The following is a 101,675-nucleotide window of genomic DNA, read 5'->3' as shown; positions in this document are numbered from 1 at the left end:
TTGCCTAGGTTGTAAAGCGCTGACGTGGCGCGCAACGAAAGGTCTTCACGCCATTTATGATGAAGAACGGCGAGTTTAAACTCGGCGCTGTAATGGCGGCCTGTTTTCTCCAGACTGGCCTGACCGTGCGTACGGTAGGCCACGACCCAGCGACGAAGGAGCGTCGGATCCATTTGGAACTGCGCAGCAACATGGCGAAAGCCATACCCGCGATCAAGAAAGGCCTGAATGGCTGACAGCTTAAACTGCTTTGAATACTTGCGCATAAAAACCCCAAAAGTGGACGGGTGTCCAACATTTGGGGCGCAGCTCACCCCCGTGTGGGAGCGGCCTCGCGCCGCGATGGGCCGCGCAGCGGCCCCAGCTTTTTTTGGGGGATAATTTAAGTGCTGGGGCCGCTACGCGGCTCATCACGGCTGGGACGGCGCTGCGGCTAGGCCGCTACAAGGGTTTCGATGTTTCCAGCACCGGCACGGGACGCTTGTCTTCGTCGATGGCAACGAAGCTGAAGACGCCGTGAATCGCCCGCTCTCGGCCATCGAGGTACATGTTTTCGACGAACACATCCACCTGTACCTGCAAGCTGGTGTTGCCTACCTTGATTACCGTACCCACCAGCTCGACGATCGAGCCCGCCGGGATTGGGTGCTTGAAGTCGATGCGATCGGTGGAAACGGTCACCAATGGCAAGCGGCAGAAACGCGTGGCCGCGATGAAGGACACTTCGTCCATCCACGCCAGGGCCGTGCCACCGAACAAGGTGTTGTGATGGTTGGTGGTGTTGGGGAACACCGCCTTGGTCACGCGGGTGACCGAAAGCTCGGTGCGGCGCTGGATTTCCTGGTCTCGGGTGGTCATGGCTGTCACCTGTACGAAGTTCAAAACGCAAAAAAGCAGCCCGAAGGCTGCTTCTTTCTCGCTAGGCGACCTGGGCCGCCGGGCAAACTGTACTCAGGACAGTTTTTCCTTGATGCGAGCGGCTTTGCCGGACAGATCGCGCAGGTAGTACAGCTTGGCTTTACGCACGTCACCACGACGTTTCACGGCCAGGCTGTCGATCTGTGGGCTAAAGGTCTGGAAGGTACGCTCTACACCAACGCCGCTGGAGATCTTGCGCACGGTGAAGGCGCTGTTCAGACCACGGTTGCGCTTGGCGATAACGACGCCTTCGAACGCCTGCAGACGGGAACGCTCACCTTCCTTCACTTTAACCTGGACGACAACGGTGTCGCCGGGTGCGAAGGTCGGGATTTCCTTGCTCATCTGCTCGGCTTCGAGCTGCTGGATGATCTTGTTGGTCATGCTGTGCTCCTAAGATGGATCGTGATCCACCATCGATACGTTTAACTATCGTCCCGCTCGCGGAGGTATTCCTCGAGCAGCTTCTTCTCTTCTCCAGAAAGCGAGCGACTTTCCAGAAGATCGGCGCGTCGTTCGAAGGTCCTACCAAGGGACTGCTTCATTCTCCAACGCCGGATGTGTGCATGGTTGCCACTGAGCAACACGTCGGGAACACGCTGATCCGCATACACCTCAGGTCGGGTGTAGTGCGGGCAATCAAGCAGACCATCGGTGAAAGAGTCTTCCTCCGCCGAGTCCACATGCCCTAAAGCTCCGGGCAGCAGCCGTGTAACCGCATCGATCAGTACCATGGCCGGTAGCTCGCCACCGGAAAGCACATAGTCGCCAATCGACCACTCCTCATCGACATGAGCTTCAATGAAACGCTCGTCGATGCCTTCATAACGACCGGCGATCAGGATCAATGATTCCTGTTCGGCCAGGCCTTTGACCGCCTGCTGAGTCAGCTTGCGGCCTTGTGGCGAGAGGTAGATCACCTTCGCCGCAGCTCCGGTTGCCTGCCTGGCGTTGACCAGGGCATCTTCCAGAGGCTTGATTTTCATCACCATGCCAGGACCACCGCCAAACGGCCGATCATCTACCGTATGGTGACGATCTGTGGTGTAGTCCCGCGGGTTCCAGCACGTTACCTGAAGCAACCCCTGTTTCACCGCGCGGCTGGTAATGCCGTACTCCGTGATGGCCGAAAACATCTCGGGGAACAACGTGATGACGTCTACGCGAAGGTTACCCATCGGTTAGAAGTCCGCGTCCCACTCAACCCGCATCACGCCTGCATCCAGGTCGATATCGAGCACGCATTGCGCCGTGTAGGGCAACAAACGCTCGCGATCATCCAGGCTGCCTGCACACGGCTTGACCACCATTACATCGTTCGCACCGGTCTCCAACAGGTGATCGACCTTGCCGAACAGGTGTTCGTCCTGGTTGATGACCTTCAGACCTACCAACTGGTACCAGTAGTACTCATCGGCGGCCAGGTTGGGCAAAAGGCTCCGCGCAATGCAGATTTCGTAACCGCTCAGAAGACGGGCTTCGTCACGATCCTCGAGACCTTTCAGTTTCACGACCAGGCCCTTTTGGGAGCCACGACCGCTGACCAGCTCGACCTGCTTTACCTTGCCTTCGTGCCGAAGCGTCCAGCTTGGATAATCCAACAGGTTTTCAATCGGATCGGTAAAGGAATACACCTTCACCTCGCCGCGAACGCCGTGAACCGAAAAAATCTTGCCAACGACGATGAGGTCGTCAGCCTTTTCTGGCGTCGCGTTCATATTGCTCAGGCGGCAGCCTTGGCAGCGTCCTTCAGCAGCTGAGCAACACGCTCAGACGGCTGTGCGCCCTGGCTCAGCCAGTAGGTGACGCGCTCTTGGTTGACCGACAGCTTGACTTCGGCGCCAGCAGCGATCGGGTTGAAGAAACCTACGCGCTCAACGAAACGGCCGTCACGGGCGTTACGCGAGTTGGTCACGGTCAGGTGGTAGAAAGGGCGCTTTTTCGAGCCGCCACGGGCCAGACGAATGGTTACCATGTGAACATCGTTCCTATAGTCGGTGCTGCAGTTGGTACTGCAAATCTGAATGCCAAATAGGCACACGGGTGCCCAAAAGGCCGCATATTCTCAAGGAATACACGGACATTTGCAAATGACTTTTTCGGCCGAAGCGTGCCCGACCGTCCAGACTTGCTGCGTAAGCCGCGAAAATCGCGACCGTTGTCCCGCTTGCGCGGGGTGAGGGGCCGGCCCAAAAATGACCTGTCCCGAAAAACTTCACAGCTTGGGCATGCCACCGCCCGGCAGCATGCCGCCGATCCCTCGCATCATCTTGGCCATGCCGCCCTTGCTGGAGAACTTCTTCATCATTTTCTGCATCTGCTTGTGCTGCTTGATCAGCCGGCCGATGTCTTGCACCTGAGTGCCGGAACCCAAGGCGATGCGGCGTTTGCGCGAGCCGCTGATCAGGTCGGGATCGCGGCGCTCGGCCGGGGTCATGGAGTTGATGATCGCCTCCATCTGCTTGAACTGCTTCTCGGCGGCGCCCTGGGCATTGCCCATCTGCGACAGGTTAACGCCGCCAATGCTCGGCAGCTTGTCCATCAGCCCGCCCAGGCCGCCCATGTTCTTCATCTGCTGGAGCTGGTCACGGAAGTCCTCGAGGTCGAAGCCCTTGCCTTTCTTCAGCTTCTTGGCGAGTTTGTCGGCCTTGGCCTTGTCGATGGTCTGCTCGGCCTGCTCGATCAGGCTGAGCACGTCGCCCATGCCCAGGATGCGCGAGGCCACCCGGTCGGGGTGGAACGGTTCGAGCGCTTCGCTCTTCTCGCCCATGCCGATGAACTTGATCGGCTTGCCGGTGATGGCGCGCACCGACAGCGCCGCACCGCCACGCGCATCACCATCGACCTTGGTCAGCACAACGCCGGTCAACGGCAGGGCTTCGCCGAACGCCTTGGCGGTGTTGGCAGCGTCCTGGCCGGTCATGGCATCGACCACGAACAGCGTTTCGATGGGCTTGACCGCGGCGTGCAGGGCCTTGATCTCATCCATCATGTCGGCGTCGATATGCAGACGGCCTGCGGTATCGACGATCACCACATCGATGAACTTGAGCTTGGCTTCGCGGATGGCGGCTTCGGCGATGGCAACCGGCTTCTGGCTGATATCGGACGGGAAGAAGGTGACGCCGATGTCGTTGGCCAGGGTCTCGAGCTGCTTGATAGCCGCCGGACGATAGACGTCGGCAGACACCACCATCACGCTCTTTTTCTTGCGCTCTTTAAGGAAGCGCGCCAGCTTGCCAGCGGTGGTGGTCTTGCCCGCACCTTGCAGGCCGGCCATCAGCACCACGGCAGGCGGGGCGGCATTGAGCGCCAGATCTTCGTTGGCCGCACCCATCAGGCTTTCGAGTTCGGCCTGGACGATCTTGACGAAGGCCTGGCCTGGGGTGAGGCTGCGCGACACTTCGGTGCCGACGGCACGTTCCTTGACGCTGTTGACGAAATCCTTCACCACCGGCAGGGCAACGTCGGCCTCGAGCAGGGCCATGCGCACTTCGCGCAGCGTGTCCTTGATGTTGTCTTCGGTCAGCTTGGCCTTGCCGGTGACATGGCGCAGCGTCTGTGACAGGCGGTCGGTCAGGTTTTCGAACATGATGATCCTTTCTGGCCCAGTAAAAGCCGAGGTTGTCAGGCGCCCGCGGGGAAATGCACACCCGCCAGGCACAGCAAGGCGGCGATTATAGCGAAGTGAAGCGACCGCGCACACCTCAAGCGGCACTCGCCGGTCGCGACGGGGTCTGCCCGGTGCCTGCACCGCCGCCGCCTTGCACGCCCGTCAGTCTTCCTAGAGCGGCGCGGTTTATGCCAAACTCCGTCTCTTTAAGGCTCGCCCACCAGGACTTATGGTCTCCTCTCCCAGCCTCATCCCCAACCTGATTGCCGCTGCGCTCTACATCGTCGCGGCCATCTACCAGGGTTCATCCCTGGCCAAGGGCCGCAAGATCGACAAACGGCTCCCCGGCCTGTTGGGCACCATTGCGGTGATCGCCCAGGGCGGTGCGCTGTTCTTTCAGCTGATCACCCCGCTTGGCCTGAGCCTGGATTTCTTCAGTGCCGCCAGCCTGATCGCCGTGGCCGTCATCGCCCTGACCTTGCTGGCATGCCTGCGCATCCCTGTGGAGAACCTGCTGGTGCTGTTGTTCCCGCTCGGTGCGGTCACCGCGCTGCTGGCCCAGTTCGCGCCGCCCGGCACCGTGCCGCTGATCGATGAGGAACCGGGCATCCTTGCTCACATCCTTCTGTCGATCCTGGCCTACGGCCTGTTCACCATCGCCGTGTTCCAGTCGTTGCTGTTGCTCGTGCAGGACCATCAACTCAAGCACAAACATCCCTCTGGCCTGATTCGAAACTTCCCGCCACTGCAAACCATGGAAAGCCTGCTGTTCGGCTTCCTCTGGGCAGGCTGGTGCCTGCTGTCCCTGTCGCTGGTGTCCGGCTGGCTGTTCCTCGACAACCTGTTCGCCCAGCACCTGGTGCACAAGACGTTGCTGGCCTGCGTGGCTTGGGTCGTGTTCAGCGTACTGTTGTGGGGGCGTACCCGCCTGGGTTGGCGGGGCCACAAGGCCATCCGCTGGACCCTGGCAGGCTTCTGCCTGCTGATGCTGGCCTATTTCGGCAGCAAGCTGGTTCGCGAATTCATTCTGCACATCTGACGGCCTTTCATGAACATCCTGCCGTACGCACCGCTTCTCGGCACCTCGGCAATTGCCCTGCTGTGGTCTGCACTGCTCACCGCCATCGAGACCGCACGCCTGCACACGATGGTGTCGGGCGGCGAGAAGGACAGCCAACCCAAGCTTTCGGGCCCTGCCCTGGTTCTGGGCGCCAGCCTGGGCAAATGGCTGGTACTGGCGCTGGCCTGCCTGATCGGGCTGCGTCACGGTGGTGACGCTGGCCTGTGGCAGGCAGGCCTGGCTGCCGCTGCTGCTCTGTTGGTGTTCGCCGAATACCTGCCTCGTCGCCTGGCCAGACGCAACCCACAGGTCTTCGTCAGCCTGGGTGCGCTGCTCAAGCCTCCACTGGTACTGCTGCAACCGCTGGCCGGTATACTCGACGGCTGCGCCAAGCTGTTGCTGCGCCCCCTGCGCAAGCAGCCCGCCGCAGTCGCCCTGCACCCCGAGCAAGCCGACGATTTCGAGGACGACGAGCACCCGGAAACCCCACGACGGGGGTTGCTCGACGGCATCCAGTCCCTGGACAAGATCACCGTCAACGACATTCTGGTGCCGCGCAACGAGGTCGATGGCATCAACCTCGACGAGCCGATCGAGCGCATCATCGAGCAACTGATCGTCAGCCGCCACACCCGCTTGCCGGTGTACCACAGCGACATCAACCAGGTCGAAGCCATCCTCAACACCAAGCTGATCAGCCACTTGTTGCCCCAGGCCGCGCTGACCCTCGAAGCTCTGCGCCAGGCGTGTTACGAGCCCTATTTCGTGCCCGAAAGCACGCCCTTGAACCTGCAGTTGCTCAACTTCCACAAGCAGCAGCGGCGCCTGGGCGTGGTGGTGGATGAGTACGGTGAAGTACTGGGGATCGTCACCCTGGAGGACATCCTCGAGGAAATCGTCGGCGAGTTCGAAGATGACCAGAGCCTGGGCAACCCCCATGTCCACAAGCAGCCTGACGGTACCTATGTCATTGATGGCACGGCCTCGCTGCGGGAGATCAACCGTAGCCTGGGCTGGCACCTGCCGTGCGATGGCGGGCCTAAGACCCTTAACGGCCTGGTGACCGAGGCACTGGAAAGCATCCCGGAAAGTGCGGTGTGCCTGAAAATCGGCCGCTATCGCCTGGAAATCCTTGAAACCGAAGACAATTGCGCCAGCAAGGTACTGGTATGGACGGCAACCCGATAGCTATACTCGGGCAACGCTTACCCAGCCCTGCCGTCCCGCCTGCTACCCGCACTCGGCGCTCCACGGTCAGTCCGCTTCGCTGAAACGCCCTGCGGCCCTGCTTCACCACCCTGAGCAGTGTCCGCCCGCCCCTATCCCCTTGGGCTATCGTCAGCCAGGCGAACACAACAACAATCGCGCCAGCGCCATGGGAACCGCTGTTCGGCCGGCTGCAATCGGTGTGTCCGTTGCAGGCCGACAGAGCACCGTGGCGTTGCCCCAGACCGCCAGGGACCTTCAATGACAACCAGCACCTACGCCGGCGCACCTGCCGCGCCGGTCAACTCGCCTGCGCGGGTTGCCACTGCCAGCTTCATCGGCACCGCCATCGAGTTCTACGATTTCTATGTTTACGCCACGGCGGCCGCCCTGGTCATCGGGCCGGTGTTTTTCCCGTCCGGGTCCGGCACTGCCCAGATGCTGGCGGCCTTCCTGACATTTGGCATCGCCTTTCTGGCCAGGCCACTGGGCTCTGCGCTGTTCGGCCACTTCGGCGACCGCATCGGACGAAAGTCCACGCTGGTTGCCTCGCTGCTGCTGATGGGTGTTTCCACCACCGCCATCGGCGTTTTACCGGGGTATGACAGCATCGGCGTGTGGGCACCGATCATCCTTTGCCTATTGCGCTTTGGCCAAGGGCTGGGACTGGGCGGCGAATGGGGTGGTGCGGCCCTGCTGGCCACCGAAAATGCGCCACACGGTAAACGGGCGTGGTTCGGCATGTTCCCGCAATTGGGCCCTTCGATCGGGTTTCTTGCAGCCAATGGCCTGTTCCTTACCTTGGCACTGACGCTCAGCGACGAACAGTTCCGCCAGTGGGGCTGGCGCATACCGTTTCTGCTCAGCGCCGCCCTGGTGCTGGTGGGGCTATATGTGCGCCTGAAGCTTGAGGAAAGCCCGGTGTTCGCCAAGGCGGTGGCCCGCCAGGAGCGCGTGAAGCTGCCGGTGGTGGACCTGTTTGCCAGGCATTGGCGCCCGACCCTGCTGGGTGCCGCAGCCATGGTGGTGTGCTACGCGCTGTTCTACATTTCCACCGTCTTTTCCTTGAGCTACGGCGTAAGCACGCTGGGCTACAGCCGTGAAACGTTCCTGGGGCTGCTGTGCTTTGCGGTGGTGTTCATGGCCTTGGCGACGCCGCTGTCGGCCTGGCTCAGCGATCGCTACGGACGCAAGCCTGTGCTGATCGTAGGCGGCCTGCTGGCCGTGGTTTCGGGCTTTACCATGGAACCGCTGCTGACCTCGGGCTCGACCACCGGCGTGGCGCTGTTCCTGGCCATCGAGTTGTTCCTGATGGGCGTGACCTTCGCGCCAATGGGCGCCTTGCTGCCAGAGCTGTTCCCGACCCATGTGCGTTATACCGGCGCTTCGGCAGCCTATAACCTGGGCGGTATTGTTGGCGCATCGGCAGCGCCTTTCTTCGCTCAGAAGCTGGTGAGCATGGGCGGCCTGAGCTGGGTGGGCGGGTATGTCTCGGCGGCGGCCGTGATCAGCCTGATCGCCGTACTGTGCCTGAAGGAGACGCGCAATACCGAGCTTTAGGACGCCCAGCGACTTCATAGCAGGACTGTCGGGGCCGCCTGAGCGGCCCCGACGGGTCTATCAGAACTCTACTTCCACGGCCTGGGCCGCACGGGTCGCCTTGGCGCGCGCCGCTTCGATGGATTCGTCACGGGCCAGGCAAACGCCCATACGACGAGTGCCGCTGATCTCAGGCTTGCCGAACAGGCGAATAGCGGTATCCGGTTCGCTCAGCGCAGCGCCGAGATTGGCGAAGGCGGTCTGCTGTGAGTGCCCCTGCGGCAGGATAACGGCCGAAGCACTAGGACCGAACTGACGCACCACCGGGATTGGCAACCCGAGAATGGCGCGGGCATGCAGGGCGAACTGCGACAGGTCCTGGGAGATCAGGGTAACAAGGCCGGTGTCGTGCGGGCGTGGCGACACTTCGCTGAACCAGACCTGATCGCCCTTGACGAACAACTCCACACCGAACAGCCCACGCCCGCCCAGGGCATCGGTGACCGCCTTGGCCACCCGCTGCGACTCGGCCAGCGCCTTGGGGGTCATGGCCTGCGGCTGCCAGGACTCCTGGTAGTCGCCTTTTTCCTGACGGTGCCCAACCGGTTCGAGGAAAGTGGTGCCCCCGACGTGACGCACGGTCAGCAGGGTGATCTCGTAATCGAAATCGATGAAACCTTCGACAATCACCCGCCCCTTGCCGGCGCGCCCACCTTCCTGTGCGTAGGCCCACGCGCTCTGCAGGTCGGCATCGCTGCGCAGCAGGCTCTGCCCCTTGCCGGACGAGCTCATCACCGGCTTGACCACGCAAGGGTAGCCGACATCGGCGACAGCCACGGCATAGTCTTCGTAGGTGTCGGCAAAGTGGTAGGGCGAGGTGGGCAGGTCCAGTTCTTCGGCAGCCAGACGACGAATGCCTTCACGGTTCATGGTCAGTTGCGTGGCGCGTGCAGTGGGCACCACGTTGAAACCTTCGCTTTCCAGCTCCACCAGCGTGGCGGTGGCGATGGCTTCGATTTCCGGCACGATGTAGTGCGGCTTCTCGGCCTCGATGACAGCGCGCAGCGCCACCCCATCGAGCATGTTGACCACGTGGCTGCGGTGGGCAACCTGCATGGCCGGCGCGTCGGCGTAGCGGTCAACGGCGATCACTTCCACGCCCAGGCGCTGGAGCTCGATCACCACTTCCTTGCCCAACTCGCCACAGCCACAGAGCAGTACACGGGTCGCGGTGGGCGACAGGGGGGTTCCGATACGGGTCATTTCAGGTCCTCGAAGGCATCCGGGGCCGCGCCTGGCTCGGCACCACCCGCTGAAAAAGGACCGCTATTCTACACCATCAGCCCGCCACGGCAGCCCGTCGGGCGCGAAATGCCATGGCCAGCCAGACGGCCGTGACACCGGCGAACTTCGACGCCATGGCGGTGCCGATCACCATCGGTGTGAGCGCACCGATCATGCCGAAGAAGATGAACGTATCGACCGGTATGCTTAATGCCGAGCTCAACCACAGCCGGTCGCGCAGGGGCCGCCGGGTGACGCTGAAGACCAGCCAGTCGATCAGCTCGGAGACGAAGAACGCCGTGGCGCTGGCCAGGGCGATGGCAGGCTCGGAGGTGACGTAGGACAGCACCAGAGCCGCCAGCATGGCCACCAGCGCCCCGTGCCCGAAGCGGGTCTGCACCATGTCGCGCAGGATGAAGACCAGGCCACCCCAGGCGGACCAGATGACGTCCAGGTGCGGGGCGCTGGAGAAGGCGTAGTTGATCAGCACGACACTGCTGATATAGGCAATCAGAAAGAGCATGGCGGGTAGTCTTTGGGCAAGCGGCACAGATTACCGTTGCCCGCCCTGGGAGGCAACCGCAGTACCGCTAGAGCACCAGCCCGGCTTCGGTGGCGCGCTCATGGCAACGCCTGAGCACACCGCGTCGCTCATCGTTGCTCATCCGGCCCCATTGGCCTATCTCTGCCACGCTGCGCTGGCAGCCAGTACAGATATCCTGCTCATCAAGGGCACAGATGTTGACGCAGGGGGACGCCACCGGGCGCTCGTTTACCTCACTCATCGTCGGGCACCAGCTCCTTGCCGTAGCGCTGGGCGTTATGGACATAGTGCGCCGCGCTGGCCTCGAGCATGCGCTTCTGTTGCTCGGTCAGCTCGCGCACGACCTTGCCGGGCGAACCCATGACCAGCGAACCATCGGGAATCTCCTTGCCCTCGGCGATCAGGGCATTGGCGCCGATGATGCAGTGCTTGCCGATACGTGCACCATTGAGCACGACCGCGTTGATGCCGATCAGGCTGTAGTCGCCCACCGTGCAGCCATGAAGCATGGCGTTATGCCCAACGGTCACGCCTTTACCCAAGGTCAGGGGCGAGCCCATGTCGGTATGCATCACGGTGCCGTCCTGCACGTTGCTACCTTCACCGATGTCGATCAGCTCGTTGTCACCACGCAGCACAGCGCCAAACCAGACGCTGGCATGGGCCTGGAGACGGACATTGCCGATGAGCGTGGCGTTGGGTGCAGCCCAACTGGTGGGATGAGTCTCGACCCGCAGGTCGCCCAGGCGATATTTCATGGTTGCTCCTCAGGCTGGGATGCCGATGGCAGGGTGGGCCCTGCTCGTTTGTCGGTAGGACGCTCAGGGGGACGGTGCAGGGAGATACCGGCGTCGAACAACAGGTTGACCAGTTCGACGATCATGATCGCCGACAGCCCCCAGATCTTGTATTCGCCGTAGCGGTAACTGGGCACATACCAGCTGCGGCCCTGGTAATCGATGCGGTGGGTATGGTCGCGAGGGTCCTGGCGGAAGAACTCCAGGGGAACGGTGAATACCGCCGCGATCTCGGCATCGTTGGGGCGGTATTCGACAAAGTCGGGAATGACGCCGACGTAGGGCGTGACCTTCAGGCCATGCAGGGATATCAGGGGGCTGAGCGGGCCAAGAACCTCTACCAGCCCTGGTGGCAGGCCAATTTCTTCTTCAGCCTCGCGCAGGGCGGTGAAGACCAGGTTCGGGTCTTCGGGATCGCGCCGTCCACCCGGGAAGGCGACTTCGCCACCATGGGTCGAAAGCCCCTTGGCGCGCAAGGTCAGCACAAGCTCAGGCACTTCGCTGCGGGTAATGGGCAAGAGTACCGCCGCTTCCGGGAACCGCCGATCCGATTCCAGGGTTGCAGGTTGGTGGTTGCTCATTCGGCGAAGTAGCTCGTCCAGCATCGCGCTCACTCGTATCCAAGGCCTGCCCTGCATGATGCACGAAAGCCGTCAGCCACCCAACCCCTGCTGCTTGCGGCGGCCGAGCCACCACGCCAAGATAGGCCACGACAAAAGGAAGCCTCCATGAATTTCTGCAGTGCGTGCGGTCAGCCGGTCATCGAACAGATCCCCCAGGGCGACACACGGTTGCGGTACGTTTGCCCCGCGTGCCACACCATCCACTACCAGAACCCCAACGTGGTAGCCGGCGTGCTGCCTACCCATGGCAGCCAGGTGCTGCTGTGCCGCCGCGCCATTGAACCGCGCCGTGGTTTCTGGACATTGCCTGCCGGCTTCATGGAAAACGGCGAGACGCTCGACCAGGCCGCCCGTCGCGAGACCGTCGAAGAAGCCTGCGCGCGTGTAGGCTCGATGACGTTGTACCAGTTGTTCGACCTGCCGCACATCAACCAGGTACATGTCTTCTTCCGCGCCGAGCTGGCGGACCTTGCGTTTGCAGTGGGCGTTGAAAGCCTGGAAGTGCGACTGTTCGAGGAGCATGAGATCCCTTGGGACGCCCTGGCTTTCCGGACCGTGGCACGGACATTAGAATGCTACTATCACGACCGAATCGAGCAGCAGTTCCCCATAGGCCATGAATACCTGCCGCCGATGAACGTATCGACCACCCCCCGTTAGGGTTCATGAAATGCCGCCCGGTGGTGACCATCGTCGAGTGCCTTTCGCATAACCCGGTACAGAGCCTTCAGGATATTGCTACATGCGCTGGTTGCTTGCCCTCCTCTGCCTTGGCGTTGCCTCGATGTCCCAGGCGGCCTACACCGAAACCATCATCCGCAAACCGGTCTCGGCAGTGCAGCAGGGTTCGCCTGCGCAACCGGCGGTGCAGCCTCAGGTCGACAAGGTACTGGTCATCAAGTCCGAACGTCGCCTGCAACTGATCAGCCGCGGCGAGCCGATCAAGACCTACCGCATTTCCCTGGGCAAGCAACCCAAGGGCCCAAAGCAGCGCGAAGGCGACAAGAAGACTCCCGAAGGCTTCTACTGGCTGGACTGGCGCAAGCAGAGCGAGCGCTTCAACCTGGCCATGCACATCGACTACCCCAACGTCAGCGATGCGGCCCGGGCCAGCCAGGCAGGCGTGAAGGCCGGCAGCATGATCATGATCCACGGCACGCCGATCAATGACGAATACCCCGAGTGGTATTTCCATACCCTGGACTGGACAGACGGCTGCATCGCCATGCGTAACCGCGACATGCAGGAAGTCTGGAGCCTGGTGCGCGATGGCACGATGATCGAGATTCGGCCCTGATCTAGCGCAATTCATCTGTTTTTGTAGGAAAGAGCCCACCCGTTCGCTGGAACCTGCCTGACATTGTCTTAGGCACGGGATGGCATCCAGGGAAATGCCACGGCTTTTAGCATCCACGCAATCGAGTACGAAGTCCGTACCGCATCGCTGGGATGCTCAAGTGCACTGTCCTATCCCCCTCAAGCGCCAGCTGCTGGCCGTCTGCTTTATCCTGTTGGTACTCGCCTGCGGTGAGGCGAGGGCCGACGTTGCCAGCTGGCAATTACGCGACCATCAGCTGGACCTGCAACACCAGCAACAGCAACGCCGCCTGGAACGCTGGCAGGACAAGGCCGACACGACGTCGCCCTCCCAGGCTCCCGTCGCCGCACCCACTCAGGCGCGCTGCTGGAAGGTCGCAGGTGTCGAGGTCGCCGGCAATCGCCACTTGGACGACGCTGCCCTGGCCACCACCGTGCGCCTGAACGTCATGCCGTGCATGGGCGTTGCCCAGATCAACGCGCTGCTCAAGGCCATCACCGAGCAGTACGTGCAAGCCGGCTATCCGACCAGCCGGCCTTACCTGCGCCAGCTGCCCCAGGACGGGTACCCGTTGCAAATCGTGCTGGTCGAGGGCTTCGTCGAATCCATCGAGTTGGCTGGCCCCGAACTGCCCCTGTCCTTGTCCGGTGCTTTTCCAGACCTGTTGGGGCACCCGCTGTACCTGCCAGACGTCGAGCAGGGGCTCGATCAGCTCAACCGCCTGCGCGCCTTCGACATGGGCGTTGACCTGTTGCCAGGGCAAATGCAGGGTGGCACGCGCGTCGTGGTCCAACCGCGCCGGGCAGACGGACGCTGGCATTTCGATACGCGGTTCGACAACCGGGGCAGCGATTTTACCGGGCGCCACCGGCTGACGGCAGGCATCGGTGTGGACAGCCCGCTGCATCTCAATGACGACCTGCGCTTGTCGCTGACGCATACGGTGCTGGGTGGCCCGGGCCGTAGCCAGGGTGTTTCGCTGTACTACAGCGTCCCCTACGGCCGCTGGAGCTTTGCCCTGAGTGCAAGCGAATTGCGCTACCAGGCCCCGCTGCCCAGCAGCAGGCTGAGCGCAGATGGCCGGAGCCGTTATCAAGGGCTGAGCGCCGAGCGCGTGCTGTGGCGTGGCCAACGGGGGATGCTCAGCGCCTCACTGCGGCTCGACCGCAAGGCGCTGGTCAACCGCAATGCCGGGACAGTCATCGTGCAGCAGAGCCCTACCCTCACCTCCGTTGAAGCCGGGCTGAACCTGCTGTGGCTGCAACATGGCCTGTGGAACGGCTACCTGGGCGTGGCCCAGGGCGTCCCGATGCTCGGCGCCGACCGCGAACCCTTGGGCGTACAGCGCCTGCGGCCCGACTTCAGGAAATACCGCGCCAGCCTGCTCTACATCGGCCAAGGCCCGGCCAGCCAGCCGTGGCGCTGGCAGAGCGAACTCAACGGGCAGTACAGCCAGGATGCACTGCCGGCCGTTGAGCAAATGCTGGTCAGCGACGATTCGGCGGTACGCGGGTTCCGCTTGCAGACCTATTCCGGCGCCACCAGCGCGGTGTGGCGAAACACAGTCAGCTACCCCCTGCCCCAAACGTGGGGCGCACCGCTGCACGTGCGCCCCTACATCGGCCTTGACCTGGGCTGGACCCGCACCGCTGCTGGCTCACCGTCGCAGCGCCTGGCCGGTGCGGCAGCCGGCCTGGAATTTAGCCTGCCAGGCAGCCGACTGCGCCTGGACTACCAGCGCGCGCTATACGCCAGCGACCACCCAGGCCGGCCCAATGAGCCTGGTTTCTGGGTGCTGGACTGGTCGATGACCCTTTGATTCACCCACAACAATGAGAAAAACCATGAAGACATCCTCGCCCCCTCTTTGCATCCAGCCCGATACCTTGCGCTGGGCCATCTTTCTGATCGTGCTCGGCTCTACCAGCGCATTGGCCGAAGGCGGCCTGGACGCCGCCAACGGCCCTGGTGGCACCCCGCTCATCAACAACGGCCACGGTGTCCCGGTGATCGAGATCGTCCCGCCCGATGCCAACGGCCTCTCGCACAACCAGTTCAACCAGTACAACGTCGACCGTGCAGGCCTGGTGCTGAACAACGCCACCCAGGCTGGGCAATCGCAGCTGGCCGGTGCCCTGGCCGCCAACCCTCAGTTCCAGGGGCAGGCAGCGTCGACCATCCTCAACGAAGTGGTCAGCCGCAGTGCCTCACTGATTCAGGGCCCCCAGGAAATCTTTGGCCGTGCTGCCGACTACATCCTGGCCAACCCCAACGGCATCACCCTCAACGGCGGCAGCTTCATCAACACCACGCGTGCAGGCTTTCTGGTAGGCACCCCAGAGTTCGAGCAGCAGCAGCTCAAGTACCTCAATACCCTCGACGCCAGCGGCACCCTGCAGGTGCTGGACGGCGGCCAGAGCAATGCCGACGGCGCTCTCGCGTTGATTGCGCCGCGCATCGACAGCCAAGGCCTGCTGGCGGCCGCGACCACCCTGGACATCACCGCTGGCCGCAACCGGATCGATCACGCTAGCGGCGCGGTCGTCGAGCACCGTGCCGCCACGCCGGCCAGCATCGACGCCAGCCTGTTCGGTGCCATGCAGGCGGGGCGCATCCGCGTGGTGAGCACTGCCGAAGGTGCGGGTGTGCGGGTACGAGCCCCCCTGGTCAGTGCCACGGATGGCATCGAAATGGCGTCGGCGGGCAACCTGGACGTGCTGGGTACGGCGGCCAGCCCAGCCGTCCTGCACAGCGGGCAAGGCCCCTTGAAGCTCGATGCACAGGGCGATCTGGTACTGCGCACCGTAGAGGCCAAAGCACCCCGCATCGAAGCCCGGGCGGGCCAGGCCCTGACCCTCGACGCCCAGGCCCTTGAGCGGGTCAAGCATGACAACGAGCAATGGAGCAAGAAGTTCCTGTTCGTCACGCGCGAAACCTACGACCGCGACACCACGACCACCGACACCCAGCAGCACGGCACCCGCCTGGAGGCCGACGACAGCATCGTGCTTACCTCCGGCGGCGACATGCGCATGACCGCCGCCACCTTGCAAGCGGGCAATGGGCTGAATCTGGACAGCGGGGGCAACCTGGACATCCTGGCGGGTATCGACAGCCAGGCCATCCAGGAAAAGATCCGTCACCGCAAGGACCTTTGGCGCGGTGACAGCGACACGGACACCTTCACCGAGCGCGCCCAGGGCAGCACGCTCACCGCAGGGCAGATGCAGGTGCAGACGGCTGGCAACCTGAACGTGCAAGGCAGCACCCTGCACAGCCGCGGCGACCTGGCCATCACGGCCAAGGAGGGCATGATCACCACGACGCAGCTGCAGGAGCAGGGTACGCGCCGTGATTATCGCGGTGACCTGGTGTCCGGTACGTTCTTCGGCGATCACAAGGGCAACGAGAAAAAGGGCCGCAACCTGGCAGGCAGCACCCTCACCAGCGATGGCATCCTGACCGTCACAGCCGACAAGCTCACCGTCAAAGGCAGCACGGTGGTAGGCCAGCAGGATGCGACGCTGCACAGCCAGCAAGGCTCGCTGGCCGTGGAGGCGGACAAAGGCACCAGCACCCGGACCGACCATGCACGCGACAGCAAGCTGTTCGGCCTGATTGCCAGCGACAGCCGCAGCACTGAGCGCAACGAAGCGGTGCTGGTCAGCGAGGTGGGGGCGCAGAGCAACCTGCGCCTGGTCAGTGCCGAGGATTTGCGTATCGAGGGCGCCAATGTCAGCGCTGGCGGTCATCTTGGCCTCGAAGCCAAGGGCAATGTGGCAATCACTGGCACGCAGGCGACCGAGCAACGCGAGGTTCGAAACCAGCAGCGCACCCTCACCGCCAGCGCCGGGCAGACCAAGGAGGCCGACGGCGACAAGCCCGGTTCTCGCCAGTACAAGGCCAGCGTGGGCTATGACGTTGTCACCCGCACTGGCCAGGAGCAGAAAATCGAAAACGTGGGTAGCCAGCTCAAGGGGGCTTTGGTGAGTGTCAAATCCGATGCCGATGTGCAGGTCACCGGTTCCACCATCAACGCCCTGGCCGGGGACCTGGACATCGACGCCCGCAAGGTGACCTTGGGCGCCACTCACACTACCCACGAAACCACCACGACCACCACCCAGAGTGGAGGCGGCCTTACGCTGACCGGCGGGATCGATCGGCTAGGCAGCCAGTTCGATGGTCATCACCAGCGTGGCGTACAGACCAACCGTGAGCAGAAGGTGCAGCGCACCGAACTGCAGGCAAGCGGCAACGTACGGTTGCGCAGCAACGAGCTGGTGACCGAGGCCGCGCGGGTAAACGCTGGCGAAGCATTGCAGGTTACCGCCACCCATATGGAGAACCGTGCGGTGCAGAACATCTCCGAGCAAACCCAACGCCAGGATGACTGGTCTGCCAGCCTCGGCGGGAGCCTGGAATACCGTGATCTCACCCGGCCCATTGAGCGTCTGGTGCTGGGTGAAGAAGCTGCCCGCTTTCAGCAGGCCTCGCCCGAAGACGCGATGGTGGCGCCCAGCGTAGGCGCCGACATGACCGTCGAGCACCTCAAGCGCCTGGAAAACCAGCGCCGTGGCTTTGCCCAAGTCAGCGAACTGTCCGGTGCCAGCGTGCAGGTCAAGGTCGATACCCTCAAGGATCAGGGCACCGCCTGGCGAGCCAATGCGGGCGCGCTCGACATTCAGGCGCAGCACCATGACATGCAGGCTGCGGCCAATACCGAGCACAAGCGCGAGCAGCGCCTGACCGTCGGTGCAGATGCTCGGCTGGATACCACCACCGGTCAGGACCTGAACGTTCGCGCGGCCGGCAACGGCGGTTCTCTGGATCGCCAGAGCACTGTCAGCACGGCTGTGGCGGGCTCCCTGTATGGCCAGCAGGGTATCAAGGTGCAGTTGGGCAGCGATGGTCGTTATGAAGGCACACGTATCGATGGAGGCAAAGGCGACGTGCGCATGCACAGCGAGGGTACGCTGGAACTGGCCCAAGCTACTGACCGTGAAGCGCGCCAATCCAGCCAGCTGGACGGCAATGCCTGGGTCAAGGTAGGCAACCGCCCCGGCAGTACCGGTGTCGATGGGCGCGGCTATCTGGATCATGCGCGCAATGACCAGGCCACCAGCACAGCTCAGGTGGCGCAAATCGACAGCAAGGGCCAGGTGGTGTTGACCAGCCGTGGCGACCTGACGCTCGAAGGCACGCGCATCGGTAGCCGCGAAGCCCCGACGGGCGATATCACGCTGCACAGCGATGGCCAGTTGCAGGTCAAGGCGGCTACCTCCACACAAGAGGCCAGTGGCGCGAAGCTGGGCGGCGGCCTGGAGTTGGCCGCCAAGACCGGCACAACGCAAGGCGGGGGCCTAGGTGGCCACTTTGGCAATGGCAAGCAGGAGGAGAACGCGCGCCAGGCCATCGACGCGCAGTTTGCCAGTAACGGTCGCCTCAGCGTGACCAGCAGCGCACGCGACGCGCAGGCTTTGCAGGTCCAGGGGTTGCAAGCCAGCGCCAAGGAAATCGTGCTCGATGCCATGAACGGCGGCATGCGGCTGGAAGCCTCGTCGAACCAGGAACTGCGCAATAACCTCGACATCACCGCCGGTGCCGGTTTCAACGCCAGCAGTGGCGCACTGGACACGCGGGGCCTGCATGGCCGTCTGAAGGTAGACATGGACAAGCGCGACAACCTCACCTGGAACGCCGGCAACCTGCGTGCCGAGCGCATCGCGCTGCACAGCGGCGGCGATGCCAGCCTCGAAGGCATCAGCCTGGACGCCGCGCGGATCGAAGGTGCCATAGAGGGCGATCTGCGTGTGGCCAGCCTGATGGACCGCGTCAATAACCTCAGCGTCAAGGGTGATGCCAGGCTCAGTCAGGAAAAGAACCCACAAGGCTATGTCAACGCTGCTACATCGCTGGCCGGGCCGCTAGGCGGCAAAGTCGGCGAAAAAGCCGGCCCTGCCCTGAGCAAGGCTGATCCGGGCTTCTCCCCTACCCTGCGACTTGAGGTGGTCCACGAGCAACGCGACAGTGTCGCCCAACAGGCCACGCTCAAAGGCAGCGAGGGCATCGCCTTGCAGGTTGGCGGCAATGCCCAGTTGATCGGTGCCCGCCTGCAATCGGCCAGGGGCGAAGTCAAGCTGGACGCCAACTCGATCAAGCAGCAAACCCTGAGCGGCAGCGACTACCGGCGGGCTGTTTCGATCGATGCGTCCAATTCCCCTGTGGACCTGGGCACCGCCATTGCCGAAATTGCCAAGGGCAAAGGGGCTGCAGAGGGTGAAAACGCCCTGGATCTCGGGCTGATCCGCACCAGTGGGCATAACCGCAACGAGCAGTGGGCATCGAGCCTGGGCGCCAAGCGCGACTGAGCAACCTTGGCAGAGCGCCCCTTTGCGGGGCCTCTTCAAATGCGCCACAGGGTTGCAACGTCCGCTCATGGTTCTGCAAACCAAACGTCACAATCGCCCACTAGAGTGCGGCCTGAACTCTGCAACGCAAGGACATGTGATGAGTCGTGACACCGGCGACAATCTGGACCGCAACCCCAGCACCAACACGGCCATGGCCACCGTCATGGACATTTACCTGAGCCGACGCAGTGTGATGCGCGGCGGCCTGGCCGCCGCCGTCACCCTGATCGCCGGCACCAGCCTGGGCGGTTGTTTCAACGGTGCTGATACCCGCAGGCCCGCCGGCCCTGGCGGGCCGGTCACCGGCAACGCTGCCAGATCAGGGCTGGCGCTGGGCTTCGACTCGATCCCCGGGTCACGCACCGATGCGTGCACCCTTGCCAAGGGCTACCGCGCACGCGTGCTGGCCCCCTGGGGAACACCGCTTAACCGGGACGCCGCGCCCTGGAAGCCGGACGGCAGCAATACCTCTGTCGACCAGGCCAACGCCATGGGCATGCACCATGACGGCATGCATTTCTTCCCCATCGATGGCAGCTCGGATGATGGCTTGCTGGCCATCAACTTCGAGTACATCGACCCTGCAGCCTTGCACCCGGCTGGCCCAACCAGATCGGCTAACGGCAAACGGCCTGCAGAAGAAGTTCGCAAGGAGATCAACGCACATGGCGCTGGCGTAGTACGCCTGCGCAACGTGCACGGCCACTGGCAGGTCGTGGAGAACGATCCACTGAACCGGCGCTTCACCACTGCCTCGCCCATGCACATCAGCGGCCCGCTGCGCGGCACCGCTCACGTCAAGACCCCCTACTCCACCGCCGGCACCCACTGCCGTGGCACCAACAACAACTGCGGCAATGGCTACACGCCCTGGGGCACCTACCTTACGTGTGAAGAGAACTGGCCAGGCATTTTCGTCAACCGAGGCACGTGCCCGGAGGATCAGCGCCGCTTGGGGGTGGCTACCTCCAGCAGTCAGTACCAGTGGGAAAGCGCCGCGGGTGATAGCAGTGAAGACGCTGGCGAGTTTGCCCGTTTCGACGTCACGGCCACAGGCACCAGTGCGCTGGAGGATTACCGTAACGAAGCCAGCACTTACGGCTACATCGTCGAAATCGACCCGTATGACCGCACCGCCCTGGCGACCAAGCGCACGGCGCTGGGGCGTTTTCGTCACGAAGGCTGTGCACCGGGGGTACCCGTCGCCGGTAAGCCTCTGGTGTGGTACATGGGTGACGATTCGAACAACGAGTACCTGTACAAGTGGGTGTCGCAGGCGCCGTGGGACCCCGCCGACGCTCAGGCTGCCGACCGCTTGGCCACCGGGGCCAAGTACCTCGACCACGGCACACTATATGTGGCTCGCTTCGATGCCGATGGCACGGGGGTATGGTTACCGCTGGACGTGCTTACCCCTACCATCGTGGGTGGCACGTTGGGTGCGCGCTTTGGCGACCTGCCAGGCATCTTGCTCAATACCCGTGGTGCTGCCGACGCGGTGGGCGCCACGCCGATGGATCGGCCCGAATGGACCACCGTCAATCCGCTCAACGGCGATGTGTACCTTACGCTGACCAACAACAGTGCGCGCACACCGGACAAGGTTGATGCGGCCAATCCACGCGGGCCCAATCGTCATGGTCATATCATTCGCTGGCATGACAGCGACGATCACCTGCGTTTCACCTGGGACATCTTCGTGTTTGGCGCCAACGCGGGCGGTGCGGCTGAGATCAACCGTTCTGGCTTGACGGAGCTGAACCAGTTCGCCAGCCCTGACGGGATGCGATTCGATAGTCGCGGGGTGCTGTGGTTCGAGACGGATAACAGTGAGTCGACGGTCAGTGACTACACCAATGACCAGCTGTTGGCGGTGATTCCAGGTCTGCTGGTGGATGCGGCGGGGCGGCAGGTGCCGGTGAATGGGGAGAACCAAGGGGGGTTGCGGCGGTTTTTCGTGGGGCCCAATGGGTGTGAGGTGACGGGGATTGCGTTTACGCCGGATAACAGGACGTTGTTTGTCAATATTCAGCATCCGGGGAACTGGCCAGTTTCGGAAGATGCTACCGAGGGTGCTTTTGGGGGGAAGCGGGTTAGGCCGCGGTCTTCTACGGTGGTGATTCAGCGGGAGGATGGGGGGGAGATTGGGACGGGTTGATTGGGTGCTGGATGGGGGTTCTTATGTTATTCGGTTTTAGGTCCTGAGTTCAGAGCTCCAAGCTCCAAGCTCCAAGCTCCAAGCTCCAAGCTCCAAGCTCCAAGCTCCAAGCTCCAAGTTTTCAGATCTAAGTTCTAAGTTCTAAGTTCTAAGTTCTAAGCTCTAAGTTCTAAGTTCTAAGTTCTAAGCTCTAAGCTCTAAGCTCTAAGCTCTAAGCTCTAAATTTTATTGAGAAATTTAAGCGGATGCGGGGGCGCTTTTATCGATGAGATATTCATTGGCGAGGGTGGCGCACAGTCACCTTTCCGCCCTTACGGCGGCTCACTTTTTGTCTTGTCAAAAAGTGAGCAAAAACCGCCTGCTCCTATCATCCGGCCCCTACGCTGCGCTCCGGGGTTCCCTCGCTCCGGGCTTGCTCCCGGGAGGACCGCGCTGCAGGCCCCATCCTGGGGCCCAGCGCTTGACAGGCATCCATGCCTGTCACCTCCCTCCGCAAGCCCTGCGCTCGGCCTCCTGAAGTCGCGATCTGCGGCGCCTGAACTACCGCGCGCTTAGAAGCAAAAGCAAAAGCAACGGCAACGGCAACGGCAACGGCAACGGCAACGGCAACGGCAACGGCAACGGCAACATAGGACCGTGGCGCCAAAAGGCTATCGATTTATTCGATAAAATAAAGCCGATATTTACGCTTATTTTAGATGTTTAAGAAGCGCATGATGGCCCTATTCCACCTTTTGAAGGAGTCCAATCATGCTTCAACTACGACCATTCAACACCCTCGGCGCCGCCAACCACGGCTGGCTCGATGCGCATCATCACTTCTCGTTCGCCGAGTACTACGACCCAACCCGCATGCACTGGGGCAACCTGCGAGTCTGGAACGACGACATCATTGCCGCTGGCAGCGGGTTCCCACCCCACCCTCACCGGGACATGGAAATCATCACCTACGTCCGCGAAGGGGCCATTACCCATGAAGACAATCTGGGCAATAAAGGCCGGACCGAGGCTGGCGACGTGCAGGTGATGAGCGCCGGCACAGGCATCGCGCACAGTGAGTACACCCAAGAGGACAGCGAGGCGCGCATTTTCCAGATCTGGATCGTGCCCGAGCGCACTGGTGATGCACCGTCCTGGGGTACACGCCCGTTTCCCAAGGGTGAACGCGGCGAAGGCTTCGTGACCCTGGCCAGTGGCAGAGATGGCGATGAAGGCAGCCTGCCGATTCGTACCGATGCCCGCCTGGTCGCCGCAACGCTGCGCGCCGGAGAAACCGCCGAATACCGGTTCGACCCCAAGCGTCGCGGCTACCTCGTCCCGGCCAAGGGCCGCATCGAGGTCAATGGGCTGCAGGCCAATGCCCGGGACGGCGTGGCCATCGCCGAGGAAACGCTGCTGCAGGTCACCGCCCTGGAAGACAGCGAGATCGTGCTGGTGGACGTCGCCTGAAACGCTGGCACTCAGCCGGGCCGGCCCCTCAAGGATTGCCCGGCTGAGCCAGCTCAGCCAGCACTTCGGCGGACGTGATGACCTGGCGGAAATGATGCTCCCACAAGGCGATGCCCATCTTCGCCGTGCGATCCAGCGAGGAGCCGACAGTCATGTCGGTCACCAGAGTCGGCATCAACCCGGCATCGAACAGCGCGAAACCGGCTGCCAGCACACAGGTGTCGGTCTGCAAACCGCTCACCAGCACACGCTCCACCCCGAGACCGCGCAGGTACTCGATCATCTCTTTATCCGGTCCGTAACCATGCTTGATGAACACCCGATCGGCTTCGATCAGGCTTTCATCCTGGGCAGCCGGGTGCCAGCCCAATTGCCGCTCGAAAGGTGTCACCCGCTCATTGTGCAACTCGACCGAGGCGATGGTAGGTATGTTGGCCGACAGCAGTCGCAGGCCGTCGACCAACCATTCCGGCGGGCTGAATGTGGACTGCACGTCCACGATGAGCAGGACCTGACGCATGAGCACCTTCCGTCATGAAAAAGTCACGGAGTATACCCGCCTGGGCCTGACAAGCGCGTTGAAGCCCTACCCACTCATGCACGACGATGCTCGGCCAGGCTGATGAACAAATCTTCATGCAGGCTTGAGCCCCGCAGGCTCGGGCGGCCTGGGCGCGGCCCACCTCACCGCGCTGCGCGGCGCCTTGAGGCGGGCATGCAGCTTGCGTAGCATCACTGCCCCACCCGGCACCAGCCCGTTACCAACGCCTGCCCGCCCAGCTTTCTACAGACAGAGCCCATGCCCCAACCGATCCCCCTCAAGGACCATGAAAAGGAAAAGCACCTGGTCAACCGCCGGCTCCTGGCCTGCGCTGCGCTGGTCTTCAGCCTGGTCGCCATCCTGATTGGTCGGTTGTATGTGCTGCAAGTCATCCAGCATGACCAGCAAAGCGCTGTGTCAGAGAACAATCGCGTCCATGTGCTGCCGATCGCACCCGAGCGAGGCTTGATCTACGACCGCAATGGCACTGTGCTGGCCGACAACAAGCCCAGCTTCGACCTGACCATGACCCGTGAACGGACCGGCGGCGACAGCGCCAAGGTGCTCGACACCCTGACCCAGGTGTTGGGGCTGGATGACGAGGACCGCAAGCAGTTCGACAAGGACCTGCGACGCGGGCGCAAACCCTTCGAGCCGGTCACCTTGATGGTGGGCTTGAACGAACAGCAGATTGCCTTGATTGCCGTCAACCAGTTCCGGCTGCCGGGCCTTGAGGTGGAGCCGCAATTCATTCGCGAATACCCGCTGGGCGAGCACTTCGCCCATTCGGTCGGCTACGTAGGCCGCATCAACGAAAAAGAGGCCAAGACCCTGGACAGCACCGAGTACCGGGGGACTCAGTCGATCGGCAAGACGGGCATCGAACGTTTCTATGAAAGTCAGTTGCACGGCCACGTAGGCTACGAGGAAGTCGAGACCAACGCCCAGGGCCGGGTGATGCGTGTGCTCAATCACAAGGCCCCCACGCCAGGCCAGGACATCGTGCTGACCCTCGATGCCCACCTGCAACTGGCGGCGGAAAAGGCCCTGGGCGAGCGCCGAGGCTCGGTGGTGGTGCTGGACCCGGCCAACGGCGATGTGCTGGCGATGGTCAGCAACCCGGGGTTCGATCCCAACCTGTTCGTCAAGGGCATCAGCTTCAAGCAGTACGCACAACTGCGCGACTCCATCGACCGCCCCCTGTTCAACCGCGTGCTGCGCGGGCTGTATGCCCCAGGTTCGACGGTCAAGCCCGAAGTGGCCATTGCCGGGCTGGACAGCGGCGTGATCACGCCGAGCAACCGGGTGTTCGACCCGGGTTACTACGAGTTGCCCAACTACGATCACAAATACCGTAACTGGAACCGCAGCGGTGATGGCTGGGTAGACATGTACACCGCGATCATGCGTTCCAACGACACCTACTTCTACGACCTGGCGCACAAACTGGGTATCGAGCGCCTGCACGACTACATGGCCGAATTCGGCCTTGGCCAGAAGGTGTCGCTGGACATGTTCGAAGAAGCGGCAGGGCTGATGCCTTCGGCCCAATGGAAGCGCGCGACCCGCCGACAGCCCTGGTTCCCCGGTGAAACGTTGATTCTGGGTATTGGTCAGGGCTACATGCAGGTCACGCCATTGCAACTGGCGCAAGCCACCAGCCTGCTGGCCAGCAAAGGCGTATGGCATCGCCCGCACCTGGCGATGACCGTCGGTGGCGATGCGCCCATCGATCCTAACCCCATGCCCGATATCGTGCTGCACGACAAACGCGCCTGGGATCAGGTGAGCCAGGGTATGCAAATGGTCATGCACGACCCGCGCGGCATCGCGCGCGCTGCCGCCGCTGGCGCGCAATACCGCATTGCCGGCAAGAGCGGTACGGCCCAGGTGGTGGCCATCAAGCAAGGGGAACGCTACAACCGCAACAAGACCCTGGAACGACACCGTGACAACGCCTTGTTCGTCGGGTTCGCCCCGGCCGAGCACCCCAGCGTGGTCGTGGCGGTGATGATCGAAAACGGCGAAGCCGGTGGGCGGGTGGCAGGCCCGGTAGTGCGCGAGGTCATGGATGCCTACCTGCTGGACGAACAAGGTCATCTAAAGCCCGAATACGCCGGCAGCTCGGCGGGCAAGTCACCTGCCCACGGCTGAAAGCAAAGCCCGCAGGCGGTCAGGCCTTGCGTTCAGGGCGCAACGCGGGGCATCAGATCGTAGGGGTGCTGCCACCCCGGCAACGCCTGCAGTCGCGCTTTCCAGGCTTCGATGTGCGTGTACTGCTGCACGTTCATGCCGGTATCCTCGGGCATGAACACATAACCGGCCAGCGACAAGTCGGCGATGGTCACCCGCGCGCCGACCATGAACGGTGTACCGGCCAGGTGCGCATCGACGATGCGGTAGGCCGCGGCGGCCCGCTCGCGCAGGAACGTCGTCACCTCGGTTTCGCCCGTCTTCTTCAGGCACAACAAAAAGCGCAGCGCCGCGTAGTAGCTGGTGAACTTGTGGTTGTCGAACAGCATCCAGCGCCAGATCTCACGCCGCTCTTCTTCACTCTGGGGGCCGAACTGGCCTGTTTGTGCGCTCAAGTAGTCGAGGATCAACGCCGACTGGGTCAAGCAGGTGCCCCCATGCATCAGCACCGGCACCTCACCCTGCTCGTTCACCTCGTCGCGCCACATCGGGTCACGGGTCTGGCCATTGAAGAAGTCCACGAACACCGGCTGCCAGTCCTGGCCGGTCAGTTCGAGCATCAGCGCAGCCTTGTAGGCATTGCCGGATTCGGCGAAACAATGCAGCGTGTACTCGGACATGGTGCAGCCCTCTATGGCTGTCGGGGTAGGCCGCTGAGCAGAGCACGCGGATGCCGATGCGGTCAATCCGGGCCTGACGTCGATGTTGGCCAGGCCCGTTGACCCGCCCAACCCTGCCCCGCCTGAGCAGACCATCGGCTAACGCTTCGGTGAGGGAACTCCACCTGCATGCGTAGCCTCTCACCAATAGTGGTAATCCCCTGGGCTTCACCTATTGGAGAACACGACATGCGCCAACTTGCCCTCGTACCCGCACTGCTGCTTCTATTGCCTGCCGGCGCTGCCATGGCCCGCGTCGACGGCCGCGACATTGCCACTTCGGCCGGTGTCTCGGCTTCGCTGTACTCGACGTTCAAGGATGACAAACGCATCATTCCTGCCCGTGACGAGCTGTCTGCGTTCGTCGCCAGCGGTGGTGCCATTCGTGGTGCCTACGTGGAAGCTGCCTTGCAGCAAGCACGCAAGGACCACCCCGGCCTGCAAGTCAACGATGAAGAACTCGCTCGCGCCATCCTCTCCCAGGACGACCCTCTGGTCGCCCAGCAATGACTGCCGCCGGCGTTGGCCCTCGTTGTGGCCAGCGCCGGTCGTAGCCCGCCCCGCAAGCCCTAAGTCCAGACTGGGGCTACACTCGTCATGACCCTATAAGAACAACGCATCCAGGTGAGATGACGATGCTGTATGACGAACGCGTCGACGGCGCGCTGCCGACGGTTGATCGCGAGCTTTTGATTCAGTGCCTGCGCGATGCGCTGCCTGACCTTAAGGTGCTGCACCGCGATGAAGACCTCAAGCCGTATGAATGCGACGGTCTGGCGGCGTACCGTACGGTGCCGCTGCTGGTGGTGTTACCCGAGCGCGTAGACCAGGTGCAGAGTGTGCTGCAGCTTTGCCACCGGCTCACCGTACCGGTCGTGGCTCGCGGCGCCGGGACCGGGCTGTCTGGCGGTGCCATGCCCTTGGCCAAAGGCGTGTTGCTGGTGATGGCGCGGCTCAATCGTATTCTCGAAGTCAGCCCCCAAGGCCGCTTCGCTCGCGTCCAGCCGGGCGTGCGCAACTTGGCCATTTCCCAGGCCGCCGCCCCTTACGGGTTGTACTACGCCCCCGACCCTTCATCGCAGATCGCCTGCACCATCGGCGGCAATGTCGCTGAAAACGCAGGCGGCGTGCATTGCCTGAAATACGGCCTGACCGTTCATAACATCCTCAAACTGGAGGTGTTTACCGTGGAAGGTGAACGGCTGACCCTGGGTAGCGATGCGCTCGACAGCCCTGGGTTCGACCTTCTAGCGCTGTTCACCGGCTCCGAAGGCATGCTGGGGATCGTCACCGAGGTGACCGTGCGGCTGCTACCCAAGCCACCCGTGGCACGGGTCCTGCTGGCCAGCTTCGACCGGGTCGAGGACGCCGCGCGGTCCGTTGCCCACATCATTGCCGCCGGCATCATTCCCGGGGGCCTGGAAATGATGGATAACCTGGCCATTCGGGCGGCCGAGGACTTCATCCATGCCGGATACCCAGTGGAGGCAGCCGCCATCCTCTTGTGTGAACTCGACGGGGTCGAGGCCGATGTGCACGAAGACTGCGAACGGGTGGCCACACTGTTCACCCAGGCCGGTGCCAGCGAGGTGCGGCTGGCGTGTGACGAGGCGCAGCGTGCACGGTTCTGGGCAGGACGCAAGAATGCCTTCCCTGCCGTCGGCCGCTTGTCCCCGGACTACTACTGCATGGACGGTACGATTCCGCGGCGTGAGCTACCCCGCGTGCTGGTGCGGATTAGTGAAATGGCGCGCGAGCATGGGCTGCGGGTGGCCAATGTGTTCCATGCAGGTGACGGCAATATGCACCCGCTGATCCTGTTCGACGCCAACCAGCCTGGCGAGCTGGAGCGGGCCGAGTCCCTGGGTGGAAAAATCCTGGAGCTGTGCGTGGCCGTTGGTGGGAGCATCACCGGGGAGCATGGGGTCGGCCGGGAGAAGATCAACCAGATGTGCGCCCAGTTCACCCATGACGAGCTGCGGGTGTTTCACGCCGTCAAGGCTGCATTCGACCCGCAAGGCTCGCTCAACCCTGGCAAGAACATTCCCACGCTGCACCGCTGCGCCGAATTCGGTGCGCTGCACGTGCACCACGGGCAGTTGCCCTTCCCTGCGCTGGAGCGGTTTTGATGGGCACGGACCAGGATGCAAGCCAGGCGTTGCTCGAGCAGGTTCGCCAGGCGCTGGATGCCGGTACGCCCTTGCGCATCCAGGGCAGTGGCAGCAAGGCCATGATCGGCCATGCCGTCAACGGGCAAGTGCTCGATACACGCGGCCATCGCGGCATCGTCAGTTACGACCCCACGGAGCTGGTGTTGACGGCTCGCGCCGGTACGCCGTTGCGCGACATCGAGGCGGCGTTGCAGGAAAAGGGGCAGATGCTGGCGTGCGAGCCACCGCACCTGGGCCCGGGTGCCACCTTGGGCGGCATGGTGGCGGCTGGCTTGTCCGGGCCCAGGCGGCCCTGGTCAGGATCGGTCCGTGACTTCGTGCTGGGCACACAGGTAATCACAGGCCAGGGCAGCGTGCTGCGCTTCGGCGGCCAAGTGATGAAAAACGTGGCCGGGTATGATCTTTCACGGTTGCTGGCAGGCAGTTTCGGCTGCCTGGGTGTGCTGACCGAGGTGTCGCTCAAGGTCCTGCCCGTGCCGCGGCACTGCGTAAGCCTGCGCCTTGGAATGGATCGCAGCCAGGCCTTGGCCGCGCTCACGCGCTGGGGCTCGGAACCACTGCCGCTCAGTGGTGCCTGCCACGATGGACAAGCATTGTTCGTGCGCCTGGAAGGTGGCGAGGGTTCGGTAGCGTCGGCCCGCCAGCGCCTGGGGGGCGAGTACGTGGACGGCGAGTTCTGGACGCAACTGCGTGAGCAGCGCCTGGCATTCTTCACCCAGGGCAGCGAGCCCTTGTGGCGTGTGTCGGTACCCCTCGCAACAGGTGAACTGCACCTGCCGGGACGCCAATGGCTGGACTGGGCAGGCGCCCAGCGCTGGCTGCGGACAGACGCCCCAGCCCATGCCATTCACCGCATCGCCGAACAGGCGGGTGGCCACGCGCTGTGCCTCACCCCAGGCCAGGCCCCCTACCCGCCCTTGTCGGAGCCGCTGATGCGTTACCACCGGAGCCTCAAGGCCCAACTGGACCCCAAGCGCATCTTCAATCCTGGCCGTCTGTACCCGGACCTCTGAGGGCAGCCCATGCAGACCAACCTGAGTGACAGCGCACGCACACTCGAGCGCGCCGACGAGGCAGAACGCATCCTGCGCGCGTGCGTACATTGCGGCTTCTGCACCGCGACCTGCCCCACCTACCAGCTGCTTGGCGATGAGCTCGATGGCCCGCGCGGGCGCATCTACCTGATCAAGCAGGTGCTCGAAGGCCAGCCCGCCACTACCAGCACTCAGTCTCACCTGGACCGATGCCTGTCGTGTCGCAGCTGCGAAACCACTTGCCCGTCGGGTGTGCGTTACCACGACCTGCTGGACATTGGCCGAGACGTCGTGGAGCAGCAGGTGCCAAGGCCACTGGGCCAGCGCCTGTTACGTCACGGCCTGCGCTTTGCGATGGTGCGCCCCGCCGTTTTCAAGGCCCTGCTGCGAACTGGCCAAGCCCTGCGCCCCTGGCTACCGGCGCAGGCCCAGCAAAAGGTGCCTTTGCAAAAGGCGGCTGGCCTGATGCGCCCGGCGGTTCGCCATCCGCGGCGTGTCCTGATGCTCGAGGGGTGTGTGCAACCGGCATTGTCACCGGCGACCAACGCCGCGGCGGCGCGCATGCTTGATCGCCTCGGTATCAGCGTGACCCCTGCACCGGCCGAAGGTTGCTGTGGAGCAGTGGACTACCACCTCAATGCCCAGGCGCAAGGCTTGCAGCGCGCACGGAGGCGCATCGATGCCTGGTGGCCAGCCGTTGAGGCCGGCATCGAGGCCATCGTGATCCCAGCAAGCGGCTGCGCCGCGTTCGTGCGCGAGTATGCTCACCTGTTGGCTGCCGACCCGGCCTATGCAGCCAAGGCGGCGCGGGTCAGCAGCCTGTGCCGTGACCTGGTGGAAGTCCTGGGGGAGGCGCCCATCGAGCAGCTGGCGGTGCCCGCCGGACGGCGCCTGGCGTTTCACTGTCCGTGCACTCTGCAACATGCCTTGAAACTGGGTGGCGCTGTGGAAGCGCTATTGATCCGGCTGGGGTTTACCCTGACTCCGGTCACCGATGCCCACCTGTGCTGTGGCTCGGCAGGCACCTATTCGCTGACCCAGCCAGGGTTGTCCAGGCAGCTGCGCGACAACCGGCTGGACGCCCTGGAACGCGGGCAACCGGACGAGATAGCCACCGCCAACATCGGCTGCCAGGTACATTTGAATGGCGCAGGGCGCACCGCGGTTCGGCACTGGGTAGAGATCGTCGAAGAAGCGCTCAGGCACGCAGAAGATCGCGCCGGGGCGATCGAGGGATAGGCACCCCCTGCCGCCTTGTGCATCTCGTCCTTGGTAAGCTTCATCGTCGCCCATTTACTTTATTGGGATTTTTCACCAGTCAACCTAGGAACCGTCCTACTTGTCGCATGGCAGAGCAGAAAACATGATCGACGCAGTCGCCCCCACACAGGACGCTGGCATGCTCGCCAACCCGCACCTTCTTGCCGAACTGCGCAGCCACCTGCGCGAACTGCTCACCCATGACCTGGCTAACCCAGACCAGGACCCTCATCTCTCTGGCGTCATGTTCTTCTGCGTCACCGACGAGCCATCCAGGCAATTGATCGAGCGAATCGAACTGCTCGCCAGCGAAGCGTTTTTCGATGCTCGGGGCCGGGCCATCACCCATCACATGAAGGCCGCCGTCGTGGAAGGGGTTCAGATCAAGCGCTGCCGTAGCGCCCCTGCCGACGAAACCCGCATCCGCATCATTCTCTCGGGCAAAGGCTACATCACGGTGAGCATGGCCAGGGCGTAAGCAGTCTTGCTGCTGCGTGAGCAGGCACCTCGCCGTACGCAATCCGCTATCCTGAGCGCTCTCTTGCTTTGGAATGCTCCATGGAACTGCATATTCGCCTGGTGGGCCGCAAAGGCTTGGCTGCCCAGCTCTACGCGCAGTTGCGCGCGGGCATCGAATGCGGTCACCTGGCGGCTGGCAGCCAGTTGCCGCCCAGCCGCCTGCTGGCCGAGCAATTGGGAGTGTCGCGCAAGACCGTCGCGGACGCCTATGCGCGCCTCACCCAGGACAACCTGCTGAGCGCGGTAGTCGGCCGGGGTACGTTCATCAATACGCTTGCACCCAAGCGCAGCGCGCCGCCAAGCGCCTTGACCCTTGCCGGCGATGCGTCGCTCAGGCGCTGGCAATCCCGCGCCACCGTACTGGGCCAACGTCAAGCGCAATCGGGAGTGCGCTATGACTTCATCGGCGGTGTGGCGAGCAAGGCGCTATTCCCGTTCGACCTGTGGCGCAGCTGCCTGAACTACGCCGTGCGGCGAAGCCAGCATCATCCACAGCGGCATTTCCCAGCCCAGGGCCTTGCGGAACTGCGCGAGGTCATCGCCCACCATATCGCCTACGCCCGGGGCGTGCACTGCACGGCTGACGATATCCTTGTGTGCAACGGCGCCCAGCAGGCCCTGGACCTGATCGCCAGGGTGCTGGTGGAGCCTGGCTGCAAGGTCGCCATGGAGGATCCGGGGTATCCGCCGGCACGGCAGCTGTTCCTGGCCTTGGGCGCCCAGCTGCAGGGGGTGCCGGTGGATGAAGAAGGTTTGCGCGTTGACCAGATTGCCGAGGGCACGCGGCTGATCTATGTCACGCCTTCGCACCAGTTCCCATTGGGCATGCCGATGGGCGAGACACGCCGGCGAGCGCTGCTGGCCCGGGCAGCCGCGTTGGGTGCGCTGATCATCGAGGACGACTACGACTGCGAATTCCGCTATCTGGGGCCTAGGGCCGATGCGCTGCAACGCCTGGACACCCAGGGCCTTGTGGCTTACGTCGGCACGTTCTCCAAGACCCTGCTCCCGGAGTTGCGCCTGGGTTATGCCGTTTTGCCAGAAGCCGTGCTCAAGGCCAGTTGCGTGGCCAAGCAATTGAGCGACTGGCACAGCCCGACCCTGCTGCAGTGGGCCCTGGCCCGCTTCGTGGAACAGGGGCATCTGAACCGGCACATCCGCCGTTGCCATGAGGTATACAGCGCGCGTCGCGATCGCGTGTTGCAGCGTCTGGACGACGACCTTGCCCCTTGGCTCAGGGCCATTCCCGCCGAGGCGGGGTTTCATCTAAGTGCCTTGGCGCAAAGGGGGTTCGACGTGGAGCACCTGGTCGAACAGGCACGCAAGGTCGACCTGGGCATTTACTCACTCGCCCCGTTCTTCAATGAAACGCCAGTGCGTCCGGGGCTGTTGATGGGCTTTGGTGCCATTGAAATGCTCGACATCGACCCAGCACTCGACCGACTGCGCGATACCCTGCGGCGAATCAGCTGAGGGCATCGACGTTATCGACCGGGACGGGTCGAGCTAAGGCCTTCGCGTAGCTCTGTGGGCTGAAGGCTATCGTCACCAGCAGCATCGTCAACACGCTGGCCGTGAGCACGGTCCACGCGCTTTGAAAATCACCGTCGAGCGCACGCAGCCACCCGACGATGTACGGCACACAGCCGGTGATGATGAAGCCGATACCCTGGACGAAACCCGCCAGGCCGCCGGCTTCGGCTGGCGTAGGAAGATGTTCGAGGGTCAGGGTCAGGCTTTGGCTGAAACAGGCGCCCAGCCCGAACCCGATCAACGCTACCCAAAGCCCTGGTGCGGCGGTGGGTGCCATCAGTAACCCCATGAACCCCACCAGCTGAATCGACAGCGCCAGCGCAAGGCCTGGGCGCCGATCCACCCAGCGCCTGAGCAGCAGCGGCAGGCCCAATGCGCCCAGTACCTGGAATAGGGTCATCAGCCCCACCAGGTCGGCGCCTCCCTGTGCGCTGCCACCCTGCTCCAGATAAAACGCTGGCAGCCAGGCCACCATGCTGGTGTAGCCTCCATTGATCAAACCGAAGTACACGGCCAGCAACCAGGCCCGTCGGTGGCCAAACCAGTGCCCGCCGTTTCCTTTGAACACTGGGGACCGTATGTTGCGTGGCCGCAGGATGAGCCATGCCAGCATGGCAAGCATCGCCGGTGCGGCCCAGACCCCCAGGCCCATTTGCCATTGCCCGGAATACTCAGCCAGGTGCGGGCCCAGCACAGCAGCCAGCCCGCCGCCGCTCATCAAGGCAGCCGAGTACAGGCCCATTGCGCCAGCAAGCCGCCCCGGAAACCAGCGATTGACCAGCCCCGGCATCATGCCTTGCACCACCGCCACGCCCAAGCCTGCGAGCACGGCGCTGGCAACCAGTGCCCAGGCACTTTGAAGTTGCAACCGCCACAGGCACGCCAGCGCGATGGCCGCCAAACCACCGAGCATGCCGGCATGTTCGCTCAGCCATCGGCGTGACCAAGGGTGCAGTAATGGAACCGCTCCCATGCACAACACCGGCAGCGCCGTCAGCAATGCCGCTTGCTGATAACCCAGGCCGGTACTGATGCGCATTGGCTCGAGCAAAGGGCCGATGCTGGTCAGGATGGGGCGCAGGTTCAAGGCCAGCAGCACGACCAGCATCGCTCTCCAGACTACTGTCATTGATCGTTGGCCTGTTGCCACTGAGCGTACAGTCCGCTTTCGTCGTCGGGCTTGAAGGCGCGCAGCGGCAATGACTGCTGCTGGGGCGCACGCGTCATCTGCGCGTACAAGTCAGCAGTGGACAGCCCGTAAGGCTGGCCTTCGTCATTGTCATAGGCGAACCAGGCCTGGCTGATACCGCACAGGTGCATGGCCGCCAGGCACATGGGGCATGGGTGGCCGCTGGCATACACCTGGGCGCCGTCAAGACGGGCGCGCCCCAGCGCCTGGCTGGCCTGGCGGATGACTTGCATCTCGGCATGGGTGGTCGGGTCTTGTGAGCGGTGGATCTCATTGACACCGCGCGCCACGACCTGGCCTTGGTACACCAGGACGGCACCGAACGGCCGGCCTCCGGCTGCGATGTTGGCGCGTGCCAGTTCGAGGGCCTCGCGCATGAAACGGACTTCTGGCATGGCTCGATCTCCTTGGATGGGACGGGTCATTATCCTGAGTCGGTGGCAGTGGCAGAAATGAAGAGATTGGATGCCTGTCAGTGGGGATGCGAATGGTGGATTGGCCTCCCCAAAGATGAGCGGATTGGCTATCGGACGTATCGGTGCCCGAGGGTATTGTGACGCCACCCTAAAGCGTTTCTGGAGAGCGCCATGCAACACCGCATCGACTGGTCGAAACAAGCCCCTGACGCCTACAAGGCCATGGTAGCCCTGGAGCAGGCGTTGACCCGCACGGGCCTTGAGCATGACCTGCTTGAACTGGTGCGTTTACGCGCGTCGCAGATCAATGGCTGCGCGTACTGCGTCAATCTGCATGCCAACGACGCGCGCAAGGCCGGCGAGCGCGAGGCGCGCCTGCAGACGTTGTGTGTCTGGCGAGAGACGACCTACTTCACGGGGCGTGAGCGAGCCGCGCTGGCCTGGGTTGAGAGCCTGACCCGGCTGGCCGATCGTGGCGCCCCGCAGGGGGATTATGAGGCGTTGCTTGAGCACTTCGAGCCAGCCGAAGTGGTGAATCTCACGTTGGCTATCGCGACCATCAATGCGTGGAATCGGTTTGGGGTGGGGTTTGCCATGGTTGCGGGTTGAGGGGGTCTGGGAGGCTGGTGTTTAATTCAGTCTTTCTCTGATTGGAGCATCAACATTTAGCTATGCCCTGTGATGAATTGAGGCACATCCCTCGAAGGCTACTCTATACCGGTGTAGGAGCGGCCTCGCCGGGGCGCCGGACCGGCGCGGCCGCGCCTACAATGGCCGTGCGAGGTCTGGGTGAGCGGTGTCACACTTGAGCTGCGAAGTTGAATGCTGGGTTGCTCCGCGGTCCTTTGCAACACACCGCTGACCCCTCAGCGTGATGCGGTAATACCCTGGTGCGGCAAGAAGGATGCCCTCGCTCCGAACCCAGACACTTGCGCGTTGCGCACAACCAGTCATGCCACCGCGTCACCCCCCTGCCACTCGCCCTGCCATTTTCACCAACGCCTGCCTCAAACTGGGCAAATCACTGTACCGCTGCTCGGCCATCACTTTGCCGTCTTGAACCTCCAGCCATTGCACCGATTCGCGGTCCCCGCCGTAGCCCTTGGCCACCTCCCCGTCCCGATCCAGTAAGATCCGGTAATTGGCCGAGCGCATGGCAGGTACCATCACCGCTGCCACCATGCTGGGCATCTTCTCGATGTCCGCGACAAAGACTACGCCCCGCGCTTCAAGATAGCCCTCTGGCGTATGCTCGACCGCATTGTTGACCAACCGTGCAGTGGCCATGCTGCGCGCAACCATGACCACGCGGGTCTTGGCGTCCAACGTGAACGCCTGGTCGAACTGGTCATTCAAGGTCCAGTGCTCGGCGGCTTGCACCAGGGGTGCACAGAGCATCGCCAGGAACAGAAAAGGAGTGCGCATCTTGCTATCTCGCAGTCAAAGGTTCGCCCACACTAGCCGTCTTGTGCTCAGGCGCCAAGCACTGCGCTTGAAGCCGCCTGCAGATGCTGCAAAATGACGCCCTGCGATGACCGGTTCAACAAGGAAACCTGATGCTCTATATCGTCATGCTGGGGGGACGCCACGCAGGGGCCAAGATCGAGGTCCACGACATGGTGTTCGCCCAGGCACCCAGCTTGCAACAGGCCTACCCGCAGCTGCGCGACGCATGGTTCGGCAGCCAGCAGGGGCTGCACATCGATGCCTGGCTGGAAGTCGACGGCGTGGATGGCATGCGGGTGGAGTTGCACCCCCACCCGGCAAAACGTGGTGCGCTGCGCCTGTACTTCATCAACCTGGGCGGCTACGAACGCGGCGTGTTCGGCGAAGCGCACCGCTACGTGCTGGTCAGCGCCCGCAACAAGTCCGATGCCAAGGCATTGGGCAAGCAACACATGCAAACCGGCTGGCTCAAGCCGCATACCGATGCCGTGCTGAGCGTGGACGACTGCCTGGCCATCGACTGCGTAGACGGGTTGTACGTGCACCTGGTCGAAGGGCCGCACAAACCTGTCGTTTCGCGTAACGACTATATTCCCCTCTGACTTTGCGCCTCTGCCGGGGCCGTAGGGAGTCTCCCATGCCTTACCCCATCGAACAGAAACTGGTGATTGGCGTTGCCTCCAGTGCGCTGTTCGACCTGACCGTCTCGGACGACATCTACACCCAGGACGGCGTCGAAGCGTACCGACGGCACCAGGAACAGAACCTGGATGAGCCTTTCCCCAAAGGCGTGGCGTTTCCGTTTATCCGTCGTTTTTTGCGTATCAACCAGGCATTCCCCGAGCAGCTGCCCGTCGAGGTGGTGTTGCTATCGCGTAATTCGCCGGAAACAGGCCTGCGGGTATTTCGCTCGATCAACCACTACGGCCTGGACATCACCCGCGCCGCGTTCATGTCGGGTCGATCACCGTACGAGTACATACCAGCGTTCAACGCATCGCTGTTTCTAAGCGCTAACGAAGAGGACGTACAGAAAGCCATCGACGCCAATTACCCCGCAGGCCGTGTTCTGCCGACACGCATCTACGATGATGAAATCGATACCGAGCTGCGCGTGGCGTTCGACTTCGATGGCGTGATCGCCGACGACGAAGCCGAAAGCGTCTACAAGCGTGGCAACAGCCTGGATGAGTTCCAGGCCCACGAGCAGGCACACCAGCGCGTTCCCCATACACCCGGGCCCCTGGCCGACCTGTACCGCAAACTGTCGCTGATTCGCACCCTCGAAGACCGCAAGCTCGAAGATGACCCCCACTACAAGCGCATCCTGCGCATCGCCATCGTGACGGCGCGCAATGCACCTTCCCATGAGCGGGTGGTGACGACTCTAAAAGATTGGGGCGTATCGCCCGACGAATGTTTCTTTCTGGGTGGCATGGAGAAACCGCGCGTCTTGTCGATTCTCAAGCCCCACGTCTTCTTTGATGACCAGCGCAGCCACCTGCACTCGCCTGCGGGCGATTTGCCGATGGTGCACGTGCCGTTTGGGGTGGCGAACCGGATACCAACGGCTGAACCTCATGTCGATGGAAATTCGGATGACTGAGGCGGTCTACCCATTACCGAAACGATGGCCAGAGTGTGCTTGTCATGAGTCTCATACCAGGATTGGACGATAAAGCCTGCGTACTGATCTGCGGGGCCAGCCGTGGAATCGGGCTCGCGCTGTGCAACGCGCTGGCGAGGCGCGAAGACGTCGATCAGCTGATCGCTGTATCGCGCCACGCCACGCAGAACCCGGCATTGAGGGCGCTGGCCGACGCTCATCCGAATCGTGTACTGCTAGTGGACTGCGACGCGCGCGAGGAGGCCAGCCTGGCCGCCATGGCCGCGCAAGCCGGCGAGCGATGTGCGCACTTGCACGTTGTCATCAGTACCTTGGGGATCCTGCACCAGGAAAACGCCAAGGCCGAAAAGTCTCTGGCGCAGTTGGACCTTGCCAGTTTGCACGCGAGCTTCACCACCAACGCCTTCGCCCCGACTCTGCTGCTCAAGCACCTGCTGCCTCTGCTGCGCAAGCAACCTGCAACCTTCGCTGCACTGTCCGCCCGCGTGGGCTCTATCAGCGACAACCGTCTGGGGGGTTGGTACAGCTACCGGGCCAGCAAGTCGGCGCTCAATCAGTTGCTGCACACAGCCAGTATCGAACTCAAGCGCCTGAACCCGAATGCGACTGTTCTGGCCCTGCACCCGGGCACCACGGACACGGAACTCTCCAAGCCATTCCAGGGCAATGTGCCTGAGGGCAAACTGTTCGAGACGACGTTTGCCGCGCAGTGCATCGTGGAACTGATCGGGCGTCTCGGGCCGAACGTTACGGGTAGCTTCTGGGGCTGGGACGGTCGCAACATCCCTTGGTAGGCATCAGTGGCGGGCACCCGGGCATTCAACAGGGTAAAGTCGGCACTGTCTTGAGAGCCGGAACGCGCCGCGATGACCTTGTTCTACCTGAAACTTGCCATTACCCCTTTGCTGATGTGGGCCATTTCTCTCGCTTCCAGGCGCTGGGGCGGGCTGCTAGGGGGACTGCTGGCGGGCATGCCCATTACCTCGGGGCTGGTGATGACCTTCCTGAGCCTGGAGCAAGGGACGGACTTTGCCCTGAACGCCGTGCCTGGTGCACTCGGGGGGCTGGCAGCCGTGCTCGCTACCTACGCGTTCTACCTGTATGCCACACGCAGGCTCGCCATCGGGGCTGCTGCGGGCCTGGCGATCGTCTTTTACGGCTTGGTCGCCTATGTGCTTACGCATTGGGGCCATTTGTACGTGTCGATAGGGGTGGCGCTGGGGCTGATCGTACTGCTGATTATCGCCAGCGGACGCGAACCCAAGACTGAGACCCTGGCACGTGTACGGCATCGTTACTGGGAAATCCCCTTGCGCATGGTCTCGGCAACGGCGTTGCTGATGATCACTACGCACCTGGCCGCCTGGCTTGGGCCCCAGACGAGCGGCATGCTCGCGCCAATCCCGGTCATCGCGTGGCCTTTGATGGTATTTGCCCATGTTCAGAATGGGCGCGCGGGTATGGCGGCCATGGTGCGCGGCAATGCCATTGGCGCAGTGGGTGTGCTGGCGTTCTACCTGATGTTGTCGGGTCTGATGAGGGCTCTGGGGGTCATGCCGACCATCGTGCTGGCCATGGTCACGGCGGTTGTGTTGACGGTAGTGCTGGCAGGCTTGCTGCGCCGCCGCTAGCGTTGCCCAAAGGCGCTGTGGACAGCCCCAGCGCCTCGGGTTCAAGCCAGTGTCACGGATGTTCTTGCGAAACAGAGTTGTTGGCTTGCACGTCCTTCATGTCTTCCTCAAGCGCTGCATCCCCTGCGCCAGGGTCTTCATGGGTGCGTGCGGTTCCATTGTCACGTGGTACTTGACTGTCCTGGTCGGAGCCTGGGTTCCCTGGGGGTGGATTCCAGTCCTCCGGACGCTCGCCGCCTGCCTTGCCGGCGCCTTGCTTGGGCTCGGAAGGGGTCTGCTCAAGGCCTGAACCATGACCCTCACTAGTGTCCGGGCTGTTCTGCGCCGGGCCTGGGTAGGGTGCTGCAGGACCATTATTATCGATTGGCATACGCATTCTCCTGATTGAGGCGCTGAAATAGCATGAGTCTGGTCAGAGCTGTTGCCGCCGGCACCTTCGCCAAGGCGGCGAGGAATGGCTGAAAACTGAACAACGCCTGTTATTCTCGGGGCGTATTCTCATCCATGGGGGGCTGCTCGGTATCCTCCCAGTCACCACCCTCCTCTTCGTTCATGAGCGGATCATCGTCAGGATCGGGTATGGTCGGGTTATCGGGGTTTACCGACGGGTCCGGTGAGACGGGCATATCGTCGTCAGCGCCGTCCTGTGCCATGGGGTCTCTGTTCATTGCCGCGTACCTCGAAAGAATGGAAGAGGCCTACATGCGTTCGAGGACAGTGGGGGCGCAGGCGTTCGATCGGGTTAAAGCCCGTCTGTCGCAATCGAGGGAGACAAGGATGATGGCAAGTGTGATCAGAGCGGCGACCGTCCTGGACGCAGAAGGCATCAGCCGGGTGATCCTGGCTGCCCTGCGCCACAGCAACGCAGCAGACTATGACGCCGCCACACTGGCGCGCGTGGCGCGTTCCTTCACACCCCAAGCGGTGGTTGCATTGCTGGGCAGGCGGGTTGTATGGGTGGCTATGGAAGACGGCCTCGTCGTCGCAACGGCAAGCCTTGAGAAGGATGTGGTGAGGAGTGTAAGCGGCTGCCTAATACCGCCTCTGAAGGCTAGCCGATGTCCGGGTAGGAGCGGTCTTGTACCGCGATGGGCCGCGCAGCGGCCCCGGCAATCTCAGTTGCGGAGCTGAAATCCTGGGGCTGCTGCGCAGCCCATCGCGGTACAAGACCGCTCCTACGCGAGACTCGCTAGCTCGCGAAGGCGGCGCAAGACAGTGCCACCTAGCGCCCACCAGTGAGCAACCTAGACCACCACGATATCCGTCAACCCCAGCACCTGGGCTTGCGCCAGAATTTCATCGGGCGTGGCATCGGCTGCGGGCATCACCAGGCTGTTCTCGCCGTCGCCGAAATGCAGCACGATCAGGTGCAACGCCGCTTCGTGCAGGGCCAGGCCACGCTGGTCCAACTCGAAGGTGTGGTCGGTCGAATTGCCATTGAGCGAGTAGCGAACAGTGAAGGCGTGCATGAGCACCTCGGTCTAGGTTGGGAACTCATTACTTGACCGGCGAGACAGGAAATAATTCACACCACCACCAAGATCGTCTCGCCAGGCGGGCAAGACGACCTGGTATCAGGCGGCGCAGGTTTTACTTCATGGTCTCTCGGTACAGCTCGATGAACGGCGCTTCAGCCGGATCGATGCGGTCCATGCCGGCGGCAATGCGGTGCCAGTAGGGATACTGCGGCGCGATGCGGGTGGCCTGTTCGATCTGCTTCAGGTCCTCTTGCGTCAACACCAGGTCTGCCGCCTGCAAATTGTCTTGCAGCTGATCGAGGGTGCGGCCAGCGGTAATCACGCTGGTAATGCCCGGGCGATCCTTGAGCCAGGCCAGGCAGACGCGTGAAGGCGAGCAACCGTGGCGTTCGCCGACCGCTATCAAGGTCTCGATGATGTCGTAGGCGCGCTCACGATCATGCACATAGGGTTCCGGCCAGTCGTTACCCTGACGAGTGCCCTTGGGCGTCTGCTGGCCACGACGGACCTTGCCAGTCAACAGCCCTTCACCCAACGGCCCCCAGACCAGCGTGGCAAAGCCCTGGTCAATCGCCATCGGCAGCAACTCGTACTCGGCCTCGCGCGATTCAGGCGTGTAGTAGATCTGCTGGGAAACGGGCTGTTGCCAGCCGTTCAATTGCGCGCTGCCCAAGGTTTTCATCATTTGCCAGGCGGTGTAGTTGGACGTGCCGAAGTAACGGATCTTGCCGCTTTGCACCAGGTGATCCAGTGCTGCCAGGGTCTCCTCCACTGGCGTGATGCCGTCCCAGTTGTGGATCTGGTACAGGTCGATATGGTCGGTGCCCAGGCGCTTCAAGCTGGCCTCGCACGCGCGAATCAGATGGTAGCGCGAGGCGCCGCTGTCATTGGGATTGTCGCTCATCGGGCTGCGCGCCTTGCTGGCCAGGATGATCGAGTGGCGACGCTCGCCCAGGGCCTTGCCGACAATTTCCTCAGCCAGCCCATGTGAATACAGGTCGGCGGTATCGACCAGGTTGACCCCGGCGTCGAACGCAGCTGCGAACATGCGCTTGGCCAGGTCCACATCGACGCTGCCGGTCTTCTCGAACGAGCCTCGCCCGCCAAAAGGCACGGTGCCAATGACCAGCTCCGAAACCAGCAAGCCGGTGTTGCCGAGTGCGCGATATTTCATGGAAACCTCCATAGCAAAAGACTAGAAATACCGACGTACCTGCGCGCTGAAACGTTCAATCGGAAGCTTTCGGCGGCGTTCCATATAAAACCAGCGGTGGCACCAACTACAGTCAAAGGCTTGCCAACGCACCATGCCCGTCGTGGCTCTATGCGTAGGTGGCAAAGGCGTTACGCCACAGGCATGCTGGCAAGCTGTTCAACGGACGACGCGAGATGACGATGCAATCCCCCTGCACCACGTACTACCTAGAAATGACCTCGCCAGAGCAACTGGTAGAAAAACCCCAGCGCCCGGATTTGCACATCGTCGAATGCGAGGTGCCACAACCGGCCTTCAACCGCTTTCTCTACGCGTTGGTCGGCACGCCCTGGTCCTGGGGTGACCTGGACGCGTGGAGCGAGGCGCAGTGGCAGGCGCAGGTTGAGCAGGAAGCTCACCGCACCTGGGTGGCTTACCACCGGGGCGCCATCGCCGGGTATTACGAGCTGTATCGCCCTGACGGGCGTAACGCCGAAATCCGTTACTTCGGCTTGGCCCCGCAGTTTCTGGGCGCAGGCTTTGGCGGCCCGCTGTTGAGCCAGGCGGTGCGTTGTGCCTGGGCGTGGCCCGGTACGCAGCGTGTATGGGTGCATACCTGCACCCTGGATCACCCTGCCGCGCTGGGCAATTACCAAGCGCGCGGCTTCAAGATCTACAAGCAGGAACAAACCCCGTCAGAAGCCTGAGGCTCAGGCCTGAGGTTCGGGTTGCACTGCGCCGTCTGCGGCCGTTTGCAGCGCCAGCTTCTCGCGATCGGCCTTGCTGATGTACTTGGGTTTGGTGCTGCGCGGCGCCAGCTTGGCGCTGGCCTTCTTGGCGTGCGCCTTGAGCAGTTGCTTGATTTTCTTCTGACGGTTCATGGTGGGTTCTGGTGAGGAGGAATGGGGCCTATGATAGCGCGTTGTCTTTCCTTTCCGTGAACCGCCGGGGCCTGTGCCATGAAACGTTCGCCCAGCATGCCCCCGGTTTCCGACTGGGTCATCCGCAGCACGCAGCCTGGCGCCATCGAGCGGATCGAGGCGTGGTTCGGTAGCCATGGCTATGATCCCCATCGGCACGACACCTACTCCATCGGCCGTACCTTGGCCGGGGTTCAGAGTTTTCATTACAAAGGCGCGTTGCGCCACGGCATGCCGGGCAACACGCTGGTGCTGCACCCCGATGAGTTGCACGACGGCATGGCCGGCACCGAGACGGGTTTCCGTTACCGCATGGCCTACATCGACCCTGCGCTGATTCAGGCCGCATTGGGCGGCCAGCCGCTACCGTTCGTGCCCGGTGGGCTCTCCAGTGACCCGCGCCTTTTTCATGCCAGCGAAACGTTCGTTCAGGCAGTGGACCACCCTCTGGAAAGGCTGGAGGAGCAAGACGCTGTCTACGACCTGGCCATGGCGTTGCGCGCTGTCGCGGGCAAACCACGCGGGCGCAAGCGCCTGGACTACCGGTCCGCCGAGCGCGCCAAGGCGTTCATTCTGGAGCACCTTCACCTGGGCATTACCCTGGAGATGCTCGAACGCGCCAGCGGCCGTGAGCAATGGAGCTTGTCCCGGGACTTCCGGGCCTTGTACGGCACCAGCCCCTATCGCTTCGTCACCCTCCGGCGGCTGGACAATGTGCGACGGCTTTTGCTCGATGGCTTCACGCTGGTCGACGCAGCCCTGGCGGCAGGCTTTCATGATCAGAGCCACATGACCCGACACTTCACCCGCAGTTATGGGGTGCCGCCGCTACGCTGGCTTGAACGCCTGCGGCCAGGCCAGCAACGTGCAGGATCGTACAAGCCTGCAGACACCGAGCTGCAATAGGCTGCGTGCTCCAACCAGGAGTAACCACCATGTTCGAATCCAATCAGCACATCCAGCCGCACCCTGTGAACCTGAACCAGAAGGCGTCGATGATCGACAGTCAGTGGAGCCCCAGGGTAGTTGCACAGATGAACGACTATCAGTTCAAGGTCGTGCGCATCGAGGGGGAATTCATCTGGCATGCGCACCCGGAAACCGATGAAGCCTTTCTGGTGCTCGAAGGCACGCTGCGCATCGATCTGCCGCAACGCAGCGTCCATGTAGCGCCCGGCGAGTTGTTCGTGGTACCCCGGGGTGTACAGCATCGCACGGCAGCCGAGGGCGAGGCCAAGCTGCTGATGATCGAGCCGTGTGGCGTCCTCAACACTGGCCATGAGGGCGGTGAGCGCACGGCGCCTAACGATCTGTGGATCTAGCCATCCAGATACTGCGCTTTGTCAAAGCCTCAAGGCAGGCCTGGACGCTCAATAGATCCCCAAATCGGTCAAGAGCCTCATTCACTGCCTGACACTCAGCAGTCTTCAGTGACTACTTGGGACTTCCACCGCTGATAGCCGCCTGACCTTCACCAGGCGGCACGTGCTCCGGTGCCAGAACCGTCAAGCCTTCATACAAGCGCCTCGCGGCTATGCTGGCCGTCGATCAGGCGCAGCAGGCCCAGCGGGTTGGCGTCTTTGAGGGCGTCGGGCAGTAGCGCGTCGGGGTAGTCCTGGAAGCAGACTGGGCGCAGGAAACGGTCGATCGCCAGGGTCCCGACGGATGTACCGCGCGCATCGGATGTGGCGGGGTACGGCCCGCCGTGCACCATCGCCTCGCACACTTCGACGCCAGTGGGGTAGCCATTGACCAGCAAGCGCCCGGCCTTGCGTTGCAACACCGGTACCAGCGCGGCGAAGCGCCGGAAGTCTTCAGGCTCAGCGATCAGCGTGGCCGTCAGCTGCCCCTGCAACGCTTCGAGGGCCCGGCGCAGTTCGGCTTCGTCAGCCACTTCGATGGCGACCGTGGTAGGCCCGAACACTTCTTCCTGAAGGACTTCATCGCCCTGCAACAAGAGGCTCGCCTGCGCCATGAACAGCTGGGGCTGGGCTTGGTTGCCCCCCTGTGTGGACCCGGCCAGGTGGCGTATCCCTGGGTGCTGGTGCAGGCGCTGCACGCCGGCGCAATAGCTGCGCAGGGTACCGGCATTGAGCATGGTCTGGCCAGGCTGGTCAGCCAGGTGCGCGCCTAACTGCGCCAGGAAGTCGCTGAAGGCTTCGCCAGCGATACCGATGACCAGCCCCGGGTTGGTGCAAAACTGACCACACCCCATCACCACCGAATTGGCCAGCTCCCGGGCGATCTGCGGGCCTCGCGCTTGCAGCGCACCTGGCAGCACCAGCACCGGGTTGATGCTGCTCATTTCGGCAAACACCGGAATCGGCTGCGCGCGAGCGGCCGCCATGTCGCACAGGGCCCGTCCACCTTTGAGCGAGCCCGTAAAGCCCACGGCTTGAATCATCGGATGCCGCACCAAGGCTTCACCTACCCCCGCGCCGTAGATCATGTTGAACACGCCAGCAGGCATGCCGGTCGCTACAGCGGCCCGTTCGATGGCTTCACCCACCTGCTCGGCCGTAGCCATGTGCCCGCTGTGCGCCTTGATCACCACCGGGCACCCTGCCGCCAGCGCAGCGGCGGTGTCGCCACCGGCCGTGGAGAAGGCCAAGGGGAAATTGCTGGCGCCGAACACCGCCACCGGGCCCAGGCCGGTGCGATATTGACGCAGGTCAGGCCGTGGCAGCGGCTGGCGCTGGGGTTGCGCGCGATCGATGCGGGCGCCCAGGAAGTCGCCGCGCCGCAGCACCTTGGCAAATTGGCGCATCTGGTTGCTGGTGCGGGCACGCTCCCCCTGGATGCGCCCCGCTGGCAGGGCAGTTTCTCGGCAGACGGTGGCGATGAAGGTATCGTCCAATGCATCGAGCTGATCGGCGATAGCGTCTAGAAACTGCGCGCGGCGCTCAGGTGCCAGGGCACTGTATGCGGGGAAGGCGGCTTCGGCGGCCTGGGCTGCGGCGTCCACTTCCTCGGGGGTTGCCTGGCTGAAGGTGACCGGCAGGGCCTCCCCCGTGCAGGCATCGAGGCTTTGCAGGCGCACACTGCCAGCGGCGCTGCGTTGGCCGCCAATGAAATTGCTTCCAGTCATGATGGACTCCTGAACTAAGAGATTGAAGTTGCCGCACCTGACCGCTTCCCAGGGCACGGGGCACGTGCCCTGACGGCCAGAGGTGGGCTTAGAGGCTTTTCACGCTCCCTGGCTGCACCTGCTTCGCCGCTGGCGCAATGCCGTTGCGCAGCGGCTCGCCGAAGGCTGGCAGGCTGATTTCGAAGGTATCGCCAGGCTGCGCCTGGATGCCGTCGGCGAACGACAGCGTCGCAGTGCCGAAGTAGTGCACATGAATATCGCCAGGTCGCAGGAACTGGTCGTATTTGAAGTGATGGAACTCCAGGTTCTCGAAGCTATGGCACATGTTCTGCTCACCCGACAGGAAGGGTTGGCTCCATACCGGTTGGCCATCACGCAGGATGCGGCTGGTGCCCTCCAGGTGCCCTGGCAGCGCACCGAGCCGCAGCTCCGGTCCGAAACTGCAGGCGCGCAGCTTCGAGTGGGCCAGATAAAGGTAGTTACGCCGCTCCATCACATGGTCGGAGAACTCGTTGCCCAGCGCGTAGCCCAAGCGGTACGGCGTGCCATCAGGGCCGATCAGGTACAGGCCGACCAACTCCGGCTCCTCGCCTGCATCCTCGGCAAACGCCGGCAGCGGCAGGTCTGCCCCAGGGCGCACAACGATGGCGCCATCGCCCTTGTAGAACCATTCCGGTTGTGCACCCACCTGCCCTGCTGGTGGCCGGCCGCCTTCCATGCCCCACTGGAACATGCGCATGCTGTCGGTCACGGCGTCCTGGGCCTGTTGTTGATGCATCTTGTCGCGCGTGGCGGCGCTACCCAGATGGGTCAGGCCAGTGCCGGTCACCAGGCAATGGGCCGGGTCGGGGTGATCCAGCGGCGGTAGCACCCGGCCCTCGGCCAACAGCGTTTGATAATCGTGACGCTCGCCCAGGCCCACTACCTGCACGTGATCGGCCAGGGTCAGGCCAGCGGCGATGGCCTGCAGGGCCAGCTCGCGGGTGGTGTCGATGCCACACACGCGCAAGACGTAGTCACCTTCCACCACGCCGACATGGCGCTCGCCGGTGGCGGTTTCAAATTGGATCAGTCGCATGGTCGTACTCGCTTGTCGGTTGCGAAAAATTATCGGGAGGCGCCAGCCACCTGGGTGGATGCATCACGCTGTCGACGCTCCAGGCGGGCGTAGACAATTCCGGTAAGCAGCACCCCGAACACGGTGACCAAGGCCAGGAAATACAGCCCGGACGACAGGTGCCCCGTGTGTTCTTTCAAGGCGCCGATGCCAAATGGGCCCAGGTAGCCGCCCAGGTTGCCGATCGAGTTGATCAGGGCGATGCCGGCCGCGGCGCTGGCCCCGGAGAAAAACCGCCCAGGCAGGGTCCAGAAGATCGCCGTGCACGAGAACAAGGCGAACGCCACCAGGCATAACGCCGCCAGTTGCAAGGCCGGCACGCTCAACCAGGCACTGAGAAACAGCCCCACTGCGGCCAGGGCGTACAGCAGACCCAGATGACCGTAACGGTCATTGAGGCGGTCCGAGCTGCGTGGCACGACCAGCAAACCAATGATGCCGAACAGGTAGGGCACCGCCGACACGAAGCCGGTGACCAGGTCGCTGCCGCCGAACTGGTGGATCAAGGTGGGCAGCCACAACCCAAGGCCGTAGATGCTCAGGGTCATGGGCAGGTAGAACAACGCCAACAGCAGCACCCGGCTGTCTTTGAGTGCATGCAACGGGTTGCCGTGGCGGGTCTGGCCGTATTCACGCAGGTCATTGGCCAGCTGCTCCTGCAACCAGGTGCGTTGCGCGTCGCTGAGCCAGCGCACCTTGGCCGGGCCATCTGGCAACAGGCGCAGGGTGGGCCAGGCCAACAGCACCGCAGGGGTCCCGATGCAGATGAACAGCCATTGCCAGCCGTGCAGGCCATAGGTGCCGTCCAGGCCCAGCAATGCGCCGGAAAGCGGCCCTGTGACCAGCATCGCCAACGGTTGGGAAAGAATGAACAAGCCCAGGATTTTGCCGCGATGCCGCACCGGGTACCACTGGGTGATGTAGTACAGCACCCCCGGGAAGAAACCCGCCTCGGCTGCCCCTAGCAGAAAGCGCATCACATAGAAGCCGTTCGGCCCGGTCACGAATGCCATGCCAATGGTGATGGCGCCCCACGTGAGCAGGATGCGCGCGAACCAGCGGCGTGCGCCAAAGCGGTCCAGCAGCAGGTTGCTCGGCACTTCGAACAGAAAATAGCCGATGAAGAACAACCCGGCGCCCAGGCCATAGGCCGCGTCGCCCAGGCCAATGTCGGCGCCCATGTGCAGCTTGGCAAAGCCGACCGCCGAGCGATCGACATAAGCCACCAGGTACAACAGAACCAGAAAAGGGATGAGCTTGAGTGTGATCAGGCGGACGAGCCGCTGCTCCTGAATCATGGCGATGTCTCCAATTGTTCTTGTAATGGGTACAACACCAGGCCGAGGTTTTTTGGCAGACCGCTGACCTAGGAAATCGATCATATAGTATTACTATTTAAAACAACAACCCTTCACAGGTTGGTTTTTTGACGATACATTGAGCACCATAACGATAAATAGTAATACTAATAAGGTGTTCATCATGTCCGATAGCAAGCCGTCGCTGCGCTCCGCCCAATGGTTCGGTACCGCCGACAAGAACGGGTTCATGTACCGCAGCTGGATGAAGAACCAAGGCATTCCGGACCACGAGTTCCAGGGCAAACCGATTATCGGCATCTGCAACACCTGGTCGGAGCTGACCCCGTGCAACGCGCATTTCCGCAAGATCGCCGAGCACGTCAAGAAAGGCGTGCTGGAAGCAGGCGGCTTCCCGGTGGAATTCCCGGTGTTCTCCAGCGGCGAATCCAACCTGCGCCCCACGGCCATGCTCACGCGCAACCTGGCGAGCATGGATGTGGAAGAAGCCATTCGCGGGAACCCGGTCGATGCCGTGGTACTGCTGACCGGTTGCGACAAGACCACGCCTGCGTTGCTGATGGGCGCTGCCAGCTGCGACGTTCCGGCCATCGTGGTGACCGGCGGGCCAATGCTCAACGGCAAGCACAAAGGCAAGGATATTGGCGCCGGCACTATCGTGTGGCAGATGCATGAGGCCTATAAGGCCGGCCACATCGACCTGAACGAATTCCTCTCCGCCGAGGCGGGCATGTCGCGCTCAGCCGGCACCTGCAACACCATGGGTACGGCTTCGACCATGGCCTGCATGGCTGAGGCGCTGGGCACCTCGCTGCCGCACAATGCCGCCATCCCTGCCGTGGACGCACGCCGTTACGTGTTGGCGCACTTGTCGGGTATGCGCATCGTCGACATGGTGCGCGAAGACTTGCGACTGTCGAAAATCCTCACCCGCGAAGCCTTCGAAAATGCCATCCGGGTGAACGCCGCCATTGGCGGCTCGACCAACGCGGTGATTCACCTCAAGGCCATTGCCGGACGCATTGGCGTCGACCTGCAACTGGAGGACTGGACGCGGGTGGGACGTGGTACGCCGACGCTGGTCGACCTGCAACCTTCGGGGCGTTTCCTGATGGAGGAGTTCTATTACGCGGGCGGTCTGCCGGCCGTGATCCGGCGCTTGGGGGAGCATGGTTTGTTGCCCAACCCGAGTGCGCTGACCGCAAACGGCAAGAGCCTGTGGGACAACTGCCACACCGCACCACTTTATGATGAGGAAGTCATCCGCCCGCTGGACAAACCGCTAGTTGCCGACGGCGGTATCTGTATCCTGCGGGGCAACCTGGCGCCCAAGGGCGCAGTGCTCAAGCCATCGGCGGCCACCCCGGCGCTGATGCAGCATCGGGGGCGCGCCGTGGTCTTCGAGCACTTCGAAGACTACAAGGCCCGCATCAACGACCCGGACCTTGATGTGGACGCCAACTCGATCCTGGTGATGAAGTATTGCGGACCCAAGGGTTATCCCGGCATGGCCGAGGTGGGCAACATGGGGCTGCCGGCCAAGTTGCTTGCCCAGGGTGTAACCGACATGGTGCGCATCTCCGACGCGCGCATGAGTGGCACGGCCTATGGGACCGTGGTGCTGCACGTTGCGCCGGAAGCAGCCGCAGGTGGGCCCCTGGCCGTGGTACGCGAAGGGGACTGGATCGAACTGGACTGCCAGCAAGGCCGCTTGCACCTGGACATCGACGAGCAGGAACTGGCCGGTCGCCTGGCGGATCTGCAGCCACCGCCACAGCTGATCACCGGGGGGTATGCCAAGCTCTACCTGGACCATGTGATGCAGGCCGATGAGGGCTGCGACTTCGACTTTCTCGTCGGCTGCCGCGGGGCGGCGGTGCCTAAGCACTCTCACTAGCCCAGAGGACATCACGCTAAGCGGGACCGTGACTGGCTGAACGGCACAAGGGCGCTGATGCCGCTTGCCGCTTGAACGCCGTGGAGCTGTCTATGCACCGAGAGCTCCGCGCCCGCCAGAGAGCCGAGGCCCGCCAGCCCCCTCTGTCCGCCATCAAGGCGCTGCAAAACAGCCCTGCATCCATCAGTGCTATGATGCGAGCCCCGCCAGAAGGACCTCGCACACCCCTCATGAATTACCGCCAGCCCTCAACGCGCAAGAGCATGCACGCGACCTTGGTCCAGGACCTGGGCCTGCAGATTGTGTCCGGTCAACTCGCCCCAGGGCAGAAGCTGCCGTCCGAGGCAAGCCTGTGCGAAACCTACGCGATCAGTCGGCCGGTGTTTCGTGAGGCCATGCGTGCCCTGACGGCCAAGGGCCTGGTCGAAGCGCGCCCCCGGGTCGGCACCCTGGTCAGGCCGCGCCATGACTGGCACATGCTCGACCCCGATGTGCTGCACTGGCTGATGCAGGCAACGCCGCAACAGGAGTTCTTCAACACCCTGTCCAGCGTACGCTGGGTCATAGAGCCTGCTGCTGCTGCCCTGGCAGCCACCAGTGCCACGCCAGAGGACGTGGCGTCGATCGGCGAGGCCTACCAGCGAATGGAAGCGGCGCGCACGCCAGACGAGCGGCTGCAGCCAGACCTGGACTTTCACGCCCGTATCGCCGATGCCACCCACAATGACCTGCTCGCCTACCTGTGCAACATGCTGTCGATGGCGTTGCGCGAATCGGTGCGCTTTTCCAACCAGCGTCCGAATTTCGATGAGCTCGCCCTCCCCCGGCACAAAGCCATTTTGACGGCTATCCAGAACGGCGACGCCCTCGGCGCCCGGCATGCCTCCCTGGTGCAGCTCGAAGATGCCCGCCTGGCGCTGAGCAAGGTACTGGGGCAAGACCCGGCGAGCTGAGCGCCAATAAACATAACCACAAGGCCATCATTGGCGTAACAGCCTTTGAACGTGGCGAATCGGCCACTTGTGACTTCGAAGTGTGCAGTACGTCACGTTGGCCGCTCCACTAGCACATCCGTACTATTTCTCCGTCTTGGGTCGCTCCCGATACTCCCCCTGTTAACCGCCGTACACAGGAACGCCAAGCCCTTGGGGCGCGGTGGCCACGCTGGTGGCATCTCATGGAGTCTCCGGAGTCGTTATGAACCCCTTATTCAAGTTATCCCCCCTCACCTTCGCGATCACGCTCGCCATGGCCCCCGGCGCGTACGCAGCCGACTACGTGCTCGACAGCGGTCAGGACACGTTCAGCAGCGACCGAGGCATTGATGGCGCTGTGGTGCTGCGCCCCAGCAACGGCACGCCGTCCACCCTTACCCTCAACAATGGCGCCCAGGTCACCAGCTTCGGCGGCCGGATCGGTGGATCGTCCACCAACGACGCTGCCAGTACGGCCATGGCCACGGTCGTCGTACAGGGCCCTGGTACACGTTGGAACGTGCCACGCACCGGCGCAGTGCTGGGCAACACCATCGTGATCGGCGGCGCCGGGCAAGGTACCCTCAACGTGCTTGGCGGCGGGCAGGTGTCGGTCCGGGACCTGCAGTTGAGCGACAATGGCAATGCCGGCAACGCACTGTCCCGGGCCAACCTGCTGGTCAGCGGCCAGGGCTCGAAGGTGGACACGGTCAACGTCACCTCGGGGGGCGTGTTCCTGTACGACTCGCGCATCAACCTCAAGGATGGCGGGCAACTGGTCAGTGAGCGTGTGGCCATCAACTCGATCAGCGAACTGTCGGGCGCTGGCACTCGCTGGGACAACACCGGCACCTTCAGAAACCGCAACGACCTGAGCCTGAGCGACGGCGCCGTGTTGACCAGCGACTCCATGGCGCTGGGCTCGGCCAATGTCAGCCGCAACACCCAGGTCAATGTCTCCGGTGAAGGCACCCGCCTGGCCACGCGTGCCATGACACTGGGCACCACGACTTCCAGCACCATCCTGACCTTGTCCAACGGCGCCGAGCTGAGCAGCACCGACGGGATCGACATCAGCGAGCTGACCAGCATCAACTCCGCCGCCCGTGGCACGCTCAGCATCGGTGGCGCCGTCGTGCGGGACGATGCGCGTACCGACATCGATGCCATCAGCGCCGGTACCGCCCAGGCGGCGGGCCGCCTCGACCCGCAAACCGCCATTCGCTTCGGCGCCGGCAGCGGTGCGCTGGCGTTCAACCACACCGACAGCAACCTGCAAGTGAACAACCGCATCAGTGGCGCTGGCCGTGTGTACGCGTTCAGCGGCGACACCACCTTGGGCGGCGACCTGACCGGCCTTTCGGGGAGCATGGTGGTACGTGGCGGGCGGTTGGTACTGGGCGGCGACGTGGACCAGACCAACCCACGAGGCACATCATTGCTGAGCGTGGGCAACGGCACCTTGGTGGTCAACGGCACCGTTGGGCATACCGACGCTTCAGGCAACTACAGCAACCGTGCCCAAGTCTTGGCCGGTGGCGTGCTGGCGGGTAACGGGCAGGTCGGGAGCACGCAAGTGGCCTCGGGCGGTACGCTGTCGCCAGGTGAAGCAGCACTGGGCACCTTGAACATCAAGGGCGACCTGGACATGGCAGAAGGCTCCAGGTACGCCGCCGATATTGCTGGCAATGGCGGCTCGGACCGCGTCAACGTGAGCGGCAGCGCCACCTTGCGCGGTACGCGTGTGGACGTGACCACCCTCAACGACGCTCAAAGCTACCAGACTGGGCAAACCTACACCCTGCTGGCTGCACAGGGCGGCGTGGTGGAGGGCGCAGCGGCAGGTACCGCGTATGCGCAAGCGTTTACCAACTCGGCATTTCTCAATGTCAGCCTGCAGCGCACCGCCAATGAGCTGAACCTGACCATTGCGCAGAAAGGCACTACACCGCCTGTTGAACCACCCGTGGAGCCGCCTGTAGAGCCTCCCGTGGAGCCGCCGGTACAGCCGCCTGTAGAGCCCCCGGTGCAGCCGCCCGTGCAGCCGCCGGTCGAGCCGCCTGTTGAACCCCCGGTGCAGCCGCCTGTAGAACCGCCTGTCGAGCCCCCGGTACAGCCGCCGGTCGAGCCCCCAGTAGAACCACCGGTACAGCCACCCGTTCAGCCGCCGGTGCAACCGCCAACCACAGGCAGCCCGGGCATCTTCCAGACTGTGGCGCTCACACAGAACCAGTGGAATACGGCGGGCGCCCTGAGTGCATTGCAACAGAGCGGCGATCCGCTGCGCCTGTACAACAACTTGCTGGTACTGGATGCAGCCAATGCCCGCGATGCCATCGACCAACTGTCCGGTGATTACCACAGCAGTACGGGCACCGCGCTCATTGCCAACAGTCAAGTCGTGTCGGGCGTGCTCGGCACCCGCGTACGCGGCCTGCTGGACACCAACACCGTGCGCATGCCGCCAGGGGCATCGAACCTGATGCCGGCCACCCCCGAGGCGCAAGGCGGCGCGTGGGCGCAAGTGTTCGGCAATTGGTCGAAGCTCGATGGCAACAGCGGCGCCAGCGGCCTGCACCAACGCACCGGTGGTGTGCTGATCGGCGCGGACGGCAGCATTACCCAGGACTGGCGTGCCGGCGTGTACGGCGGTTACAGCCGCTCCAAGTTCGATGCCGATGACCGCGATGCCAAGGGCCACAGTGACAACTATCACCTGGGCCTGTACACCGGCGCCCAGATCGACGCGCTGCGCCTGAGTGCAGATGTGGGCTACACCTGGCACAAGCTCGACAGCAGCCGCAACGTGGCGTTTGCCGGTTACAGCGACCACCTCAAGGGCAAGCGCGACGCCAATACGCTGCAAGCCAGTGGCGAGGCGGCCTACCGCATCGGCCTGGGCGCGGTGGCGTTGGAGCCGTTCGTAGGGGTGTCCTACGTGAACTACGACGCCGACCGTTTCCGCGAAAAGGGCGGCGCAGCGGCGCTGAACGTATCGAGCGAGAAACAGGACACCTGGTTCTCCACGGTCGGCATGCGGGCTTCGACCCACACACGTGTGGCCAATCACGATACGCAGCTGTTCGGCTCGCTGGGCTGGCGCCGGGCCTACGGCGACCTGGACCCACGCAATGAGCAGGCGTTTGCCGGTGGACCGAACTTCGAGGTGCAAGGGATTGCGCAGACGCGAAACGTGGCACTCACTGAAGTGGGGGCAAAGGTACAGCTGAACCGTCAGACTGATGTAGGGCTGTCGTATCAAGGGCAGTTTGGCTCTGATACACGGTTCCATTCGGTCAATGCAGGCATCACGGTTCGCTTCTGAGGGGTGGCGGGGGCACAGCCCCTGCCGGCTATAGTGACTGCTACATCCGGGGCTGCATGGCAACCCCGGATGGGTTACGACCGCGCCTGCACCAGCTCAATCCCGCCATTTTGCCGGGACGCCAGCCCCTAACGGCACAATGCCGCCTCAAATCGCTGGGTCACGTTACATCCGACCCACGTCCGCTCAGGGCCGCATCAGCGGCTCGATCCCAATCCACTTCTTGACCGGGTGATAGCACAGCTGCAACGGTGGAATGGCGACGTCCTGGCCCTGCACCTGCAGATTACCCAGGTGAATGGTCCACTTGGACTCGGCGTCGAACTTGTCCGTCGGGAAAATCACATATACGGACCCGTAGCGCTTGTTGTTGGTGATCTTCGGAATGTTGCTGTGCACTTCGTCGGCGTTGATGTCATACGGCGAAGGCCGCGCCTGCTGTGGCGAAAATGCGGGATAGTCGTACACCGGGCCACCCAGATAAAGCTCGGGCCTGGCATTCAATCGCGAACCGTCATTGAGGGTAACGAACGCCTGGCGGCTGTCATAGAGGATCGGTATCGGCGCGGCCCCGCGTGTAGCTCCGGACGCCGGCCGCTGACGCCCCTCGTTGTATGCGATCAGTTGTACATAGAATTCCGGTCGTGGGTAGGTTTCCCCCGGGTACTGTACATGCAGCACCTGCTTGAAGGGTTCGTCGCGCCAGCGCGCGCGGTAGTCATAAAGGTAGGTTTCGAGGTGGATGGGGCCGCCGTTTGGCAGGCCTGCGACCTGGAATTCGTGCTTCGTTTCGCAAAGATCTGCGTACGCTGCGCGCTCCCGTTTCCACGGCACACAGGCAGTAAACGAGGCTGCACAAAAAATGATAAGGAGTGAAGGTATGCGCTTGTGATAAGTCATGACCGGCCCTGGTCTGGAGTGATAGTGGTTTCAGGTACTGACTCGTGGTCCATGTTGCCCCTATGCGAACCTACCAAGGTATTGGACAAAGGTGGACGTGCCAGGTGCGTGCGTTCAATCATCGCAGGCGTCGTTTCGGTGACGGTGCAGCGAGCGCATTGCGAAAAAATCAGATTTAAGCCCTTCCCTGTAGGCCATTTCCCAAAGATACTCGTTGCCCCCATTTTTTGTTGCACATGAACGGTGTGAATTCTAGTCTCGCCAGGTCGCTGCCAATTCAGCGACCGGTTTTGACAGATCGCTGACGTTGCCTTCAGGTGCACACTTTCTATGGTGGCTGTACGTGTGGGCACCCCTGTGGTGCGCCGAGTGCCAACGTCTCGGTCTGTCAACCCGCGTACAGCTGCCACCCTATTGTTTGACAGCAACAGTGAGGCGGCTCCACTTCCTACGTTGGAGTTGAACCATGCTCAAGATCGTCCCCGATCCCCCTTCCCACAATGCCTGCCTAGAAGACATTTTGATCCAGGCCACCGAGTACGCTACGTGCGCGGCCGCAGTAGTGCAACAGGCCTTGTCACTGGGTTCCAGGTCGCCCTCTTCGGTGCTGATGCTGACCTCTCTGCATGAGCTCGAAACGCTGAAAGCTCTGCTCGAGTCTGCGGTAGCGCATGTCCAAGTGCGTCCGAAGCATCCGATCTGCCATTGACCCGTAGCTGTTGAAAAACCCGCTCGTATGGCGAACCGTCTGCTCCCCCCACCGGGTGCGGGTTCGCCGGCGATGTGGCTCGCCCAAGCACCGCACCCTCGTGGGGAAAACGAAGATGTCTGGAGAAGAAACCAAGTTCACCGTTGGCCAAACCACCTTCTATCAGGGCACCGACCAAACAAGCCCTCTCTTTCGTATCGAGCCCGGTATACCCTGTGAGATGGCCCGCGAGCAGGCTTCGGAGCTGATGGGTTACGCTCGGGACATGACCCTTGACGGCCTGATGGAAAACAAACAGCACTTGATCTGGGCTTCGCACTACCTCTGCGCGATGGCCAAGGCTTTGCTGGACGACGCGCAATTGGGCGAAGCGCTGGGCCAGCATTAAGCGCGCAGGCCCGCCCGAACGCTACCCTGGCTGCGCCGGTTGCTTGCGAAAGAGCGACGGCATGCAAGCAAACAATGCCAAACAGCTCAACACCGCCACCGCCCCGGCGAGCACACCGAAACCTGTGCCCAATACCGCGCTCACACCCATCGCCACAACGGCTGCGCTGCCAATCTGGCAAAACCCCACCAACCCCGAAGCGGTGGCTGCATGCCCATGTTCACCGGCGATAGCACCTGAGATTGCCAGTGAAAGCGATGACCCATTGGCCAGGCTGACCAGGCACATAGGCAGCACCACGGCCGTAACGCTGCGCCACCCCATGGCGTACGCCAGGAGAAACGCCATGGCCCCTAGTACGAAGCAGGTGATGCCGATCGCAACAATCCGGTCGTAAGGTAAGCGGTCAAGCAGCCGCCGGGCCAACAGGTTAGCCCCGATGATACCCAAGGTAAGCGGCACATACAGCCAACCGCTTTGCGCCTCGCTCAAGCCTGCTTGTACGAAAAGGAATGGCGACTGCGTCAGATAAACGAACCAGGCACAATAGATTGAACACACCACTAACGTGTAGCGGCAAAAGCTGCGGTCACCCAGCACACGGCTAAAACCCGCAAAGGGGGCGTTCCTGGTCCGCGCCGCGACCGGTAGCGTTTCAGGTATTACAAACAGCGCCAAAAGCAGCGCTACCGCCCCGAATGCTGCGACGAGCAGAAAGTCGGCTCGCCAGCCGAATGCGACGGCCAAGTGCCCACCGATTGCCGGGGCCAAGGCCGGCGAGAGTGATACGAGGGGGTAAATCACGGCATAGACTTTCGCCGAGGTTCGCTTGTCGCAGGTGTCGGCGATCAACGCACGTCCAATCACCAGCCCCGCCGCCGCGCCCACCGCTTCCACCATGCGCCACGCGATGAAGCCCATGTAGCTGCTGGACAGCGCGCAGCCCACGGAGCCCAGTAGATAGAGAACGCCACCGGCAAGCAGCACCGGCTTGCGTCCTTGTCGGTCTGACATTGGGCCATAAGCCAACTGCGCAAAGGCCAGTGCCAGCAGATAGAACGAGACGGTTTGCGGCATTTGCCCATTGGCAATGCCAAATTCAGTGGCCATGCCGGGCATCGCGGGTAGATAGATATCCGAGGCGACGAGGCCGAAGGCGCTCAGCATGGCGACTGTCAGGATGAAGGATAAGCGAGGCATTGTGCTCCCGGGCATCCGGCTTGGGCCGGCTGCATGATCGAAAGGTGAACGAAGCCCGCTATGTTAGGTAGCTAGCATCAATGCGAAAATGCATGTAATCGCAGCCCAGGGCTGCATATTTGCATTTTCAGGAAGCGTGCCACGATGAATTGGGATGACGTACGTATCTTCCTCGCAGTGCACCGTGCCGGCACTCTGCGGGCTGCAGCCACGGCGTTGGGCATCGACCAGACCACGGTCAGTCGGCGGCTGGCGGGGCTTGAGCAAACCCTGGGCAGTCGGCTGTTTCTTCGCAGCACCGGAGGGCTGGCGTTGACCACCACTGGGCAACAGCTCGTACAAAAGGCTGAAGAGATGGAGCGGATGGCCGTCTCCTTCGAGCGCCAGGGTGAAGGTAGCGACCCTCATCCGTCGGGTGAGGTACGCGTCACCACTACCGATGCGCTGGCCGTTGATTTCGTCATACCCGCGATCAAGCAACTGCGGGCCACTCATCCTGAGGTGCGGGTCATTCTGACCACGACTACCCGACTACTGGACCTGGGGCGCAGGGAGGCCGATGTGGCCGTGCGCACGGTACGCCCGGAACAACCCGACCTGATCGTACGACGGCTGGCTCACTGGACTGTCGGACTGTACGCGACACAGCGCTACCTTCAATTGCGTGGGGAGCCAGAACCAGGCAGCGCCCTGCTGGGGCATGACATCGCCCTCTACCAGAAAGGTGTAACCAAGCGTCAGGATGACACGCTGGCAGGAGAACCCAGATCTGCAGGCCGTGTTGTCGCCGAGCTGGACTCGAGCCTGATGCTGGCAACCTTCGTACGCGCCGGCTTGGCCCTCGGTGAGTTGCCGGAATACATGGCTCAGCGAGATGCCAGTTTGGTGCGAATTTGGCCTGATCGTAAGCGGGCCACGCCATATGAAGCCTGGCTTGTGCTTCATCGGGACCTGGCGCACACGGCAAGGGTGAGGGTTGTAGTGGACGCAATCGTTGCGGCATTTGCCAAATGAGGGCCACATGAGCGCTGCTTGCCTCTACACCGCATCACCAGCGAGACTGAAGCTATCTGGAGCCGGACACCGTGGGCGCTGAGTCTGGCTGGATGAGTGACGGCATTGCGTTTCTCAGATGAGCTGTGTGTAACTGCTGTCGACCAACACATTTTCTGGAGTGTTTATGTTCAGCCACATTCAGCTAGGTGCTCGGGACCTGCCGGCCATGATCAGGTTCTACGATGCCGTACTTGCCACCCTAGGGCTTGTCCGCATGCCCGACAACCATGATGGCGGCCCCTGCGGCGCTGGATGGCAACGTCCGAACAGGGAGTGGCCGCAGTTCTATGTGCAACTGCCATTCAACGGACTGCCTGCAACATGGGGAAACGGCGTGCAAATAAGCTTTGCCGCCGACTCACAGGATCAGGTGCAAGCGGCATGGCGCATAGCGTTGGCAATGGGTGCTCAGGATGAGGGCGCACCTGGGTTGAGGCCGCAGTATGCGCGGGATTATTACGGTGCGTATTGCAGGGATATTGAAGGGAACAAACTTAGCTTTGTGCATGCCGCTGGCGTAACGTCGCAAACGTGATTAACAGGACGAATTCTCCACATTGCTAGTGCTAGATGTGGCTTTTTTTGAGAGACTCCATTTCTACGCGTCCCGCCAGTAAACGCCGGTACCCCGTTCCCCTTCCCTTTCGCACTGACCAGACTACAGACCAAGACGCTGTGGCCGTTGGGAGATTCGTTTGCGCAATGATTCCGAGCACCCGGCCAGCGATGACCGCCTCCACCACGTGCTCAATGCCAGCGAGCGTTTGGCCAGTGCCTCATCCGTGGATGAAGTCGTGGCGGTGTTGCGAGACAACGCACGCGCTGCGGTAGGGGCTGAAGGTATTGCCGTCGTTATCGAAAATCAGGGCCGATGCTATTACGTTGCTGAAGACGCAGTATCTACCCTGTGGCAGGGGCAGGATTTCCTGGCCGACTCCTGTATTTCAGGCTGGGCCATGCAGCATCAAGAAACGGTGGTCATCAGTGACATCCGGCACGACTCACGTATACCTCACGAAGCCTACAGCTCGACATTCGTTCGCAGTCTTGTAATGGTGCCCATTGGTCGGCCTGTTCCGGTAGGCGCCTTGGGCGCCTACTGGTCCGAGGTCAAAGACCACAATCGCGATACAATCAAAAGGTTGGAAAACCTGGCGCGGCTGGCCACGATTGCCATCGAAAATGCGCGTCTGACCCAGGCGCGTAACCGTGGGGCGGCACTAACAGCGGCGCAGAACCGAATCCTGGCGCTGGCGGTCGCATCAACACCTCTGAGCACTACGCTAGAGGCGATCGTTCGCGAGGTAGAGGCGCTATCGGTTTCAGGTTTTGTGGGGAGCATCCTGCTCTTTGATGAGCGGATAAGCCTTGTCCAGTATTGCGCAAGCCCTAGCCTGCCTGGCGTTTATCGTGAGGCCCTCGCAGGCGCCCCCATCGACTTGGAACTGGCTGCCTCGAGCGCTCTGGCGGGATTGGACATCAGCACTCGCTCTGGGTGGGCCAACCTCGGCGATTTGACCTGCGAACATGGGCTGCACCCCTGCTGGTCTACATCGATCCGTTCAGCCCAGGGCGAAGTGCTTGGCCTTTTCGTCCTGTACCACGCCGAGCGCCGGGAACCACTGCCCGCAGATATGGAAATCATCGATTTCGTGATTCAAACCGTGGGGTTGGTCGTGTACCGTTCCCGTACGGACGGCGCCGTTCGGTCCAGTGAGCAGAGACTGCGCCTGGCAGTTGACCATGCTGACGTAGGCTTCTGGGACGTGGATTTCATCAACAACACACTGGTATGGCCTTCGCAGACCAAGGCGATGTTCGGGATTTCGGCTGAAGCGCCGGTCACCCTCCAAGATTTTTATGCAGGTTTACATCCTGACGACTACCAGGCAACGATCGAAGCCTTCGAGGCGTCGATCGATCCACTGCGCCGCGCACTCTACGACGTCGACTATCGAACCGTCGGCCGAAATGACGGCATCGTACGCTGGGTGGCGGCCAAAGGCCGTGGCGTCTTCGACCAAGCCGGCCGGTGCTTGCGCGTGACCGGAACGGCGATGGACATTACTGCACGCAAGGTCGCCGAAAACGCGCTCAAAGAGCTCAACGCTTCCCTGGAAGAGCGGATTGCCAGAGCTATTGCGGAGCGTGAAGAAGTACAGAAAGCATTACGTCAAAGCCAGAAGATGGAAGCCATGGGGCAGCTCACCGGCGGCGTCGCTCACGACTTCAACAACCTGCTCACCCCTATTGTCGGCACCCTGGACATGCTCCAGCGCCGTGGCGTAGGCGGCGAGCGCGAGCAACGGCTCATCGCTGGTGCGATGCAGTCGGCAGAACGTGCCACGACACTTGTTCAGCGGTTGCTTGCCTTCGCACGTCGGCAACCCCTTCAGACAAGCTCGGTGGACGTGGCGAAGCTATTGAATGGCATGGCCGACCTTGTGGCCAGCACCATTGGGCCGCAAATCAAGGTAGTGGTCGATGTTCCGGCAAACCTGCCAGCTGCCATTGCGGATCTCAACCAGCTCGAGATGGCCATGCTTAACCTTTCGGTGAATGCGCGAGACGCGATGCTTGAAGGCGGCACGATGCGCATTTCCGCCAGTACGGAAACGATCGGCATTGGCCACCGCTCGAAACTACCGGTAGGCGAGTACCTGTGCCTGTCGGTTGCAGATACGGGCATTGGCATGGATGCGACCACCCTGGCCCACGCTGTCGAGCCATTCTTTTCAACCAAGGGTATCGGCAAAGGTACCGGGCTGGGCTTATCCATGGTGCACGGCCTTGCCTCGCAACTTAACGGTGCGCTCACCCTCCATAGCGCTCCAGGCCTGGGTACGAATGTAGAGCTTTGGCTCCCTCGCAGTACAACCGAACCTAGTGAGGCACTTCGCATCGAGCAACTCCCGGAGTCGCCGCTGCTGCGAGGCACTGTGCTGCTGGTGGATGACGAAGAACTGGTGCGGGCAAGTACGGCGTATATGCTGGCTGAGCTGGGATATTGCGTGGTCGAAGCCGCGTCCGGTGAACAGGCCTTGGAATTGATGCACACTGAACAACAGTTCGACCTGCTCGTCACCGATCATCTCATGCCCGGCATCAGTGGGACGGTGCTGGCTAGAGCCGTGCGCCATAGCAGGCCCAACACTGCGATTCTGATCATCTCCGGCTACGCAGAACGTGAAGGCATTGATCCGGACCTGCCTCGGCTCAACAAACCTTTTCGAAAGTATGAGCTGGCAGCAAGGCTGGCCGGGATGGGTGGTGAGGCGGCGAATGCACAGTTGTTGTCTCAGGCGCTTTAGCGAGCCCCACCGGTTCAGCCTTGAAGCTCTGAAGGAAAAGGCACGGAGAGTCTTCGTGCTGATGAGGCGCGACCGATGATCTGGGGCGCGTCACCCTCTACCACAGGTAGTGATCGTTGTTCGGCAGTTGATGCGACTGTAAGCCCTGCTGCATGTTGGTCCCGGCCAGCGCCAGAGTGAGCTGATCCAAGTCCGCGATCTGGCCAACCTGCTTGAACAGCTCGCCGGCGTTCGCCTCCAGAGCCTTGAATAGGTCCATGCCGTTGATTTCACCCCGATGAGGTCGCGGTAGCCAGTGATTTTCTTGTGTTGATTGTCCGAGGGGTGATTCCCTGAGCGTCGCGCCACGCAGTGACACATCTTGATTTCGGGGTGCCAAACCCTATCCTGGTTCGCTAAGGGGCTGCTTGGAGGCAGTTACCGCTTGAACACAAGGAACGATATGACACGGCTTACCAAGCTACGAATACTGCTCACACTGGGCGCCATTATCGGAATCGCACCGCTAACCTGGTCCTTTCTTGGGGCCTCTCTCCTTCTCGCCGTGGCCCTTCCAAAAGCTCCAGCATTTGTAATTCCAGTGCTCCTGATCTCGGTTGTAGGATTATGGGGATGCTGGAAAGCGTACGCAGCAGCCATGGCTAGGGATCCAGTGCGCTTGAACAGACGAGTAATCATTGCTGTCGTGCAGCAGGCAAAAAGGGATTCTCGATACGATGCATCGATATTCAGCACGCCTGGACGGGCTTTTCATGCTAGTAAGCTTCTCACGTCCTACCCCGCACAGTGACAGCTTGCCCGCTCTCCCAAGTCAGCCCGCCTTGTAGTGCGAGCTTTTTTCCTTAGGTGGCGGCTGTGGGCCGCTGTAGCTCTCAGTTAACAGGAATAAGGCGATCTCGCTGAGCTAGAGTGAGGTCGCCAGTAACGCCGACCTTGAGGGCCCCAGTCGCAGCATCAGCCAATGGTTGTCCCATATCGGCAGACGCGAATTCTGGAAGTTTGTACATCGCCCCAGTCAGGGGGTCGACGATCAGCATGCCGATTAACCCTCCAAACACAATGTTGCCCCAATACCAACCGCTCAGGCTGGAATCAAGTTCAACAGTCTTGTCTGAGTATCCTTGCTTTTTGAAGTGCAGTTTATAGGTTTGGCCTGAAAAATAGCCTTTGCCAGATTTCAAGGTGACGGTGCTAGGCGTATTCCCTGAGTGGATCACAGTACCGTTTTTGTCGGTGATCTCGAAGCTGGCTCCTGGGGGAGCGCTAGATACAGCTACTGGGTATCGAGACTCACCAACGATACTTGCACACCCTTGGATAGAAACGAGCGCTACAACTGCAACTGCCCCAGCCACTTTCCGAAACGTCATCCGTACTGCTCCATGTTGCCGTTGTTGGCATGGCCGGATATCGGCCGGCAGCGATTGTACTTAGAGTGATAACATTTTGATATCATTTGGAAATAGGGTTTGGGCCTCTCAGTTGCTTACCTGGGCTCCGTACGGAATCCCGAGAAACCCAACCGCCACTCCTTGAAGACCAAGGTTTCGGAGATTCATCCGCCATTGACGGAAACCAATTTTGTGATGGCAAAGCGTTACGAACTCTCGGATCAGGCTTGGGATGTAGTCTCCGATCTCTTCATCGAAAACCCATAGCCCAGGGCTCCCTCGCTTGAGCGACCGACTATTGCTTCATCGCGTGCTCTGGGTTCTCTGCTCGGGCGCTCGATGAAGCGCAAACCCATGCCTGGCTTACCTAGCTGTTTGATTGGCCCAAATATCAACAGCGCAACGTCATCCAGCACATGTTGAGCTGGCTGAACACTCACTCGATACCGGAATGCACCTGCGCCCCCTCAAGCCCGCTCACGATACCCAGCTATGAGTAGAGCCAGCCCAGGCGTCAGCAAGCCGACTGCGGTATAGCCGAAAGCGGCCTGTCCGGAAGCGCCAACAGCTGCGAATGCCGTACCCACGGCGATCAACGGCATTGCGACGAGAAAAAACGGTTTGGCTTTTTTGTCCATATCGAAGCTCCTGTGTGTTCCACCTTTTTACCACATATACCCTGCGATATTTCACGGCGAGCCGGTGCTTGATACGAACGCCCGGCTGGCTGGGTAATGAAAACTACTGGCGGGAGTATCGGATTACGCTTTGAAGTGGGCGGGGTTGCATAGAGAGAAACCACCCGAAGGCGGCTTAATCATTAAGTACCATCCGGTTGGTCCGGAGTCCTTTCAGACAGAACCTAGCTGAGCAAATTCGCCACTCTGATCGGTAGCTATACTGCGTGCGCTCCCTAACCCCCCAAGCCAGGGCTCTGGTCATAGATTGTCCGGGTCGAGCATCGAACGCCTCTTCCAGGATGGGTAAGCTTCCTGGGGCATAAATGCCTATGAACAGTTGGATGCAGCCTGTGCGCGAGAGAAGTACCTGCACACAAGTAAGTATCGTCGCCAACACTTCTTCGTGTACTCGGTGATGGATATTCACATCAGCCCAGCCCTAACAAACGCTGCCGCGGCGCCGCAGACCAGCCTCACCAAACTGGGGTCGTACTCAAATATTATCGGCCACAGGTTCGCGTGGACCTGTGCTAACCATTTTGAGAAGAGGCAGGCGTAACAACCTGAGAAGTCACGCAAAAGTCACGCACATGAAAAAGGCCACCCCTCTCGGAAATGGCCTAAGTCATTGAATATAATGGTCGGGACGGAGTGATTCGAACACTCGACCCCTTGCACCCCATGCAAGTGCGCTACCGGGCTGCGCTACGCCCCGACTGGGCTTTGAAGCATGTTCTCGTTACCGCTGAGAACGATGAAGAAGATACCCTAACCTTTTGATTAATGGAAGCTTTTTTTCAAAAATTTCCACTCATCCTTAACCATGGTCACTTCTTCAACACCACCAACACATCTTCCAGCTCGACAATCATCTGACGAATCAGCTGTTTGTACTGGCTCGACTCATCCTTGGCCTCATCACTGGAAAGCCGCAACCGCGCCCCGCCAATGGTGAAGCCCTGGTCGTAAAGCAGGGCGCGAATCTGGCGGATCATCAGCACGTCTTGGCGCTGGTAATACCGCCGGTTGCCCCGCCGCTTCACGGGATTGAGCTGATCGAACTCCTGCTCCCAATACCGCAACACGTGCGGTTTTACAGCGCAAAGTTCGCTGACCTCACCAATGGTGAAGTACCGTTTGCCCGGTATGGGGGGCAGTTCGTCGTTATGGCTTGGTTCCAGCATAGGCCTCAACCCGGGCCTTCAACTTCTGCCCTGGACGAAAGGTGACGACGCGCCGTGCGGTGATCGGGATTTCTTCCCCAGTCTTGGGGTTGCGGCCCGGCCGCTGGCGTTTATCGCGAAGGTCGAAATTGCCGAAACCGGACAACTTGACCTGCTCGTTCTCTTCAAGTGCGTGCCGAATTTCTTCGAAAAACAGCTCGACCAGCTCCTTGGCCTCACGCTTGTTAAGCCCCAGCTCCTCGTACAGCCTCTCGGCCATCTCAGCTTTCGTCAGAGCACCCATGCCGTTATTTCCTTAACGTGGTGTTCAACCTTTGTTCGAGCGAGGTGAGGATAGTGTGCAAGGTAGTGTTCACCTCATCGTCGTTAAGAGTGCGCGATGGATGCTGCCAGGTCAAGCCGACTGCCAGGCTTTTTCTATCAGGATCAATGCCTTTACCCTGGTAGACATCAAACAGCCTGAGGTCTGTGAGCCATTCGCCTGCATTGTCACGAATTACATCAAGCACGTCTTGAGACGCAACATCACGACCTGCGATCAACGCAAGGTCACGACGGGTTTCCGGGAACTTGGACAACTCGCTGAATTTCGGCAACCGGCCTTCGACCACATCGGCCAGCACCAGCTCGAAAACGAAGACCGGGCGGTCCAGGTCCAGGGCTTTTGCAAGCTCTGGATGAAGCGCGCCCAGATAGCCAATGGCCTTACCTTCTCGCTGAATTTCGGCGGTCTGACCGGGGTGCAAGGCTGGATGCTTGCCAGCGACGAAGGTGAAGTCGCCCAGCGCACCGGAATAACCCAGCAGGGCTTCCACATCGGCCTTCACGTCGAAGAAATCGATGGTGTCGCGGCCGTTAGCCCAGCCTTCTGGCAAGCGGCTGCCTGTAACGACGCCGGCAATCATCGGTTCCTGTGCCAAGTTGCCCAGTTGGCCAACGAAACGTAGGCCACTTTCGAACAAGCGCACGCGGTCCTGCTGGCGATTGAGGTTGTGCTGCAATGCCTTGACCAGGCCCGGCCACAGGGACGCACGCATGGCCGCCATGTCGCTGGAGATGGGGTTGGCCAGCAACAGTGGCTCTACGCCTGGGCTGAACAACTCGAACAGTTTCGGATCGATGAAGCTGTAGGTAATGGCTTCCTGGTAACCACGAGCAACCAGCAGACGACGCAGGTTTGGCAGCTCGCCACGGGTTTCCGGGCGTGCTTGCGGCGCCAGGCGCGCTTGCGGGTAGCGCACGGGCAGGTTGTTGTAACCGTACAGACGCGCGAGCTCTTCGATCAGGTCGACTTCGAGGCTGATATCGAAGCGGTGGCTCGGAACGTTGACCGTCCACTGCCCTGCTCCGTCTGCCTGGGTAGCCAGACCAAGGTTGTTGAGCAACTGCTCGACCTGGGACGGGTCCATTTCCATGCCAAGCATCTGGGCGATGCGATCGGCACGCAAGGTAACCGGGGCAATGCTGGGCAAGTGTTGCTCGCTGACGGCTTCAACGATGGGGCCGGCTTCGCCGCCTACCACTTCCAGCAGCAATGCAGTCGCGCGCTCCATAGCCTCGCGAGCCAGCTGGGAATCGACGCCGCGCTCATAACGGTGCGAGGCGTCGGTGTGCAGGCCATAGGAGCGGGCCTTGCCTGCAACGGAAATCGGCTCGAAGAAAGCGCTTTCCAGGAACAGATCACGGGTTTTAGCGGTGTCGACCCCGCTGTGCTCACCGCCCATGACGCCAGCGATGGCCAGGGCGCGGGTGTGGTCGGCAATGACCAGGGTGTCGGCACGCAGTGCAACTTCCTGGCCGTCGAGCAGCACCAGCTTTTCGCCTTCCTCGGCCATGCGTACGCGAATGCCGCCGTTGATCTCTGCCAAGTCAAAGGCGTGCATGGGCTGGCCGAGTTCGAGCATCACATAGTTGGTGATGTCGACGGCAGCGTCGATGCTGCGCACGTCACTGCGGCGCAGACGCTCGACCATCCACAGCGGCGTCGGCCTGCTCAGGTCGACATTGCGGATGACCCGGCCCAGGTAACGTGGGCAAGCTGCCGGCGCATGGACCTCGACCGGGCGCACTTCGTCGTGTGCGGCAGCTACGGCTGGCACCAGCGGGCGGGTGACCGGCACGTCGTACAACGCGCTGACGTCGCGGGCCAGGCCGGCGATCGACAGGCAATCACCCCGGTTGGGCGTAAGCCCGATTTCGATGCTGGCATCATCCAGGCTCAGGTACTGGCGAATGTCTTCGCCTACCGGCGCATCGCTGGCCAGTTCGAGCAGGCCATCGTTTTCTTCACTGATCTGCAGTTCGGCCGCCGAGCAGAGCATGCCGAAGGACTCCACACCGCGCAGCTTGGCTTTCTTGATCTTGAAGTCACCAGGCAGTTCGGCGCCGATCATGGCGAAGGGGATCTTGATCCCTGGCCGCGCGTTAGGGGCGCCGCAAACCACCTGGAACGTTTCCTGGCCATTGCTGACCTGGCACACACGCAGCTTGTCGGCGTCCGGGTGTTGTTCGGTGGCAAGGATTTCACCCACCACAATACCGCTGAACTGGCCGGCAGCGGGGGTCACGCTGTCGACTTCCAGGCCGGCCATGGACAGGCGGGCCACCAGTTCGTCACGGGAGACTTGCGGGTTTACCCAACCGCGCAGCCACTGTTCACTGAATTTCATGCTGTTCTTCTCCTGAAGGTTGCGTCGATTGGCTTAGCGGAATTGGGCTAAGAACCGCAGGTCGTTGTCGAAGAACAAACGCAGATCGTTGACGCCATAGCGCAGCATGGCCAGGCGCTCGGCACCCATGCCGAAGGCAAAGCCCTGGAATTGCTCAGGATCGATGCCCGACATGCGCAACACGTTCGGGTGCACCATGCCGCAGCCCATTACTTCCAGCCAGCCGGTCTGCTTGCACACGCGGCAGCCATTGCCCGAGCACATGACGCACTGGATATCCACTTCGGCGGACGGCTCGGTGAAGGGGAAGAACGATGGACGGAAACGCACCGCCAGTTCTTTTTCGAAGAACACGCGCAGGAATTCTTCGATGGTGCCCTTGAGGTCGGCGAAATTGATGCCACGGTCGATCAGCAGGCCTTCGACCTGGTGGAACATCGGCGAGTGGGTGATATCCGAATCGCAGCGGTAGACGCGGCCAGGACAGACAATGCGAATAGGTGGCTGGGTAGACTCCATGGTCCGCACCTGTACCGGCGAGGTGTGGGTACGCAGCAACATGTTGGCATTGAAATAGAAGGTATCGTGCATCGCCCGGGCCGGATGGTGGCCGGGGATGTTGAGCGCTTCAAAGTTGTGATAGTCGTCTTCGACTTCAGGGCCTTCGGCAATGCCGTAGCCAATGTGCGTGAAGAACTGTTCGATGCGTTCGAGTGTACGGGTGATGGGGTGCAAGCCACCGGTGGCCTGGCCACGGCCTGGCAGGGTCACATCAATGCATTCGGCAGCCAGACGAGCGCTGAGCTCGGCTTCTTCGAAAGCTGCCTTGCGTGCGTTCAGCACAACGGTGACGCGCTCTTTGGCGTCATTGATCAGCGCGCCCACTTTGGGCCGCTCCTCGGCTGGCAGGTTGCCCAGGGTCTTCATCACCTGGGTCAGCTCGCCCTTCTTGCCGAGATAGTTGACCCGGATCTGTTCCAGGGCATTGATGTCTTCAGCGCGCTCCACGGCCTCCAGGGCTTGGGAGACCAGCGCATCCAGGTTTTCCATGTACAGACTCCAGATACGAAAATAGGGGAAGAGCTTTGAAGGCTCTTCCCCTATCGATGACGTTCAATGCCCGGCGACGCAGGCGCCGCCGGGTGATTGTCGCGGGTACTTAAGCCAGAACGGCTTTAGCTTTCTCGACAATCGCAGCAAACGCCGCTTTTTCGTTCACTGCCAGATCGGCCAGAACCTTACGGTCGATTTCGATCGAAGCCTTTTTCAGGCCAGCAATCAGACGGCTGTAGGACAGACCGTTGGTGCGGGCACCGGCGTTGATACGAGCGATCCACAGTGCGCGGAACTGACGCTTCTTCTGGCGACGGTCGCGGTAGGCGTATTGGCCTGCCTTGATGACCGCTTGCTTGGCAACACGGAATACGCGCGAGCGTGCACCGTAGTAACCTTTAGCCAGTTTCAGAATTTTCTTGTGACGCTTACGGGCGATGACGCCACGCTTAACACGAGCCATGAGTAACTTCCTCTATCTTAACCAGAATTAACGTACGCGCAGCATGCGCTCGACTTTTGCCACGTCGGACGGGTGCAGCAAGCTGGCACCGCGCAGTTGACGCTTACGCTTGGTCGACATTTTGGTCAGGATGTGGCTCTTGAAAGCGTGCTTGTGCTTGAAGCCCGAAGCGGTCTTCAGGAAGCGCTTCGCAGCACCGCTCTTGGTTTTCATTTTTGGCATGTTGGAACTCCGCATTCGATAAAAATTACACAATAATCATCAGGCCTGCCGTGCCCGGGAGATTACTTCTTCTTTTTGGGGGCGATGACCATCATAAGCTGGCGTCCTTCCATCTTAGGATGCTGCTCGACGGAACCGTATTCGATCAGGTCAGCTTCAACCCGCTTCAACAGCTCCATGCCCAGCTCCTGGTGGGCCATCTCACGACCACGGAATCTCAGAGAGATCTTGGCCTTGTCCCCTTCGGTAAGGAAACGTACCAGGTTGCGTAGTTTTACCTGGTAATCCCCTTCTTCCGTCCCTGGACGAAACTTGATTTCTTTAATCTGGATCTGTTTCTGGTTTTTCTTGGCTTCGTTAGCCTGCTTCTTCTTCTCGAAGAGGTGCTTGCCGTAGTCCATCACCTTGCAGACGGGCGGAACCGCGTCTGCAGAGATTTCCACCAGATCCAGCTTCGCTTCTTCAGCGATACGAAGCGCTTCATCAATCGAGACGATGCCAACCTGCTCGCCGTCTGCGCCAATTAACCGAACCTCGCGGGCCGAGATATTCTCGTTGATCGGGGCCTTCGGTACAGCACGTTTATCATTTCTCATTTCACGCTTAATAGTCATTACTCCGTTGTTTGGCGACCACGCCGGGAAACCGCTTGCGTCAGGAGCTCAGCGAACTGGGCGACGGGCATGGAGCCCAGGTCAGCGCCTTCGCGAGTACGCACTGCTACGGTCTGCGTTTCGACTTCGCGGTCCCCTATAACCAAAAGGTACGGGACCTTGAGCAAAGTATGCTCACGGATTTTAAAGCCGATCTTCTCATTTCTCAAGTCCGACTTGGCACGGAAACCGCTACCGTTCAGAGTTTTCTCAACCTCAAGGGCGAAATCGGCCTGTTTGTCGGTGATATTCATGATCACCGCCTGCGTCGGCGCCAGCCAGGCAGGGAATACGCCGGCGTAGTGCTCGATCAGCATGCCGATGAAGCGCTCGAACGAACCCAGAATGGCACGGTGCAGCATGACCGGGCGCACGCGGCTGTTGTCTTCGGCGATGTAGCTGGCGTCCAGGCGCTCCGGCAGGTTCGGGTCGTACTGCAGGGTGCCGCACTGCCAATTACGGCCAAGGCAATCACGCAGGGTGAACTCGATCTTCGGCCCGTAGAAAGCGCCCTCCCCCGGCTGGTATTCCCACTCCAGGCCGGACTCGTTCAGGGCATCGGCCAACGCCCCCTCGGCACGGTCCCACAGCTCTTCGGAGCCAACGCGTTTGGCCGGGCGAGTAGACAGCTTCATGGCGATGTCGCTGAAGCCAAAGTCCTTGTAGACGTCCAGGGTCAGCTTGATGAAGTCGGCGGCTTCTTTCTTCACCTGTTCTTCGGTGCAGAAAATGTGGGCATCGTCCTGTACAAAGCCACGCACACGCATGATGCCGTGCAAGGCGCCAGACGGCTCGTTGCGATGGCACGCGCCAAACTCGGCCAGACGCAGCGGCAGGTCGCGGTAGCTCTTGAGCCCCTGATTGAATACCTGCACGTGGCACGGACAGTTCATCGGCTTGACCGCGTAGTCACGGCTCTCGGACGAGGTCGTGAACATGTTCTCGGCGTAGTTGGACCAGTGGCCGGAACGCTCCCAAAGAATGCGGTCGACCACTTGCGGGGTCTTGATTTCCTGATAACCGTTCTCGCGCTGGACATTACGCATGTACTGCTCGAGCACTTGGTAAACAGTCCAGCCATTGGCATGCCAGAACACCATGCCCGGTGCTTCTTCCTGCAGATGGAACAGGTCGAGCTGCTTGCCGATCTTGCGATGGTCGCGCTTCTCGGCTTCTTCGATGCGCTGGATGTAGGCCGCCAGCTGCTTTTTGTCAGCCCAGGCAGTGCCGTATACGCGCTGCAGCTGTTCGTTCTTGGCATCGCCGCGCCAGTAGGCGCCGGACAGCTTGGTCAGCTTGAATGCCTTGAGAAAGCGGGTGTTGGGCACGTGCGGGCCGCGACACATGTCCACGTATTCTTCGTGATAGTACAGGCCCATGGCCTGTTCGTTCGGCATGTCCTCGACCAGGCGCAGCTTGTAGTCTTCGCCACGGGCAGTGAAGACGTCGATGACTTCGGCGCGCGGGGTCATTTTCTTGATGACGTCGTAGTCCGTGTCGATCAGCTGCTGCATGCGCTTTTCGATGGCCGCCAGGTCATCCGGCGTGAAGGGCCGCTCGTAAGCGATGTCGTAATAGAAGCCTTCGTCGATTACCGGGCCGATCACCATCTTGGCGGTCGGATACAGCTGCTTCACTGCATGGCCAACCAGGTGGGCGCACGAGTGACGAATGATCTCCAGTCCCTCTTCATCTTTGGGGGTGATGATCTGCAGCGTCGCGTCGTTCTGGATCAGGTCGCAGGCGTCGACCAGCTTGCCGTCTACCTTGCCGGCAACGGTGGCCTTGGCCAGACCGGCGCCGATGGATGCGGCGACCTCGGCAACAGACACGGGGTGATCGAACGAACGTTGGCTGCCATCGGGAAGAGTAATGGTGGGCATTGGCGCCTCCTCTCCTAGTGGTGACCCCTACCAAAGGTCACGTGGGTTGGGATGAGCCAGTACAAGATCCGAACCTGCCTTCCGTTGACGGGAAGCCTGCCTCACAGTGGCAGAAGCCTTTGGGCTTGCGGGAACGAACCAGAGTGACTGGAAAGAAAATAGAACTGCAGCGGGGACGTTGTCAGCTGCAAGCCGGGCATGCTAGCACGCAGTCAGAGCCGCGCGCAGGAATATTTGGAAATTGCCGCTGGTGGTGAACTTCCGCGACAGCTTCCCTATCAGACTTGTGGAAACAACTACTCTTGATGAGAACTGACCCAAGGAGTAATCGGTTATGCGAGTTCCGTCTCTTCTGGCCCTGGCGGCCGCTGGCGCCCTGCTGATGCCAATGGCCGCGAACGCCGGCAATTTCCCTGCCGGCAAGGAAGGTGCCTATATGGCTCAATGCACGCAAGTTGCCGCTGGCCAGGGCGTTGATGCCGCCGCAGCGAAAAAGCACTGCGAATGTGGTGCACAGGCGATCAAGAAGAATTTCTCCGACGCTGAAATTGCTGACCTCGACAGCAAGGATGGCGTGGACGCCAAACTCATGCAAAAGGCGCAAAACGTCGTTAAACAGGCCTGCGCACCTAAAAGCTGATGTTGTGTAGCTGCGCGTGTCCGGCGGTAAATTGCGCTGGATCAACCTGCCACGAAGGTAAAAAGACGCGACAGCCGCAGAATTAGACTATGATGTACCGGTGCTCCGTAGCTTTGGCCGCATTGCACCACCGAAAATACTAAATGTTCTGGAGATTCACCCATGTCCAATCGCCAAACCGGCACCGTCAAATGGTTCAATGATGAAAAAGGCTTCGGCTTCATCACCCCACAAGGCGGCGGCGACGACCTGTTCGTTCACTTCAAAGCCATCGAATCTGACGGCTTCAAGAGCCTGAAAGAAGGCCAAACTGTTTCCTTCGTCGCCGAGCGCGGCCAGAAGGGCATGCAGGCTGCGCAGGTTCGTCCGGAGTAATTCGGACAGCCGTAAAAAAACCCGCCCCCGTGGCGGGTTTTTTTTGACTTGGCTTTGACAGCTCAACGCGCACAGGGCACCGATGCCCTCCATACGCGGGGCAAATCTTTAGCCGCAGTTAACGCGTGTCACACGCCCTTGCTCATCGACATTCAAGTTCAGCCGCTCCGAGCGGTATTCCAGGGTGACCACATCGTGGGGCTTGAGTATGCGCGCCATTTGCGAGCCGCTCGCCTTGCGGGCCTGCTCCAGCAGCTCTGCACTACCCATCTTGCCCACTGCAAAATCAGCGCCGCTGGCCTGGCAGCGACCATCATTGCCCGCAGGTGCCTCAGGCACTTGGCCGCCACTGGAGTCTCCACCAGTGCTGCAGCCCGCCAGGACAGCAGCCACCGCCAGGGTCGCCAGATAAGCACGGGTACGTAACATGAAGCCTCCTAGATCATTTGGGAACTGCCTGATCCGACAGCCCCACCCTAAATTCGTTGCAAAACTGGCCAAGTCTGCACCATCCCGGCGGCTGATGGGGGAAGACAATCGTGACCGAATTTTACCACTCGGCCCACACGCCGCTTGGTTTGGCCTGCAAAGTCATGATTTACTTTAAGAAGTGAAGGCATAGTGCCTGCTACGAATACCCGGTTTGGTCGTTCGTTCTTTTATCCCGCGCCGCAAGCGAGAGCTTTACATGAGCACCCACAGCATCGATGCCGACATCAAGGTCAAATGGGCCGAGGGCCAGAGCGCCTATAGCCCCAGCACCCCGGAGGAGCTGCTGCTGATCGCCATCGACCTCCTGGTACGTGACCGCGGCGCAGAGGCAGCGCGCGGCTTCATCGACCAGGTGGTCGAGCGGTATGCACCACGCCCTGCTACTTCAAACGCGCCAACCGCTCGCTGAGCAGGTCAAACAGCCCCTGGGCATCCCCCTCCTTCACCCACATGACATTGGCCGGTTGCTTGAGCACCCCGTACCAATCAGCCACGGTCTGGCCGAAGGTGGGACCCTCTCGGGTGTCGATCGTCATGTGAATGCGCCGGCCGCTGAACTGCTGGGGTTTGAGCAGATAGGCGATGACGCTGGCGTCATGCACAGGCCCACCGGGCATCCCGTACAACGCCATATCATGGGTGATGTAGGCATTGAGGATGTCCACAACGCGCTTGCTGGCCTGCGTATTGACACCAGCCAGTTGCTTGAGCCGTGCTTCGCTGGTCAACAGCTTGTGGGTCACATCCAGGGGCAAATAGGTCAACGGCACGCCACTTGCCAGTACCACAGCGGCCGCGTGTGGGTCGGCATACAGGTTGAACTCGGCCACAGGCGTGATGTTGCCACCGTTGAAGTGAGCCCCGCCCATCACCACCACTTCCTTGATGCCCTGAGCGATTTCAGGGCGCTGTATCAAGGCCAGGGCCAGGTTGGTCTGCGGGCCGAGCATGGCCAGGGTCACGCTGTGCGGCGGCGCCGCACCTAGGGTGTCGACCAGGTACTGAACAGCGTTGCCGCTCGCCAAAGGCTGCTTGGGTTCATGCACTTCGACTCCGGTGACGCCTTCTTCACCGTGCACTTCGGCCGCGTAGATCGGGGCGCGCACCAAGGGGCGACCCGCACCGGCGTATACCGGAACATCCTCACGGCCTGCCCACTCACGGGCTAGACGAGCGTTACGGGCGGTCTTCTCCAGGCGCACATTGCCTGCGACTGTCGTGATAGCACGAATCTTCAGTTCATCAGGCGAGGCCATGGCCAGGAACAGTGCCACCAGATCGTCAGCCCCCGGATCGGTGTCGATGATCAGGTCGATAGGTGCCGCTTGTACGGCAGACGCTGCAGCCATGAGGGCGAGTCCTTGAAGCAGGGGTTTTAGCATGACGAGGGCACTCCTGTTGCCGGTGGATATCAAGTAAGGACCGTCGGTGTCAGAAGGTTACACCGGACACCAGGGCGATGTTGCTGTAAGGCTGGCACTCGCCCGTGCGCACCATGGCCCGGGCCTTGCGCGACAGCATCTTGAACGCTTCATGGGGCATGTATTCACGCTCGCCCAGCGTGTCGCTCAGGCGCTCGATTTCTGCAAACGCCGGCGGCTCCACGGTTTGTATTTCTTCAGCCAGCACGTGCCGCTCGACCTGCAGCTCGCTCAGGACACACCGCAGCACACTGGCAAAATCAGGCAGCCCTGGGGTGACAGCCAAGTCGATCAGCTCCACGCCGTGCGGCACGGGCAACCCGGCATCGCCGATGACCAGGATGTCGCCATGGCCCATGCTGGCAATGGCCCGTGACAGTGCAATGTTCAGCAGGGGCGTCTTCTTCATGGCTGCAGCTCCGCGAGCCTGGGGATGGAAGGTTGCGCGCCGGCCCGGGTCACCGACAGGGCAGCAGCCCGTTGCCCGATGCGGATTGCCTCGCCCTCTCCCAGGCCCTGCACCAACCCAGCCGCAAAGCCTCCGATGAAGGTGTCCCCTGCGGCGGTGGTGTCCAAGGCTTTTACCACGGGTGCCGGATAATGTTGGTGGCCATCGGGCGTGATCAGCAAGGCACCTTGTGCGCCGAGGGTAATGATCACTTTGCCAGCTCCCAGCGCGAGCAGGCGCGTGCCCGCCAGTAAGGCGCTGGCCTGATCATGCACGGCAACACCGGTCAACGCCTCGGCCTCGCTTTCGTTGGGCGTGAGGTAGTCGACATGGTTGAACCATTCGGCGGGCAACGGCCCTGTTGCCGGCGCCGGGTTGAGTATTACCCGTTTGCCGAGCTGACGGCCTCTGGCCAAGGTCCAGGCCACGGTAGGCAATGGCACTTCAAGTTGGCAGATGATCACCTGCGCCGCCTGCAGCAAGCCGTCGAAGCGCGCTACGGCGTCGGGTACCAGCAACCCATTGCCCCCAGGCACAATGACGATGCAGTTCTGGCTGGCCGCGTCGACGGTGATCATCGCTACCCCCGTGGACACGCCGGCGCAGGTGACCACGCCCTGGCAGTCAATGCCTTCCACTTCCAGGGCATTGCGCAATTGCAAGCCGTAGGCGTCGTCGCCGACGCAGCCGATCATTGCCGCGCTGGCGCCCAGCCGCGCGACCGCCACGGCCTGGTTGGCACCCTTGCCTCCGGCAGCGGTGAAGAAGGTATCGCCGGCCAATGTCTCGCCAGGCCGTGGCAGGCGCTGAGCGCGCGCTACCAGGTCCATGTTGAGGCTGCCGACTACCACGACCTTGGCACTCATGCGGTTTCCTTAGCGGTAATCGTTGAACAGGTCCGGGCGCGGCCCGGTGGACTCGCGCAACACGATGCGCGGGGTGACGATGCGCTGCTGCGCCGAGCTATTGCAAGGCTGAGCGATACGCGCCAGCAGCAGCGCCGCAGCGCTCTCGCCAAGCTCGCGGATGGACTGCCCCACAGTGGTCAAGGGTGGGTAGACGTAGCGGCTCAGCTCGATGTCGTCGAAGCCGATGACCGACAGCGCACCCGGCACGTCGATGTGGCGCTCGGCCGCTGCGCGCAATACGCCGAACCCGATCATGTCGTTGCCCGCAAAGATGGCCGTCGGCCGCGTCCCTGCCAGCAGCTCGGCAGCTGCAGCGTGGCCGCCAGGGCTGGTGAAGTCGCAGTGGCGCACACGCTCAGGGGCCACGGTGACGCCCGCCTCGTCCAAGGCCCGACGAAAACCGCCCAGGCGCATCTGCGTCACCCCGGTTTCTGCTGGCCCACCGATGTAGGCGATATCCCGATGGCCAAGCTCCAACAGATGGCGCGTAGCCAGGTAGGCGCCCAGCTCATGATCGATCCGCACCAGGTCGGCATCGATGCCTTCGAGCTCTCGGTCCACGATGACCATGGGTGTGCGCACCTCTGCCAGGCTTTGCAACAAGTCGTCATCCTGCCCTACCGACCCGACCACCAGTCCATCGATGCGCTTTTCCAACAGCACCCGCAGGTAATTACGCTGCTTTTGAGGGTCGTCGTCGGAATTGCACAGGATCACGCAATAGCCATTGCGCTCGCAGGCGTCTTCAATGCCGCGGGCCAGCTCGGCGAAATAGGGGTTGACGCTATTGGGCACGAGCAAGCCGATGGTGGCCGTGCTGCGTGCCTTGAGCGACCGTGCGACGGCGCTGGGCACGTACTCCAGTTCCCGTATGGCGGCCTCGACTTTGAGCCGAACAGGCTCGCTCACCGGACGCGTTTTGTTCAACACGTGGGACACGGTGGTGTAAGAAATCCCTGCCAGGGCCGCGACGTCTTTGATGGTTGCCATGGTTCAGTTCCGCCGGGCTGCGCGCCGGCTGCGATAAGTGTCGAGCACCACGGCAATGACGATCACAGCGCCGGTAATGATGCGTTTGGTTGGCTCGCTGGCACCGATCTGCGCAAGGCCCGCTGCCAGCACCGAAATGATGAGCACGCCAAAAAAGGTGCTGATGACCGAGCCACGCCCACCCATCAGGCTGGTACCGCCGATCACGACGGCGGCAATCACCTGCAACTCCAGGCCGGAGCCCGCATTGGGGTCGGCTGCCTCCAGGCGCGACACCTGAAACAACGCAGCCAGGCCAGCCAGCAGCCCCATCAGGGCGAAGACCAGTACCTTGTAGGGGCGCGGGTCGATACCGGCCAGGCGCACGGCTTCTTCATTGGTGCCGATCCCGATCAGGTAGCGCCCGAATACGGTACGGGTGAGCACCAGGTGAGCGATCACGATCACCAGCAAGGCGATGATGAACGCGGGTGATATACCAAAGGCTATCGGGTTGGAGAACCAGGCATAGGCATCGCCGATGTAGGCCGTGCGCGAATCGGTGAACTGATAGGCCAGGCCGCGGGCCATTTCCAGCACGCCCAACGAGACGATGAACGAAGGGATGCGCCAGGCCACGGTGACGACGCCGGTAACGCTGCCAGCCAATGCGGCCACCGCCATGCCCAGCAGTGCAGCCGGCACGATGCTCCAGCCCCAGCCAAGAATCGCCACGCTGACTGTCGATGCGGCCAGGGCCAGCACCGAACCGACCGACAGGTCGATGCCGCCGATGATCAGCACGAACGTCATGCCCACGGCCAATACCATCAAGTCAGGTATCTGGTTGGCCAGGGTACTGAACGTACCGTATGACCAGAAATGGCTGCTCAGCAGCGAGAACAGCACGATCATCGCCAGCAAGGCGCCGGCCAGCCCCAGGTAAGTACCAAGGCCCAAGTAGGTGCCGCTGCGGCGTACCGGGGCAGCGCTTTGGTTTTCGAGCGGTGTGGTTTTCATGCGTCCATCCTGGGGGCTGCAGGGTGCAGCAGTGCGTCACGTTTCTGATAGCCGGCGAAGGCTGCCGCCAGCAACTGGTCCTGGGTCCAGTGGTCACGTTCGAAGGTGTCGATCAACCGACCGGCAGACAAGACCGCAATGCGGTCGCAGATCAGCATCAACTCGCGCAGATCGCTGGAGACCACGACCAGGGCCTTGCCCTGCCGAGCGAGTTCGGCGAGCAAACCGTAGATGTCGAACTTGGCACCCACATCGATGCCGCGCGTAGGCTCGTCGAACAGCAAGACCTGGCAATCACGCTCGAGCCAGCGGCCGATCACCACCTTCTGCTGATTACCACCCGACAACTCGCCGACCACTTGATCAGCGCCGGCACTGCGAATGCGCATGGCCTTTATTTGCCGCTCGGCCAAGTCGCGTTCGGCTTGGCGGTCCAGGACGCCAGCCCGCGACACCGCACCCAGGTTGCCCAAGGCGATGTTGGCGCTGATCGACTGGCTCAACAGCAGGCCTTCGCCTTTGCGATCTTCGGTGATCAGGGCAATACCCGCGTTGACGGCGGACTTTGGCGAATCGATGGTGACCGGCAGCGGCGGCTGGCCCAGGGCAATGCTACCGCTGTCGGCGCGGTCGGCGCCGTAGATCAACCGCAGAAGCTCGGTACGGCCCGCGCCGATCAGCCCGGAGATACCGAAGATCTCCCCAGCACGGACTTCAAAGGACACCTCCCGCACCTTCTCGCCCCGGCTGAGCTTGTCCACCCTGAGCAGTGGACCACCTAACGAGCGGCGGCCCAGGTCGATGTGTTCGCCCAGTTCACGCCCAACCATCAGGTTGACCAACTCGGCGCTGCTGTAGCGCTGGATCGGTTCGTCGCATACCAGCCTGCCATCGCGCAGCACGACGATACGCTGAGCGACGCGCTGCAGTTCTTCGAGCCGATGGGAGATATAGACGATAGCCACCCCCCGGGCGCGCAAGCGCTCGATCTGGGTGAACAGCAATTCCACCTCGCGCGCGGTCAGCATGGCAGTGGGCTCATCGAAGATCAGCACGTGGCAATCTCCGATCAGGTTGCGGGCAATCTCGACCATTTGCTGGTGACCGATGCCCAACTCTCCGACCGGGGTATCGGGATCAATGGCCTCCAGCCCCACTTGGGCCATGGCATCGACGGCCATCTGGCGCAGGCGCTTCTGGCTGATCCAGCCGAGGCGGCTGGGCAGGTTGTCCAGAAACAGGTTTTCTGCCACGGTCAGGGTGGGCAACAGGTTCAGTTCCTGCATCACCATGCGTACGCCGAGGCGCTCGGCCTCGCGGCGACTGACCGGCGCATAGGCCTGCCCACGGTAGAGCATGTGCCCGGCAGTGGGGGTTTCCAGGCCGCTGATCAACTTGGACAAGGTGCTCTTGCCAGCGCCGTTTTCGCCGGTCAAGGCCAGCACCTCGCCGGCACGCAGCTCCAGGCTCACCTCGCCCAGCACCGGCTGGGCGTACGTCTTGCCGAGGCCGCTAGTAGCCAGGACCACGTCATGGGCCGATGCGGACATCGCCGTGTCTCCTGGCAGCATCAAGGTTGCTTCGTAATCAGTTCGACCGGGGTCTGGATGACGTTATCGGCATCCACATCCGGCTTCTCGCCCTTGACCATTTTCAGCGCGGCCTGGATACCGAAAACGGCTTGCTGACTGGCTGCCTGATCAAGCGTGGCCAGTACGCGGCCGTCGGCAATCATGGGCTTGATGGCATTGATGTTATCGTAACCGACCACCTGCACCTGGCCAGCCTTGCCAGCCGCGCGCACGGCCGAGACCGCACCCAGGGCCATGCTGTCGTTGCCTGCCAGCAATGCCTTGAGATCAGGGTATTCGTTGAGCATGGACGCGGCGACGGCATTGCCTTTGTCGATTTCCCAATTGCCGCTCTGCGTAGAGACGATCTTGATCTGCGCAGCGTCCATCGCATCTTTGAAGCCTGCGGTACGCTGCTGGGCATTGGTCGTAGTCGGCACGCCTTCGATGATGCCCACCTGATCGCCCGCCTTGAGTTTTTCCGTGGCCAGGTACTCGCCCACCAAGCGCGCGCCCTTGCGGTTGTCAGGGCCTACGAAGGGTACGTTGATGCCTTTGCTCTTGAGCAGCTCGGGGTCAAGTCGGTTGTCGATGTTGATCACCACCACACCCTGGTCCATCGCTTTTTTCACAGCTGAGACCAGTGCTTTGGAGTCTGCCGGCGCAATCACCAGCGCCTTGGCACCGGCGTTGACCATCTGCTCGACGATGCGGATCTGCTCGCCCGTGTCGGTCTCATTCTTGATGCCGTTTGCAACCAGGTCGAATTCGCCTGCGTGAGTCTGCTGGTAGGCCTTGGCGCCGTCTTCCATGGTGCGGAAGAACTCATTGGCCAATGATTTCATGACCAGCGCGACCTTGGGTTTGTCTTCAGCATGAGCCGCCGAGAACGGCATGGCGATGGACAAGGACGAAAGAACAGCGACGGCCAGCAAGCGGCCTGGGAACGGCAGTTTCATGGGCGATGACTCCGAATCTTGTTTTTTTGTCGGAAAGCAAACGTTTGCGCTGAGTAACTATGCGAACGCGCCAAGCGTTTGTCAAATACGTTCAGCTGACTCCCGGGCAAGATTATCCGTAAATTTCCGGATAACCGAACACGTTTTCCTACAAAAATTCGGGTTTTCGAATGAAATACTTCCGGCCCTGCTTGCTCACGTCATTCGACGGCCTAACAAGACTTCACCCTCATCACGCACGAGGTAGGGTTGAGCCTGCCCGAACGCTCTGTCACGAGTTGTTACAGAGGCTATTGGCGATCTGGTACGGAACATGCCTTAGCGAGTGCGCGACGCACTAAAAATCATCTCATTAGGAAGAGAGCACAAAAACGATGAATGCCGCACTGAAATCCTTTGCCCCCAGCGCACTCGCCCTGCTGCTGATCCTGCCAGCTACGGTTTCGGCCGATCAAGCCAAGACCCAGCAAAAGCTCGCCAACGTGGTCATCCTGGCAACCGGCGGCACGATTGCCGGTGCTGGTGCAAGCGCCGCCAATAGTGCTACTTACCAGGCCGCCAAGTTGGGCGTCGACAAATTGATCGCCGGCGTGCCTGAACTGGCAGACCTGGCCAACGTGCGTGGCGAGCAGGTCATGCAAATCGCCTCCGAGAGTATCTCCAATGACGATCTGCTCAAGCTGGGCAAGCGGGTGGCTGAGCTGGCCGACAGCAAGGACGTGGATGGCATCGTCATCACCCACGGTACCGATACCTTGGAAGAAACCGCCTACTTCCTGAATCTGGTCGAGAAAACCGACAAGCCTATCGTGGTCGTCGGCTCCATGCGCCCCGGCACCGCCATGTCGGCAGACGGCATGCTCAACCTGTACAACGCCGTCGCCGTCGCCAGCGACAAGCAGTCGCGTGGCAAGGGCGTGCTGGTGACGCTCAATGATGAAATCCAGTCGGGCCGTGACGTCAGCAAGTCCGTGAACATCAAGACCGAGGCCTTCAAAAGCGCCTGGGGCCCGATGGGCATGGTCGTGGAAGGCAAGTCCTACTGGTTCCGCCTGCCAGCCAAGCGCCACACCCTGGATTCGGAATTCGACATCAAGCAGATCAGCAGCCTGCCTCAGGTGGACATTGCCTATGGCTACGGGAACGTGACCGATACCGCCTACAAGGCGTTGGCACAAAACGGCGCCAAGGCGCTGATCCACGCAGGCACCGGCAACGGTTCGGTATCCTCGCGCGTGGTGCCTGCACTGCAGGAGCTGCGCAAGAACGGCGTGCAGATCATTCGCTCTTCCCACGTCAACCAGGGCGGTTTCGTGCTGCGCAACGCCGAGCAGCCTGACGACAAGAACGATTGGGTAGTGGCCCATGACCTGAACCCGCAGAAAGCGCGCATCCTGGCCATGGTCGCCATGACCAAGACCCAGGACAGCAAGGAGCTGCAGCGGATTTTCTGGGAATACTGACCCCATCAACGCTGAAGCCGATCATCGGCTTCAGCGTTACCAGGCACCCTATCTGAACTGATATTCCAAGCCAGCACCGGCGTACCACGAACGCCCCGGGGCTGCCTCGTAATAGCGTTTGTTGCTGTCACCGACAATCACCGAACCCACGTATTGACGGTCGAACAGGTTGTCCAGGCGCACCAGCTGATGGAACGTCCAAGGGCCGACCTGTTGCTCGAAGCGCGTGCGCCAGTTGAACACAGCATAGGCAGGCGCAGCTTTCTGCTGGTTGCTGTCCTCAACGAACACCTTGCTGCGGTACTGCCCCTCGAACCCCATGCTGACCGACGTGGTGGGTTTCCACACCACTTCTGCATACAGATTGTCTCGCGGCACACCCGGCAAGCGGTTGCCACTGTCGATGACTTGTCCGCCTTGCTTGAAGTCGTCGGCATAGCGAGCGTCGGTATGGGTGTACACCCAAGTGGTCTGCCAGCGCTCGGCAAGGTCGCTCTGCAAGCTGGCTTCGAAACCACGGCGCACGGTCTGCCCGGCATTGTGGTAACTGGTGCGACCGTTGGTGGCATTATCGACCACGATTTCGTTATCCGTACGGATCTCGAACAGGGCTGCGTTCAGCCGCGTGGCGGCGCCCAGGCGATATTTCACCCCTAGCTCATATTGCTTGCTGGTGGCAGGTTCCAGCCCGAAGTTGAAGCTTTCCTGCAAGCCTGGCGCATAGGCCATTTCGGCCTGTGTAGGCGTTTCGAAGCCCTTTCCTAGGCTGGCGTAGCCACGCAGATCAGGCGTGAAGGCATACATCACAGACAGCGTCGGATTGGCCTGCTGATAGCGCTTGGCACCGCTGGCGTCACCGTTTTCCAGGTAGTGGTCATCGACCTTCATCTTCATGGTGCTGTAGCGCACGCCCAGCTCGCTGGTCCAGTTGCCAATTTCCCAGTGCGCCTGCACATACGGGTCCAGGCTGGTAGCGATGTCTTTCTCGTCGCGCTTGAGCTCGCCCTTGACCCCCAGTTGGTCGCCACGGAAGTTCTGGTAGCCCCTGCGGTCATCCGTACTCTGGTCGTAGTCGGCACCCACGGTGAACGTGAAATGCCCAGGCACGGCCAGCACCGGCTGAATCCAGCGCAGCGTACCGCCGTGGAACTCGCGGTCAAAATCAACCACACCGCCACCGCGCTGACTATTGGAAGCGACCTGCCGAGGAATCGACAGGTACTGCACCACGCTCCGGCGCCCTGCGTAGAGATTGAACTGAAGGGTAGCGTCGCCAACGTAGCGTTCGTAGTTCATGCCCACCTGTTGGTGGTCGATACTCTTGCGCGTGTTGTAGGCCCTTGCGCCATCGGCGACCGAACGTGGGTCGTGCTTGTAGCTGGACCAAAGCTGACCCAGCGGGTCTTGCGTGTTGTTCTGTTCCAGGCTGCTGTAGATCAGCGCCAGCCGTGAATCGGCGTCCGGCTTGATGTGCACCTTGGCGAACGTCTGGTCGCGCTTGGCCGCGCTATGGTCACGGTAACCATCGGTGTCCATACGCGAAGCATCCAGCACGAATCCGCCGATCTCGTTGCCCCCCTGCGCCGACAAGTGATGCTTGCTAAAGCCATCGCTGCCAAATGTTGTTTCGGCACCAAGGCGAGCCGGCCCTTCCCCATCACGGCTGAACATCTGGATGACACCGCCAGCGTTGCTGCCATACAGCGTAGCGGCCGGGCCACGCAGTACCTCGATACGGTCGGCCACATCCAGGTTCAGCGTGGCTGCCTGACCCTGTCCGTCCGGGGTGCTGGCGGGGATACCATCGCTGAGCAGCTTGATACCGCGCACGCCAAATGCAGAGCGAGCACCAAAGCCGCGTGACGATATCTGGAGGTCCTGGGCATAGTTCTGGCGATTCTGTACTACGAGGCCAGGGACTTTGGTCAGGACCTCTGACAGGTTGACGCCAAGTTGGCCATCCGTGCCATTGGACAGCTCGACCGTGTCCACCGAAAACGGCAGGTCGAAGCTGCTGGTGGGGGCGTAGGCGCCGGTGACAACCATCGGATCGATAACGATCGCGGTCGACGGGTCGGCCCAGGCCTCAGTGTGAGCAGTAACACCACCGACAAACAGCAAAGCGAGGTGTGTGGAAGAGGTAACGCGTAAGACCAATCGATACATGAGCAATTTCCGGAAAGTGCCGCTATTACAGCAGACCTTGGCCTGGATCGCGAACATGACGAGGACGAGCCGCAGAACTTTCCCTTCAAGCTGTTGCGAAATTCCTTACAGTGAAATACTGTACGTGCATACAGCAAAACAAGGAAATGCCTGTGTCTACCTCCTCGCCCTCACCTGCCAGCTACCAACAATTGGGCATGCGCATCCAGAAAATCATCAACAACCCCATTGCCCAGCGCAGCCGGGCGGCTTTGATCTTTCGCCTGGAACAGGAAACACCGGAGGACTGGGACACGTTGCTGGCCGAGATTGCCGAAAATGACAATGTTACCCTCGCCCATCGTGACGATGGCGGCGTGCAGATTTTCTGGACTGTGCCCAAGGAAGACTGACCGCGCATGAGAGTTTCGCTTATTGCAGCTGCCTGCCTGCTGATGGCTCCGCTTGCCCATGCCGATGCGCCCCGCACGTTCCAGGAGGCCAAGAAGGTCGCCAGGCAACTCTACGCACCACAATCCACCGAGTTCTATTGCGGTTGCAAATACAACGGCAACAAAGTCGATATGGCTTCATGTGGGTATGCACCACGCAAGAATGTCCAACGCGCTTCACGCATCGAGTGGGAACACATCGTGCCGGCCTGGCAAATCGGCCATCTGCGCCAGTGCTGGCAGAGCGGTGGTCGCAAGGCCTGCTCGCAGCACGATGAGGTATACAAACGCGCCGAAGCTGATCTGCACAACCTGGTGCCAAGCGTGGGAGAGGTCAACGGCGACCGCAGCAACTACAGCTTCGGCTGGCTGCCAGAGCAACGCGGGCAATACGGCAAGTGCCTTACCCAAGTGGACTTCAAGGCCAGGAAGGTCATGCCGCGGCCTTCGATCCGCGGCATGATTGCTCGCACCTACTTCTATATGAGCAAGCAATACAACTTGCGCCTCTCCAGGCAGGACCGTCAGCTATTCGAGGCATGGAACAAGACGTATCCGCCGCAGCCCTGGGAATATCAACGCAACCAGCGGGTTGGGTGCCTGATGGGGCGCGGCAATGAGTTCGTAGGGCCGGTCGACCTCAAGGCGTGTAGCTGATCGACCGGCTAAGAGCGCTTAGCGGGCTGCGCCGTGCTGGATGACCACTGAATCGGTGCCAAGCTTGGCCATTACTTCATCGCGACGGGCCTGTGCCTGCTCTCGGGTCGGAAATGGCCCCAGCAGGACCACAGGCTTGCCGTCTCGGTACTCCACCGAAGACGGTATGCCCTTCTCGATCAGACGCGCGGTCATGTCGCTGAGTGCCCCCATGTTGGCGCCCTGGATGACTTCGACGTCCCATCCCTCTGGCGCGGGCTCACCTTCGAGCGCCTGCGCACGGCGCTGCAATTCGGCACCCCCGCACAGCTCTCGGATACGCAGGTTATTGCCATTGTCGTCGACAATGATTTCGTACTGACCGTCGCGTTTGATGGCCACATAACTGCGGTAGGCCTGGTATTGGCCGGCATCGTCCTTGCCACGCACCTGACCGCAGATCGTACCCTGGGTATCGATGCGCACGTTACCGAACTTGGCGGTCTTGGGATTTTGCAGGTGTTCGGCCACACGCTTGTGCACGCCCTCTACCTCGTTGTCACACCCCGCCAGGGCCAGTACTGCCATTACCACCGCCAGTTTGCGCACGCATCTACCTCCAGGTTGGAAGAGGCGGATTCTACCACGCGAGAGCGTAAACCGGACTGCGGCCAAAGGTTACACGCTGATTCAAGCAGGCATGCAAAAAGGGCGACCATTACTGATCGCCCTTTTTGGGATTTGGTAGGCACAATTGGACTCGAACCAACGACCCCCACCATGTCAAGGTGGTGCTCTAACCAACTGAGCTATGTGCCTGTCGTGTGGTGCGCATATTAGAGATCTGCTGAGCACCTGTAAAGCTTTTTTTCGATATAAATCAGAAACTTTCGAACACGGCTCGGACGGGAGCCATGCCAAACTTTCCCACGCCAAACGCAAGAAGGGTGACCCTTTCGGATCACCCTTCTTTGATTTGGTAGGCACAATTGGACTCGAACCAACGACCCCCACCATGTCAAGGTGGTGCTCTAACCAACTGAGCTATGTGCCTGTCGTGGTGCGCATTCTACGTAATTACAAAAGCGTGTCAACAGTTTTTTTTGCGCTAACTCACTGAATTGCAAACTTTTTATAAAGAAGCGTCTGGCGCAGGCGGTGTCCATGATTTTCAGCGGATGACTAGCGGGTGTTTATTATTATTGATAGCATCGCTCCATTCGTTAAAAATATAAAACACGAGGTTCTGCAGCATGGCTAACACCCCCTACCCCCAGTCCTACTACGCCGCCTCGGCCAACCCGGTGCCGCCACGTCCGGCGCTGCAGGATGAGGTGCAAACCGATGTCTGCATCATTGGCGCGGGCTACACCGGCTTGTCCAGCGCCCTGTTCCTTCTAGAAAACGGCTTTAAGGTCAGCGTCGTCGAAGCGGCCAAGGTTGGCTTCGGCGCCTCGGGCCGCAACGGTGGCCAGATCGTCAACAGCTATAGCCGCGACATCGATGTCATCGAGCGCACCGTGGGTGCCCGCCAGGCGCAGCTGCTGGGCGAAATGGCCTTCGAGGGCGGGCGCATCATCCGCGAGCGGGTGGCCAAATACAACATCCAGTGCGACCTCAAGGATGGTGGCGTTTTCGCTGCACTGACCAGCAAACAGATGGGTCACCTGGAATCGCAGAAGCGCCTATGGGAACGTTTCGGCCACAACCAGCTGGAGCTGATGGATCAACAGCGCATCCGCGAAGTGGTGGCCTGCGACAACTATATCGGCGGCATGCTCGACATGAGCGGCGGTCATATCCATCCGCTCAACCTGGCCCTTGGCGAAGCTGCTGCCGTCGAATCGCTGGGTGGCACCATCTATGAGCAAACCCCGGCCGTGCGCATCGAGCGTGGCGCCAACCCGGTCGTGCATACCCCACAGGGCAAAGTGCGCGCCAAGTTCATCATCGTGGCGGGCAACGCCTACCTGGGCAATCTGGTCCCAGAGCTTGCCGCCAAGTCCATGCCCTGCGGTACGCAGGTCATCACGACCGAACCCTTGGGCGATGAACTGGCGCGCACACTGCTGCCGCAGGACTACTGCGTCGAAGACTGCAACTACCTGCTCGACTACTATCGCCTGACCAGTGACAAGCGCCTGATCTTTGGTGGCGGCGTGGTATATGGGGCACGGGACCCGGCCAACATCGAGGCGATCATCCGTCCGAAGATGCTCAAGGCCTTCCCGCAGTTGAAAAACGTCAAGATCGACTACGCCTGGACCGGCAACTTCCTGCTGACGTTGTCGCGCCTGCCACAAGTAGGCCGGATCGGTGACAACATCTATTATTCCCAGGGGTGTTCGGGCCATGGGGTCACCTATACCCACCTGGCAGGCAAAGTCCTGGCCGAGGCGATGCGTGGCCAGGCGGAGCGGTTCGATGCCTTCGCCGGGCTGCCGCACTACCCGTTCCCGGGCGGTCAGATGCTGCGCGTGCCTTTCAGTGCCTTGGGCGCTTGGTACTACAGCCTGCGTGACCGCCTCGGCTTCTGAGCCAAGGCATGGCAGCCCGTAAAGGGCTGCCACTTGGCGTGATGCTGTTCATTCGAGATCGCTGGGCCGGGGCCGCTCCGGCGCCCCGGCAAGGCCGCTCTTTCAGTGACCGTGTGACACTTGATGCGAGCGGTCTCACTTGATGCTGTCCAGGGCCTGCCTGGCCGCTAATTCCTGACCCGCACGCGCCAGTTCGTCAGCGGCCTGCAGCCAGCGCTGACGATCGACGTTCGCCGGCAACCGCACCGGCGGCTGCACCAGGATTGCCCAGCGCCCCTCCTTCGCCCAGGCAGAGGCGAAATCGTCGAATGCCATCATCAGGCGGCGTTGCATGCCTGCCCGCATCAGCACGCGCTGTTTGTATCGGTCATACCCTATCAAGACCGCATACCTGGGTTCGCTCCACCATGCCGAACCGTCCTGATAGCGAACCAGCACCGGGTTTCCAGCGGCAACCTGCGTCAACAAGGCATCGAGCCGCTTGTCCAAGGGGTACACCACCCTCCCGTAGTCCCGCGCAACGCGCGCAATGCTGGTATCGAGGCTGTCGAGGCCCATGGGCAGGTTCAGCGGCTGATCGAGCAACCCTGGCGTGATGGGCGCACCTTGCTGCGACAGGACCGCGGCCAATGCCATGGCTGCGCTGTGGTTGGCGTTACCGCGGTAGAACGGAACGCTGCTGAGCTCCACCCGCTGGGGCAGGCCCTGGAGTGCGGTAGAGGGTGTCCCGGCACAACCTGCCAAGGTGACACCCAACCAACACGCCAGCATGAGCTGACGAACGGCCTTGGTCGGCGACGACGAGGTGAAAGTGGGCATGGGTACTCGCTTGCTCAAGCGCAGGGCAGGCAGCGCCCTGCTGTGTTCGCGATGATAGGTCCCACAACGGCGGCGGTACAGTCCGACAGGGCATGTTGGCGAATCAGCTCGGCGCCGCAGGCGTTATTCGATGGAACGTACCCACGCAGGGGCTACACTAATCAAGTGTCTGGAAGGCAATCGCTGGCGTATCAAGCGCTCGCCGTAGAGATGGAGGCACAAATGAATATGACCTTGGCAATCATCATGTTGGTGTGCATGTGGCTCAGCGTTGCGGCGGCCATGCTCTGGGGCGTACTGCGCATCGCACGGCGGCACGCTCAACCCGTTGCGCAACCACAGCCACGCCCTCAACCCGCCCCTGCACGGCGTGCTCCACGCGCAGCAGCGGCGCACTGAACCCACCTCAAACATGCAGCGAATGGGGCGCCATGCGCCCCGCCTGCTGTCATCCTTGCCTGGCCTCACGCCTGAGGCGTGCCCGACGCGCCAGAATATTCAGAATCTCGATAGCGGTCGAGAACGCCATGGCCGCATACACATAGCCTTTGGGCACGTGGGCGCCGAACCCCTCGGCGATCAATGTCATGCCGATCATGATCAGGAAGCCTAGTGCCAGCATGACAACGGTAGGGTTGTCGTTGATGAAGTTGGCCAACGGATCGGCCGCCACCATCATCACGATCACGGCAGTAATCACGGCGATGATCATGATCGGTAAATGTTCGGTCATGCCTACGGCAGTGATAATGCTGTCTACCGAGAACACGATATCGAGCAACAGAATCTGGAAAATCGCTGCGGCAAAGCCCAAGGTGACGGTAGAAGAAGCCTTGGACTCTTCCTTGGCACCATGTGGGTCGACGTTCTCGTGAATTTCCTTGGTGGCCTTCCACAGCAGGAACAGGCCGCCGGCAATCAGGATCACATCCTTCCAGGAGAAGGCGTTGCCAAACACCTCGAACACAGGGTCGGTCAGCTGCACGATCCAGGCAACGGTGCTCAGCAGTGCCAGACGCATCACCAGTGCCATGCTGATACCGATGCGACGGGCCTTGGAGCGATACGCAACGGGCAGCTTGTTGGTCAGGATGGAGATGAAGATCAGGTTATCGATACCCAGTACTACTTCCATGGCCACCAGCGTGGCAAGCGCCACCCAGGCTGTGGGGCTAGCGGCAAGTTCCAGCAAATATTCCATTGTTCACATCCTGTCACGCGGGTTGGGGATCAAATGTCCTGGGTTTTGGAGGCAGTATCATCTTGCTCGGGCTCCTGCTTCTCGGGCCCCAGCGCGTCGCTCAAGGCCTGCTGGGCAGCCTGATTGGTTTGCTCGATAACCTGCTGGGCCGACTTCGCTGCCTGGTCAAGCACCTGCTGTGCAGACTTCTCAGCCTGATCACAGCCGGCCAGTACTATCAGCGCCATGCCCATGACCAGCGCAGTACCCATTGATTTGAAATACAGCATAGGTGCCTCCGGAATGATGTGCGCAGGCTCGTATCAGCCTGAATGAAGAGGATTCTAGTCGGCGCAATACTTCTGTAAAATTCGTATTTTCAAGCGATATACTTCGGTTTTTTCGAATTGGCCCTTGCGCTCATGCTTAACTATCGCCAGCTTCACTACTTCTGGGTGGTAGCCCGAACCGGCAGCATCGTTCGCGCCAGCGAGCAATTGAATTTGACGCCACAGACCATCAGCGGGCAGATCACTCTGTTGGAACAGGCTTATGGCGTCGAGTTGTTCCAGCGGGTTGGTCGGCAATTGGAATTGACTGAAACCGGACGCCAGGCGCTCACGTACGCCGAGCAGATGTTCCAGCTAGGGGGAGAGCTTGAAGCCATGCTGCGTGCCGGCCCCCAGGAGCAGATCCTGTTCCGGGTCGGGGTGGCTGACGTGGTGCCCAAATCCATTGTCTATCGATTATTGGCACCGACCATGGAGCTTGAGAATGTGCTGCGCATCAACTGCCGTGAGGACAAGCTGGAGCGGCTCCTGGCCGACCTTGCCATACAGCGGCTGGACCTGGTCATTTCAGACAGCCCGATGCCGCCGCACCTGGACATCAAAGGTTATAGCCAGAAACTGGGCGAATGTGGCCTGAGCTTTTTCGCCACCCCAGCATTGGCCGTTCGGCATGCCGGTCCGTTTCCTGAATGCCTGCACGATGCGCCGCTGCTCATACCCGGGCAGGAAACCGTACTGCGCAGCCGCCTTCTGCGCTGGCTCGGTGAGCAACACATTCAACCGCGAATCGTCGGGGAGTTCGACGACAGTGCCCTGATGCAGGCGTTCGGGCAGTCTGGCAGTGGCATCTTCGTGGCGCCCAGCGTGATTGCCGAAGAAGTGTGTCGCCAATATGGCGTACAACTGATCGGGCAAACCGAGGCCGTGAACGAGTCCTTCTACGCCATTTCAGTCGAGCGCAAGGTCAAGCATCCTGGCATCGTTGCCATCACCGAAGGGGCACGACGCGAACTGTTCAACTGGTAGCGTTTCCTGACAACGGGCAGCAAGTGCCCGACCAAGGTCTATGGTAAAGTCCAGCCCTTTTCAGATTTCGGGACCTCGCTGCGCATGACACCGCTCCTTCGCCTTCTCAACCGCACCGGCCTGGTGACGCAAATCGTGATCGGCCTGGTGGCAGGTATCGCCCTTGCCCTGATCGCGCCAGCCGTCGCCCGCGACCTGGGCTTTTTCGGTACGGTGTTCGTTAGTGCCTTGAAGGCGGTGGCACCCGTGCTGGTATTCATCCTGGTCATGGCATCGGTTGCCAATCATCGGCACGGACAGGAAACCCATATTCGGCCCATCTTGTGGCTGTACTTGCTCGGCACGTTCGCCTCGGCTGTCGTGGCGGTGGTTGCCAGCATGGTGTTCCCTTCGCACCTGGTACTGAACACAGCCGATGCCACCCTAAGTGCACCGGGCGGCATCGGCGAAGTATTGAAGAACCTGCTGCTCAGTGCGGTCGACAACCCGATCAACGCGCTGCTCAACGCAAATTTCATCGGCGTGCTGACTTGGGCGATCGGCCTGGGCATCGCGCTGCGCCGCGCCGGTGACACCACCCGAAAGGTGGTCGACGACCTGTCCAATGGCGTTACGCTGATCGTGCGCATTGTCATTCGCTTTGCGCCATTGGGCATCTTCGGCCTGGTCACCTCCACCTTGGCTCAGTCCGGGCTGAAAGCGATGCTGGGGTACCTGCACCTGCTGGCGGTACTGATCGGGTGCATGCTGTTCGTCGCCCTGGTCATGAACCCGCTTATCGTGTTCTGGAAAACCCGTCGCAACCCCTACCCGCTCACCCTGCTGTGTCTACGCGAAAGCGGCATCACTGCATTTTTCACTCGCAGTTCGGCAGCCAATATTCCTGTGAACATGGCGTTGTCCGAACGGCTTGGGCTGCATGAGGATACCTATTCGGTATCCATTCCGCTGGGGGCCACGATCAACATGGCCGGCGCTGCAATCACTATTACCGTACTGACGCTGGCGGCGGTGCACACCTTGGGCATTCCCTTGGATCTCCCCACGGCCGTGTTGCTCAGTATGGTAGCGGCGGTCTGTGCTTGCGGTGCGTCAGGCGTGGCCGGCGGTTCCTTGCTGCTCATCCCGCTGGCCTGCAGCCTGTTCGGGATTCCCAGTGAAATCGCCATGCAGGTCGTGGCGGTGGGGTTCATCATCGGCGTGCTGCAGGATTCTGCCGAAACCGCGCTCAACTCCTCAACCGACGTGCTGTTCACTGCAGCCGCTTGCCAGGCCGAGGGGCGCCGCAGCGCCTGATTCAGCCGGGCCGTCTTGCGGCCCTCCGCTCATTTACCTACGCTAATGGCCTTTTCCCAGCAATGAGACAGGGCCATGTCCGAGCAAGACACCACCACTGAAGGTCGCTTGAACAGCGTCGAGATTCGCGTGCTCGGCTCGCTGATCGAAAAACAGGTTACCAGCCCGGAAAGCTACCCACTCACCCTCAACGCCCTGCTCCTGGCCTGTAACCAAAAGACCAGCCGCGAACCGGTGATGAACCTCACCCAGGGCCAAGTGGGCCAGGCGCTGCGCAGCCTCGAAGCACAACAGATGGCACGCCTGCAGATGGGCAGCCGCGCCGATCGCTGGGAACACCGGGTGGACAAGGCGCTGGAATTGGTGCCTGCACAGCTGGTGCTGATGGGGCTGATGTTCCTGCGTGGCCCGCAGACCCTCAGCGAGTTGCTAGCCCGCAGCAACCGCCTGCACGACTTCGACGACACTGACCAGGTCCGCCACCAGCTCGAGCGCCTGGTATCACGTAACTTGGCTGTGCACCTGCCGCGTCAGGCCGGTCAGCGGGAAGACCGTTACACGCATGGGTTGGGTGACCCGGCGGAGATCGAAACCATTCTGGCCGCAAGGCAGCAGGAAGGTCCAACGCGCAGCGGTACCGGCGCGGCCGCGCAGGATCGAATCGAAGCACTGGAAGCGCGTATCGCTGCATTGGAAGCTCGCCTGGACGCACTTGGCGGCTAGGCTTCAACGGTCTGATTTGGGGAAGTTGCGGCAGCTCTTGCGCTCGGCCATTTCACGATCGCTTGGGCGCTGATCGACGAATACAGTGTGGCCGTTGCTGTAGATCTCAAGGTAGCCCCAGTGCAGGTCTTGTTCAGTCTGCCCAGGCTTTGGCGGCACTAGCCACCAGGGTTCGCGGCTGATCAGGGTCATTGCGTGGCTCCTGAAGGGTCTGCATGTAAGCATAGACACCCTCATGCCACGGGGGTTTAGCCAGGCCCATGACAAAACCCCCGCATGCGCTGCGCCGTAGAGCACGGCCAGTGCATGCGAGGGTTGCGGCTCTGCCCAAATGTCGCTTATGCAGGGGCCGAGGTGCGGATCAGGTGGTCGAAGGCGGCCAGAGACGCCTTCGCCCCTTCGCCAACGGCGATCACGATCTGTTTGTAGGGCACCGTCGTCACGTCACCTGCAGCGAACACGCCCGCAATACTGGTCTGCCCCTTGGCATCGACGATAATTTCGCCGCGTGCCGACAGTTCAACGGTGCCTTTGAGCCAATCGGTGTTCGGCAACAGACCGATCTGAACGAAAATTCCCTCCAACGCCAGCTCATGTTCGATGTCGCTGGTCCGGTCCTTATAACGCAGGCCAGTTACTTTTTCGCCATTGCCGATCACTTCGGTGGTCAGTGCCTGGGTGATGACCGTCACGTTAGGCAAGCTGTGCAACTTGCGTTGCAGCACCGCATCGGCACGCAGCTGGCTATCGAATTCAATCAACGTCACCTGCGCCACGATACCTGCCAAATCGATCGCCGCTTCCACACCGGAGTTACCGCCACCAATCACCGCCACGCGCTTGCCCTTGAACAATGGGCCATCGCAGTGCGGGCAGTAGGCCACGCCGCGGCCACGGTATTGCTGTTCACCCGGTACATTCATCTCGCGCCAGCGAGCGCCGGTGGCCAGGATGACGGTCTTGGCCTTGAGCGAAGCCCCGCTCGCCATGCGCACTTCATGCAGGCCGCCGTCGGTAGCCGGAATCAGTGCTTCACCGCGCTGCAGGTTCATGATGTCCACCTCGTACTGCTTGACGTGTTCCTCAAGCGCGGTGGCCAGTTTCGGGCCTTCGGTTTCATGCACGGACACAAAGTTCTCGATGGCCATGGTGTCGAGCACCTGCCCACCGAACCGTTCGGCGGCCACGCCGGTGCGGATACCCTTGCGCGCTGCATAGATGGCGGCAGAGGCACCTGCCGGGCCACCGCCCACGACCAGTACATCGAACGCCTGCTTGGCATTGAGTTTCTCGGCCTGACGCGCGCCGGCGTTGGTGTCGATCTTGCCAAGAATTTCCTCAAGGCCCATGCGCCCCTGGCCGAACACCTCACCGTTGAGGTACACGCTGGGCACGGCCATGATCTGGCGGGCATCGACTTCAGCCTGGAACAGTGCACCGTCGATGGCCACGTGGCGTACGTTGGGGTTGAGCACCGCCATCAGGTTCAATGCCTGAACCACATCCGGGCAGTTCTGGCAGGACAGCGAGAAGTAGGTCTCGAAGCTGAACTCCCCTTCCAGCGCCTGGATCTGCTCGATCACTTCCAGGCTGGCCTTGGAGGGGTGGCCGCCCACTTGCAGCAGCGCCAGTACCAGGGACGTGAACTCGTGGCCCATGGGAATGCCGGCGAAACGCAGGCTGATGTCGCCGTTGGGGCGATTGAGCGAGAACGAAGGGCGGCGGGCGTCGTCGCCATCGGCTCGCAGGGTGATGAGGCTGGACAAGCCGGCGATTTCCACCAGCAGGTCGTGTAATTCGCGGGACTTCGCACCGTCGTCGAGGGAAGCAACGATCTTGATCGGCTGGGTGACCCGCTCCAGGTAGGTTTTCAGTTGCGATTTAAGCGTGGCGTCCAACATACGGGCGATTTCCTTTTTCAAAACTCGGATACAAAAACGCCCAGGCGAAGTCGCCCGGGCGTTTGACGGGGCGGTAAGTGGTTCAGCTGTGGCGGCTGCTTACCGCCCGCGTATGGCACATGACTGGCTGCTCATCCCGCAAGGCCCGCGCGGCGCTGCCGCTGCACAGGCGCTTATCGGGCGAGAATCAGATCTTGCCGACCAGATCCAGCGACGGCGCCAGAGTAGCCTCGCCTTCTTTCCACTTGGCTGGGCAGACTTCGCCTGGGTGCGCGGCGACGTACTGGGCAGCCTTGACCTTGCGCAGCAACTCGGTAGCGTCACGACCTACACCACCGTCGTTCAGCTCGACGATCTTGATCTGGCCTTCGGGGTTGATCACGAAGGTACCGCGGTCAGCCAGGCCGGCTTCTTCGATCAGTACGTCGAAGTTGCGGGCGATCACATGGGTCGGGTCGCCGATCAGTGGGTACTGAATCTTGCCGATGGTGTCCGAGGTGTCGTGCCACGCTTTGTGGGTGAAGTGGGTGTCGGTGGAAACACCGTAGATCTCAACGCCCAGTTTCTGGAACTCGGCGTAGTTGTCAGCAAGGTCACCCAGCTCGGTCGGGCACACGAAAGTGAAGTCGGCTGGATAGAAGAACACGACAGACCATTTGCCTTTCAGGTCGGCTTCGCTGACCGGGACGAACTCGCCCTTGTGGTAGGCAGTGGCGTTGAACGGTTTGACCTGGCTGTTGATGATAGGCATGAGAGACGCTCCTTCATGGGTTGAAATCAGTTGACGGAGAGAATCCTAACCGCATGGACCGATAAAGGCTCATTGGCAAACCTGATGCTTATGATTGGTTTTGGCTATGAGCCCGACCGGTCAAAGGCGGCCTAACCCGGTGTTGCCCAAGCGCGCGGCAACCCATGGATGCGGCGGCGTGGGGCTGCGGCTACTTAACCGCCACCCCGCATCTAGGCCGCACGTTGCGTGCGGCCTGGGTTGAGTCAGCGAGTCACCGTGCGCATGGTCACGAATTCTTCCGCTGCAGTGGGGTGCACACCGATGGTTTCATCGAACTGTTGCTTGGTCGCGCCCGCTTTGAGCGCGATGCCCAGGCCCTGGATGATCTCGCCTGCATCCGGCCCGACCATGTGGCAACCGAGCACCTTGTCGGTCTTGGCATCCACCACCAGCTTCATCAGGGTCTTTTCCTGGATGTCGGTGAGGGTCAGTTTCATGGCGCGGAAGCGGCTTTCGAAGACCTTGACCTCGTGGCCCTGCTCGACGGCCTGTTCTTCGGTGAGCCCTACCGTGCCGATAGGCGGCTGGCTGAACACTGCCGTGGGGATGTTCTGGTAGTCCACGGGGCGGTATTGCTCCGGCTTGAACAAACGCCTGGCCACGGCCATACCTTCAGCCAGTGCCACCGGCGTCAGTTGCACGCGGCCGATCACATCACCAATGGCCAGGATCGAGGGCGCCGTGGTCTGGTATTGATCGTCTACTCGCACGTAGCCCTTCTCATCCAGTTCGACGCCGGTGTTTTCCAGGCCAAGGTTGTCCAGCATCGGACGCCGGCCGGTGGCGTAGAAGATGCAGTCGGCAACCAGTTCCCGCCCGTCCTTGAGCGTCGCCTTGAGGCTGCCATCCGCGAGTTTGTCGATGCGCTGGATGTCAGCATTGAACTGCAAGTCGAGCCCGCGTTTTTCGAGCTCTTCCTTGAGGTGGGTACGCACCGAACCATCGAAGCCGCGCAGGAACAGATCGCCGCGATACAGCAACGTGGTCGCGGCGCCCAGCCCCTGGAAGATCCCGGCGAATTCCACCGCGATGTAGCCGCCGCCCACCACCAGCACCCGCCGCGGCAGGTCCTTGAGGTAGAACGCTTCGTTGGAGGTGATCGCCAAGTCCTTGCCAGGGATGTCGGGTACCTGGGGCCAGCCGCCGGTGGCGATCAGGATGTGCTCGGCGCTGTAGCGCTGGCCTTCGACCTCGACCTCGTTGGGACCGGTCATGCGCGCATGACCTTGAACCAGGGTCACGCCGCTGTTGATCAGCAGGTTGCGGTAGATACCGTTGAGCCGTTCGATTTCACGGTTCTTGTTGGCAATCAGCGTACCCCAGTCGAAGTGCCCTTCTTCCAGGGTCCAGCCGTATCCCGCAGCCTGCTCCAGCTCGTCAGCCACATGTGCGCCATACACCAGCAGCTTTTTGGGCACACAGCCCACGTTGACACAGGTGCCGCCCAGGTAGCGGCTCTCGGCAACCGCTACCTTGGCGCCAAAACCGGCAGCGAACCGTGCGGCGCGCACGCCACCGGAGCCGGCGCCAATCACGAACAGATCAAAATCGTAGGCCACTTTTCGTTCTCCAAAAAAAAAGCTGCAAGCTTCAAGCGGCAGACTGCACAACGGGCAGCGTGGCTTGTCACTTGCAGCTTGGTACCGGCAGTTTCAAGCTTCAAGCATCAGGCGGCAAGAAAAAACGCGCCTGGCTTGCAGCAGGGGCTCAGTAGGCCTTGCCGGTCTTGTAGTAGTTCTCGAAGCAGAAGTTGGTCGCGTCGATGTAGCCTTCGGCGCCACCGCAGTCGAAACGCTGGCCTTTGAACTTGTACGCGATTACGCAGCCATTCTGGGCCTGTTGCAGCAAGGCGTCGGTGATCTGGATTTCGCCGCCCTTGCCGGGTTCGGTATTGGCGATAATGTCGAAGATATCCGGGGTCAGGATATAACGACCGATGATCGCCAAGTTGGACGGGGCATCTTCAGGTTTTGGTTTCTCTACCATGTTGGTCACACGGAAGATGTCGTCACGAATCATGTCGCCGGCAATGACACCGTACTTGTTGGTTTCCTGCGGATCGACTTCCTGAATGGCGACGATCGAGCAACGGAACTGGTTGTACAGCTTCACCATCTGGGTCAGCACGCCGTCGCCTTCAGGGTTGACGCACAGGTCGTCCGCCAGCACTACGGCGAAGGGCTCGTCGCCGATCAGCGGACGGCCGGTGAGGATAGCGTGGCCCAGGCCTTTCATCTCGGTCTGACGGGTGTAGGAGAACGAGCACTCGTCCAGGAGGCGACGAATGCCTACCAGATATTTCTCCTTGTCGGTGCCCTTGATCTGGTTTTCCAGCTCGTAGCTGATGTCGAAGTGATCTTCCAGCGCGCGCTTACCGCGACCGGTAACGATGGAGATCTCGCTCAACCCTGCATCCAATGCTTCCTCAACGCCGTACTGGATCAACGGCTTGTTGACCACTGGCAGCATTTCCTTCGGCATGGCTTTGGTGGCTGGCAGGAAGCGAGTGCCATAGCCGGCTGCCGGGAACAAGCATTTCTTGATCATAAACGTCCTTAACAAAGGCTAGGCCTGGGGGTTACGGCGCAGTCTAATCAGGCGGCGGTCACCTTACAATGCCCCGCCTGTGGCCGATCGTTGGGAACATAGAGGCAACCGCTCACGGATAGTTCAAAGGGTCGCCCAATATTCCTGACCGGTACGTCACCCCTCCAGGCCCTTGCCCGGCCATCAGCGACCAGTGCCCTGCCCGATCAACACCCCCTCGACCTTCTGGCCATAGAGGTTGACCCCGTCATTGGCATGGAACTTCAGGCGCGTTTTCTCGATGGAGCCCTCTACCAACCGTGGGTCCTGGGGCCGCTCGTGCCGGTTTATCCAGGCCGCCACATCCCAGGCCTGCTGGTCGCTGAGCGAACCCGGTCGACCCAGTGGCATGTTGTACTTGATGAATGACGCCGCCGTGTTGATCCGGTGCATTCCCGCCCCCCAGTTGTAGGCATCCCTGCCCCAGAGCGGCGGCATCACATACTCGCCCGCCACCTTCTGCCCTTCGCCCTGCTTGCCGTGGCAGATCGCACATTGTTCGAGATACACCTTCTGCCCACGCGTGAAGTCATAGCCACCCGCTGGCGGCGCCACTTCCGGATAACCTCGCCCGGCCAACGCGACCCCGGTCGGCGCCTTGGTAGAGAGCCAGTAGGAATAAACCGACAGCGCAGTCATCTGTGGACTATCAGCCGCCGGCGGCTTGCCGTTCATGCTGAACTGAAAGCAACCCTGAATTCGCTCGGCATAGGTGTTGACCTTGTCGTTTTTCTTGCGGTAGGCCGGGTACATCGGATAGGCGCCCCACAGGGGAGCCGAGTGCGCCATGCGCCCTTGATCTAGGTGGCAGTTACTACAGTTCATGCCGTTGCCAACCGCTTCAGGCATCAGTCGCCGGGTATCGACGAACAGGGCGTGCCCCTCGCGCACCATCTTGCCAAACGCATTGTCCGGCAACTCGCCCTCGGCCGGCGGCACGAAGCGCGGCTGCGCCTGTGCATCCGGCACCTTGAGCTGGGACTGGTCCTCCATGGTCACGGGGTTGGCGTGAGCGCTGCCTGCGGCCAGCAGCAGGGCTGTAAGCAAAGGCTTCATGGCTTGGCCTCCAGGTTGGCGGGACGGGCGAAAAACTCGGCAACGGCCGTGATCTCGTCGGGGGTCATGGCCTTGGCCACGCCGACCATCAGCTGGTTGGGATCGTTACTGCGCGTTCCATCCCGCCAGGCGTTGAGTTGTGCCACCAGGTAAGCTGCAGGCTGGCCTGACAACGGAGGAAAGTGCTCGCCCACCCCGCCACCGCCAGGGCCGTGGCACTGGATACATCCGGGGATGTGCCGATCCCAGTCGCCATAAAGCGCAAGCCGCAGCGTTGGATCATCGGCAATTTGCTGACGGCGCAGGTCACCGGTTGCCGGTGCCGGCAAGCTGGCCAGGTAGGCGCTCACAGCCGTGATCTCGTCCTCGGACAACGCCTTTGCCAAGGGCGCCATTACTGCCTGCTGTCGAGTGCCTTTGCGCCAGTCATGCAATTGCTTGCTCAAGTAGGAGGCCGGCAGGCCAGCGAGCCTGGGAAAGCCTGCTGCGCCGATGCCGTTGCCATCGGCACCGTGGCACCCGATGCAGGCCAGGGCAGCGGGGTCGGCGCCCCCTTGGGTAAAGACTTTCTGGCCATCTGCAGCGTGGGCCGATGCCCAGGCCAGGGACATCAGGCCACCGATCACCATGACGCTGAACGGTCTCATCACGAACCTCCTTTTCTATTGTTATATGCTTAGGCCCAAAACATATAAGCAAAAGGAGGATGGTCACTTGCGCTGGGTCAATCCCCGGAAATACAAGCCGTCGCGGCTTTGCGCACATCACCCGGGCGCAATGGGAAGTTGCTCAGACGCTCATGCAACTTGATGCTGCTGCCATTGTTGCCTCGCTGGCTGATATCCAGGAGCGCGCCTGGGCCCTCGCCTGGCGAGAACTTCTGCGGCACGATCAGACGCAATCCATCGCCGCGTTTCTCTTCCGTCAACGGGCCACGCGAGTCGGCCAGGCGGGCCTTCACGCAGTCGGCATATTCACGTGGCGTCTTGCCTGACATCACATCCATCGTTTCATGGGACTGTTCAAGGTCAGACACACTGGCGCACCCGGCCAGGGTCAGCATCCACGCCGCCAACATCCACTTCATCTGCTGCACCTCTGTCATCACGAACCCCGTTCGACCGTGATCTGGCTCTTTTGCTCCCTGGACTGGCAGATTTATCTGCGCCCGGCGCGCTCACTGCGCATCGTGGTATCGTGCGCGTTTGCAAAACCAGACTTTGCGGAGCCACACATGAAATTCGTACACCAGCGCGAGCACCTCAATGAGGACGATATCGTCGTCATCGAGTGCTCCCAGCGCTGCAACATCCGTCTGATGAACGACGCCAACTTTCGCAGCTTCAAGAATGGCGGTCGTCACACCTATCACGGCGGCCACTTCGACAAGTTCCCCGCCAAGATCACCGTGCCTAGCACCGGTTTCTGGAACATCACCATCGATACCGTGACGACCCGTCCGATCTCGGTCACGCGCAAGCCCAGCCTTACGCACAAGATCAAGATCATCCGCCGTTCCTCGTCGCAACTCAGGTAAGGCCAGCCATGACCCAGACCATCAAGTACGTCATCAAATACAAGCTCGAAGGCCAGCGCCGCTGGGATTTCGCCCTCATGTCAGACGACTCTCCGGAACAGGCCCTGCAAGCCCTGCGCAAGATCCATGGTGAAGACGTCGACAAGGTCAGCGACATCCAGGTCAGCAAGGCACTCTAATCGCCCTGCCCCCATTCACTGCGCTGAAGGAGCGTTG

102 protein-coding genes, 3 tRNA genes and 5 pseudogenes are annotated in these 101,675 nt (G+C 61.5%); 48 read left to right on the top strand and 62 right to left on the bottom strand.

The window, feature by feature from the left end:
- From FS767_RS06335 to ffh, 7 genes are all read right to left on the bottom strand, one after another.
- On the bottom strand, positions 1-266 hold a 266-nt coding region (locus FS767_RS06335), incomplete at its 3' end, for a transposase (RefSeq protein ID WP_144964601.1).
- A 175-nt stretch (positions 267-441) separates the two neighbouring features.
- Positions 442-858 carry an acyl-CoA thioesterase gene (locus FS767_RS06330; RefSeq protein WP_058604495.1) on the bottom strand — a complete coding sequence of 139 codons (417 nt, stop codon included), beginning with the start codon at positions 856-858 and terminating at the stop codon, positions 442-444.
- A gap of 93 nt (positions 859-951) precedes the next feature.
- Complete coding sequence (gene rplS / locus FS767_RS06325) at positions 952-1,302, bottom strand: 50S ribosomal protein L19 (protein WP_023533640.1); 351 nt, start codon at positions 1,300-1,302, stop codon at positions 952-954.
- 41 nt (positions 1,303-1,343) lie between these two features.
- Positions 1,344-2,096 carry a tRNA (guanosine(37)-N1)-methyltransferase TrmD gene (gene trmD, locus FS767_RS06320; RefSeq protein WP_028634846.1) on the bottom strand — a complete coding sequence of 251 codons (753 nt, stop codon included), beginning with the start codon at positions 2,094-2,096 and terminating at the stop codon, positions 1,344-1,346.
- A 3-nt stretch (positions 2,097-2,099) separates the two neighbouring features.
- Positions 2,100-2,636, bottom strand: coding sequence for a ribosome maturation factor RimM (gene rimM, locus FS767_RS06315; protein WP_027913820.1), 537 nt, complete (start codon positions 2,634-2,636; stop codon positions 2,100-2,102).
- 5 nt (positions 2,637-2,641) lie between these two features.
- Positions 2,642-2,893 carry a 30S ribosomal protein S16 gene (gene rpsP, locus FS767_RS06310; protein ID WP_023533649.1) on the bottom strand — a complete coding sequence of 84 codons (252 nt, stop codon included), beginning with the start codon at positions 2,891-2,893 and terminating at the stop codon, positions 2,642-2,644.
- A gap of 240 nt (positions 2,894-3,133) precedes the next feature.
- Positions 3,134-4,510, bottom strand: coding sequence for a signal recognition particle protein (gene ffh, locus FS767_RS06305; RefSeq protein ID WP_144964600.1), 1,377 nt, complete (start codon positions 4,508-4,510; stop codon positions 3,134-3,136).
- Between the two features lie 250 nt (positions 4,511-4,760).
- Between ffh and FS767_RS06300 the strand changes: the two genes are divergently transcribed.
- The 3 genes from FS767_RS06300 to FS767_RS06290 all read left to right on the top strand — a co-directional run bounded on the left by FS767_RS06300 (position 4,761) and on the right by FS767_RS06290 (position 8,357).
- A complete protein-coding gene (locus FS767_RS06300; protein ID WP_027913819.1) occupies positions 4,761-5,570 on the top strand; it encodes an inner membrane protein YpjD in 810 nt (269 codons plus the stop codon).
- A 9-nt stretch (positions 5,571-5,579) separates the two neighbouring features.
- A complete protein-coding gene (locus FS767_RS06295) occupies positions 5,580-6,779 on the top strand; it encodes a transporter associated domain-containing protein (protein ID WP_058637440.1) in 1,200 nt (399 codons plus the stop codon).
- Positions 6,780-7,058: 279 nt separating this feature from the next.
- The gene (locus tag FS767_RS06290; protein ID WP_144964599.1) at positions 7,059-8,357 is read left to right on the top strand and encodes an MFS transporter; all 1,299 of its coding nucleotides are present in this window, start codon (positions 7,059-7,061) and stop codon (positions 8,355-8,357) included.
- A 60-nt stretch (positions 8,358-8,417) separates the two neighbouring features.
- Here FS767_RS06290 and purT read toward each other — a convergent pair whose 3' ends face one another.
- The 5 genes from purT to FS767_RS06265 all read right to left on the bottom strand — a co-directional run bounded on the left by purT (position 8,418) and on the right by FS767_RS06265 (position 11,575).
- Positions 8,418-9,599, bottom strand: coding sequence for a formate-dependent phosphoribosylglycinamide formyltransferase (gene purT / locus FS767_RS06285; RefSeq protein WP_144964598.1), 1,182 nt, complete (start codon positions 9,597-9,599; stop codon positions 8,418-8,420).
- 76 nt (positions 9,600-9,675) lie between these two features.
- Positions 9,676-10,143: a VUT family protein gene (locus FS767_RS06280; protein ID WP_023533643.1), complete on the bottom strand. Its 468-nt coding sequence runs from the start codon at positions 10,141-10,143 to the stop codon at positions 9,676-9,678.
- A gap of 67 nt (positions 10,144-10,210) precedes the next feature.
- Positions 10,211-10,405, bottom strand: coding sequence for a DUF1289 domain-containing protein (locus FS767_RS06275; protein ID WP_058604490.1), 195 nt, complete (start codon positions 10,403-10,405; stop codon positions 10,211-10,213).
- Positions 10,398-10,922, bottom strand: a complete 525-nt coding sequence (locus tag FS767_RS06270) for a gamma carbonic anhydrase family protein (RefSeq protein WP_058604489.1) — start codon at positions 10,920-10,922, stop codon at positions 10,398-10,400. Before FS767_RS06270 ends, FS767_RS06275 begins: the two co-directional genes overlap by 8 nt.
- Positions 10,919-11,575, bottom strand: coding sequence for a CoA pyrophosphatase (locus FS767_RS06265; protein WP_228385145.1), 657 nt, complete (start codon positions 11,573-11,575; stop codon positions 10,919-10,921). The genes FS767_RS06270 and FS767_RS06265 overlap by 4 nt, the downstream gene beginning before the upstream one ends.
- A gap of 114 nt (positions 11,576-11,689) precedes the next feature.
- Between FS767_RS06265 and FS767_RS06260 the strand changes: the two genes are divergently transcribed.
- The 6 genes from FS767_RS06260 to FS767_RS06235 all read left to right on the top strand — a co-directional run bounded on the left by FS767_RS06260 (position 11,690) and on the right by FS767_RS06235 (position 22,922).
- Complete coding sequence (locus FS767_RS06260; protein WP_144964597.1) at positions 11,690-12,244, top strand: NUDIX hydrolase; 555 nt, start codon at positions 11,690-11,692, stop codon at positions 12,242-12,244.
- Between the two features lie 82 nt (positions 12,245-12,326).
- Positions 12,327-12,881 carry a murein L,D-transpeptidase family protein gene (locus tag FS767_RS06255; RefSeq protein WP_144964596.1) on the top strand — a complete coding sequence of 185 codons (555 nt, stop codon included), beginning with the start codon at positions 12,327-12,329 and terminating at the stop codon, positions 12,879-12,881.
- 190 nt (positions 12,882-13,071) lie between these two features.
- The gene (locus FS767_RS06250) at positions 13,072-14,721 is read left to right on the top strand and encodes a ShlB/FhaC/HecB family hemolysin secretion/activation protein (protein ID WP_256674237.1); all 1,650 of its coding nucleotides are present in this window, start codon (positions 13,072-13,074) and stop codon (positions 14,719-14,721) included.
- Between the two features lie 25 nt (positions 14,722-14,746).
- Positions 14,747-19,273, top strand: coding sequence for a hemagglutinin repeat-containing protein (locus FS767_RS06245; protein WP_144964594.1), 4,527 nt, complete (start codon positions 14,747-14,749; stop codon positions 19,271-19,273).
- A 139-nt stretch (positions 19,274-19,412) separates the two neighbouring features.
- The gene (locus FS767_RS06240) at positions 19,413-21,473 is read left to right on the top strand and encodes a PhoX family phosphatase (protein WP_144964593.1); all 2,061 of its coding nucleotides are present in this window, start codon (positions 19,413-19,415) and stop codon (positions 21,471-21,473) included.
- A 750-nt stretch (positions 21,474-22,223) separates the two neighbouring features.
- On the top strand, positions 22,224-22,922 hold the full coding sequence (locus tag FS767_RS06235) for a pirin family protein (RefSeq protein WP_144964592.1): 699 nt from the start codon (positions 22,224-22,226) through the stop codon (positions 22,920-22,922).
- 28 nt (positions 22,923-22,950) lie between these two features.
- On the opposite strand, the gene FS767_RS06230 is transcribed toward FS767_RS06235, so the two are convergent.
- Positions 22,951-23,442, bottom strand: a complete 492-nt coding sequence (locus FS767_RS06230; RefSeq protein ID WP_144964591.1) for an isochorismatase family protein — start codon at positions 23,440-23,442, stop codon at positions 22,951-22,953.
- 279 nt (positions 23,443-23,721) lie between these two features.
- On the opposite strand from FS767_RS06230, the gene mrdA reads away from it, so the two are divergent.
- Complete coding sequence (gene mrdA, locus FS767_RS06225) at positions 23,722-25,617, top strand: penicillin-binding protein 2 (protein WP_144964590.1); 1,896 nt, start codon at positions 23,722-23,724, stop codon at positions 25,615-25,617.
- 32 nt (positions 25,618-25,649) lie between these two features.
- Here the strand turns inward: mrdA and FS767_RS06220 are convergent, their stop codons facing one another.
- The gene (locus FS767_RS06220) at positions 25,650-26,276 is read right to left on the bottom strand and encodes a glutathione S-transferase family protein (protein WP_078478485.1); all 627 of its coding nucleotides are present in this window, start codon (positions 26,274-26,276) and stop codon (positions 25,650-25,652) included.
- 228 nt (positions 26,277-26,504) lie between these two features.
- Here FS767_RS06220 and FS767_RS06215 point away from each other — a divergent pair, with 228 nt between their 5' ends.
- From FS767_RS06215 to FS767_RS06190, 6 genes are all read left to right on the top strand, one after another.
- Complete coding sequence (locus FS767_RS06215) at positions 26,505-26,825, top strand: DUF2388 domain-containing protein (protein WP_027915726.1); 321 nt, start codon at positions 26,505-26,507, stop codon at positions 26,823-26,825.
- A gap of 119 nt (positions 26,826-26,944) precedes the next feature.
- On the top strand, positions 26,945-28,444 hold the full coding sequence (glcD, locus tag FS767_RS06210) for a glycolate oxidase subunit GlcD (protein WP_144964589.1): 1,500 nt from the start codon (positions 26,945-26,947) through the stop codon (positions 28,442-28,444).
- Complete coding sequence (glcE, locus tag FS767_RS06205; RefSeq protein ID WP_144964588.1) at positions 28,444-29,499, top strand: glycolate oxidase subunit GlcE; 1,056 nt, start codon at positions 28,444-28,446, stop codon at positions 29,497-29,499. The genes glcD and glcE overlap by 1 nt, the downstream gene beginning before the upstream one ends.
- 9 nt (positions 29,500-29,508) lie before the next feature.
- Positions 29,509-30,759 carry a glycolate oxidase subunit GlcF gene (gene glcF / locus FS767_RS06200; protein WP_144964587.1) on the top strand — a complete coding sequence of 417 codons (1,251 nt, stop codon included), beginning with the start codon at positions 29,509-29,511 and terminating at the stop codon, positions 30,757-30,759.
- A gap of 124 nt (positions 30,760-30,883) precedes the next feature.
- On the top strand, positions 30,884-31,258 hold the full coding sequence (locus FS767_RS06195; RefSeq protein WP_256674234.1) for a hypothetical protein: 375 nt from the start codon (positions 30,884-30,886) through the stop codon (positions 31,256-31,258).
- A gap of 80 nt (positions 31,259-31,338) precedes the next feature.
- Complete coding sequence (locus FS767_RS06190) at positions 31,339-32,772, top strand: PLP-dependent aminotransferase family protein (protein ID WP_144964586.1); 1,434 nt, start codon at positions 31,339-31,341, stop codon at positions 32,770-32,772.
- On the opposite strand, the gene FS767_RS06185 is transcribed toward FS767_RS06190, so the two are convergent.
- Positions 32,765-33,961: a CynX/NimT family MFS transporter gene (locus tag FS767_RS06185; RefSeq protein WP_144964585.1), complete on the bottom strand. Its 1,197-nt coding sequence runs from the start codon at positions 33,959-33,961 to the stop codon at positions 32,765-32,767. The two genes, FS767_RS06190 and FS767_RS06185, sit on opposite strands and share 8 nt — an antisense overlap.
- Entirely contained in the window at positions 33,958-34,416 is a 459-nt protein-coding gene (locus tag FS767_RS06180) for a nucleoside deaminase (protein WP_058603313.1), read from the bottom strand. The genes FS767_RS06185 and FS767_RS06180 overlap by 4 nt, the downstream gene beginning before the upstream one ends.
- A 192-nt stretch (positions 34,417-34,608) precedes the next feature.
- On the opposite strand from FS767_RS06180, the gene FS767_RS06175 reads away from it, so the two are divergent.
- Complete coding sequence (locus tag FS767_RS06175; RefSeq protein WP_144964584.1) at positions 34,609-35,046, top strand: carboxymuconolactone decarboxylase family protein; 438 nt, start codon at positions 34,609-34,611, stop codon at positions 35,044-35,046.
- 354 nt (positions 35,047-35,400) lie between these two features.
- On the opposite strand, the gene FS767_RS06170 is transcribed toward FS767_RS06175, so the two are convergent.
- Complete coding sequence (locus tag FS767_RS06170; protein ID WP_144964583.1) at positions 35,401-35,862, bottom strand: hypothetical protein; 462 nt, start codon at positions 35,860-35,862, stop codon at positions 35,401-35,403.
- A 131-nt stretch (positions 35,863-35,993) separates the two neighbouring features.
- Between FS767_RS06170 and FS767_RS06165 the strand changes: the two genes are divergently transcribed.
- From FS767_RS06165 to FS767_RS06150, 4 genes are all read left to right on the top strand, one after another.
- On the top strand, positions 35,994-36,485 hold the full coding sequence (locus FS767_RS06165; RefSeq protein WP_144964582.1) for a DUF1543 domain-containing protein: 492 nt from the start codon (positions 35,994-35,996) through the stop codon (positions 36,483-36,485).
- A gap of 35 nt (positions 36,486-36,520) precedes the next feature.
- A complete protein-coding gene (locus FS767_RS06160; RefSeq protein WP_058639906.1) occupies positions 36,521-37,489 on the top strand; it encodes a 5'-nucleotidase in 969 nt (322 codons plus the stop codon).
- Positions 37,490-37,533: 44 nt separating this feature from the next.
- Complete coding sequence (locus FS767_RS06155; protein WP_144964581.1) at positions 37,534-38,304, top strand: SDR family NAD(P)-dependent oxidoreductase; 771 nt, start codon at positions 37,534-37,536, stop codon at positions 38,302-38,304.
- Between the two features lie 72 nt (positions 38,305-38,376).
- The gene (locus FS767_RS06150; RefSeq protein ID WP_144964580.1) at positions 38,377-39,141 is read left to right on the top strand and encodes a hypothetical protein; all 765 of its coding nucleotides are present in this window, start codon (positions 38,377-38,379) and stop codon (positions 39,139-39,141) included.
- A 52-nt stretch (positions 39,142-39,193) separates the two neighbouring features.
- Here FS767_RS06150 and FS767_RS06145 read toward each other — a convergent pair whose 3' ends face one another.
- Positions 39,194-39,511 (bottom strand): hypothetical protein, encoded by a 318-nt coding sequence (locus FS767_RS06145; protein ID WP_144964579.1) that lies wholly within the window; start codon positions 39,509-39,511, stop codon positions 39,194-39,196.
- 410 nt (positions 39,512-39,921) lie between these two features.
- On the opposite strand from FS767_RS06145, the pseudogene FS767_RS23420 reads away from it, so the two are divergent.
- Positions 39,922-40,164: pseudogene (locus FS767_RS23420) on the top strand (GNAT family acetyltransferase); the annotation flags it as partial.
- Positions 40,165-40,385: 221 nt separating this feature from the next.
- On the opposite strand, the gene FS767_RS06140 reads toward FS767_RS23420, so the two are convergent.
- Both FS767_RS06140 and FS767_RS06135 read right to left on the bottom strand, forming a co-directional pair.
- Complete coding sequence (locus tag FS767_RS06140) at positions 40,386-40,610, bottom strand: hypothetical protein (protein WP_144964578.1); 225 nt, start codon at positions 40,608-40,610, stop codon at positions 40,386-40,388.
- Between the two features lie 121 nt (positions 40,611-40,731).
- Complete coding sequence (locus tag FS767_RS06135; protein WP_144964577.1) at positions 40,732-41,793, bottom strand: aldo/keto reductase; 1,062 nt, start codon at positions 41,791-41,793, stop codon at positions 40,732-40,734.
- 221 nt (positions 41,794-42,014) lie between these two features.
- Between FS767_RS06135 and FS767_RS06130 the strand changes: the two genes are divergently transcribed.
- Positions 42,015-42,521: a GNAT family N-acetyltransferase gene (locus FS767_RS06130; protein WP_058639928.1), complete on the top strand. Its 507-nt coding sequence runs from the start codon at positions 42,015-42,017 to the stop codon at positions 42,519-42,521.
- A gap of 3 nt (positions 42,522-42,524) precedes the next feature.
- Here FS767_RS06130 and FS767_RS06125 read toward each other — a convergent pair whose 3' ends face one another.
- A complete protein-coding gene (locus tag FS767_RS06125; RefSeq protein ID WP_081322798.1) occupies positions 42,525-42,695 on the bottom strand; it encodes a DUF2986 domain-containing protein in 171 nt (56 codons plus the stop codon).
- 78 nt (positions 42,696-42,773) lie between these two features.
- Here FS767_RS06125 and FS767_RS06120 point away from each other — a divergent pair, with 78 nt between their 5' ends.
- Positions 42,774-43,640 carry an AraC family transcriptional regulator gene (locus tag FS767_RS06120; RefSeq protein WP_144964576.1) on the top strand — a complete coding sequence of 289 codons (867 nt, stop codon included), beginning with the start codon at positions 42,774-42,776 and terminating at the stop codon, positions 43,638-43,640.
- A 29-nt stretch (positions 43,641-43,669) separates the two neighbouring features.
- Complete coding sequence (locus FS767_RS06115; protein WP_100851613.1) at positions 43,670-44,056, top strand: cupin domain-containing protein; 387 nt, start codon at positions 43,670-43,672, stop codon at positions 44,054-44,056.
- A 191-nt stretch (positions 44,057-44,247) separates the two neighbouring features.
- Here the strand turns inward: FS767_RS06115 and FS767_RS06110 are convergent, their stop codons facing one another.
- From FS767_RS06110 to FS767_RS06100, 3 genes are all read right to left on the bottom strand, one after another.
- Positions 44,248-45,822, bottom strand: coding sequence for an aldehyde dehydrogenase (NADP(+)) (locus tag FS767_RS06110; RefSeq protein ID WP_144964575.1), 1,575 nt, complete (start codon positions 45,820-45,822; stop codon positions 44,248-44,250).
- A gap of 88 nt (positions 45,823-45,910) precedes the next feature.
- The gene (araD1, locus tag FS767_RS06105) at positions 45,911-46,900 is read right to left on the bottom strand and encodes an AraD1 family protein (RefSeq protein WP_144964574.1); all 990 of its coding nucleotides are present in this window, start codon (positions 46,898-46,900) and stop codon (positions 45,911-45,913) included.
- Between the two features lie 29 nt (positions 46,901-46,929).
- On the bottom strand, positions 46,930-48,237 hold the full coding sequence (locus tag FS767_RS06100) for an MFS transporter (RefSeq protein WP_144964573.1): 1,308 nt from the start codon (positions 48,235-48,237) through the stop codon (positions 46,930-46,932).
- Positions 48,238-48,421: 184 nt separating this feature from the next.
- Between FS767_RS06100 and FS767_RS06095 the strand changes: the two genes are divergently transcribed.
- The 3 genes from FS767_RS06095 to FS767_RS06085 all read left to right on the top strand — a co-directional run bounded on the left by FS767_RS06095 (position 48,422) and on the right by FS767_RS06085 (position 54,454).
- A complete protein-coding gene (locus tag FS767_RS06095) occupies positions 48,422-50,155 on the top strand; it encodes an IlvD/Edd family dehydratase (protein ID WP_144964572.1) in 1,734 nt (577 codons plus the stop codon).
- 230 nt (positions 50,156-50,385) lie between these two features.
- Positions 50,386-51,108 carry a FadR/GntR family transcriptional regulator gene (locus FS767_RS06090; RefSeq protein ID WP_144964571.1) on the top strand — a complete coding sequence of 241 codons (723 nt, stop codon included), beginning with the start codon at positions 50,386-50,388 and terminating at the stop codon, positions 51,106-51,108.
- A 325-nt stretch (positions 51,109-51,433) separates the two neighbouring features.
- Complete coding sequence (locus FS767_RS06085) at positions 51,434-54,454, top strand: autotransporter domain-containing protein (protein WP_178102717.1); 3,021 nt, start codon at positions 51,434-51,436, stop codon at positions 54,452-54,454.
- Positions 54,455-54,640: 186 nt separating this feature from the next.
- On the opposite strand, the gene FS767_RS06080 is transcribed toward FS767_RS06085, so the two are convergent.
- On the bottom strand, positions 54,641-55,354 hold the full coding sequence (locus FS767_RS06080) for a hypothetical protein (protein WP_144964569.1): 714 nt from the start codon (positions 55,352-55,354) through the stop codon (positions 54,641-54,643).
- 466 nt (positions 55,355-55,820) lie between these two features.
- Between FS767_RS06080 and FS767_RS06075 the strand changes: the two genes are divergently transcribed.
- Complete coding sequence (locus tag FS767_RS06075; RefSeq protein WP_144964568.1) at positions 55,821-56,063, top strand: hypothetical protein; 243 nt, start codon at positions 55,821-55,823, stop codon at positions 56,061-56,063.
- Between the two features lie 115 nt (positions 56,064-56,178).
- Positions 56,179-56,451, top strand: coding sequence for a DUF3077 domain-containing protein (locus FS767_RS06070; RefSeq protein WP_058603332.1), 273 nt, complete (start codon positions 56,179-56,181; stop codon positions 56,449-56,451).
- 21 nt (positions 56,452-56,472) lie between these two features.
- On the opposite strand, the gene FS767_RS06065 is transcribed toward FS767_RS06070, so the two are convergent.
- Positions 56,473-57,651 (bottom strand): multidrug effflux MFS transporter, encoded by a 1,179-nt coding sequence (locus FS767_RS06065; RefSeq protein ID WP_144964567.1) that lies wholly within the window; start codon positions 57,649-57,651, stop codon positions 56,473-56,475.
- 144 nt (positions 57,652-57,795) lie between these two features.
- Between FS767_RS06065 and FS767_RS06060 the strand changes: the two genes are divergently transcribed.
- The 3 genes from FS767_RS06060 to FS767_RS06050 all read left to right on the top strand — a co-directional run bounded on the left by FS767_RS06060 (position 57,796) and on the right by FS767_RS06050 (position 62,018).
- On the top strand, positions 57,796-58,665 hold the full coding sequence (locus FS767_RS06060; protein ID WP_144964566.1) for a LysR family transcriptional regulator: 870 nt from the start codon (positions 57,796-57,798) through the stop codon (positions 58,663-58,665).
- 166 nt (positions 58,666-58,831) lie between these two features.
- A complete protein-coding gene (locus tag FS767_RS06055; protein WP_144964565.1) occupies positions 58,832-59,242 on the top strand; it encodes a VOC family protein in 411 nt (136 codons plus the stop codon).
- Positions 59,243-59,507: 265 nt separating this feature from the next.
- On the top strand, positions 59,508-62,018 hold the full coding sequence (locus FS767_RS06050; protein ID WP_371921575.1) for an ATP-binding protein: 2,511 nt from the start codon (positions 59,508-59,510) through the stop codon (positions 62,016-62,018).
- A gap of 97 nt (positions 62,019-62,115) precedes the next feature.
- Here the strand turns inward: FS767_RS06050 and FS767_RS06045 are convergent.
- A pseudogene (locus FS767_RS06045) lies at positions 62,116-62,378 on the bottom strand (hypothetical protein).
- A 512-nt stretch (positions 62,379-62,890) separates the two neighbouring features.
- Positions 62,891-63,388 carry a hypothetical protein gene (locus tag FS767_RS06040; RefSeq protein ID WP_144964564.1) on the bottom strand — a complete coding sequence of 166 codons (498 nt, stop codon included), beginning with the start codon at positions 63,386-63,388 and terminating at the stop codon, positions 62,891-62,893.
- 216 nt (positions 63,389-63,604) lie between these two features.
- On the opposite strand from FS767_RS06040, the pseudogene FS767_RS23170 reads away from it, so the two are divergent.
- Both FS767_RS23170 and FS767_RS23415 read left to right on the top strand, forming a co-directional pair.
- Positions 63,605-63,746, top strand: a pseudogene (locus FS767_RS23170) (transposase); the annotation flags it as partial.
- Positions 63,743-63,840, top strand: a pseudogene (locus FS767_RS23415) (IS5/IS1182 family transposase); the annotation flags it as partial. The pseudogenes FS767_RS23170 and FS767_RS23415, both read left to right, overlap by 4 nt.
- Positions 63,841-63,876: 36 nt before the next feature.
- Here FS767_RS23415 and FS767_RS22825 read toward each other — a convergent pair.
- The 11 genes and pseudogenes from FS767_RS22825 to thrS all read right to left on the bottom strand — a co-directional run bounded on the left by FS767_RS22825 (position 63,877) and on the right by thrS (position 72,216).
- Positions 63,877-64,047: a hypothetical protein gene (locus FS767_RS22825; RefSeq protein ID WP_178102716.1), complete on the bottom strand. Its 171-nt coding sequence runs from the start codon at positions 64,045-64,047 to the stop codon at positions 63,877-63,879.
- A 213-nt stretch (positions 64,048-64,260) separates the two neighbouring features.
- Positions 64,261-64,516, bottom strand: a pseudogene (locus tag FS767_RS23165) (hypothetical protein).
- Between the two features lie 211 nt (positions 64,517-64,727).
- A tRNA-Pro gene (locus tag FS767_RS06030) sits at positions 64,728-64,804 on the bottom strand.
- Positions 64,805-64,916: 112 nt separating this feature from the next.
- Positions 64,917-65,273: a MerR family transcriptional regulator gene (locus FS767_RS06025; protein WP_003250681.1), complete on the bottom strand. Its 357-nt coding sequence runs from the start codon at positions 65,271-65,273 to the stop codon at positions 64,917-64,919.
- The gene (ihfA, locus tag FS767_RS06020; RefSeq protein ID WP_003250679.1) at positions 65,254-65,556 is read right to left on the bottom strand and encodes an integration host factor subunit alpha; all 303 of its coding nucleotides are present in this window, start codon (positions 65,554-65,556) and stop codon (positions 65,254-65,256) included. The genes FS767_RS06025 and ihfA overlap by 20 nt, the downstream gene beginning before the upstream one ends.
- Before the next feature lie 4 nt (positions 65,557-65,560).
- The gene (pheT, locus tag FS767_RS06015; protein WP_144964563.1) at positions 65,561-67,942 is read right to left on the bottom strand and encodes a phenylalanine--tRNA ligase subunit beta; all 2,382 of its coding nucleotides are present in this window, start codon (positions 67,940-67,942) and stop codon (positions 65,561-65,563) included.
- A gap of 33 nt (positions 67,943-67,975) precedes the next feature.
- On the bottom strand, positions 67,976-68,992 hold the full coding sequence (pheS, locus tag FS767_RS06010) for a phenylalanine--tRNA ligase subunit alpha (protein ID WP_058603341.1): 1,017 nt from the start codon (positions 68,990-68,992) through the stop codon (positions 67,976-67,978).
- A gap of 109 nt (positions 68,993-69,101) precedes the next feature.
- A complete protein-coding gene (gene rplT, locus FS767_RS06005) occupies positions 69,102-69,458 on the bottom strand; it encodes a 50S ribosomal protein L20 (protein ID WP_003250671.1) in 357 nt (118 codons plus the stop codon).
- 27 nt (positions 69,459-69,485) lie between these two features.
- Positions 69,486-69,680: a 50S ribosomal protein L35 gene (gene rpmI, locus FS767_RS06000; protein ID WP_003250667.1), complete on the bottom strand. Its 195-nt coding sequence runs from the start codon at positions 69,678-69,680 to the stop codon at positions 69,486-69,488.
- 62 nt (positions 69,681-69,742) lie between these two features.
- Positions 69,743-70,294: a translation initiation factor IF-3 gene (gene infC / locus FS767_RS05995; RefSeq protein WP_178091251.1), complete on the bottom strand. Its 552-nt coding sequence runs from the start codon at positions 70,292-70,294 to the stop codon at positions 69,743-69,745.
- Positions 70,294-72,216: a threonine--tRNA ligase gene (thrS, locus tag FS767_RS05990; protein ID WP_027916077.1), complete on the bottom strand. Its 1,923-nt coding sequence runs from the start codon at positions 72,214-72,216 to the stop codon at positions 70,294-70,296. The genes infC and thrS overlap by 1 nt, the downstream gene beginning before the upstream one ends.
- Before the next feature lie 334 nt (positions 72,217-72,550).
- On the opposite strand from thrS, the gene FS767_RS05985 reads away from it, so the two are divergent.
- Together FS767_RS05985 and FS767_RS05980 are read left to right on the top strand one after the other, a co-directional pair.
- Positions 72,551-72,856: a hypothetical protein gene (locus tag FS767_RS05985; RefSeq protein ID WP_058637782.1), complete on the top strand. Its 306-nt coding sequence runs from the start codon at positions 72,551-72,553 to the stop codon at positions 72,854-72,856.
- Between the two features lie 162 nt (positions 72,857-73,018).
- Complete coding sequence (locus FS767_RS05980) at positions 73,019-73,231, top strand: cold-shock protein (RefSeq protein WP_012273095.1); 213 nt, start codon at positions 73,019-73,021, stop codon at positions 73,229-73,231.
- Between the two features lie 108 nt (positions 73,232-73,339).
- Here the strand turns inward: FS767_RS05980 and FS767_RS05975 are convergent, their stop codons facing one another.
- A complete protein-coding gene (locus tag FS767_RS05975) occupies positions 73,340-73,660 on the bottom strand; it encodes an I78 family peptidase inhibitor (protein ID WP_027916080.1) in 321 nt (106 codons plus the stop codon).
- Between the two features lie 259 nt (positions 73,661-73,919).
- Between FS767_RS05975 and FS767_RS05970 the strand changes: the two genes are divergently transcribed.
- A complete protein-coding gene (locus FS767_RS05970; RefSeq protein WP_058603344.1) occupies positions 73,920-74,132 on the top strand; it encodes a hypothetical protein in 213 nt (70 codons plus the stop codon).
- Here FS767_RS05970 and FS767_RS05965 read toward each other — a convergent pair.
- The 7 genes from FS767_RS05965 to FS767_RS05935 are packed head-to-tail and all read right to left on the bottom strand — an operon-like array spanning position 74,104 to position 81,019.
- Complete coding sequence (locus FS767_RS05965) at positions 74,104-75,105, bottom strand: nucleoside hydrolase (RefSeq protein WP_144964562.1); 1,002 nt, start codon at positions 75,103-75,105, stop codon at positions 74,104-74,106. The genes FS767_RS05970 and FS767_RS05965 overlap by 29 nt on opposite strands.
- 49 nt (positions 75,106-75,154) lie before the next feature.
- On the bottom strand, positions 75,155-75,553 hold the full coding sequence (gene rbsD, locus FS767_RS05960; RefSeq protein ID WP_100851767.1) for a D-ribose pyranase: 399 nt from the start codon (positions 75,551-75,553) through the stop codon (positions 75,155-75,157).
- Positions 75,550-76,458, bottom strand: coding sequence for a ribokinase (gene rbsK / locus FS767_RS05955; protein ID WP_144964561.1), 909 nt, complete (start codon positions 76,456-76,458; stop codon positions 75,550-75,552). The genes rbsD and rbsK overlap by 4 nt, the downstream gene beginning before the upstream one ends.
- A gap of 9 nt (positions 76,459-76,467) precedes the next feature.
- Positions 76,468-77,490: a LacI family DNA-binding transcriptional regulator gene (locus FS767_RS05950; protein ID WP_144964560.1), complete on the bottom strand. Its 1,023-nt coding sequence runs from the start codon at positions 77,488-77,490 to the stop codon at positions 76,468-76,470.
- 3 nt (positions 77,491-77,493) lie between these two features.
- On the bottom strand, positions 77,494-78,489 hold the full coding sequence (locus tag FS767_RS05945) for an ABC transporter permease (RefSeq protein WP_144964559.1): 996 nt from the start codon (positions 78,487-78,489) through the stop codon (positions 77,494-77,496).
- Positions 78,486-80,039, bottom strand: a complete 1,554-nt coding sequence (locus FS767_RS05940; RefSeq protein ID WP_144964558.1) for a sugar ABC transporter ATP-binding protein — start codon at positions 80,037-80,039, stop codon at positions 78,486-78,488. The genes FS767_RS05945 and FS767_RS05940 overlap by 4 nt, the downstream gene beginning before the upstream one ends.
- Before the next feature lie 20 nt (positions 80,040-80,059).
- Positions 80,060-81,019, bottom strand: coding sequence for a sugar ABC transporter substrate-binding protein (locus tag FS767_RS05935; RefSeq protein ID WP_144964557.1), 960 nt, complete (start codon positions 81,017-81,019; stop codon positions 80,060-80,062).
- 374 nt (positions 81,020-81,393) lie between these two features.
- Between FS767_RS05935 and FS767_RS05930 the strand changes: the two genes are divergently transcribed.
- Positions 81,394-82,482, top strand: a complete 1,089-nt coding sequence (locus FS767_RS05930; protein WP_058603352.1) for an asparaginase — start codon at positions 81,394-81,396, stop codon at positions 82,480-82,482.
- Between the two features lie 48 nt (positions 82,483-82,530).
- On the opposite strand, the gene FS767_RS05925 is transcribed toward FS767_RS05930, so the two are convergent.
- A complete protein-coding gene (locus FS767_RS05925) occupies positions 82,531-84,528 on the bottom strand; it encodes a TonB-dependent receptor (protein WP_256674236.1) in 1,998 nt (665 codons plus the stop codon).
- A gap of 266 nt (positions 84,529-84,794) precedes the next feature.
- Between FS767_RS05925 and FS767_RS05920 the strand changes: the two genes are divergently transcribed.
- Positions 84,795-85,040 (top strand): DUF1654 domain-containing protein, encoded by a 246-nt coding sequence (locus FS767_RS05920; RefSeq protein ID WP_058603354.1) that lies wholly within the window; start codon positions 84,795-84,797, stop codon positions 85,038-85,040.
- 6 nt (positions 85,041-85,046) lie between these two features.
- Complete coding sequence (locus FS767_RS05915; protein ID WP_144964555.1) at positions 85,047-85,736, top strand: endonuclease; 690 nt, start codon at positions 85,047-85,049, stop codon at positions 85,734-85,736.
- 18 nt (positions 85,737-85,754) lie between these two features.
- On the opposite strand, the gene FS767_RS05910 is transcribed toward FS767_RS05915, so the two are convergent.
- The 3 genes from FS767_RS05910 to FS767_RS05900 form a co-directional block, all read right to left on the bottom strand.
- Entirely contained in the window at positions 85,755-86,324 is a 570-nt protein-coding gene (locus tag FS767_RS05910) for an SPOR domain-containing protein (protein ID WP_058603356.1), read from the bottom strand.
- Positions 86,325-86,457: 133 nt separating this feature from the next.
- Positions 86,458-86,534: transfer RNA gene (locus FS767_RS05905), tRNA-Val, on the bottom strand.
- 158 nt (positions 86,535-86,692) lie between these two features.
- Positions 86,693-86,769 (bottom strand) — tRNA-Val (locus FS767_RS05900).
- Positions 86,770-86,968: 199 nt separating this feature from the next.
- Between FS767_RS05900 and FS767_RS05895 the strand changes: the two genes are divergently transcribed.
- Positions 86,969-88,252 (top strand): FAD-binding oxidoreductase, encoded by a 1,284-nt coding sequence (locus FS767_RS05895; RefSeq protein ID WP_144964554.1) that lies wholly within the window; start codon positions 86,969-86,971, stop codon positions 88,250-88,252.
- A 135-nt stretch (positions 88,253-88,387) separates the two neighbouring features.
- Here FS767_RS05895 and FS767_RS05890 read toward each other — a convergent pair whose 3' ends face one another.
- Positions 88,388-89,071: a peptidase C39 family protein gene (locus FS767_RS05890; RefSeq protein ID WP_144964553.1), complete on the bottom strand. Its 684-nt coding sequence runs from the start codon at positions 89,069-89,071 to the stop codon at positions 88,388-88,390.
- Positions 89,072-89,293: 222 nt separating this feature from the next.
- On the opposite strand from FS767_RS05890, the gene FS767_RS22820 reads away from it, so the two are divergent.
- Complete coding sequence (locus FS767_RS22820; protein ID WP_167339650.1) at positions 89,294-89,470, top strand: hypothetical protein; 177 nt, start codon at positions 89,294-89,296, stop codon at positions 89,468-89,470.
- Between the two features lie 49 nt (positions 89,471-89,519).
- Here the strand turns inward: FS767_RS22820 and FS767_RS05885 are convergent, their stop codons facing one another.
- Together FS767_RS05885 and FS767_RS05880 are read right to left on the bottom strand one after the other, a co-directional pair.
- Positions 89,520-90,272: a TerC family protein gene (locus FS767_RS05885; RefSeq protein ID WP_144964552.1), complete on the bottom strand. Its 753-nt coding sequence runs from the start codon at positions 90,270-90,272 to the stop codon at positions 89,520-89,522.
- Between the two features lie 29 nt (positions 90,273-90,301).
- Positions 90,302-90,541 (bottom strand): hypothetical protein, encoded by a 240-nt coding sequence (locus tag FS767_RS05880; protein WP_144964551.1) that lies wholly within the window; start codon positions 90,539-90,541, stop codon positions 90,302-90,304.
- A gap of 132 nt (positions 90,542-90,673) precedes the next feature.
- On the opposite strand from FS767_RS05880, the gene nhaR reads away from it, so the two are divergent.
- From nhaR to FS767_RS05865, 3 genes are all read left to right on the top strand, one after another.
- A complete protein-coding gene (nhaR, locus tag FS767_RS05875) occupies positions 90,674-91,567 on the top strand; it encodes a transcriptional activator NhaR (RefSeq protein WP_144964550.1) in 894 nt (297 codons plus the stop codon).
- Between the two features lie 84 nt (positions 91,568-91,651).
- Entirely contained in the window at positions 91,652-92,863 is a 1,212-nt protein-coding gene (gene sstT / locus FS767_RS05870; protein ID WP_144964549.1) for a serine/threonine transporter SstT, read from the top strand.
- Between the two features lie 75 nt (positions 92,864-92,938).
- A complete protein-coding gene (locus tag FS767_RS05865; protein ID WP_144964548.1) occupies positions 92,939-93,586 on the top strand; it encodes a YceH family protein in 648 nt (215 codons plus the stop codon).
- Between the two features lie 3 nt (positions 93,587-93,589).
- Here FS767_RS05865 and FS767_RS05860 read toward each other — a convergent pair whose 3' ends face one another.
- The 8 genes from FS767_RS05860 to FS767_RS05825 form a co-directional block, all read right to left on the bottom strand.
- Positions 93,590-93,778: a hypothetical protein gene (locus FS767_RS05860; protein WP_058603364.1), complete on the bottom strand. Its 189-nt coding sequence runs from the start codon at positions 93,776-93,778 to the stop codon at positions 93,590-93,592.
- 146 nt (positions 93,779-93,924) lie between these two features.
- Positions 93,925-95,487: an alkyl hydroperoxide reductase subunit F gene (gene ahpF, locus FS767_RS05855; protein WP_144964547.1), complete on the bottom strand. Its 1,563-nt coding sequence runs from the start codon at positions 95,485-95,487 to the stop codon at positions 93,925-93,927.
- A 187-nt stretch (positions 95,488-95,674) separates the two neighbouring features.
- Positions 95,675-96,238 carry an alkyl hydroperoxide reductase subunit C gene (ahpC, locus tag FS767_RS05850; RefSeq protein ID WP_028686434.1) on the bottom strand — a complete coding sequence of 188 codons (564 nt, stop codon included), beginning with the start codon at positions 96,236-96,238 and terminating at the stop codon, positions 95,675-95,677.
- A 245-nt stretch (positions 96,239-96,483) separates the two neighbouring features.
- Positions 96,484-97,839, bottom strand: coding sequence for a glutathione-disulfide reductase (gene gorA / locus FS767_RS05845; protein WP_144964546.1), 1,356 nt, complete (start codon positions 97,837-97,839; stop codon positions 96,484-96,486).
- Positions 97,840-97,987: 148 nt separating this feature from the next.
- Positions 97,988-98,827 carry a UTP--glucose-1-phosphate uridylyltransferase GalU gene (galU, locus tag FS767_RS05840; RefSeq protein WP_058603367.1) on the bottom strand — a complete coding sequence of 280 codons (840 nt, stop codon included), beginning with the start codon at positions 98,825-98,827 and terminating at the stop codon, positions 97,988-97,990.
- 183 nt (positions 98,828-99,010) lie between these two features.
- The gene (locus FS767_RS05835) at positions 99,011-99,922 is read right to left on the bottom strand and encodes a c-type cytochrome (RefSeq protein WP_144964545.1); all 912 of its coding nucleotides are present in this window, start codon (positions 99,920-99,922) and stop codon (positions 99,011-99,013) included.
- Positions 99,919-100,569, bottom strand: a complete 651-nt coding sequence (locus tag FS767_RS05830; RefSeq protein ID WP_144964544.1) for a cytochrome c — start codon at positions 100,567-100,569, stop codon at positions 99,919-99,921. Before FS767_RS05830 ends, FS767_RS05835 begins: the two co-directional genes overlap by 4 nt.
- Positions 100,570-100,646: 77 nt before the next feature.
- Positions 100,647-101,009, bottom strand: a complete 363-nt coding sequence (locus tag FS767_RS05825) for a hypothetical protein (protein ID WP_027916109.1) — start codon at positions 101,007-101,009, stop codon at positions 100,647-100,649.
- A 147-nt stretch (positions 101,010-101,156) separates the two neighbouring features.
- Here FS767_RS05825 and FS767_RS05820 point away from each other — a divergent pair, with 147 nt between their 5' ends.
- Together FS767_RS05820 and FS767_RS22815 are read left to right on the top strand one after the other, a co-directional pair.
- Positions 101,157-101,459 (top strand): DUF1883 domain-containing protein, encoded by a 303-nt coding sequence (locus FS767_RS05820; RefSeq protein ID WP_027916110.1) that lies wholly within the window; start codon positions 101,157-101,159, stop codon positions 101,457-101,459.
- 8 nt (positions 101,460-101,467) lie between these two features.
- The gene (locus FS767_RS22815) at positions 101,468-101,638 is read left to right on the top strand and encodes a hypothetical protein (RefSeq protein ID WP_167339645.1); all 171 of its coding nucleotides are present in this window, start codon (positions 101,468-101,470) and stop codon (positions 101,636-101,638) included.
- The last annotated feature ends 37 nt before the right edge of the window (positions 101,639-101,675 follow it).

The organism is Pseudomonas sp. DE0010 (genome assembly GCF_007680745.1).
In the GTDB taxonomy this organism is placed as follows: Bacteria; Pseudomonadota; Gammaproteobacteria; order Pseudomonadales; family Pseudomonadaceae; genus Aquipseudomonas; species Aquipseudomonas parafulva_B.
The sequence above is the reverse complement of the archived record's forward strand: the minus strand, read 5'-3'. Positions and strand labels throughout refer to the sequence as shown.

What these genes read in the sequence shown, in the direction of transcription:
- FS767_RS06330 (WP_058604495.1), bottom strand. Translation starts at nt 858, where the DNA reads ATGACCACCCGAGACCAGGAAATCCAGCGCCGCACCGAGCTTTCGGTC.
- rplS (WP_023533640.1), bottom strand. Translation starts at nt 1,302, where the DNA reads ATGACCAACAAGATCATCCAGCAGCTCGAAGCCGAGCAGATGAGCAAG.
- trmD (WP_028634846.1), bottom strand. Translation starts at nt 2,096, where the DNA reads ATGGGTAACCTTCGCGTAGACGTCATCACGTTGTTCCCCGAGATGTTT.
- rimM (WP_027913820.1), bottom strand. Translation starts at nt 2,636, where the DNA reads ATGAACGCGACGCCAGAAAAGGCTGACGACCTCATCGTCGTTGGCAAG.
- rpsP (WP_023533649.1), bottom strand. Translation starts at nt 2,893, where the DNA reads ATGGTAACCATTCGTCTGGCCCGTGGCGGCTCGAAAAAGCGCCCTTTC.
- ffh (WP_144964600.1), bottom strand. Translation starts at nt 4,510, where the DNA reads ATGTTCGAAAACCTGACCGACCGCCTGTCACAGACGCTGCGCCATGTC.
- FS767_RS06300 (WP_027913819.1), top strand. Translation starts at nt 4,761, where the DNA reads ATGGTCTCCTCTCCCAGCCTCATCCCCAACCTGATTGCCGCTGCGCTC.
- FS767_RS06295 (WP_058637440.1), top strand. Translation starts at nt 5,580, where the DNA reads ATGAACATCCTGCCGTACGCACCGCTTCTCGGCACCTCGGCAATTGCC.
- FS767_RS06290 (WP_144964599.1), top strand. Translation starts at nt 7,059, where the DNA reads ATGACAACCAGCACCTACGCCGGCGCACCTGCCGCGCCGGTCAACTCG.
- purT (WP_144964598.1), bottom strand. Translation starts at nt 9,599, where the DNA reads ATGACCCGTATCGGAACCCCCCTGTCGCCCACCGCGACCCGTGTACTG.
- FS767_RS06280 (WP_023533643.1), bottom strand. Translation starts at nt 10,143, where the DNA reads ATGCTCTTTCTGATTGCCTATATCAGCAGTGTCGTGCTGATCAACTAC.
- FS767_RS06275 (WP_058604490.1), bottom strand. Translation starts at nt 10,405, where the DNA reads ATGAGTGAGGTAAACGAGCGCCCGGTGGCGTCCCCCTGCGTCAACATC.
- FS767_RS06270 (WP_058604489.1), bottom strand. Translation starts at nt 10,922, where the DNA reads ATGAAATATCGCCTGGGCGACCTGCGGGTCGAGACTCATCCCACCAGT.
- FS767_RS06260 (WP_144964597.1), top strand. Translation starts at nt 11,690, where the DNA reads ATGAATTTCTGCAGTGCGTGCGGTCAGCCGGTCATCGAACAGATCCCC.
- FS767_RS06255 (WP_144964596.1), top strand. Translation starts at nt 12,327, where the DNA reads ATGCGCTGGTTGCTTGCCCTCCTCTGCCTTGGCGTTGCCTCGATGTCC.
- FS767_RS06245 (WP_144964594.1), top strand. Translation starts at nt 14,747, where the DNA reads ATGAAGACATCCTCGCCCCCTCTTTGCATCCAGCCCGATACCTTGCGC.
- FS767_RS06240 (WP_144964593.1), top strand. Translation starts at nt 19,413, where the DNA reads ATGAGTCGTGACACCGGCGACAATCTGGACCGCAACCCCAGCACCAAC.
- FS767_RS06235 (WP_144964592.1), top strand. Translation starts at nt 22,224, where the DNA reads ATGCTTCAACTACGACCATTCAACACCCTCGGCGCCGCCAACCACGGC.
- FS767_RS06230 (WP_144964591.1), bottom strand. Translation starts at nt 23,442, where the DNA reads ATGCGTCAGGTCCTGCTCATCGTGGACGTGCAGTCCACATTCAGCCCG.
- mrdA (WP_144964590.1), top strand. Translation starts at nt 23,722, where the DNA reads ATGCCCCAACCGATCCCCCTCAAGGACCATGAAAAGGAAAAGCACCTG.
- FS767_RS06220 (WP_078478485.1), bottom strand. Translation starts at nt 26,276, where the DNA reads ATGTCCGAGTACACGCTGCATTGTTTCGCCGAATCCGGCAATGCCTAC.
- FS767_RS06215 (WP_027915726.1), top strand. Translation starts at nt 26,505, where the DNA reads ATGCGCCAACTTGCCCTCGTACCCGCACTGCTGCTTCTATTGCCTGCC.
- glcD (WP_144964589.1), top strand. Translation starts at nt 26,945, where the DNA reads ATGACGATGCTGTATGACGAACGCGTCGACGGCGCGCTGCCGACGGTT.
- glcE (WP_144964588.1), top strand. Translation starts at nt 28,444, where the DNA reads ATGGGCACGGACCAGGATGCAAGCCAGGCGTTGCTCGAGCAGGTTCGC.
- glcF (WP_144964587.1), top strand. Translation starts at nt 29,509, where the DNA reads ATGCAGACCAACCTGAGTGACAGCGCACGCACACTCGAGCGCGCCGAC.
- FS767_RS06195 (WP_256674234.1), top strand. Translation starts at nt 30,884, where the DNA reads ATGATCGACGCAGTCGCCCCCACACAGGACGCTGGCATGCTCGCCAAC.
- FS767_RS06190 (WP_144964586.1), top strand. Translation starts at nt 31,339, where the DNA reads ATGGAACTGCATATTCGCCTGGTGGGCCGCAAAGGCTTGGCTGCCCAG.
- FS767_RS06185 (WP_144964585.1), bottom strand. Translation starts at nt 33,961, where the DNA reads ATGACAGTAGTCTGGAGAGCGATGCTGGTCGTGCTGCTGGCCTTGAAC.
- FS767_RS06180 (WP_058603313.1), bottom strand. Translation starts at nt 34,416, where the DNA reads ATGCCAGAAGTCCGTTTCATGCGCGAGGCCCTCGAACTGGCACGCGCC.
- FS767_RS06175 (WP_144964584.1), top strand. Translation starts at nt 34,609, where the DNA reads ATGCAACACCGCATCGACTGGTCGAAACAAGCCCCTGACGCCTACAAG.
- FS767_RS06170 (WP_144964583.1), bottom strand. Translation starts at nt 35,862, where the DNA reads ATGCGCACTCCTTTTCTGTTCCTGGCGATGCTCTGTGCACCCCTGGTG.
- FS767_RS06165 (WP_144964582.1), top strand. Translation starts at nt 35,994, where the DNA reads ATGCTCTATATCGTCATGCTGGGGGGACGCCACGCAGGGGCCAAGATC.
- FS767_RS06160 (WP_058639906.1), top strand. Translation starts at nt 36,521, where the DNA reads ATGCCTTACCCCATCGAACAGAAACTGGTGATTGGCGTTGCCTCCAGT.
- FS767_RS06155 (WP_144964581.1), top strand. Translation starts at nt 37,534, where the DNA reads ATGAGTCTCATACCAGGATTGGACGATAAAGCCTGCGTACTGATCTGC.
- FS767_RS06150 (WP_144964580.1), top strand. Translation starts at nt 38,377, where the DNA reads ATGACCTTGTTCTACCTGAAACTTGCCATTACCCCTTTGCTGATGTGG.
- FS767_RS06145 (WP_144964579.1), bottom strand. Translation starts at nt 39,511, where the DNA reads ATGCCAATCGATAATAATGGTCCTGCAGCACCCTACCCAGGCCCGGCG.
- FS767_RS06140 (WP_144964578.1), bottom strand. Translation starts at nt 40,610, where the DNA reads ATGCACGCCTTCACTGTTCGCTACTCGCTCAATGGCAATTCGACCGAC.
- FS767_RS06135 (WP_144964577.1), bottom strand. Translation starts at nt 41,793, where the DNA reads ATGAAATATCGCGCACTCGGCAACACCGGCTTGCTGGTTTCGGAGCTG.
- FS767_RS06130 (WP_058639928.1), top strand. Translation starts at nt 42,015, where the DNA reads ATGCAATCCCCCTGCACCACGTACTACCTAGAAATGACCTCGCCAGAG.
- FS767_RS06125 (WP_081322798.1), bottom strand. Translation starts at nt 42,695, where the DNA reads ATGAACCGTCAGAAGAAAATCAAGCAACTGCTCAAGGCGCACGCCAAG.
- FS767_RS06120 (WP_144964576.1), top strand. Translation starts at nt 42,774, where the DNA reads ATGAAACGTTCGCCCAGCATGCCCCCGGTTTCCGACTGGGTCATCCGC.
- FS767_RS06115 (WP_100851613.1), top strand. Translation starts at nt 43,670, where the DNA reads ATGTTCGAATCCAATCAGCACATCCAGCCGCACCCTGTGAACCTGAAC.
- FS767_RS06110 (WP_144964575.1), bottom strand. Translation starts at nt 45,822, where the DNA reads ATGACTGGAAGCAATTTCATTGGCGGCCAACGCAGCGCCGCTGGCAGT.
- araD1 (WP_144964574.1), bottom strand. Translation starts at nt 46,900, where the DNA reads ATGCGACTGATCCAATTTGAAACCGCCACCGGCGAGCGCCATGTCGGC.
- FS767_RS06100 (WP_144964573.1), bottom strand. Translation starts at nt 48,237, where the DNA reads ATGATTCAGGAGCAGCGGCTCGTCCGCCTGATCACACTCAAGCTCATC.
- FS767_RS06095 (WP_144964572.1), top strand. Translation starts at nt 48,422, where the DNA reads ATGTCCGATAGCAAGCCGTCGCTGCGCTCCGCCCAATGGTTCGGTACC.
- FS767_RS06090 (WP_144964571.1), top strand. Translation starts at nt 50,386, where the DNA reads ATGAATTACCGCCAGCCCTCAACGCGCAAGAGCATGCACGCGACCTTG.
- FS767_RS06080 (WP_144964569.1), bottom strand. Translation starts at nt 55,354, where the DNA reads ATGACTTATCACAAGCGCATACCTTCACTCCTTATCATTTTTTGTGCA.
- FS767_RS06075 (WP_144964568.1), top strand. Translation starts at nt 55,821, where the DNA reads ATGCTCAAGATCGTCCCCGATCCCCCTTCCCACAATGCCTGCCTAGAA.
- FS767_RS06070 (WP_058603332.1), top strand. Translation starts at nt 56,179, where the DNA reads ATGTCTGGAGAAGAAACCAAGTTCACCGTTGGCCAAACCACCTTCTAT.
- FS767_RS06065 (WP_144964567.1), bottom strand. Translation starts at nt 57,651, where the DNA reads ATGCCTCGCTTATCCTTCATCCTGACAGTCGCCATGCTGAGCGCCTTC.
- FS767_RS06060 (WP_144964566.1), top strand. Translation starts at nt 57,796, where the DNA reads ATGAATTGGGATGACGTACGTATCTTCCTCGCAGTGCACCGTGCCGGC.
- FS767_RS06055 (WP_144964565.1), top strand. Translation starts at nt 58,832, where the DNA reads ATGTTCAGCCACATTCAGCTAGGTGCTCGGGACCTGCCGGCCATGATC.
- FS767_RS06040 (WP_144964564.1), bottom strand. Translation starts at nt 63,388, where the DNA reads ATGACGTTTCGGAAAGTGGCTGGGGCAGTTGCAGTTGTAGCGCTCGTT.
- FS767_RS22825 (WP_178102716.1), bottom strand. Translation starts at nt 64,047, where the DNA reads ATGGACAAAAAAGCCAAACCGTTTTTTCTCGTCGCAATGCCGTTGATC.
- FS767_RS06025 (WP_003250681.1), bottom strand. Translation starts at nt 65,273, where the DNA reads ATGCTGGAACCAAGCCATAACGACGAACTGCCCCCCATACCGGGCAAA.
- ihfA (WP_003250679.1), bottom strand. Translation starts at nt 65,556, where the DNA reads ATGGGTGCTCTGACGAAAGCTGAGATGGCCGAGAGGCTGTACGAGGAG.
- pheT (WP_144964563.1), bottom strand. Translation starts at nt 67,942, where the DNA reads ATGAAATTCAGTGAACAGTGGCTGCGCGGTTGGGTAAACCCGCAAGTC.
- pheS (WP_058603341.1), bottom strand. Translation starts at nt 68,992, where the DNA reads ATGGAAAACCTGGATGCGCTGGTCTCCCAAGCCCTGGAGGCCGTGGAG.
- rplT (WP_003250671.1), bottom strand. Translation starts at nt 69,458, where the DNA reads ATGGCTCGTGTTAAGCGTGGCGTCATCGCCCGTAAGCGTCACAAGAAA.
- rpmI (WP_003250667.1), bottom strand. Translation starts at nt 69,680, where the DNA reads ATGCCAAAAATGAAAACCAAGAGCGGTGCTGCGAAGCGCTTCCTGAAG.
- infC (WP_178091251.1), bottom strand. Translation starts at nt 70,294, where the DNA reads ATGACTATTAAGCGTGAAATGAGAAATGATAAACGTGCTGTACCGAAG.
- thrS (WP_027916077.1), bottom strand. Translation starts at nt 72,216, where the DNA reads ATGCCCACCATTACTCTTCCCGATGGCAGCCAACGTTCGTTCGATCAC.
- FS767_RS05985 (WP_058637782.1), top strand. Translation starts at nt 72,551, where the DNA reads ATGCGAGTTCCGTCTCTTCTGGCCCTGGCGGCCGCTGGCGCCCTGCTG.
- FS767_RS05980 (WP_012273095.1), top strand. Translation starts at nt 73,019, where the DNA reads ATGTCCAATCGCCAAACCGGCACCGTCAAATGGTTCAATGATGAAAAA.
- FS767_RS05975 (WP_027916080.1), bottom strand. Translation starts at nt 73,660, where the DNA reads ATGTTACGTACCCGTGCTTATCTGGCGACCCTGGCGGTGGCTGCTGTC.
- FS767_RS05970 (WP_058603344.1), top strand. Translation starts at nt 73,920, where the DNA reads ATGAGCACCCACAGCATCGATGCCGACATCAAGGTCAAATGGGCCGAG.
- FS767_RS05965 (WP_144964562.1), bottom strand. Translation starts at nt 75,105, where the DNA reads ATGCTAAAACCCCTGCTTCAAGGACTCGCCCTCATGGCTGCAGCGTCT.
- rbsD (WP_100851767.1), bottom strand. Translation starts at nt 75,553, where the DNA reads ATGAAGAAGACGCCCCTGCTGAACATTGCACTGTCACGGGCCATTGCC.
- rbsK (WP_144964561.1), bottom strand. Translation starts at nt 76,458, where the DNA reads ATGAGTGCCAAGGTCGTGGTAGTCGGCAGCCTCAACATGGACCTGGTA.
- FS767_RS05950 (WP_144964560.1), bottom strand. Translation starts at nt 77,490, where the DNA reads ATGGCAACCATCAAAGACGTCGCGGCCCTGGCAGGGATTTCTTACACC.
- FS767_RS05945 (WP_144964559.1), bottom strand. Translation starts at nt 78,489, where the DNA reads ATGAAAACCACACCGCTCGAAAACCAAAGCGCTGCCCCGGTACGCCGC.
- FS767_RS05940 (WP_144964558.1), bottom strand. Translation starts at nt 80,039, where the DNA reads ATGTCCGCATCGGCCCATGACGTGGTCCTGGCTACTAGCGGCCTCGGC.
- FS767_RS05935 (WP_144964557.1), bottom strand. Translation starts at nt 81,019, where the DNA reads ATGAAACTGCCGTTCCCAGGCCGCTTGCTGGCCGTCGCTGTTCTTTCG.
- FS767_RS05930 (WP_058603352.1), top strand. Translation starts at nt 81,394, where the DNA reads ATGAATGCCGCACTGAAATCCTTTGCCCCCAGCGCACTCGCCCTGCTG.
- FS767_RS05925 (WP_256674236.1), bottom strand. Translation starts at nt 84,528, where the DNA reads ATGGTTGTCACCGGCGCCTACGCCCCCACCAGCAGCTTCGACCTGCCG.
- FS767_RS05920 (WP_058603354.1), top strand. Translation starts at nt 84,795, where the DNA reads ATGCCTGTGTCTACCTCCTCGCCCTCACCTGCCAGCTACCAACAATTG.
- FS767_RS05915 (WP_144964555.1), top strand. Translation starts at nt 85,047, where the DNA reads ATGAGAGTTTCGCTTATTGCAGCTGCCTGCCTGCTGATGGCTCCGCTT.
- FS767_RS05895 (WP_144964554.1), top strand. Translation starts at nt 86,969, where the DNA reads ATGGCTAACACCCCCTACCCCCAGTCCTACTACGCCGCCTCGGCCAAC.
- FS767_RS05890 (WP_144964553.1), bottom strand. Translation starts at nt 89,071, where the DNA reads ATGCCCACTTTCACCTCGTCGTCGCCGACCAAGGCCGTTCGTCAGCTC.
- FS767_RS22820 (WP_167339650.1), top strand. Translation starts at nt 89,294, where the DNA reads ATGAATATGACCTTGGCAATCATCATGTTGGTGTGCATGTGGCTCAGC.
- FS767_RS05885 (WP_144964552.1), bottom strand. Translation starts at nt 90,272, where the DNA reads ATGGAATATTTGCTGGAACTTGCCGCTAGCCCCACAGCCTGGGTGGCG.
- FS767_RS05880 (WP_144964551.1), bottom strand. Translation starts at nt 90,541, where the DNA reads ATGCTGTATTTCAAATCAATGGGTACTGCGCTGGTCATGGGCATGGCG.
- nhaR (WP_144964550.1), top strand. Translation starts at nt 90,674, where the DNA reads ATGCTTAACTATCGCCAGCTTCACTACTTCTGGGTGGTAGCCCGAACC.
- sstT (WP_144964549.1), top strand. Translation starts at nt 91,652, where the DNA reads ATGACACCGCTCCTTCGCCTTCTCAACCGCACCGGCCTGGTGACGCAA.
- FS767_RS05865 (WP_144964548.1), top strand. Translation starts at nt 92,939, where the DNA reads ATGTCCGAGCAAGACACCACCACTGAAGGTCGCTTGAACAGCGTCGAG.
- FS767_RS05860 (WP_058603364.1), bottom strand. Translation starts at nt 93,778, where the DNA reads ATGACCCTGATCAGCCGCGAACCCTGGTGGCTAGTGCCGCCAAAGCCT.
- ahpF (WP_144964547.1), bottom strand. Translation starts at nt 95,487, where the DNA reads ATGTTGGACGCCACGCTTAAATCGCAACTGAAAACCTACCTGGAGCGG.
- ahpC (WP_028686434.1), bottom strand. Translation starts at nt 96,238, where the DNA reads ATGCCTATCATCAACAGCCAGGTCAAACCGTTCAACGCCACTGCCTAC.
- galU (WP_058603367.1), bottom strand. Translation starts at nt 98,827, where the DNA reads ATGATCAAGAAATGCTTGTTCCCGGCAGCCGGCTATGGCACTCGCTTC.
- FS767_RS05835 (WP_144964545.1), bottom strand. Translation starts at nt 99,922, where the DNA reads ATGAAGCCTTTGCTTACAGCCCTGCTGCTGGCCGCAGGCAGCGCTCAC.
- FS767_RS05830 (WP_144964544.1), bottom strand. Translation starts at nt 100,569, where the DNA reads ATGAGACCGTTCAGCGTCATGGTGATCGGTGGCCTGATGTCCCTGGCC.
- FS767_RS05825 (WP_027916109.1), bottom strand. Translation starts at nt 101,009, where the DNA reads ATGAAGTGGATGTTGGCGGCGTGGATGCTGACCCTGGCCGGGTGCGCC.
- FS767_RS05820 (WP_027916110.1), top strand. Translation starts at nt 101,157, where the DNA reads ATGAAATTCGTACACCAGCGCGAGCACCTCAATGAGGACGATATCGTC.
- FS767_RS22815 (WP_167339645.1), top strand. Translation starts at nt 101,468, where the DNA reads ATGACCCAGACCATCAAGTACGTCATCAAATACAAGCTCGAAGGCCAG.